The organism is Pseudomonas mandelii (genome assembly GCF_002251635.1).
Classification (GTDB): Bacteria; Pseudomonadota; Gammaproteobacteria; order Pseudomonadales; family Pseudomonadaceae; genus Aquipseudomonas; species Aquipseudomonas mandelii_B.
Genome location: NZ_NMOJ01000048.1, coordinates 1 through 90,807, shown reverse-complemented (window position 1 = coordinate 90,807; position 90,807 = coordinate 1). Strand labels below are relative to the sequence as shown.

At 60.6% G+C, this 90,807-nt stretch carries 76 protein-coding genes and 1 pseudogene; 32 read left to right on the top strand and 45 right to left on the bottom strand.

Translation table 11 applies throughout. From position 1 onward, the window contains the following. Positions 1-104: 104 nt before the first annotated feature. Positions 105-854: a sulfite exporter TauE/SafE family protein gene (locus B7L09_RS07365; RefSeq protein ID WP_094468366.1), complete on the top strand. Its 750-nt coding sequence runs from the start codon at positions 105-107 to the stop codon at positions 852-854. Here B7L09_RS07365 and B7L09_RS07360 read toward each other — a convergent pair. Beyond that, the gene (locus tag B7L09_RS07360; RefSeq protein ID WP_094468365.1) at positions 844-1,698 is read right to left on the bottom strand and encodes a LysR family transcriptional regulator; all 855 of its coding nucleotides are present in this window, start codon (positions 1,696-1,698) and stop codon (positions 844-846) included. The two genes, B7L09_RS07365 and B7L09_RS07360, sit on opposite strands and share 11 nt — an antisense overlap. A gap of 96 nt (positions 1,699-1,794) precedes the next feature. On the opposite strand from B7L09_RS07360, the gene B7L09_RS07355 reads away from it, so the two are divergent. Together B7L09_RS07355 and B7L09_RS07350 are read left to right on the top strand one after the other, a co-directional pair. Further along, entirely contained in the window at positions 1,795-2,010 is a 216-nt protein-coding gene (locus tag B7L09_RS07355; protein WP_094468364.1) for a DUF1127 domain-containing protein, read from the top strand. A gap of 64 nt (positions 2,011-2,074) precedes the next feature. Further along, the gene (locus B7L09_RS07350; protein WP_094468363.1) at positions 2,075-3,304 is read left to right on the top strand and encodes a winged helix-turn-helix domain-containing protein; all 1,230 of its coding nucleotides are present in this window, start codon (positions 2,075-2,077) and stop codon (positions 3,302-3,304) included. A gap of 87 nt (positions 3,305-3,391) precedes the next feature. Here the strand turns inward: B7L09_RS07350 and B7L09_RS07345 are convergent, their stop codons facing one another. Then, a complete protein-coding gene (locus B7L09_RS07345; protein WP_094468362.1) occupies positions 3,392-4,738 on the bottom strand; it encodes a class II 3-deoxy-7-phosphoheptulonate synthase in 1,347 nt (448 codons plus the stop codon). Between the two features lie 149 nt (positions 4,739-4,887). Between B7L09_RS07345 and B7L09_RS07340 the strand changes: the two genes are divergently transcribed. After that, positions 4,888-5,643, top strand: a complete 756-nt coding sequence (locus tag B7L09_RS07340; RefSeq protein WP_094468361.1) for a spermidine synthase — start codon at positions 4,888-4,890, stop codon at positions 5,641-5,643. A gap of 137 nt (positions 5,644-5,780) precedes the next feature. Here B7L09_RS07340 and B7L09_RS07335 read toward each other — a convergent pair whose 3' ends face one another. Continuing rightward, positions 5,781-6,572 (bottom strand): crotonase/enoyl-CoA hydratase family protein, encoded by a 792-nt coding sequence (locus tag B7L09_RS07335; protein WP_094468360.1) that lies wholly within the window; start codon positions 6,570-6,572, stop codon positions 5,781-5,783. 435 nt (positions 6,573-7,007) lie between these two features. Between B7L09_RS07335 and B7L09_RS07325 the strand changes: the two genes are divergently transcribed. Beyond that, on the top strand, positions 7,008-8,681 hold the full coding sequence (locus tag B7L09_RS07325) for a DEAD/DEAH box helicase (RefSeq protein WP_094468359.1): 1,674 nt from the start codon (positions 7,008-7,010) through the stop codon (positions 8,679-8,681). 187 nt (positions 8,682-8,868) lie between these two features. Here the strand turns inward: B7L09_RS07325 and B7L09_RS07320 are convergent, their stop codons facing one another. Further along, a complete protein-coding gene (locus tag B7L09_RS07320) occupies positions 8,869-9,636 on the bottom strand; it encodes a DODA-type extradiol aromatic ring-opening family dioxygenase (protein ID WP_094468358.1) in 768 nt (255 codons plus the stop codon). 103 nt (positions 9,637-9,739) lie between these two features. Here B7L09_RS07320 and B7L09_RS07315 point away from each other — a divergent pair, with 103 nt between their 5' ends. Beyond that, entirely contained in the window at positions 9,740-10,396 is a 657-nt protein-coding gene (locus tag B7L09_RS07315; RefSeq protein ID WP_094468357.1) for a thiopurine S-methyltransferase, read from the top strand. A gap of 134 nt (positions 10,397-10,530) precedes the next feature. Here the strand turns inward: B7L09_RS07315 and htpX are convergent, their stop codons facing one another. Continuing rightward, entirely contained in the window at positions 10,531-11,418 is an 888-nt protein-coding gene (gene htpX / locus B7L09_RS07310) for a protease HtpX (RefSeq protein WP_094468356.1), read from the bottom strand. 316 nt (positions 11,419-11,734) lie between these two features. Continuing rightward, on the bottom strand, positions 11,735-12,946 hold the full coding sequence (locus B7L09_RS07305; RefSeq protein WP_094468355.1) for a pyridoxal phosphate-dependent aminotransferase: 1,212 nt from the start codon (positions 12,944-12,946) through the stop codon (positions 11,735-11,737). A 227-nt stretch (positions 12,947-13,173) separates the two neighbouring features. Between B7L09_RS07305 and msrB the strand changes: the two genes are divergently transcribed. The 3 genes from msrB (at position 13,174) to B7L09_RS07290 (ending at position 14,710) form a co-directional block, all read left to right on the top strand. After that, positions 13,174-13,569: a peptide-methionine (R)-S-oxide reductase MsrB gene (msrB, locus tag B7L09_RS07300; protein ID WP_094468354.1), complete on the top strand. Its 396-nt coding sequence runs from the start codon at positions 13,174-13,176 to the stop codon at positions 13,567-13,569. Positions 13,570-13,766: 197 nt separating this feature from the next. Continuing rightward, positions 13,767-14,252 carry a glutathione peroxidase gene (locus B7L09_RS07295; RefSeq protein ID WP_094468353.1) on the top strand — a complete coding sequence of 162 codons (486 nt, stop codon included), beginning with the start codon at positions 13,767-13,769 and terminating at the stop codon, positions 14,250-14,252. Beyond that, on the top strand, positions 14,249-14,710 hold the full coding sequence (locus tag B7L09_RS07290; protein ID WP_010461278.1) for a MarR family winged helix-turn-helix transcriptional regulator: 462 nt from the start codon (positions 14,249-14,251) through the stop codon (positions 14,708-14,710). The genes B7L09_RS07295 and B7L09_RS07290 overlap by 4 nt, the downstream gene beginning before the upstream one ends. Here B7L09_RS07290 and B7L09_RS07285 read toward each other — a convergent pair. Continuing rightward, on the bottom strand, positions 14,694-17,015 hold the full coding sequence (locus B7L09_RS07285; RefSeq protein ID WP_094468352.1) for a hybrid sensor histidine kinase/response regulator: 2,322 nt from the start codon (positions 17,013-17,015) through the stop codon (positions 14,694-14,696). The two genes, B7L09_RS07290 and B7L09_RS07285, sit on opposite strands and share 17 nt — an antisense overlap. A 168-nt stretch (positions 17,016-17,183) precedes the next feature. On the opposite strand from B7L09_RS07285, the gene B7L09_RS07280 reads away from it, so the two are divergent. Together B7L09_RS07280 and B7L09_RS07275 are read left to right on the top strand one after the other, a co-directional pair. Continuing rightward, positions 17,184-18,074, top strand: coding sequence for an ATP-binding protein (locus tag B7L09_RS07280; protein WP_094468351.1), 891 nt, complete (start codon positions 17,184-17,186; stop codon positions 18,072-18,074). Further along, entirely contained in the window at positions 18,071-18,553 is a 483-nt protein-coding gene (locus B7L09_RS07275) for a GAF domain-containing protein (RefSeq protein WP_094468350.1), read from the top strand. The genes B7L09_RS07280 and B7L09_RS07275 overlap by 4 nt, the downstream gene beginning before the upstream one ends. Here B7L09_RS07275 and B7L09_RS07270 read toward each other — a convergent pair whose 3' ends face one another. The 9 genes and pseudogenes from B7L09_RS07270 to B7L09_RS07230 all read right to left on the bottom strand — a co-directional run bounded on the left by B7L09_RS07270 (position 18,554) and on the right by B7L09_RS07230 (position 30,238). After that, positions 18,554-21,499: an HD domain-containing phosphohydrolase gene (locus B7L09_RS07270; RefSeq protein WP_094468349.1), complete on the bottom strand. Its 2,946-nt coding sequence runs from the start codon at positions 21,497-21,499 to the stop codon at positions 18,554-18,556. It abuts the gene before it with no gap. Between the two features lie 49 nt (positions 21,500-21,548). Then, complete coding sequence (locus tag B7L09_RS07265) at positions 21,549-25,193, bottom strand: transporter substrate-binding domain-containing protein (protein WP_094468348.1); 3,645 nt, start codon at positions 25,191-25,193, stop codon at positions 21,549-21,551. Positions 25,194-25,201: 8 nt separating this feature from the next. Continuing rightward, on the bottom strand, positions 25,202-25,828 hold the full coding sequence (locus B7L09_RS07260) for a response regulator transcription factor (RefSeq protein ID WP_094468347.1): 627 nt from the start codon (positions 25,826-25,828) through the stop codon (positions 25,202-25,204). A 256-nt stretch (positions 25,829-26,084) separates the two neighbouring features. Then, positions 26,085-26,319, bottom strand: a pseudogene (locus B7L09_RS07255) (hypothetical protein). 186 nt (positions 26,320-26,505) lie between these two features. Beyond that, on the bottom strand, positions 26,506-27,837 hold the full coding sequence (locus B7L09_RS07250) for a deoxyguanosinetriphosphate triphosphohydrolase (protein ID WP_094468346.1): 1,332 nt from the start codon (positions 27,835-27,837) through the stop codon (positions 26,506-26,508). 67 nt (positions 27,838-27,904) lie between these two features. After that, positions 27,905-29,068 carry an EAL domain-containing protein gene (locus B7L09_RS07245; RefSeq protein WP_094468345.1) on the bottom strand — a complete coding sequence of 388 codons (1,164 nt, stop codon included), beginning with the start codon at positions 29,066-29,068 and terminating at the stop codon, positions 27,905-27,907. A 126-nt stretch (positions 29,069-29,194) separates the two neighbouring features. After that, positions 29,195-29,536, bottom strand: a complete 342-nt coding sequence (locus B7L09_RS07240) for a hypothetical protein (protein ID WP_094468344.1) — start codon at positions 29,534-29,536, stop codon at positions 29,195-29,197. Further along, positions 29,533-29,922, bottom strand: coding sequence for a phage holin family protein (locus B7L09_RS07235; protein ID WP_094468343.1), 390 nt, complete (start codon positions 29,920-29,922; stop codon positions 29,533-29,535). Before B7L09_RS07235 ends, B7L09_RS07240 begins: the two co-directional genes overlap by 4 nt. Before the next feature lies 1 nt (position 29,923). Next, positions 29,924-30,238 carry an ElaB/YgaM/YqjD family protein gene (locus B7L09_RS07230; RefSeq protein WP_090186370.1) on the bottom strand — a complete coding sequence of 105 codons (315 nt, stop codon included), beginning with the start codon at positions 30,236-30,238 and terminating at the stop codon, positions 29,924-29,926. Between the two features lie 304 nt (positions 30,239-30,542). On the opposite strand from B7L09_RS07230, the gene B7L09_RS07225 reads away from it, so the two are divergent. Further along, positions 30,543-31,751, top strand: coding sequence for an ammonium transporter (locus B7L09_RS07225; protein ID WP_094468342.1), 1,209 nt, complete (start codon positions 30,543-30,545; stop codon positions 31,749-31,751). A 1-nt stretch (position 31,752) separates the two neighbouring features. Here the strand turns inward: B7L09_RS07225 and B7L09_RS07220 are convergent, their stop codons facing one another. Further along, on the bottom strand, positions 31,753-33,465 hold the full coding sequence (locus B7L09_RS07220) for a cation:proton antiporter (RefSeq protein WP_094468341.1): 1,713 nt from the start codon (positions 33,463-33,465) through the stop codon (positions 31,753-31,755). A 211-nt stretch (positions 33,466-33,676) separates the two neighbouring features. On the opposite strand from B7L09_RS07220, the gene B7L09_RS07215 reads away from it, so the two are divergent. From B7L09_RS07215 to B7L09_RS07205, 3 genes are all read left to right on the top strand, one after another. Beyond that, on the top strand, positions 33,677-33,913 hold the full coding sequence (locus tag B7L09_RS07215; RefSeq protein ID WP_094468340.1) for a glutaredoxin family protein: 237 nt from the start codon (positions 33,677-33,679) through the stop codon (positions 33,911-33,913). A 164-nt stretch (positions 33,914-34,077) separates the two neighbouring features. Next, positions 34,078-34,395, top strand: coding sequence for a transcriptional regulator (locus B7L09_RS07210; protein WP_094468339.1), 318 nt, complete (start codon positions 34,078-34,080; stop codon positions 34,393-34,395). A gap of 71 nt (positions 34,396-34,466) precedes the next feature. Continuing rightward, entirely contained in the window at positions 34,467-35,357 is an 891-nt protein-coding gene (locus B7L09_RS07205) for a pseudouridine synthase (RefSeq protein WP_094468338.1), read from the top strand. Positions 35,358-35,426: 69 nt separating this feature from the next. Here B7L09_RS07205 and B7L09_RS07200 read toward each other — a convergent pair whose 3' ends face one another. After that, positions 35,427-35,648: a YgdI/YgdR family lipoprotein gene (locus B7L09_RS07200; RefSeq protein WP_094468337.1), complete on the bottom strand. Its 222-nt coding sequence runs from the start codon at positions 35,646-35,648 to the stop codon at positions 35,427-35,429. Between the two features lie 76 nt (positions 35,649-35,724). After that, positions 35,725-36,327 carry a molybdenum cofactor guanylyltransferase MobA gene (mobA, locus tag B7L09_RS07195; RefSeq protein WP_094468336.1) on the bottom strand — a complete coding sequence of 201 codons (603 nt, stop codon included), beginning with the start codon at positions 36,325-36,327 and terminating at the stop codon, positions 35,725-35,727. A gap of 81 nt (positions 36,328-36,408) precedes the next feature. Between mobA and moaB the strand changes: the two genes are divergently transcribed. Together moaB and B7L09_RS07185 are read left to right on the top strand one after the other, a co-directional pair. Further along, a complete protein-coding gene (gene moaB / locus B7L09_RS07190; RefSeq protein WP_094468335.1) occupies positions 36,409-36,948 on the top strand; it encodes a molybdenum cofactor biosynthesis protein B in 540 nt (179 codons plus the stop codon). Next, a complete protein-coding gene (locus tag B7L09_RS07185) occupies positions 36,932-38,158 on the top strand; it encodes a molybdopterin molybdotransferase MoeA (RefSeq protein WP_094468334.1) in 1,227 nt (408 codons plus the stop codon). Before moaB ends, B7L09_RS07185 begins: the two co-directional genes overlap by 17 nt. A gap of 66 nt (positions 38,159-38,224) precedes the next feature. On the opposite strand, the gene B7L09_RS07180 is transcribed toward B7L09_RS07185, so the two are convergent. Beyond that, on the bottom strand, positions 38,225-38,533 hold the full coding sequence (locus B7L09_RS07180; RefSeq protein ID WP_094468333.1) for a hypothetical protein: 309 nt from the start codon (positions 38,531-38,533) through the stop codon (positions 38,225-38,227). Between the two features lie 323 nt (positions 38,534-38,856). Between B7L09_RS07180 and yegS the strand changes: the two genes are divergently transcribed. Further along, positions 38,857-39,774 carry a lipid kinase YegS gene (yegS, locus tag B7L09_RS07175; RefSeq protein ID WP_094468332.1) on the top strand — a complete coding sequence of 306 codons (918 nt, stop codon included), beginning with the start codon at positions 38,857-38,859 and terminating at the stop codon, positions 39,772-39,774. Here the strand turns inward: yegS and B7L09_RS07170 are convergent. The 3 genes from B7L09_RS07170 to B7L09_RS07160 all read right to left on the bottom strand — a co-directional run bounded on the left by B7L09_RS07170 (position 39,758) and on the right by B7L09_RS07160 (position 42,175). Further along, positions 39,758-40,417 carry a response regulator transcription factor gene (locus tag B7L09_RS07170; RefSeq protein ID WP_094468331.1) on the bottom strand — a complete coding sequence of 220 codons (660 nt, stop codon included), beginning with the start codon at positions 40,415-40,417 and terminating at the stop codon, positions 39,758-39,760. The genes yegS and B7L09_RS07170 overlap by 17 nt on opposite strands. Further along, positions 40,414-41,307: a sensor histidine kinase gene (locus B7L09_RS07165; RefSeq protein WP_094468330.1), complete on the bottom strand. Its 894-nt coding sequence runs from the start codon at positions 41,305-41,307 to the stop codon at positions 40,414-40,416. The genes B7L09_RS07170 and B7L09_RS07165 overlap by 4 nt, the downstream gene beginning before the upstream one ends. Before the next feature lie 397 nt (positions 41,308-41,704). Next, entirely contained in the window at positions 41,705-42,175 is a 471-nt protein-coding gene (locus B7L09_RS07160; RefSeq protein ID WP_094468329.1) for a hypothetical protein, read from the bottom strand. Positions 42,176-42,637: 462 nt separating this feature from the next. Here B7L09_RS07160 and B7L09_RS07155 point away from each other — a divergent pair, with 462 nt between their 5' ends. Both B7L09_RS07155 and B7L09_RS07150 read left to right on the top strand, forming a co-directional pair. Further along, complete coding sequence (locus tag B7L09_RS07155) at positions 42,638-43,573, top strand: chemotaxis protein CheV (protein WP_094468328.1); 936 nt, start codon at positions 42,638-42,640, stop codon at positions 43,571-43,573. 204 nt (positions 43,574-43,777) lie between these two features. After that, entirely contained in the window at positions 43,778-44,584 is an 807-nt protein-coding gene (locus B7L09_RS07150) for an MOSC domain-containing protein (protein ID WP_094468327.1), read from the top strand. 73 nt (positions 44,585-44,657) lie between these two features. On the opposite strand, the gene ppnP is transcribed toward B7L09_RS07150, so the two are convergent. The 8 genes from ppnP to B7L09_RS07110 form a co-directional block, all read right to left on the bottom strand. Then, positions 44,658-44,942 carry a pyrimidine/purine nucleoside phosphorylase gene (ppnP, locus tag B7L09_RS07145; protein ID WP_027603886.1) on the bottom strand — a complete coding sequence of 95 codons (285 nt, stop codon included), beginning with the start codon at positions 44,940-44,942 and terminating at the stop codon, positions 44,658-44,660. Positions 44,943-45,003: 61 nt separating this feature from the next. Further along, the gene (locus B7L09_RS07140; protein ID WP_094468326.1) at positions 45,004-45,552 is read right to left on the bottom strand and encodes a 3'-5' exonuclease; all 549 of its coding nucleotides are present in this window, start codon (positions 45,550-45,552) and stop codon (positions 45,004-45,006) included. A 71-nt stretch (positions 45,553-45,623) separates the two neighbouring features. Continuing rightward, positions 45,624-47,585, bottom strand: a complete 1,962-nt coding sequence (locus tag B7L09_RS07135; protein ID WP_094468325.1) for an acetyl/propionyl/methylcrotonyl-CoA carboxylase subunit alpha — start codon at positions 47,583-47,585, stop codon at positions 45,624-45,626. Between the two features lie 134 nt (positions 47,586-47,719). Further along, entirely contained in the window at positions 47,720-48,517 is a 798-nt protein-coding gene (locus B7L09_RS07130) for an enoyl-CoA hydratase/isomerase family protein (RefSeq protein WP_094468324.1), read from the bottom strand. Then, a complete protein-coding gene (gene atuD / locus B7L09_RS07125) occupies positions 48,514-49,671 on the bottom strand; it encodes a citronellyl-CoA dehydrogenase (protein WP_094468323.1) in 1,158 nt (385 codons plus the stop codon). Before atuD ends, B7L09_RS07130 begins: the two co-directional genes overlap by 4 nt. A 26-nt stretch (positions 49,672-49,697) precedes the next feature. After that, entirely contained in the window at positions 49,698-51,314 is a 1,617-nt protein-coding gene (gene atuC, locus B7L09_RS07120; protein ID WP_094468322.1) for a geranyl-CoA carboxylase subunit beta, read from the bottom strand. Positions 51,315-51,317: 3 nt separating this feature from the next. Continuing rightward, positions 51,318-52,187, bottom strand: coding sequence for an SDR family oxidoreductase (locus B7L09_RS07115; protein ID WP_094468321.1), 870 nt, complete (start codon positions 52,185-52,187; stop codon positions 51,318-51,320). A gap of 12 nt (positions 52,188-52,199) precedes the next feature. Continuing rightward, complete coding sequence (locus B7L09_RS07110) at positions 52,200-54,002, bottom strand: acyclic terpene utilization AtuA family protein (RefSeq protein ID WP_094468320.1); 1,803 nt, start codon at positions 54,000-54,002, stop codon at positions 52,200-52,202. Between the two features lie 178 nt (positions 54,003-54,180). Here B7L09_RS07110 and B7L09_RS07105 point away from each other — a divergent pair, with 178 nt between their 5' ends. The 3 genes from B7L09_RS07105 to B7L09_RS07095 all read left to right on the top strand — a co-directional run bounded on the left by B7L09_RS07105 (position 54,181) and on the right by B7L09_RS07095 (position 56,807). Continuing rightward, positions 54,181-54,807, top strand: a complete 627-nt coding sequence (locus B7L09_RS07105; protein ID WP_094468319.1) for a TetR/AcrR family transcriptional regulator — start codon at positions 54,181-54,183, stop codon at positions 54,805-54,807. A gap of 92 nt (positions 54,808-54,899) precedes the next feature. Further along, positions 54,900-55,694: a substrate-binding periplasmic protein gene (locus B7L09_RS07100; RefSeq protein WP_176457670.1), complete on the top strand. Its 795-nt coding sequence runs from the start codon at positions 54,900-54,902 to the stop codon at positions 55,692-55,694. A gap of 99 nt (positions 55,695-55,793) precedes the next feature. Then, the gene (locus B7L09_RS07095) at positions 55,794-56,807 is read left to right on the top strand and encodes a GNAT family N-acetyltransferase (protein ID WP_094468317.1); all 1,014 of its coding nucleotides are present in this window, start codon (positions 55,794-55,796) and stop codon (positions 56,805-56,807) included. Positions 56,808-56,961: 154 nt separating this feature from the next. Here B7L09_RS07095 and B7L09_RS07090 read toward each other — a convergent pair whose 3' ends face one another. Further along, positions 56,962-57,510 (bottom strand): RNA polymerase factor sigma-70, encoded by a 549-nt coding sequence (locus B7L09_RS07090; protein ID WP_094468316.1) that lies wholly within the window; start codon positions 57,508-57,510, stop codon positions 56,962-56,964. 378 nt (positions 57,511-57,888) lie between these two features. Here B7L09_RS07090 and B7L09_RS07085 point away from each other — a divergent pair, with 378 nt between their 5' ends. Next, positions 57,889-70,872: a non-ribosomal peptide synthetase gene (locus B7L09_RS07085; RefSeq protein ID WP_094468315.1), complete on the top strand. Its 12,984-nt coding sequence runs from the start codon at positions 57,889-57,891 to the stop codon at positions 70,870-70,872. Positions 70,873-71,071: 199 nt separating this feature from the next. Next, positions 71,072-71,884 (top strand): alpha/beta fold hydrolase, encoded by an 813-nt coding sequence (locus B7L09_RS07080; protein ID WP_094468314.1) that lies wholly within the window; start codon positions 71,072-71,074, stop codon positions 71,882-71,884. A gap of 115 nt (positions 71,885-71,999) precedes the next feature. Here B7L09_RS07080 and dsbG read toward each other — a convergent pair whose 3' ends face one another. The 4 genes from dsbG to B7L09_RS07060 all read right to left on the bottom strand — a co-directional run bounded on the left by dsbG (position 72,000) and on the right by B7L09_RS07060 (position 76,133). Next, on the bottom strand, positions 72,000-72,770 hold the full coding sequence (gene dsbG / locus B7L09_RS07075; RefSeq protein WP_094468313.1) for a thiol:disulfide interchange protein DsbG: 771 nt from the start codon (positions 72,768-72,770) through the stop codon (positions 72,000-72,002). After that, positions 72,746-73,612 carry a TlpA disulfide reductase family protein gene (locus B7L09_RS07070; RefSeq protein WP_094468312.1) on the bottom strand — a complete coding sequence of 289 codons (867 nt, stop codon included), beginning with the start codon at positions 73,610-73,612 and terminating at the stop codon, positions 72,746-72,748. Before B7L09_RS07070 ends, dsbG begins: the two co-directional genes overlap by 25 nt. Then, positions 73,612-75,348 carry a protein-disulfide reductase DsbD gene (dsbD, locus tag B7L09_RS07065; RefSeq protein WP_094468311.1) on the bottom strand — a complete coding sequence of 579 codons (1,737 nt, stop codon included), beginning with the start codon at positions 75,346-75,348 and terminating at the stop codon, positions 73,612-73,614. Before dsbD ends, B7L09_RS07070 begins: the two co-directional genes overlap by 1 nt. Before the next feature lie 113 nt (positions 75,349-75,461). Then, on the bottom strand, positions 75,462-76,133 hold the full coding sequence (locus B7L09_RS07060; RefSeq protein WP_094468310.1) for a hypothetical protein: 672 nt from the start codon (positions 76,131-76,133) through the stop codon (positions 75,462-75,464). Positions 76,134-76,423: 290 nt separating this feature from the next. On the opposite strand from B7L09_RS07060, the gene B7L09_RS07055 reads away from it, so the two are divergent. The 5 genes from B7L09_RS07055 to B7L09_RS07035 all read left to right on the top strand — a co-directional run bounded on the left by B7L09_RS07055 (position 76,424) and on the right by B7L09_RS07035 (position 80,932). After that, positions 76,424-77,107, top strand: a complete 684-nt coding sequence (locus tag B7L09_RS07055) for a response regulator (RefSeq protein ID WP_094468309.1) — start codon at positions 76,424-76,426, stop codon at positions 77,105-77,107. After that, positions 77,104-78,429 carry an ATP-binding protein gene (locus B7L09_RS07050; RefSeq protein ID WP_094468308.1) on the top strand — a complete coding sequence of 442 codons (1,326 nt, stop codon included), beginning with the start codon at positions 77,104-77,106 and terminating at the stop codon, positions 78,427-78,429. Before B7L09_RS07055 ends, B7L09_RS07050 begins: the two co-directional genes overlap by 4 nt. A gap of 218 nt (positions 78,430-78,647) precedes the next feature. Continuing rightward, complete coding sequence (locus B7L09_RS07045) at positions 78,648-79,133, top strand: GNAT family N-acetyltransferase (protein ID WP_094468307.1); 486 nt, start codon at positions 78,648-78,650, stop codon at positions 79,131-79,133. A 77-nt stretch (positions 79,134-79,210) separates the two neighbouring features. Further along, positions 79,211-80,623, top strand: coding sequence for an aspartate aminotransferase family protein (locus B7L09_RS07040; RefSeq protein WP_094468306.1), 1,413 nt, complete (start codon positions 79,211-79,213; stop codon positions 80,621-80,623). An 81-nt stretch (positions 80,624-80,704) separates the two neighbouring features. Further along, a complete protein-coding gene (locus B7L09_RS07035) occupies positions 80,705-80,932 on the top strand; it encodes an MbtH family protein (protein WP_094468305.1) in 228 nt (75 codons plus the stop codon). A 188-nt stretch (positions 80,933-81,120) separates the two neighbouring features. On the opposite strand, the gene B7L09_RS07030 is transcribed toward B7L09_RS07035, so the two are convergent. From B7L09_RS07030 to B7L09_RS06995, 8 genes are all read right to left on the bottom strand, one after another. Further along, positions 81,121-82,020: a metal ABC transporter substrate-binding protein gene (locus B7L09_RS07030; protein WP_094468304.1), complete on the bottom strand. Its 900-nt coding sequence runs from the start codon at positions 82,018-82,020 to the stop codon at positions 81,121-81,123. Continuing rightward, on the bottom strand, positions 82,021-82,920 hold the full coding sequence (locus B7L09_RS07025) for a metal ABC transporter permease (RefSeq protein ID WP_094468303.1): 900 nt from the start codon (positions 82,918-82,920) through the stop codon (positions 82,021-82,023). Then, entirely contained in the window at positions 82,917-83,678 is a 762-nt protein-coding gene (locus B7L09_RS07020) for a metal ABC transporter ATP-binding protein (protein WP_176457669.1), read from the bottom strand. Before B7L09_RS07020 ends, B7L09_RS07025 begins: the two co-directional genes overlap by 4 nt. A 93-nt stretch (positions 83,679-83,771) precedes the next feature. Beyond that, positions 83,772-84,698: a metal ABC transporter substrate-binding protein gene (locus B7L09_RS07015; protein WP_094468302.1), complete on the bottom strand. Its 927-nt coding sequence runs from the start codon at positions 84,696-84,698 to the stop codon at positions 83,772-83,774. Between the two features lie 35 nt (positions 84,699-84,733). Further along, on the bottom strand, positions 84,734-85,306 hold the full coding sequence (locus tag B7L09_RS07010; RefSeq protein ID WP_094468301.1) for a DUF6162 family protein: 573 nt from the start codon (positions 85,304-85,306) through the stop codon (positions 84,734-84,736). Continuing rightward, positions 85,303-85,626: a hypothetical protein gene (locus B7L09_RS07005; protein WP_094468300.1), complete on the bottom strand. Its 324-nt coding sequence runs from the start codon at positions 85,624-85,626 to the stop codon at positions 85,303-85,305. The genes B7L09_RS07010 and B7L09_RS07005 overlap by 4 nt, the downstream gene beginning before the upstream one ends. Further along, the gene (locus tag B7L09_RS07000) at positions 85,623-86,165 is read right to left on the bottom strand and encodes a PA2404 family protein (RefSeq protein WP_094468299.1); all 543 of its coding nucleotides are present in this window, start codon (positions 86,163-86,165) and stop codon (positions 85,623-85,625) included. Before B7L09_RS07000 ends, B7L09_RS07005 begins: the two co-directional genes overlap by 4 nt. After that, the gene (locus B7L09_RS06995; RefSeq protein WP_094468298.1) at positions 86,162-87,355 is read right to left on the bottom strand and encodes a PepSY-associated TM helix domain-containing protein; all 1,194 of its coding nucleotides are present in this window, start codon (positions 87,353-87,355) and stop codon (positions 86,162-86,164) included. The genes B7L09_RS07000 and B7L09_RS06995 overlap by 4 nt, the downstream gene beginning before the upstream one ends. A gap of 408 nt (positions 87,356-87,763) precedes the next feature. Between B7L09_RS06995 and leuC the strand changes: the two genes are divergently transcribed. Together leuC and leuD are read left to right on the top strand one after the other, a co-directional pair. Next, positions 87,764-89,185: a 3-isopropylmalate dehydratase large subunit gene (leuC, locus tag B7L09_RS06990; RefSeq protein ID WP_094468297.1), complete on the top strand. Its 1,422-nt coding sequence runs from the start codon at positions 87,764-87,766 to the stop codon at positions 89,183-89,185. Next, on the top strand, positions 89,182-89,796 hold the full coding sequence (leuD, locus tag B7L09_RS06985; protein ID WP_094468296.1) for a 3-isopropylmalate dehydratase small subunit: 615 nt from the start codon (positions 89,182-89,184) through the stop codon (positions 89,794-89,796). The genes leuC and leuD overlap by 4 nt, the downstream gene beginning before the upstream one ends. A gap of 96 nt (positions 89,797-89,892) precedes the next feature. Here the strand turns inward: leuD and B7L09_RS06980 are convergent. Continuing rightward, positions 89,893-90,807, bottom strand: a 915-nt coding sequence (locus tag B7L09_RS06980) for a LysR substrate-binding domain-containing protein (protein WP_094468295.1), incomplete at its 5' end; no start/stop codon positions are given.

The window sequence follows — 90,807 nt, the reverse complement described above, 5'->3', positions numbered from 1 at the left end:
GTCAGCGCTTATGCGAAGTTGGCATAGCCATTGTGCGTTGCTGTGCGTTTCCCCGCCAGCGTCGACTGCGTAGGATGATCAGCCTGACAAAAGGAAAATCGCCTGTGATTGAGTTCTTGATGTATCTGGTCTTCGGCGCAGCCCTGGGAACACTCGGCGGGCTGTTCGGCATTGGCGGTGGCTTGATCGCGATTCCGTTGCTGGGCGTGTTGTTCGGCCTCGATCAACAGCTTGCCCAAGGCACGGCGCTGGTGATGGTGGTGCCCAACGTAATGCTGGCCCTGTGGCGTTACCACCAGCGCAACCGCATCGAACTGCGCCACGCGCTACCGTTGGGCGTCATGGGCTTCTGCTTCGCCTGGCTCGGCTCGATCTGGGCAGTCGGCCTGGACGCGCAAACCATGCGCGTGGGCTTTGTCGCGTTCCTGATTGCCCTGACGGCCTACAACCTGGTGCGCATGTTTACCGCCAACGCGCCGGCCTCTGCCCAGATGCGTTATTCCTGGCCATGGCTGGGTGTGCTGGGCGCGGCATCCGGCACCATGGGCGGGTTGTTCGGGGTTGGCGGTGCGGTGGTCGCCACGCCGGTGTTGACCAGCCTGTTCGGCACCTCCCAGGTGGTCGCCCAAGGCCTGTCCCTGGCCTTGGCGTTGCCCAGCACCGGCGTCACCCTGGTCACCTACGCCGTGCATCACCAAGTGGACTGGATGATCGGGTTGCCGTTGGCCGCCGGCGGGTTGATGAGCATCAGCTGGGGCGTGAAGATCGCCCACGCCATGCCGGAGCGGCTATTGCGCGGGCTGTTCTGCGGTTTCCTGGCGGTGTGCGCGGTGATGCTGACCTTTAAAGTTTGAAGCCTTCGAGGATGTACTCGGCCAGGCACTCGGTGATCGGTGACGGGTTGTGCAGGTTGCGCACCAGCATGATGCAGGCTTCCGGCAACAGCGGCAGGTCTTCGGCTTCTCCCAGGATGCGCATGTCCGGTGTGATCAGACTTTCCAGTTGCGCGGTCACCGCGAGGCCCGCACTGACCACGGCCATCAACGCCGACAGGCTCGAACTGTTGTAGGCAATGCGGTAGTCGCGACCCATGGCGTCCAGCGCATTGCACGCCCACAGCCGGCAGAAACAATCACTGTTGAACATCGCCAGGGGCAGCGGCGTCTGCTCGTGGGCGTTGAAGCATTGTGCTTCGGCCCAGACAAAACGCTCCTTGCGCAGCAACTGGCCGATTTCAGTACCGGGCTCGCGGGTGACGATCGACAAGTCCAGGTCCTGGCGCTGCAACAGTTGCTTGGTTGATTCGCAGTGAACCTCGATCTGGATCAGCGGGTAGAACTTGGCGAAGCGCGACAGAATCCCCGGCAGGAAGCGCATCACGTAATCGTCCGGCGTACCGATGCGCACCAATCCGACCATATGGGGCTCGCGCAGGGTGTTGAACACTTCGCTGTGCAGTTTGAGGATGCGCCGCGCGTAACCCAGCAATACCTGGCCCTCGGCGGTCAGCTTNACCTGGCGGCCNTCACGTTCGAATAGCTTGCGTTGCAGCACGTCTTCTTCCAGGCGCTTCATCTGCATGCTCACCGCCGATTGCGTGCGATTGACCAGCTCGCCAGCACGGGTAAACCCGCCCTGATCGGCGATGGCGACGAAGGTGCGCAGCACATCCGTATCGATACTGGGGTACGCCGACATCCATCAATCTCCGAGATGGTTACCATCAGAAACATTCGTTGGATTGATCTTAGCGCTGAGGCGAGACTTGAGCCATCCCTAAAGGAGGGCAACAAGATGAAAGGTCATAACGAGCATGTAACGGAAGAAAAATTCTCAATCCACGCGGTCTCCGATCTGTTGCACAAGTTTAGTCGCTGGTACGAACTTCACCGTGAGCGCGAGCTGCTGGCGAGTTTGAGCGACGAAGCATTGAAGGACATTGGCGTGAGTCGTGCCGATGTGGAACATGAGTCGATCAGGCCGTTCTGGGATGATCCGATGCATAAATGATGAGGCCATCGCTACACAAACCCCTCTCTGGTGAGGTAGGTTGCGAGCAGACACGGAGGTATTCATGCCCGCAACGCTGTCCTTTTCCAACAAACAGGCTCGACGTCTGGCGCTGGCCGCCCAAGGGTTCAACGGGCGGCAACCGCCAGCGGCGATCAAACCGGTTCAGCTCAACCGGCTGATTGAACGGCTGGGCATTCTGCAGATCGACTCGGTCAATGCGTTGGTGCGTTCGCACTACCTTCCCTTGTTTTCCCGCCTCGGAAATTACTCCCCCGATTTGCTTGATCAGGCTGCCTGGAGTCAGGGCCGACGTCGCACGTTGTTCGAATATTGGGGCCATGAAGCTTCGTTGCTGCCTATGTCGATGTACCCCTTGATGCGTTGGCGCATGCAGCGTGCGACGCGCGGCGAAGACATCTATCAGCAACTGGCGCGTTTCGGTCGCGAGCAGCAGGACACGATTCGCCGGGTGCTGGCCTCGGTTCAGGAACTCGGCGCACTGGGGGCCGGAAGCTTGTCGACTCGTCAGGAACGGGCGGGGCCCTGGTGGGATTGGAGTGATGAAAAACATGCGCTCGAATGGCTGTTCGCCGCCGGCCTGGTCACCGTCGCCGGGCGGCGTGGTTTTGAGCGGCTTTATGACCTGCCGGAACGGGTGATTCCTTCGGCGGTTCTGCAGCAGCCGTTGCTCAGTGAAGCCGAGGCTCAGCGGGGGCTGTTGCTGCATGCCGCGACGGCATTGAGGGTTGGCACGGAAAAGGACCTGCGCGATTATTTCCGCCTGAACCCGGCAGACAGCCGGCCGCGTCTGGCGGAATTGGTGGAGGCGGGTGAGTTGCTGGCCTGCGAGGTTCAGGGCTGGCGTCAACCGGCCTACTGCTTGCCCGAGCCGAAAGTGCCGCGCAAGGTCGTGGCCAGTGCATTGCTGTCGCCGTTCGATTCGCTGATCTGGGAGCGCAGCCGCACCGAGCGTCTGTTCGGTTTCCGCTATCGGCTGGAGATCTACACCCCGCAGGCAAAACGGGTGTACGGCTACTACGTGCTGCCGTTTTTGCACAACGAACGGATCGCTGCGCGTGTGGACCTGCGCGCCGAACGAGCGTTGGGCCGGCTGGCGGTGCATGCCGTGCATGAAGAGGAGTCAGGGCTGGACGAGGCGGGGATGTTGGCGTTGGCGGTCAATCTGCGGCAGATGGCGGATTGGCTGGGGCTTGAGCAGGTTCAATTGAATTGCCCGCGGGCGAGTGCGGCGCGGTTGCGAGTAGCGTTGGCACAGATTGGTGGTGGCTGACCTGACGCCTTCGCGGGCAAGCCCGCTCCCACAGTGACNGCGCGAATCCTGTGGGAGCGAGCCTGCTCGCGATGGGGGCGACGCGGTTTAGCGTCGAACCTGCTTCAGCGTCTCGGCAATCAGGAACGCCAGTTCCAGCGACTGATCGGCATTCATCCGTGGGTCGCAATGGGTGTGGTAGCGGTCCGACAAGCCATCTTCGGTGATCGGCCGTGCGCCGCCGATGCATTCGGTAACGTTCTGCCCGGTCATCTCGATATGAATCCCGCCGGCATACGAGCCCTCGGCCTGATGCACCTGGAAGAACTCCTTGACCTCGCCAAGAATCTGCGCAAAGTCGCGGGTCTTGTAGCCGCTGCTGGCCTTGATGGTGTTGCCATGCATCGGGTCCGAGCTCCACAGCACCTGCTTGCCTTCACGCTGCACGGCGCGGATCAGGTTGGGCAGGTGGTCGCCGACCTTGCCTGCGCCCATGCGCGCGATCAGGTTGAGGCGGCCTGGNTCGTTGTCCGGGTTGAGGATGTCGATCAGGCGGATCAGGTCCTCCGGGTTCATGCTCGGGCCGACCTTGACGCCGATCGGGTTGTTGACCCCGCGCAGGAATTCGACGTGGGCACCGTCCAACTGACGGGTGCGATCGCCGATCCACAACATGTGGGCCGAGCAGTCGTAGTANTCGTTGGTCAGGCTGTCGCGGCGCACGAAGGCTTGTTCATANTTGAGCAGCAGCGCTTCGTGGGCGGTGAAGAAACTGGTTTCGCGCAGCTGCGGCGAGCTGTCCATGCCGCAGGCGCGCATGAAGGCCAGGGTTTCGTCGATGCGGTCCGCCAGTTGGCTGTACTTCTCGGCCAGCGCGGAGTTGGCGATGAAGTCCAGGTTCCACTTGTGCACTTGATGCAGGTCGGCAAAACCGCCCTGGGCAAACGCGCGCAGCAGGTTAAGCGTGGCGGTGGACTGGTGATAGGACTGCAGCAGGCGGTCCGGGTCCGGCACGCGGCTTTTTTCATCGAAACCGATGCCGTTGACGATGTCGCCGCGGTAGGCGGGCAGGGTAATACCGTCGATGGTTTCATCGTTGGCCGAGCGCGGCTTGGCGAACTGGCCGGCCATGCGCCCGACTTTCACCACCGGGCAGCCGGCGGCGAAGGTCATCACAATCGCCATCTGCAGCAGCACCTTGAAGGTGTCGCGGATTTTTGCAGCCGAGAACTCAGCGAAGCTCTCGGCGCAGTCGCCGCCCTGCAACAGGAACGCGCGGCCCTGGGTCACTTCGGCAAACTGACGGCGCAACTCGCGGGCTTCCCCGGCAAACACCAGTGGCGGGTAGCTGGCCAGGTTCTGCTCCACTTGCAGCAAGTGTGCAGCGTCCGGGTACTGGGGTTGTTGCTGGATCGGCAGGGCGCGCCAGCTATCGGGGCTCCAGGGTTGGCTCATCACGGTCTCGGTTGTTTTACGCTCGGACGTTCATGTTATCAGCAAATTAGTGCGTGACCTGTTCCGCTTGCTTCGCGGACAATCGCGCCTTTGCCGCTTAATGTTGCGGTTTATCGCGTTGCCGGGGTCGGCGACGATCTGGAGACGAAATGACTGAGGAGCGCGTCGAGCATCTGCTCGCCGAGGTACAGGATGAGTTCGGCGTGATTCGCGTGCTGGAAGTGGCCGATTACCGTTTTCTCGAGTTCGGTGATGCCATCGAGCAGAGCTGCGTGTTCACGGCTGACCCGAGCTGGCTCGAGTACGATTACACCCGTGCAATGTTGATTGGTGCGTTGTGCCATGAGCAGCCGGAAAGCGCGCTGTTCCTGGGCCTTGGCGCCGGCACGCTGACCCAGGCGTGCCTCAAGTTCCTGCCGCTGGAAGACGTCGAAGCCATCGAGTTGCGCCCCGACGTACCGCGTCTGGCCATCGAATACCTGGGGCTCGATGACGATCCGCGGTTGTACATCCGCGTCGGCGATGCGCTGGAGTTGCTCGATACCGCTGAACCGGCGGACCTGATNTTCGTCGACCTGTACACCGATGTTGGCCCGGGCGTCGGGCATCTGGCCTGGACCTTTCTGGAAAACTGCCAAAAGANCTTGAACCCGGGCGGCTGGCTGGTGATCAATCAATGGGCCACCGACGACGGCAAGCCCTTGGGTGCTGCGTTGTTGCGCGGGCTTTATCACCGGCATTACTGGGAGCTGCCGGTGAAGGAGGGCAATGTGATTCTGCTGGTGCCTTCGGAGCTTGATCAGGAATTGGACCTGCCTGCGCTGTCGTCCCGTGCCGAAGCGCTGGCGCCGCGGTTGGGGTATTCGTTGCAGGCGTTGATCAAGGCTATTCGGCCGGCGACTTAGTTGTCTTCACTGNNGTGGCGAGGGAGCTTGCTCCCGCTTGAGTGCTCAGCACTCACAAAACAGGCATCGCGAAGAGTTTGGGTCTGCTACGCAGCCCAACGGGAGCAAGCGATGGGGCCTTCAAAGCCAACACAAGACTAAAGCCCTTTGAAAACGCCCGGTCGCTTCTCGATCATCGACCGCACACCTTCCCGGGCATCCTCACTCGCCAGCAACTTCTTCACCAGCGCCGGCAACCCCTGCGCCGCCGCCGTTTCCCCTTCGTAACGCGCCTGTCGGGCCGACATCAACGTCGCTTGAACCCCCAGCGGCGCCTGCCGGGCAATTCGCTCAGCCAGCTCAATCGCGCGTGGCAGCAGATCCTCGCTGGCCATGACTTCCTGCACCAACCCCAGATGCAACGCATCGTGAGCATCGAATTCATCGCCGGTCAGCAGCCAGCGCATGGCATTGCCCCAGCCGGCGACTTGATGCAGGCGCAACGTGGCGCCACCGAAGGGAAAGATCCCGCGCTGCACTTCCTTCTGGGCAAAACGGGTATTGCTGGCGCAGAGGTTGATGTCCGCGGCCAGCATCAACTCGATGCCAATGGTCAGGCAGTAGCCTTGCGCGGCGACAATCACCGGTTTGCTCACCCGGGGCCCGGCAAACACGCCCCACGGATCGCAACCGCCGGGCGGTGCTTGCCAGCCTTCAGCCAGGGCAGCGCTGGCATTGATCAGGTCGAGCCCGGCAGTGAAATGCTCACCGTGAGCGAACACCACCGCCACGCGCGCTTCGCTGTCGGCCTCGAACTCGCCGTAGGCCAGACTCAGTGCGTTGAGCAGATCGAGGTCGAAGGCGTTGCGCTTGGCCACTCGATCCAGGCCGATCATCAGGACATGACCGTGTCGTTCGCGGGTGACACGACTGGAGCCGGGCTGATTCATGGAGCATTTCCTCGGGCGGGAAGGGTGTGCCAGACCGCTGGTCAAGACCGCGGGTCTGGGTCGCAAGGATGAACCGTTTTAGCGCCATCGCCAGCAGGGCCGGGCCTTTGAAAAATAGACCGTTGCACGATTATCCGCAAAGCGTGTGACACAACGGCGTATACGTCAGTTTTCCGACAAATAATGCTCCCTTTTTCAGGTATTTCCGGTATAGTGCGCGCCGGCCTTTAACCGGGCCGCGTTTAGGTAGCGCAATTCCCCGAAGTCAGCTTCGGCTGCACGTCCGCACAGCGGACTCTCCCTTGACGAATCTTTTTCATTCATTCGTTTTCGCAAATCCCCGCCGACAAAGCAGCCAGGGCGACTCTTGAGTCTCAACACGGCATGCGCAGCTTTGGAGCATGGGTCTTTGCGGATGCACTTAGAGGCAGACCCATGACCCAGGAAACCGGCGGCTTCGCCGCTTTTAATCTTAACCCGAACATTCTTGCTGCCGTCATCGCGACTGGCTACGAAGAACCTTCGGCTATTCAGCAGCAATCGATCCCGATCATCATGGCCGGCCAGGACATGATTGGCCAGGCGCAAACCGGTACCGGTAAAACCGCCGCGTTCGCCCTGCCTATTCTGCATTGCATCGATCCTGCCAAGCGCGAGCCGCAAGCCCTGATCCTGGCGCCAACCCGTGAGTTGGCGCTGCAAGTAGCAACCGCTTTCGAAACCTACGCCAAGCAAATGCCAGGCGTAACCGTTGTGGCCGTTTACGGCGGCGCGCCTATGGGCCCACAACTGAAAGCAATCCGTAACGGCGCACAGATCGTTGTCGCCACCCCGGGCCGTCTGTGCGACCACCTGCGTCGTGACGAAAAAGTCCTGTCGACCGTGAACCACCTGGTTCTGGACGAAGCTGACGAAATGTTGAANCTGGGNTTCATGGATGACCTGGAAGTCATCTTCAAGGCACTGCCACCGACCCGTCAGACCGTACTGTTCTCGGCGACCCTGCCACAGTCGATCCGTGCCATTGCCGAACGCCACCTGCGCGATCCGCAACACGTGAAGATCCAGACCAAGACTCAGACCGTTACCGCGATCGAACAGGCTCACCTGTTGGTTCACGCTGACCAGAAGACCTCGGCTGTATTGAGCCTGCTGGAAGTTGAAGACTTCGACGCCCTGATCATGTTCGTGCGCACCAAGCAAGCGACCCTGGACCTGGCCAGTGCCCTGGAAGCCAAAGGCTACAAAGCCGCTGCGCTGAACGGTGACATTGCCCAGAACCAACGTGAGCGCGTGATTGACTCCCTCAAGGATGGCCGTCTGGACATCGTTGTGGCGACCGACGTTGCTGCCCGTGGCCTCGACGTTCCACGTATCACCCACGTGTTCAACGTTGACATGCCGTACGACCCAGAGTCCTACGTTCACCGTATCGGCCGTACCGGCCGTGCCGGTCGCGAAGGTCGTGCACTGCTGCTGGTGACTCCACGTGAGCGCCGCATGCTGCAAGTGATCGAGCGCGTTACCGGTCAGAAAGTTGCCGAAGTCCGCCTGCCGGATGCCCAGGCTGTTCTCGATGCGCGCATCAAGAAACTGACCAACAGCTTGTCGCCGCTGGTGGCTGATGCTGAATCGACCCACGGCGAACTGCTGGATCGCCTGACTGCCGACATCGGTTGCACCCCGCGTGCACTGGCCGCTGCTCTGTTGCGCAAGGCAACCAACGCTCAGGCGCTGACCCTGGCCGCGATCGAGAAAGAACGTCCACTGGTNCCGAACAACGCGCCACGCGGTGATCGTCCAGAGCGTACCGGTGATCGTCCAGACCGTGGTGATCGTGAGCGTCGCGCTCCGGTTCCATTGGCTGAAGGCCGTGCTCGCTGCCGTACCGCGCTGGGCGCGCGTGATGGCATCGCTGCCAAGAACCTGCTGGGCGCTATCCTCAACGAGGGTGGCCTGGCACGTGAAGCGATCGGTCGCATTCAGGTCCGTGACAGCTTCTCCCTGGTGGAACTGCCGGAAGACGGCCTGGAAAAACTGCTGGCCAAGCTGAAAGACACTCGCGTTGCCGGTAAGCAGCTGAAGCTGCGTCGCTACCGCGAAGATTGATCCGCCCTTGGGCTGATTGATCGCACATAAAAAATCCCCGACTGGTTCGGGGATTTTTTTGGCCTGCTGTTTGTGCCTGGCCTGGGCGACTCGGTTTACCGATCAGCCAAAGCGATAAATATCCATTCGNTTCGGGGATTTTTTTGGCCTGCTGTTTGTGCCTGGCCTGGGCGACTCGGTTTACCGATCAGCCAAAGCGATAAATATCCATTCCCAGCGCGCCCATCGTAAAACCTTGATGGGCGATGCTGAACTTCCCCCCAGCCCCGCGAGCAAAGTACAGCGGCAGCAAATGCTCATCGCTGGGATGGTTGCGCACTGCGTTCGGCGCCTGCTCGCGATAATCGTGCAGCGCGGCTTCATCGTTGGCGGCGAGTTTTTCAATCATCCAGTCGCGGAACACCTTGGCCCACGGTTCAACGCTTTCCGGGCCGGCGTGCCAGTCCAGTTCGCGGAGGTTATGGGTGATGCTGCCGGAGCCGATCAACAGCACGCCTTGCTCGCGCAAACCGGCGAGCGCNTGGCCGACNCGGGTTTGCAGGGCCGGGCCGCCACGGGTGGGCAACGAGACTTGCACCACCGGGATGTCGGCCTGCGGATACATCAACGACAAAGGCACCCAGACGCCGTGGTCGAAGGGCCGTTTGGTATCAATCCGTGCCGGCAGGTTGCCGGCTTTCAGCAGCTCGACCACCTCGTCAGCCAGTTGAGGATTGCCGGGCGCCGGGTATTGCACTTCGAACAGTGCTTTCGGGAAGCCGCCGAAATCATGCCAGGTTTCGGGCTGGGGATTGCCGCTGACCAGCAGCTCGTTGCTTTCCCAGTGCGCCGACACAATCACGATGGCTTTCGGTTTCGGCAATTCGGCGGCCAGGCGAGCGAGGGCGGGCCCGCTGGCACCCGGTTCCAGTGCCAACATGGGCGAGCCATGGGATATGTAGAGGCTGGGGAACATGAAAGAGCTCCTGAGGGGTAAGATGGGCTCATCTTCAATCAGATCATTGATCTAAATCTAATATAAGTTTTAGCCCCTTTTGATCGAATTTTCAGGATTAATTATGCAGCCGGAGTTTTGGCACAAGCGGTGGACGTCGAATCAGATCGGCTTTCACCTGCCGGAAGTGAATCCATATCTGCAACGCTACTGGCCGCAGCTGGGCCTGGAGGAGGGCGCGCGCGTACTGGTGCCGCTATGTGGGAAAAGCCTGGATCTGCTCTGGCTGGCTAAATGCGGTCACGAAGTGTTGGGCATCGAATTGTCGGAAAAGGCGGTGGAAGACTTTTTTCACGAGCATCAATTTGATCCGGACGTCAGTGACCAGGGTCCTTTCACGGTCTATCGGGCGGGTTCGATCGAGGTCTGGTGCGGCGACTTCTTCGCGTTGACGGCCGGCGATGTCGCCGATTGCAGCGCACTGTACGACCGCGCGGCGCTGATCGCCTTGCCGCCGACCATGCGTGAACAGTACGCCGAGCATTTGAAGCGGATACTGCCGAAAGATTCGCTGGGGCTTTTGATTACCCTGGATTACGACCAGGCGCAGAAGGAAGGCCCGCCATTTGCCGTGCTGGATGACGAAGTGCAACGGTTGTTCGGGGCAACCTGGGAGCTGAAGATTCTGGAAGACCAGGATGTGCTGGGCGAGAGCTGGAAATTTGTCGAGAGCGGTGTTACTCGGCTTGAAGAGCGGGTTTATCGGGTTTCCAGCCGATAGATTTGTAGTGGTTTAACTGGCCTCATCGCGAGCAAGCTCGCGATGGGGTTCGAATGAACACCACAAAACCAGCAGACAAAAAAAGGCCCGCATTCACTGCGGGCCTTTTCTTTTAATGCGTAGTGCGAGAGCTATCAGCCTCGACGACGCAACGCGTCAATACGCTCTTCCAGCGGTGGGTGGCTCATGAACATGCGTGCAAAGCCTTGCTTGATGCCACCGTTGATACCAAAGGCTGTCAGGCTGTCGGGCATGTGCACCGGCAGGCCCTGTTCGGAGCGCAGGTGTTGCAGCGCTGCGATCATTGCCCCGGTACCGGCCAGGCGGGCACCGGCTTCGTCTGCGCGGAATTCGCGTTTGCGCGAGAACCACATGGTGATGGCACTGGCCAGGAAGCCCAGCACCACTTCCGCGAAGATGGTCGCCACGAAGTAGGCAATGCCACGGCCCTCTTCGTTCTTGAAGATCACCTTGTCGACGAAGTTGCCGATGATCCGTGCGAAGAACATCACGAAGGTGTTCACCACGCCCTGGATCAACGCCAGGGTGACCATGTCGCCATTGGCCACGTGGCCGATTTCGTGGGCCAGGACGGCCTTCACTTCATCCGGCGAAAAACGTTCGAGCAGGCCCTGGCTCACCGCAACGAGCGCGTCGTTCTTGTTCCAGCCGGTGGCAAAGGCGTTGGCCTCGTAGGCGGGGAAAATCCCGACTTCGGGCATCTTGATCCCGGCTTCGCGGGACAGTTGCTCGACGGTTTGCAGCAGCCATTGCTCGTGACGTGTGCGCGGCTGGGTGATGACCTGGGTGCTGGTGCTCATCTTTGCCATCCACTTGGAGATGAACAGCGAGAACAGTGAGCCGGCAAAACCAAAGACCGCACAGAAAACCAGCAGCTGATTGAGGTTCAGATCAACCCCGTTGGCCGCCATGAACCCGTTGAAGCCAAAAAGGCTCAGGGTGATGCTGGCAATCAGCACGACCGCCAGGTTAGTGGCCAAGAACAGCAGGATGCGCATCATGGTTGTAGAGTTCTCCTCATGCTTAATATGTCGCGTACTGCGGGGTATATAAGGTGCGGCCTGGGGTGATTCAACCGAGTGACTATTTCAAACTGTGTCCTACGGCAACAGTCTAGCTGCTTGCAGGGCAATTCCGACGGCGATGCCGGACGTGTTTGACAGACAATTCGCGTCTCAGGCCCCGTCTTTGTTAGGCGCGGCTACGAAACGTGGCATGAGTCAGCGATAAGGGCGGTGAGGTCTGGCGGGGCGCAAAGATATGTTGCTGAATTGATCACCGTGCGACAGACGCATGCGTCGCACGGTGAAGTCCAGGTTACTGGCGGTAGGATTTGAGGAAGTTGCCGATCCGGCCGATGGCCATGTCCAGCTCGTCCACCCGTGGCAGGGTCACGACACGGAAGTGATCCGGCCAAGGCCAGTTGAAGGCCGTGCCTTGCACCACCAGCAGCTTTTCCGACAACAGCAGGTCGAGCACGAACTTCTCGTCGTTGAAGATCGGGCACACTTTGGGGTCGATCCGCGGGAACGCATACAACGCCCCCATCGGCTTGACGCAGCTCACGCCCGGAATATCGTTGAGCAGTTCCCAGGTGCGATTGCGCTGTTCCAGCAAGCGACCTTGCGGCAACACCAGGTCATTGATGCTCTGNTAGCCGCCGAGGGCGGTCTGGATCGCATGCTGGCTCGGCACGTTGGCACACAGGCGCATATTGGCCAGCATGTCGATGCCTTCGATGTAGCTCTGGGCGTTGTGCTTAGGACCGGAGATAGCGATCCAGCCGGAGCGGAAACCTGCCACGCGATAGGACTTGGACAGGCCGTTGAAGGTCAGGCACAGCAGGTCCGGTGCCAGGGAACCCGTGCAAATGTGCACAGCATCGTCGTAGAGGATCTTGTCGTAGATCTCGTCCGAGAACACCACCAGGTTGTGCTGGCGTGCCAGTTCGAGCATGCCCAGCAACACTTCCTTGGAATACACGGCGCCAGTGGGGTTGTTCGGGTTGATGATCACCAGGGCTTTGGTGTTCGGGGTGATCTTGGCCTTGATGTCGGCGAGGTCCGGGAACCAGTCGGCGCCTTCATCGCACAGGTAATGCACCGGGTGGCCACCCGCCAGCGTCACGGCAGCCGTCCACAGCGGATAGTCCGGCGCTGGCACCAGCACTTCGTCGCCATTGTTCAGCAAAGCCTGCATCGACATCACGATCAACTCGGACACGCCATTGCCCAGGTAGATGTCTTCGATGCCGACACCTTCCACCTGCTTTTGCTGGTAATACTGCATTACCGCTTTACGTGCGCTGAACAGGCCTTTGGAGTCGCTGTAGCCCTGGGCGGTCGGCAGGTTGCGGATCACGTCCTGGAGGATTTCGTCCGGCGCTTCGAAACCAAAGGGCGCCGGGTTGCCAATGTTCAGCTTGAGGATGCGATGGCCTTCCTCTTCCAGGCGTTTGGCGTGCTTGAGCACTGGGCCGCGAATGTCGTAACAGACGTTGGCGAGCTTGTTCGATTTGCTGACCTGCATGGCGATGTGTTCCCGAAAATGAACGATCCAGGCGGCGTATGAACTACCGTACTGGGAATCCTGCGTATTCACACAGGCCTGACGCCTTGAGATGCAGCACCCATAAATCCGTTTGAATGCGCGTGGTCNGGGTGCCAGACTGGCGTTTTGACGAGGCGCAATCATACGTGCCGCCTGATCCATGGAAAAGACACAGATCAGGCTTTTTCAGTTGCCGAGGTGTACCGATGGAAAAGTTGCAGAAAACCGTTGATGAATGGAAGGCGATGCTCGATCCAGAGCAGTACAACGTGTGCCGTCTCAAGGGCACCGAGCGACCTTTCAGCGGTAAGTACAATGGCACCAAGACAGATGGCGTATACCACTGCATTTGCTGCAATGAGCCACTGTTCGACTCCAACACCAAATTCGATTCCGGCTGCGGCTGGCCGAGCTTCTACGCGCCGATTGCCGACAGCGCGATGATCGAGATCCGTGATGTCAGCCATGGCATGATCCGAACCGAAGTCACTTGCGCCAAGTGCGATGCGCACCTGGGGCACGTGTTCCCCGACGGTCCGCCGCCGACCGGCCTGCGCTATTGCATCAATTCGGTGTGCCTGGACTTGGTGCCGCGCGAGTAATGCGAGCCGTGTGGGAGCCGGGTTTGCCCGCGATAGCGGCCTAAAGGGCCCTGTCGCANGATAGCGGCCTAAAGGGCCCTGTCGCAGGCAAGCCATGCCTGCTGCCGATGATCGGTGCCCCCTCCCACAATTTAAATTGCACACAATTGAATTGCTCGCTATGTTCAGGGCTTGTTCCTTCAATTCGAGCCAAACCCATGAGCGACAACCTGCTGAGCATCCCGGTGACCACCATCAAGGGTGAGCAAAAGACCTTGGCCGATTTCGCCGGCAAGGCTGTCCTGGTGGTCAATACCGCCAGCAAATGTGGCTTCACCCCGCAGTACAAGGGGCTGGAGCAACTTTGGCAGCAGTACAAGGATCAAGGCCTGGTGGTACTGGGCTTTCCCTGCAACCAGTTTGGCAAGCAGGAACCGGGTAACGAAGGCGCGATTTCCGAGTTCTGTGAGCTGAACTTCGGTGTCAGCTTCCCGCTGTTCAAGAAGATTGACGTCAATGGTGCCGGCGCTCATCCGCTGTTTGTGCAGTTGAAAAAACAGGCGCCCGGCTTGCTGGGCTCGAAGGGCATCAAGTGGAACTTCACCAAGTTCCTGATCGGTCGCGACGGTCAGGTGGTCAAGCGTTTTGCTCCGACCACCAAGCCGCAGGACCTGAGCCGCGAGATCGAAGCCCTGCTCAAATGAACACGCTGTCCGTCGATTCGCTGAAGCTCGACAGCCAGCTCTGCTTCAAGCTGTATGCCGCTTCTCGGGCGGTGATCCGCGCCTACAAGCCGATGCTCGATCAACTGGGCCTGACCTATCCGCAATACCTGGCGATGCTGGTGTTGTGGGAATGGCAGGAGACGGCGCCGGAGCAGCCGACGGTCAAGGCGCTGGGCGAACGCCTGGCGCTGGATTCCGGCACCCTGACGCCGTTGCTCAAGCGCCTTGAGCAGCTGCAACTGGTGCAGCGCCAGCGTTCGGCGCGCGATGAGCGAGAAGTGCACCTGAGTCTTTCGCCAACCGGCAAGGCCTTGCGGGATCAGGTCGGGCCGCTCAAGGCCCGGTTGCTGTGCGACAGCGGCGTCGATCTGGATCGCCTGCATGATCTGCGCGACGGTCTCGATCACCTGCTGGGGCAAATCAAAGCGCTGTCGTAGTCGGTATCCACAGGTCGAGCAGCGCGGCCAGTTCTTCTCGGCGAAAGGGCTTGGCCAGGTAATCGCTCATGCCCGCCACACGGCAGCGTTCGCGTTCCTCGGACATGGCGTTGGCAGTCAAGGCCACGATGGGCAATTGTGGCCAGCGCCCGCTGCGACGGATTTGTCGGCTGGCTTCATAGCCATCCATCACCGGCATGTTGCAGTCCATCAGCACCAGATCGAATTCGCTGTGCTCAAGCTGATCCAGGGCTTCGGCACCGTGAGCGGCGACGATCACCTCGCAACCGAGTTTGCCGAGCATGCCTTTGGCCACCAGTTGATTGACCGGGTTGTCCTCGACCAGCAGGACACGTCCGCGCCGTTGGGGGGTAAGGGCTTCGACTCGGGCACCGTTGATCAGGTTGCTTTCAGGCAGCAGCACCCGGCGCAATGTCTGGTAAAGCGCATTGCGCGCCAAAGGACGTGCCTGTTGTTGCAGGGGCGCCAGGGCGCTCGCTTCTTCGCTCGGCATGAAGCTGCCATAGGCGGTTACCAGCAAGATAGGCGCGTCGAGGGTCGGGCGCAGGCCAAACAGGCATTCGGGGCAGTCGGTGATCAGCACGTCCGGGTCGAGGCCGATGAACGAGTCATCGATGGAACGTTGCTGATACTCGAGACCCCAGCCGGGCAACAGGTTTTTCAACAGTTCCGCCAGGCCGCTATTGGCCGCGGTGATGGCAATGACCTTGCCCGGTAAAGGCTGCGGGGGGATGGCCCGGGTGTGGCAGGGTAACGGCAGGTCGGCGCAGAACTGGCTGCCGAAACCCGCTTCCGAGCTGATGGTCAGCCGCCCCTGCATCGCTTCGCAGAGGTTATAGGTCAGCGCCAGGCCCAGCCCGGTGCCGCCAAATTGGCGGGTAATGCCGGCGCCGGCCTGCGTGAAAGGCTGGAAGATTTTGACCTGAGCATCCTGGGCAATCCCGATGCCGGTGTCGCAGACTTCGATTCTGACGCCGTCTTCAAAGGTTGAAAGGCGCACGTCGACCCGACCGAAACGGGTGAACTTGAGGGCGTTGGACAACAGGTTGCTGACGATCTGCCGGACGCGGGTCGGATCCCCCAGGACCAACGCCGGAAAGTGCGGATCGATCAGGCAGGTCAACTCGACGCTGGGCGCGGCGTTCTGCGACAGCAGGTTGGCGGTGTCTTCGATCAGCGACCCGAGGTCGAACGGAATGTGTTCGAGTTCAAGCTGGCCGGCATCNAACTTAGACAGGTCGAGAATATCGTTCAGCAATTCCACCAACACTTTGCCCGAGTCATGGGCGATGGACAGCTGTTGCTGTTGTTCGGCGTTGAGTGGGCCATCCAGCGAGAGCGCGATCATGCCCAGCAGGCCGTTGAGCGGTGTGCGGATTTCATGGCTCATATTGGCGAGGAACACTGAGCGTGCTTCGGCCATGTCGAGGGCGGTACTTCGTGCGACTTCCAGCTCCTGGTTGGATTGGCTGAGCCGGGCATTGATCGCCTTGAGCTCCGCGGTGCGGGCCGAGACGATGTTTTCCAGTTGCCCGAGGTAGTCGGTCAGGCGGTTTTCGGCGTTGCGCCGCTGCTGGATTTCGGTAGCGATGTTTTCGAACTGCTGGTTGGCCACTTTGACCAGCACACCGATTTCATCGTTTTTATGCCCGCTCGGGTATTCCAGCCAGGTCGGTTCCGCGCTACGGGGATCGCGCCCGCTGAGTTCGCGGATGACCCGCACCAGCGGTTTCGTCAGCATCACGTAGAACAGCGCCAACAGGATGCCGGTCAGAATCAGGCTGCGAGCGAAGCCGTTGAGCAGCGTCACCTCGGCCCGGCGCAGGAAACGGCTGCCGAAGGCGTAGGTATCGACTTCCAGTCGCAAGGTGCCGAGGGATTCGTTCGGCAAGTGGTCGAGGTAGAGGCGGTCTTCAAACTGGCGGTTGGCGCCGAACAGGAAGTCGCTGATCATCCGATAGTTGCTTTGCAGGGTCGGGCGTTTGACGCTGGCCAGTACGGTGCCGTTGTTGTCAGTCAATTGCGCACCGACGATCGCCGGAGAGCGCAACAGGCCCATGGTCAGTTCCTGGGAGAGTTCGGCGTCGATGTTGTAGGCGATACGGGACGCGGGGTTATGGCTGATTTCGATCAGTGAGCGTATTTCACGGTTGATCGATGCGTCTTCGCTGGCATAATCNATGCCNATTTGCAGCAGACTGAGCAGCGTGCCCAGAATGAAACCGACAAGCACGGTAAGCCTGGCTTGTTTGTATGACAGCCGGTGGGTGAACTTGATATCCATGGGGTGTTGAACCACTTCCGTATCCCTTCGCTGCTCAAGCATAGTCGATCATGCATGGATACCGATGTTCTCGCGAGCCCTTGTGCAACAAGGGATGAACCGGGTGCCGAATGCCGTGTTGCGTCGCTGTAGTGCCATCATCACTGTGAACGTGCCCGAGGAGAAGACGTGGATTCCCGATTGAATGCTTTTCTTGAACGCGCCGATGCTGTTCTGGCCCGTATCGAACCGCTCTTGCCTGCACCTCGGCAAGCCATCGACTGGACGCAATGCCTTGCCGCGCGCTGGCAACGCGAGGGCCGCAGCGGGTTTCTGCTGCCGCTGCAGGTCAGCCTCGACACGCGGTTGTCCGACCTGATCGGTGTCGACCGCCAAGTGGAGCAACTGGGGCGCAACACCCAGCAGTTCCTCGACGGTATGCCCGCCAACCACGCACTGCTCTGGGGCTCGCGCGGCACCGGCAAATCGTCGCTGGTGCGCGCCTTGCTGGCCGAGCACGCCAAGGCCGGCCTGCGGTTGATCGAGATCGAGCGCGATCACCTGGCGGACCTGCCGCGCGTGGTCGAACAGATCGCCAGGCTGCCTCAGCGTTTCGTGCTGTTCTGCGATGACCTGTCGTTTGAGTCGGGCGAAGGCGACTACCGCGTGCTCAAGAGCGTGCTCGACGGCTCGCTCGAACAGGCGCCGGATAACGTCTTGCTGTACGCCACCTCCAACCGTCGCCACCTGGTGCCGGAGAAGGAAAGCGATAACGAAAACTGGAAACGGGTCGATGGCGAANTGCACCCCAGTGAGGCGGTGGAAGACAAGATCGCCCTGTCCGACCGTTTTGGNNTGTGGCTGTCGTTCTATCCGTTTACTCAAGAGCACTTCCTTGACGTCGTCGAGCACTGGATCGGGCAATTGGCCGGAAAATCCGGCCTTGAGTGGCAGCGTAACGAAGAGCTGGACATCCTCGCCGTGCGCTGGGCGACGGGCCGGGGCAACCGCAATGGACGTTGCGCGTATCAATTTGCCCGCTATTGGGTGGGGCTGAAGCTGTTGGAGCACAAAGCATGATCGATTTACAGAAGAGCGGCCAAGGCCTGGACGGTTACGGCATGTTATGGGCGCAGCTGGAATCGCTACTGGCGGACGAGCGTGACTTTATCGCCAACGCCGCGCAGTTTTCGGCGTTCCTGTATAGCCAGCTCGACGACTTGAACTGGGCCGGTTTCTACCTCAATCGCAATGAAGAGCTGGTGCTTGGCCCGTTTCAGGGCCAGATCGCTTGCGTGCGGATTCCGTTCGGTCGNGGCGTATGCGGNACGGCGGCGGCGACCTTGCAGACCCAACTGGTCGAAGATGTTCACGCGTTCCCCGGGCACATTGCCTGCGACAGCGCCTCGAACAGCGAGCTGGTCGTGCCGCTGGTCAAGGACGGTCGCCTGATCGGCGTGCTGGACCTCGACAGCCCGAGCCTGGCGCGGTTTACCGCTGACGACCAGGCCGGTATCGAGCAACTGGCGGCGATTTTCCTGCGTCTGACCGATTGCTGATCACGCCCCCAAGCCGGCCTTGACCAGCAGGCTTGACGGGTCGACCGCATCGATCTGGCGTGGATCGAGGAATCGGTCGGCGTATTGCAGATAGATGCCGGCGTTGATGAACAAGCCGAACAACTCCGGATCGATATGGGCGTCACGGCACATGGTGGCCATGATGCCCAGCGCTTCGCTCAAGGTTTTGGCCTTCTTGTAAGGGCGGTCGGCGGCGGTCAGCGCCTCGAAAATATCGGCAATCGCCATCATCCGTGCCGGCAGGCTCATTTCTTCGCGCTTCAACTGTTTGGGGTAACCGGTGCCGTCCATTTTCTCGTGGTGGCCGCCGGCAATTTCCGCGACGTTGTTGAGGTGGCCGGGGAAGGGCAAGTGGCTGAGCATCAGGATCGTCTGCACCATGTGGTGATTGATGATGTAACGCTCCTCGCGGGTCAGCGTGCCTCGGGAAATGCTCAGGTTGTAGAGCTCGCCCCGATTGTATTTGTAGCGTGGCACATCGAGCTTGAAACCCCAGGGATTGTCTTCCGGAATCAGCTCGCTTTCGGCGCGTTCGAACAGGTGTTCGGGTTTATCCGCCAACAGCGGCTCGCTGACCGGCAAGGTCGGTGCCGGGGTTCGTGCCTGGCGGCGGTTTTCCTCCCAGGACACACCGATTCGATCGTCCAGGGTTCGGGTCCAGTTGCGCTGGGCAATGCTGCGCAGCCGTTGCAGATCGGCCTCGGCCATGGCCTCGGCGCCCAGATTGCAGCGGGCGACGAAGGTGAAATCATCATCCAGCCCGGCCAGGTTGGCATTGCGCAATTGGGCCAGGTGTTGCTCGTCACCGCCCAGGGCGATGGCCTGCCAATAATTGATCCAGGCATCGCGCTTGAGGACTTCGAAACGGGTGCGGATTTCATGAATGCGGTCGTTCAGGGTCTCCAGCTTGGTGGCTTTGTCGACCACGTATTCAGGCGTCGTGACCTTTCCGCAGTCGTGCAGCCAGGCCGCAATGTGCAGGGCTTCCCACTCATCTTCGGTGGGTTGGTAGTCGCTGAAGGCCGGGGCCTGACTGGCGGCAGCCGCATGGGCAAGCATCAGGGTCAGCTCCGGCACTCGCTGGCAGTGGCCTCCGGTATAAGGGCTCTTGGCATCGATCGCGCCGGCCAGCAGTTGAATGAAGGCGTCCAGCAGTTGTTTCTGTTTGGTTTGCAGGCGCTGACTCTCAATGCTCACGGCCGCGGCGCCGGACACAGCCTGGAGAAACGCGATGCGGTCCGGGCGCAGTTTTTCCAGGTCGCTTTGTGTGCCGCTGTCGGTCAAAAGCAGGATCAGCAGGCCCACGGTTTCGTTGTGCCGATTGTGCAAACGGATGCCGATCAGGTGCACCCGTGGGCATTCCAGCGCGAGCATCACCTTCTGCAAATCCCCCGCCTGTTCGAAACCCAGATTGGTCACGATATTGTCGGCGTTCGACAACCGCTGAAGCCACTGTGGACTTTGCGGATCCTGGAGTTCATGTCCCTGAACACCGAACGAGGGCAATGCCTGTGAAGTACCATTGATGACCAGACCCTGGGGCTCCATGCGATCGCTGTCACGTTCGCGCAGGTAAATCAGACCGGCCTGGGCTTGCCCGATTTTCACGGTTTCAAACAGCACCCGCTGGAGCAACGGCGCGAAACGGGTCTCGGCGCTCAAGCTATCGGTGATCTGGAAAAAACTGCCGAGGGTGTCCTTCATCCGCGCCATCGATACGCCCAGTTGGTCAATTTCAAGCACCGGCGAACTGCGGCCGATCGGAAAGTTGAAATTGAAACTGCGCACCGCATCGGCTTCCTCCACCAACGCGCGCAGGGGCTTGACCAGGACTCTGGAGGTCAACCAACCTACGGGCAGGCACAACAGCAAGGTCGCCAGGGTAATCAGCGCGCCTTGCCAACGCATGCGGTAGGCATCGGCGAGCAATTCGTCCTCCGGCACCAGCAGCGCCAGTTGCAGTCCCTGGGGGCCGCCCTCCATCATGCTGCTGCGCGCCACGATCCATTGACGCCCGGCGGCGTCCAGCCGATTGCCGGCAGGAGGATTGGAGAGCAGGGCGCCGAGGCCGGGGCTCAGGTCGGCAGCCTTGTTCAGGCGAGCGGTCTGGTCGTCGATGATCAGCTTGTTACTGTCGGGGTAGGCGATGGCATTACCCTGGGCATCGAACAGCACGATTTCGGTATGGGGCGTCACCACGTGTTTGGCCAGGGTGGCCGACAATTCGGCCAGGGTCAGGTCGGCACCTATCACCGCGTTTTCACCACTGCGCCGGGCCAGGGTGGTGCCGACGTTGTGGGTGGAGAAAAAAACGTAGGGTTCGGTGGTGATCTGGTCCATATCGCCGCTCGCGCTGGAGAACCAGGCGCGGGTGCGGGGATCGTAGGTTTCGTCGGGATTGTCCTGACGGTTGATGAGTGTCAGGGATTGATCAAAAAACAGCGATTGAGAGCGGATCTGACCACTGCTGCTGTGCTCGATGCTCCAGACTTGAAACGCTGCGGTGTCAGGGGCTTTCAGCTCGGTTCTCAGGGCAGTGGTCCGCAGGGGGCGAACCATGAAGAAGTCACCGTTGCCGTAGCCCAGATACAACGATGCCAGGTTGGGATTGTCCTTGAGCGATTGGCTGAACGGCTGGAGCAACGCCATTCGCTGTTCCAGATTCGCTGCCCGGGTCGCCGGGTAGTCCGCCAGCAGGCTCAGCAGATGGCGAATCGGTTCATAGGTGCCTTGCAGGTCCAGGCGGACATCTTGCTCGATGCGATTGAAGAGCTTCTCACTGCTCGAAAGAATGATCTGCGTGGTTTGCCCATAGTTGAAAATGCCCAGCACCACGCCGGTCAGCAATAACAGGAAGGTGAACATCACACTGATATGGATGTGCAGGGGAAACCGGCGTTGATCCGGGCGCAGTGGGCTGGGCATTGCGGTTCTCTCCATGATGGTTAACACACTGCTCAGCGTCCAAGCATAGTTAAGGCTCCATCATTCTGCTTTTCTCGTTGCGGCCTATCTGTTGCTCCAATGCCTGCTCCAGTTCGACCATCGCGCGGTCCATGGCCTGGGTGCAATTGACGACTACGTCAGGGTGGAACACGTCATGACAGGCGTTTTCCAGCGCCTCGCAGCTGTCGATCAATCGGCAAGCCTGGACGATTCGCGCAGCACCCTTGATTTTATGGGCCACCTCGATGAAAGCCTGCCGATCTTCTGTGGGGGATAAGGTCAGCAACTCTTGCCGATCCAGACGGTTGCTGTTCAGCAGTTCGGACAACAGGCGCTGGTCCAGTGTCGGGCTGCCACCCGTCAGCAGATGCAGGCCTTCAAGGCTGAAGGCCGGGGCGCGGACCGTCGGCGCAACGCCTTTAACCCATTGACTCAAGGCTGTCAGGCTCAGGGGCTTGAACAGGCAGTCGTCCATTCCGGCTTGTTTGCAGCGTTGTATTTCTTCCGGTTGTGCGTTGGCGGTGAAGCCCAATACGGTACAAGGTCGGCTCTGCGTTTGCTGTTCATGTTGGCGAATGGAGCGAGCCAGTTCGTATCCATCCATGATCGGCATGTTGCAATCGACGATCACCAGATCGAACACCTCGTCCTTCCAGGCCTTCAACCCCGCTTCGCCATCCGGTGCGGCGCTGGAACGATGTCCCAGGAACTCCAGTTGCTGACACATGAGCAAGCGATTGGCGGGATGGTCGTCGACCACCAGGACGTTCAGTACAGCCGAGGTCGTGTGGAGGGACGGTTCAGCGGTTATCGACACCCGCTCGGCCGGCAGTGTTGCAAGGTTCAGCGAGATCCGGACCTGAGTGCCGATACCGGCCTGGCTGCTCAATTGCAGATTGCCGCCCATCATCTCGCACAGATTGCGGCTGATGACCAGGCCAAGCCCCGCGCCGCCTCTGGCCGCCTGCCCGGAATGATCGGCCTGGGCGAAAGGCTCGAACAAACGCCGTTGATCCTGTTCGCTGATCCCGACCCCGCTGTCCTGAACCTCCAACTGCAACAGCACCCGGTCGGGTTCGTCGGTTGGATGCAGCTCGACCACAACCCGGACCTTACCCTGTTCGGTAAACTTGATGGCGTTGCTGACGAGGTTGGACAGCACCTGCTTGAAGCGCATCGGGTCCAACAGGACATCGGAGGGTGGTTCTGCCAGGTTGAAGTCCAGCCGCAGGCCCAGATTTTTCTGGCGGGCCAGTCCGTCGAAGATCCGTACCACCGAGGCTACGGTTTCTCTCAGGTTGACCCGCTCCGGGCTCAGGCTCAGTCGTCCGGATTCAATTCGCGCAATATCAAGAATGTCGCCAATCAAGTTCAGCAGGTCTTTCGCCGAGTGGTAGGCCACGTCGATGGCCGGGCGATCTGGGTGGCTGTGATCGATACGCTTGAGGGTCAGTTCGAGCATGCCGATGATGGCGTTCATCGGCGTGCGGATTTCATGGCTCATGGTCGCCAGAAAGGTGCTTTTGGCACGGTTGGCTTCATCCGCACGCTCTTTCGCGGCACGCAGGTCATCGAACAGTTGTCGGCGCTCGCTGATGTCGATCCAGCCGCCAATGACGCCTTGGACGTCACCACTGGAGTCCCGGTAGGGAAGTATCCAGTGATAAATCGTCAGTGTGCGGCCACCGATATGCAATGGCCGGTCGAGAATCAGCGGAGTTCCTTCGGCCACGACGCGTTGGTAATCCGCCTGATATTCTTGGGCTTCAAATGAGTTGCCCAAGCTGCCCTGCATGACGTTTTTACCAATCACGTCTTCGCGTTTGGCGCAGAAGGCCTCCAGGTAACTGTCGTTACAGCTTTGCAGCAAGCCCTGGCGATCACGCACGTAGATGGGATGAGGCGTGCCGTTGACCAGCGATCCCATGAACTCGAGTTGGTCGTTCAGGGCGAGCTCGGCGGCCAGGCGCTGATTGATCTGGCGACGCATGTAAGCGTTCCAGGTCATGGAAATCAGCAGCAGCACGCCAACACCCAGAACGATTTGATAGAACAGCCGGTGAAAGTTGCGCCAGGTACTTTGAGAGGCCGATGAGTAGCCTCGCCAGCGGCTGTTGATTATGCCCAGCTCTTCCGGCGCGATGCTCAGCAGTGCCTTGTCGAGGATCGAACCCAGCTCTTTGGCGTCGCGCCCGGTCGCCAGGGAGAACGCGGCTTGCCGGGTGCCAATGGTGGTGCTTATTTGAAGTGTGTGCTCGAAGATTCGCGATGAGATGAAATAGTTGGCAATCACCAATGAACTCACTGTCCCTTCAGCCTGACCCTCGGCGAGCAATTCCACGGCACTGAAGGTGTCTGGCGTTTCGATCAGATGGATTCGCGGGAACTCGCGGCGCAGGTAATCCGCCATTGGATTACCTTGGGCGATGGCCAGGCGTTTGTCCGTGAGTTGCGCCAGATTTGATGGGCTGTCGGCAGCTTTGCGAGTGAGCAGGACAACGGAGTTTTCCAGATAAGGACGGCTGAAGTTCAGCATGGTTTCACGTTGGGTGCTGGGGAGCAGGGCAGCAATCAGGTCGGCCTGATGGCTGTTGACCTGCGCGATCATCTCGTCATCGTTGCGGCTGCGATGGATCTCGAAGCGCAAACCGGTGCGCAATCTGATCAGCTCGAGCAAATCGGCGGATACGCCCCGAAAGTTGCCGTCGCTGTCGAAAAAAGTCAGCGGCGCCAACGCTTCGTTGACCACGACGCGCACCACAGGATGTTGCGCCAGCCAGCGTTGTTCACGGTCGGTGAGTTGCAGTTTCTGATCAGTGAGAAGAATGTCACTGCCCGCACTCCAGCGTTTGGCGATGTTTTCGCGTTCGCTGCCAGGGGTCGCTTTCAGGATGGTGTTGATGATCCCGAGCAGCGCCGGGTTGCCCTTATGCACGGCAAAGCTGAAGCCGTGGGCCTCGTGTTTACCGAAGTTGGCCATGCGGATGTTGTTCAGATACCCCTTGTTGATGATGTAATGGGTTGAAATGGTATCGCCCAGAAAAACATCGGCCTGGTCGAAAGCCACCGCATTGATTGCATTCTGATAGGAGGGGTAGGACGTGATGATCGCTTTCGGGTACAGGGCTTTGACTTCGTCCAGCGGCAAGTAGTGATACACCATGCTCAGGCGCAGCCCGGCGAGGCCGTCGCTCAGGGATCTGGTTTCGCCTTCCCGTGTCACCAGAACCGGTTGATCCACGGCATAGGGCAAGGACAGTACGATGTCGGCATTGCGGGCTTCAAAACCATTGGCGCTGCCGAGCATGTCGACCTCGCCTTTGTCCAGGGCCTCGATCGCATCTCCCCGGGAAACGTAGCGCTGGACCTTGACTGGCAGGCCGGTGGCCTTGCCCAGGATGCCCGCGTAATCAGCAGTGAAACCTTCGTAGTCATGGCCGCTGATGGTCAGGTCGAAAGGAGGGTAGTCGGGGGCAGAGGTGCCCAGAATCAGTTCACGCTTATTGTTAAGCCATTGTTGTTGCGATTTATCCAGTTGGACTTCCATGTGTCCGGTCATTGAACGACTGAGCAGGGTGTAATGCTCGCTCGCCGTTGGTGCCGCGTGCGCTGAGGTGCTCAGGTATAAACCTGCAGTCAGCGGTATCAGATAATCCATTAAACGACTGGGCATCCTGTTTCTCACACTAACGCGTTGCGTTTTGCCATATCAATGAGTTCAACGAGTGATTTGGCCTTGAGTTTTTGCATGAGGCGTTTTTTGTAAGTGCTGACAGTCTTGTTACTCAGGAACATGCCCTTGGCAATTTCCTTGTTAGTGCGGCCTTGGGCAAAAAGTTGCAATACCATCAGCTCTCGGTCATTCACTGACTTGAACAGTTCGAGGTCGGCATATCGCTCATCGTCAGCACGGACAGGATTCAAGGCCTGGCTGGGGAAATAGTTGTAACCTGATAGTACGGCTTTAATTGCGCTCACCAGTTCACTAAGGTCTTCCTGTTTGCATACATACCCGGACGCGCCGGATTGCATGCAGCGAATACCGAAAAGCGTCGGGCACTGTGCCGTTAACACCAGGGTTTTGAGGGGGGTACTCATTGCGTTGAAACGGGAGAGAACTTCCAGCCCATCCAGTTTGGGGATGCTGATGTCAAGAATGACCAGGTCTGGCATGCATTCACGAACCATCTGCATGGCATCGACCCCATTATCAGTTTCGCCGACGACTTTGTAACCCTCATGTTCGAGCAACATTCGGACGGCAAGACGGATGACGGGGTGATCGTCGACAATAAAAACGGAGTTCATAATCAAATCCCATACGCGCTCAAATAAAGCGCGCACCTTAGCTCAGATAGTTGAGGGGGGCATGAACTGACAGGCCTGTAGTGGCAATATAAGATAATTCCTACAGTCGAAGAAGAATCGGACTACGGATCAACTAGGTTTTGCATGAGGATCAGTCAAGTCGTTGTATGTGTGTTTGGTGGGTAGGACAGGTTGATTTGAGATGTATTAGATAGGTGTTTAAATGTTTTTTTAGTATGTCTTTGTTTGAGTGTTTTTATAGTGAAGCCAAGGTCAATAAGTTTCTAAGGTCTGATTGTTTCAAGGGTTTTATCAAATAGCCCAACAAGGGCAGCCCGTGTTCGATGGCTATTCTTTCAAGACCGTCCAGTTCAATGGATGTCAGACTGCTCAGCAGAATGGCCTGTCTGATCATTCCCCGCTCATTGGGTTGCCCTGAGCTGGAAGGGGTGGTCTTCCACCAGCAAGATGCGCCAATCGTGTTCAGACATGGGATTTTTCATGCTTCATCTGTCGAGCAGAGGGAGCATGATTATTTCGCGGTCAGACCGTTCATTCGATCAGTCGGCTCTGCACAGGGTGTAGGGCGATTCTGTTGACGCGCGGATTGAAACGAGAAATGCGCAGAACGTCGATCAGCCGGTCAGGAGGCCCTGACGCGGCTGAACGATGCACGGTCATCCGTGGCTTGAGCGACCGGTCATTTCCAGTGCCATTTGACTGGCATAGCTGTCGGTCATGCCGGCGATGAAGTCGATCATTCTCAGAAACGAAGTGTGTAAAGGGCCATGAGGATCGGGCGCATTGTTGCCTAGCAGGTCGAGAATGCGCCGGCTCTTGAAGGACGGTGTCCGACCGTTGTGTTGTTCCAGTGCCGCGCCGCAGAACGCGTTGAGAAGGATTTCGAGGGTGGTATAGGCGCCGATTTCGTGCAGGGTCTTGCGCTTGTCCTGGAAGATTTTTTTACGCGCCATGTCNTTGGCATCCAGGACGCAGCGCTTGGCCGGACCATGCATGTGCTCCACCAGATCGCCGGGCAGCGTGCCGGCCAGCAGCGAGTCCTGTTGCTCGACGAAGGCCCGGGCGGCGGCATTGGTCAGGTGCTCGATGGCCTTGCCCCGCAGGATCGCCAGTTTGCGCCGACGCGAATCCAGTGGGCCCAGTTGGCGATAGGTTTCCGGGANATCGTCACCCACCAGGTCGAGCAACAACGACTCCACCTCGGCGTACTCCAGCAGGTCCATTTCCAGGCCATCTTCCAGATCGATCAGCGCGTAACAGATGTCATCGGCGGCCTCCATCAGGTACACCAGTGGATGGCGCGCCCAGCGCTGTTCCTCCAGTTGCGGCAGGCCGAGCTTAAGCGCGATCTGCTCCAGCAGCGGGAGTTCGCTCTGATAGCAGCCGAACTTGTGCTTCTTGTAGCCCAGTGAATCGGCGTGCTTTGCCGTCCACGGGTATTTCAGATAGGTGCCCAGCGTGGCGTAGGTCAGTCGGGTGCCGCCGTCGAATTGATGGTATTCGAGCTGGGTGAGCACCCGGAAGCCTTGGGCGTTGCCTTCGAAATTCAGGAAGTCATTGCGTTCGACTTCGCTCATGGCGTCCAGCCAGCCACGGCCGGCGGCCTGCTGGAACCAGTGGCGAATGGCGTCTTCACCGGAATGCCCGAACGGCGGGTTGCCGATGTCATGGGCCAGGCAGGCCGATTGCACCACCATGCCCAGGTCGCTCGGCTCACACCAGTCGGGCAGGGCGCTGCGCAGGGTTTCGCCCACGCGCATACCGAGGGATCGNCCGACGCAACTGACTTCCAGCGAATGGGTCAGGCGCGTGTGGATGTGATCGTTGCTGGTGACCGGATGGACCTGAGTCTTGCGCCCGAGGCGGCGAAAAGCACCCGAGAAAATGATGCGGTCGTGGTCTTTGTGAAACGGGCTGCGGCCGAGTTCTTCGGGGCTGTGCAGCGGCTTTCCGAGGCGTTCGCGGGTAAGCAGGGTTTGCCAATCCAAGGCTGGACTCTCCGTCAGGTGACTGAGCCCCTAGCTTCCGGGTTCGTGCCTGCCCCTGCAAGCGGAACTAGAGCCCGGCGGCGTCGATGTCGATGAGCAGCAGTCGCTCGCCGTTGTCGAAAAATTGCCCGGCAGTCAGGCAGTACTGATTGCTGGTGGCATCGCGGTAGGTCGTGGACAGTGTCAGGCGCCGTTCTTCCCAGCCTTCGGCCAGCAAGTGATAGAAATAAGGCCGCCACGACCAGTTATGACCCAGGTAGCGGTTATCGGCCTCCCAGCCGTTGTTGCGCCATTCCAGATTGGGCGTCAACTGGGTGCCGTGACGGTCGCATTGATAGAAGCGCAATAGCCATGGAAACGCGTGCAACTGTGGCAAGGCGCTCAGCGGCGCACGGGCCAGGGCCCAGGCCTGCAGGATCGCCATCAGTTCGCAGAGTTGCTGGCGCATGATCATCAGTCGACTGCGTTCGCCCAGTTTCTGCTGAACATAACGCTGGCGCAGTTGCGCGAAACGTTCGACAAAAGCGTCGGTGGCGAAGAATTCCTCCTGCGCCCGGGCGAACAGAAACCCCTGTACGTAACGCGAGCCGCATTCCAGGGCGAAATTGAGCTGATCTTCGGTTTCCACCCCTTCGGCAATGATCCAGCACCCGGTTTTCTCGGCCATTTGCGCCAGGGCTTTCACCACGTCGCTGCTGGGTCCGCCCAATGCCGCAGCCTGGAACAGTCGCATATCGAGCTTGAGAATGTCCGGTTGCAGGGCCAGCACGCGATCAAGTTGCGAGTAACCGGCACCGAAATCATCGATGGCGATCCGTGCCCCGGCGTGTCGATAGCGTGCCACGACGTCGGCCAGGCGCTGGATGTCGCCCCCCAGTTCGGTGATCTCGAAGACGATGCGTTGCGGATCAACGTTGTGTCGGCTCAATTGCTTGAGGCTCGGTAGCGCCTGGTCCGGCCGTAAGCGGTTGATCCATCGCGGTGATATGTTCAGGCTCAAAAACCAGTCCGATGGCGCTTCATGCAAACGGCTCAGAGCGTTGTCGCGGATCTGCCGGTCAAGGCGACGAAGGGCGATCGCGGGCGTTCGCGGGTCGGCGAACAACGGCCCCACCGAAGCCAGTTGACCATCGGCCTGTCGCAGTCGACCCAGCGCTTCCACACCCGCGATACGGCCCGTGGCGGTATCGATAAATGGTTGAAAGCAGGCGAGCGGTTGCCCGTCGATCACGAGGCCTCCTTAGTAAGGTCTTGTTTTTGGATTGACCTGTACGCCGGGTAGGCACAAAGGATTGAACCTCTCGATAAAGAGGTTAATCCCGGTGGTGTTGCAAGAATGCAGCCAGATAGTGGCTATTCAATCTTTGCGCGAAGAACCCTGCATGACCAATTTGATCAAGGGGCCCAGCGTTGTGCCCAAGCGAACCAGTCGAGTCAGGCTGCTGGTACCGCCGCCTTTGGCGCCTTTCCCGGTCAGAAAACCGAGCAGCGTCACGGCCGCCATGCCCCAGAGCGGGGCGTGCTTGATGCCGAAGCCGTCGTGCAGGTTTTGCGTCATCCCGCGTACCCGCTGCAAGGGTTGCAGCAGTTGCGCGGATTCGTGACGAATTTCCTGGCGGTGCATTTCCATGCGCAGGCGAATCAACGCCTTGCGCATTTCGCGGCGGGAGCNGTTTTGCGGGATTTCAGTCATGCTCATGGCAGCAGGCGCTCCCGGTCGTTGGCCAGTTCTTCAAGGGTGCCGTGGAAGGGCGAGGACTCATCGAAAATCGCGGCCTTCAGGCGCATGGCACAGAATATTGCTGCCAGTGTGTAGAACACACAGAGCCCAATGATCGCCGGCAGACGGTAGGTGTCCCAAAACAGGATCAGCACCAGCGTCGACAAACCCACCAGCAACAGCAAAGCAAAGACCAGCGCCAGGCCTGCAAACAGCAACAGGCTTACGGTGCGCGCTTTTTGTTCCTGCAACTCGATGCCGAACAGTTCGACATGGCTGTGCAACAGTCCAAGAAAAGCGGCACCCAGGCGCCGCGATGAAGAGCTTGTGCCCGTCGCGGACGAGCTGGATTCACCGATAGACATATCAGCGCCGAGTGGCCAGCAGGCCAATCAGAAAGCCGACACCTGCGGCGATTCCGACCGATTGCCATGGATTGGTCTGCACGTAATCTTCGGCAGCGGTAACGGCGGCCTGGCCGCGTTCGCGCAGGGAGTCTTCGGTCAGCTTCAACGTTTCGCGGGCACGCAGCAGACTCTCGTGGATCTGGCTGCGCAGCTCATCAGCCTGGTCGCCAGCCAGGGTTGCGGTGTGTTCCAGCAACCGTTCGGTGTCGCTGACCAGAGTCTGAAAATCGTTCATAAGGATTTCTTGAGCAGTCTTTGCTTTGATGCTGGCCATTGGTGATCTCCGTAAGTGGCTTCTGAAGCGTTCGAGTATGAGCCTTGTGTGAAGGTTCAGTACAAATGACTGGTACAACTTTTGCTATGTCATGGTGCATCAGCCCGCGCCGTTGCGCTGTTGCCGGGCATGATTTCAGGAAAACCCTGATTCAAACAATTAAAACTCGCGTCAGGGTTTCAGCCTTGTGCGCCAAAGCGGTTCATCGGGATCAACGCCTTGATCCTGCGGGCCGCAACTTGGTGCACAAACTCCCTGCGCGAACCGCTTTGGTGCTTTTTTAGCCTTCAGGTCTGCCAACCCCATGGAAAATCTGCAAAGCGCTGTGGACAGTCTGGTCCATAGCTCCAACACGTTGTTCATTTTGATTGGCGCGGTCATGGTCCTGGCCATGCACGCCGGTTTTGCGTTCCTGGAAGTCGGCACCGTGCGCCAGAAAAACCAGGTCAACGCCCTGTCGAAGATCCTCAGCGACTTCGCTATCTCGACNCTTGCCTACTTCTTTATAGGCTATTGGATTTCCTACGGGGTCACCTTCATGCAACCGGCGGCGGTGATCAACGCCGATCATGGCTACGGGCTGGTGAAGTTTTTCTTTCTGCTGACCTTCGCGGCGGCGATTCCGGCGATCATTTCCGGAGGCATTGCCGAGCGCGCCAGATTCGTCCCGCAGTTGTGTGCGACGGCGCTGATCGTGGCGTTCATCTATCCCTTCTTTGAAGGCATGATCTGGAACGGCAANTTCGGCCTGCAAGGCTGGTTGCTCGCCACCTTTGGTGCCAGCTTCCATGACTTCGCCGGTTCCGTGGTGGTACACGCCATGGGCGGTTGGCTGGCGCTGGCGGCGGTGCTGCTNCTNGGGCCCNGGNAAGGGCGNTATCGAGAAGGGCGTCTGGTGGCATTCGCGCCGTCGAGCATTCCCTTCCTGGCGTTGGGTTCGTGGATCCTGATCGTTGGCTGGTTCGGCTTTAACGTGATGAGCGCGCAGACCTTGAATGGCGTCAGCGGCCTCGTCGCCGTCAACTCGCTGATGGCCATGGTTGGCGGCACTGTTGCTGCCCTGGTGATCGGCCGCAATGACCCTGGCTTCCTGCATAACGGTCCGCTGGCCGGGCTGGTGGCGATCTGCGCCGGGTCCGACTTGATGCACCCTGTGGGCGCACTGGTCACCGGNGTGATCGCCGGAAGCCTGTTTGTCTGGTGCTTCACCGCGGCTCAAGTCAAATGGCGCATCGACGATGTGCTGGGTGTCTGGCCGTTGCATGGTTTGTGCGGTGTCTGGGGAGGGCTCGCCTGCGGCATCTTCGGCCAAAGCGCCTTGGGCGGTCTGGGTGGAGTGAGCCTGATCAGCCAGGTGATCGGCACCTCGTTGGGTGTGATCGTGGCGCTGCTCGGTGGATTTGTGGTGTATGGCGTGATCAAGGCGTTGCATGGTCTGCGCCTGAGCCAGGAAGAGGAGTATTACGGTGCGGACTTGTCGGTGCACAAGATCGGCGCCGTCAGTCAGGACTGATTCACTTTTCTTCATCGTCACTCCCGGGATAAAACCCGTGCAGCAGGCGATAGCGGTCATGCCGTATCTGGTCGGCCCGCTCCTGTACCTGATGCGCCGGAAANCCCAGCAGGATCAAGGCGTGGGAGGCGAGCATCAGGCTCGACTCCAGCAGTTCGGGCACCACTTCGCTGGCGCCTGCGGCTTTCAATTCGGTCAGTTGGCTGTCGTCCCGAGTGCGCACCAGGATCGGAATCGTCGAGTTCAATCGGCGCGCCTCTCGGAGAATCAGGAGCGCGATGTCGGTCTGGTCCACGGCGATCACCAGCAGCCTTGCCCGCACCAGCCCGACCGCGAGCAACAATTCACCGCGTCGCGAGTCGCCGTAATGCACACAGGTTTCACCCGCGGCGGCTTCCTGGACACGTATCGGATCGGTGTCCAGTGCGAGGTAAGGTTGCAGCGCATTACGCAGCGCGCGGCCGATGGACTGACCCACGCGACCGTAGCCACAGATCACGACGTGGTTGTGCAAGTCGGCATTGAGCGCGCTGATTTCTGCCAGTTTTGCTTCTTCGTTGGGCTTGCGATGCAGGCGTGTCGCAATGTGGGGGGCGGCGCGCAGCAGCAACGGTGTCACCAGCATCGAGCAGAATGTCGCGGCCAGCAGAAGACCTCCGAAGTCGGCGGGCATCAGTTTGTTTTGCTGCATCTGCGCCATCAAGGCAAAGCAGAACTCGCCACCCTGAGCCAAGGCCAGGCCACTGCGCCAGGCGGTTTCGCCGTCGCTGCCGCGCCATTTGACCAGCAGCGCGACCACGGTGCCCTTGATGAGCAGTAACCCAAGCGTCAGGCCGAGAACCAGCAGGCCGTGGCTGGCAAATAGCTGCAAGTCGATCAGCATGCCGATGCTGACGAAAAACAACCCGAGCAGGATGTCGCGGAACGGCCGGATGTCCGCCTCGATCTGGTGCCGATAGTGGCTTTCCCCCAGCAGCATGCCGGCGAGAAATGCACCCAGGGCAGGGGAGAGGCCGAGCAAGTGAGTCAGCCACGCGGTCAGCAAAACGATGACCAGCGCCAACAGTACGAACAGCTCCGGGGAGCGAGCGGCGGCTACTTCATGGAACAGGCGGGGCAACAACCATCGACTGGCCAGCAGCAAACCACCGAACAGCACCAGGGTCTTGCCCAGCGTCAACGGCAATGCCCAATACCAGGCCTGATCACTGTTGCCGGCGAACACCGGCACCAGGGTCAGCAACAGCACCGCCACCACATCCTGGAACAGCAGCACGGCAATGGCATTCTGGCCGTGGCTGCTGAATATCTCGCCGAGGCTGCTCAGCTCCTTGCTGACAATGGCCGTAGAGGACAGCGACAGACCGGCACCGAGTAACAGCGCGGGCGTCGCCGGCATGCCGAACAGCATCAGCAATGCCCCCATCAAAATCCCGGACACCAACACTTGCAGGCTGCCAAGGCCGAACACCACCCGACGCAATGCGATCATCTTCGACAGGGAGAACTCCAGTCCAAGAGAGAACAGCAGAAACACCACCCCCAGCTCGGCCAGGTCTGGCAACTCTTCGCTTTCATTCACCCAGTTGAACGCCGTCGGCCCGATCATCAGCCCTACGCACAGATAGCCCAGCACCGGCGGCAGACGCAGGCGCTGGAACAGTGCGATCACCACCAAAGAGGAGGCGAGAATGATCAAGAGGTTGGCGAACACGAAAAACTCCGGTGATGGGTGTTGGCTACTCAAGCGTAGAGGCAAAATAGCCGCGAGCATCGCGCAAATGAGATTGTGCATGAATGATTTGAGTCAGGGATTTGCCGAAATCTTTTGAAATCGACAGCCGTGCCAGAGGTCTTGGGTCTTGGCTCGACTGCGGTTGCCGTCGGGCCTAGAATGAACGCCAAACTTGACTGGTCTTTTTGTCATGCCTCCTGAATGTCAGCTTTTCGGCACCCTTGGTTGCCATCTTTGTGAAGTCGCTGAAGCCATGCTGATGGAGTTTGTCGAGCACGGTTTGTTGGTTGAACTCGTCGATATTGCGGAAAGCGAAGACTGGGTTGAAAACTACGGTCTACGTATTCCGGTGCTGAAGCGTATTGATAGCGGCGCAGAACTTGACTGGCCATTCAACGCAGATGAGGTAGTAGCGTTCTTGCGCTGATTGCAGGTGTGGGACTACTCCCGCCCGTCGCGGTCCACGTTGATGCATTGGCGAAAGGCAGATTATTGAGTTACTGTATGTCCGTACAGTAACTCTGATCGCCTGCCATGTTTTTCCCTGTTTCGGGTTTGGGCAAGCGATCCCGGAAGTCAGAGGGATGAGCCTTGGTCAATGTCGAGCAATTGAAGAACAGTGTGAACCGGATGTCGGCCGATGTGGTGCGCGAGGCGGTCCTCGAACTGCGTCTTGATGGTCTGGTCCTGGAAGGAAAAACACCCTTCAACAAACTGCACTTCAACACCTGTTTTGCCGAAATCGAAGCGTTGTTCCAGCGCGCCGGTTACCACAAGCAGTTGGATGTCGTGGGTTACCAGGGCTTGTTGTACGCGCTTTACGATCCTGGCCGTTGGGAAGCGGTGGACGTGCTGCGCTGGCTCAAGGAGTTCACCGAGGCGGCGGCACGCGCGCAGATACCGGCGTGAGGATTCTCTACTAGGTTCGTTCCGGCCGCTGTTGGATAATGCTGCCCTGCATTGAGGGTCAGAGCGTTCGTATGTCCACTTCATCTTTTTCTGCTGCACACAACCAGGCCAGCACGCTCTACTTGCCACCGGGGCCGTGGCAGACGGTGCTCGATTGTTTGTGTGAGCATTTCAGCGCTATCGGTCGAGAACAATGGCTGGACCGAATTGCTCGCGGTCGCGTGCTTGACGGGCACGGTCAACCGATCGCCCTTGATCTGCGTTACAAGGAAGGCCTGCGGATTCATTACTTCCGTGAGGTGCCTGACGAAAAACCGATCCCGGTGGTCGAATCGATCCTGTACGCCGACGACCACCTGGTCGTGGCCGACAAGCCGCATTTTCTGCCGGTAACGCCTGCCGGCGAATACGTCGAGCAGACGTTGTTGCGACGGCTGATCCGTCGATTGGATAACCCGAATCTTGTGCCTTTGCATCGGATTGACCGGCACACGGCGGGACTGGTGTTGTTTTCAGCGAACCCCGAGAGTCGCTCGGCTTACCAGTCGTTGTTCCCTACACGGAATATCGAAAAACGCTACGAAGCAATCGCCCGCGCATTGCCTGATCTGAGCTTCCCATTGGTTCATAAAAGTCGGCTGGTCGATGGCGAGCCATTCTTTCGCATGCAGGAAGGTCCGGGTGCCAGCAACACCGAGACGGCAGTCGAGGTTCGTGAGAAGCACGGCGATCTCTGGCGTTATGGACTTTATCCGGTGACCGGCAAGAAACATCAGTTGCGGGTGCATATGACCGCTTTGGGCGCCAGTATCTGCAACGACCCGTTCTACCCGCAGGTGCTCAAGGATGTCGAGGACGACTATGCCAATCCCTTGAAGCTGTTGGCCCAGGGTTTGCGGTTTGTCGACCCGGTCACCGGCCAGCAACGTGAATTCGAGAGCACGATCACCCTGCAATGGTGATTACATTGCTTCAGGCACGAAAAAGCCCGCTATAAGCGGGCTTTTCTGTATCCGGTGGTGCCGTAAAGATTACAACTCTTTAACGGTACGAACCTGATCCTTGTTGATGCGGGTTTGNTTGCCGTCAAGTTGTTCGAACTCATAGAAGCCCGAAGCCTTGTCATATTTAGGGGTGTCGACGGCCTGGATTTCGCGACCGTCATTCAGGGTGATCACTGTAGGCGAGGCGCAACCGGCGAGAGTGGCGAGGCCCAGTGCAAGCATGAGAGCGGCGATGGTCCGTTGAGTCATGAGTGTGTCTCCGAATATGAATTCTTTTGGTTACTGAGCTTGAGACGTATACAACGCGCGCAAGTTCCTTCTCGTGTCAGTCTGACACAGTGTTGTGTTCACTTAACAGCTCTGGCGTGTTGAGGTTGGCCAGGCGAGGATCGTTGTCGGGGCATTGCAGGGCGGTAGCACCCAGTTTACGCATCAGGCGACCCGGGCTGCGTTCGCCGTCGTGCCAAGCCGTTTCGAAGTCTGCCGAGAGCGCCACGGGGATGATGCACAGCAATGGTTCCCAGTGTTCGTTATGGCGCAGCATCAGCGGTTTATCCGGATGCTGGCGGGCGGTTTCGCGCATGCTCTGGAGCAGGGTCGCATCGATGCGCGGCACGTCGCACGGCAACACCAGCAGATAGGGGTGACGGGCGGCCTTGAGACCGGCGCGAATACCGGCCAAAGGTCCCGGGAAGTCGCCTTCATCGTCATGGACCAACTGGTCGGCATAAGGCGCGTACTTTTCCAGGTTCCTGTTGCAGGAGATGATCAGGTCATCGCTCAGCTCGCGGGTCTTGCGATGCAGATGCGCAATCAGCGGCTCGCCATGCCATTCCAGCAAACCCTTGTCCTGACCGCCCATGCGTTGGCCTCTACCACCTGCCAGGAGCAGAATGGAGCAGGGCGGCAAATGTGTATTTGAGGTCATGGCACGTCTCCATGGGGGCGGCGAAAAACCGGGGCGCTGTGATATAACACCGGGCTGTTTATCCTACAACTGGACGAGCCTATGAAAGCCAAGGCTGATGTACCTTTCACGCCGCTCAACATCGCGGTGTTGACTGTCAGCGATACCCGCACCCTGGAAACCGATACGTCAGGACAACTTTTCGTCGACCGTTTGAGCGCTGCCGGCCATAACCTGGCTGCTCGGGTTTTGCTTAAAGATGATCTCTACAAAATTCGCGCGCAAGTCGCCAACTGGATTGCCGATGACGTCGTGCAGGTGGTGTTGATCACCGGCGGTACGGGGTTCACGGGGCGNGACAGCACGCCCGAAGCGGTGAGCTGCCTGCTGGACAAGCAAGTCGATGGGTTTGGCGAACTGTTCCGCCAGATCTCGGTGGCCGATATCGGCACCTCCACCGTGCAATCGCGCGCCCTGGCCGGCCTGGCCAATGGCACGCTGGTATGTTGCCTGCCGGGATCGACCAATGCGGTGCGCACTGGCTGGGATGGCATTCTCGCTGAACAACTGGATTCGCGGCACCGTCCCTGCAATTTCGTCGCTCACCTGAAACAGGCGGCACCCTGTGAATCCCGTGGGTAAGCCCGGCAAAACCGGCAGCTTGATGGCGGTCGAAGTGGCGCTGGCGCGTTTGCTGGAAATGGCTGAGGCATCAACGATACGTGAGCGTGAGCGCTTGCCGTTGGCGCAGGCTCAGGGGCGCATACTGGCCGATGACCTGGTCTCGATGCTTGATCTGCCGCCCTGGCCGAACAGTGCCATGGACGGCTATGCCTTGCGCGTCGCTGACTGGGCGGGCGAACCCTTGGTGGTCAGTCAAAAGATTTTTGCCGGCCAGGCACCCGAGCCGTTGAAGCCAGGTACCTGCGCCCGGATCTTTACCGGAGCGCCTGTACCGGCGGGTGCCGATTGCGTCGAGATGCAGGAGAACGCCGAGGTCCAGGCGGACGAGCGCGTCCGTTTTATCGAGACGATGACCCCGGGTCAAAATATTCGCCCGCAAGGCCAGGAAACCACCGTTGGCGAACTTGTTTTGCCGGCAGGTACACGCCTCGGACCTATCGAGCAGGGCCTGGCGGCGTCGCTGGGATGTGCTGAGCTGGACGTGATTCGCAAGATTCGTGTTGCGGTCATGTCAACCGGAGACGAATTGATAGAGCCGGGCCAGCCCCTTGGGCCGGGACAGATTTACAACAGTAATCGCGTGTTGCTGTGCAGTTGGTTGCAGCGCTTGGGCTGTGAAGTGATCGATGCCGGAATACTCCCCGATGATTTAGCGACCACTCGTGCCCGCCTTGGCGAGTTGAAGGATGTCGACCTGATCCTTTCTACCGGCGGCGTGTCTGTGGGAGAGGCCGATTTTCTGGGCATTGCCTTGCGCGAAGAGGGCGAGTTGACCCTGTGGAAACTCGCCATCAAACCAGGCAAGCCGCTGACGTTCGGTCATTTTCGCGGCGTCCCCGTGATTGGTTTGCCCGGCAACCCTGCGTCGACGCTGGTTACATTTGCCTTGTTGGCCAGACCCTATCTTTTGCGCCGCCAGGGTGTGAGGGAGGTCGAGCCATTAAAGTTTCAGGTGCCTGCAGGGTTCGACTGGCCAAAGGCTGGTAATCGCCGAGAGTATTTGCGTGGACGCCTGGAGCATGGTCGGGCAATCATCTACAAGAATCAGAGCTCCGGGGTGCTCCGCAGTGCCGCCTGGGCCGATGGTCTGGTTGAAGTACTGGAAGACCGCACGCTGATCGAAGGCGATTACGTGAACTTCATTCCGCTGAGCGAAGTTCTGGGCTGATTCTGGCGAAAGTCTTGCCACGCAAGCCCGGTTGATCTTGCCCGAGCTTGCGTGCATGGCTAGCGTTTAACGAACCAGAAGTGACACGACCTGATCAAAGCGGCTGTTGGCGACCCAGCCCAGCAGCCCCAGGACCACGGCTGTTCCACCCGCAGAATAGGCCAGCCTGTGTTTGATGGATTTAACATCGCCACGGACCTCTTCCATGTCTCTTCGGATGTATTTGAGGTGTGTTTCGAGTTCAATGACGCGAGGTTCCATATCAACTCCTCCGGCGGGCTTTGCGTTGTTATTGAATTCAGCCTGATGATTGGCGCGAGTGTCTGCCATTGTCGCGACCTGACTGATCGGTAACCTGATGTCATGGCTTTGCATGGGCTGAAACGCTCCTTGCCTTACATCCCTTTGCGTGGCCGACACTGTTGTTGATTGCGCTTTGTGTGGCCCTTGAAGACGGTCTACTCATGGTTTGCACATCCCTGTGTGATGAATGTTGATGACTGATGCTGCGGACCTCAAGGTGTACCAATCGCCAAGGTTGGTCAATTGAGCCGATTCCGCACATGTTGTAAGAAAATTTCCCGCGCTGTAGGACCACAAGGCTGCACGCGCCAAAAAAAAACAAATCCGTGCGACTTTTTTAGGGGGTGGTGAGGTCAACATCTCCCATACGGATTCCAAACATGGGAGCGACAATAATGAATGAGCGCAAGGCGCTGTTGATTCTGCATGGCAAGCAGGCGCTCAACGAGGAGGTCCGCGCGGCCGTCGACGTTAAGCGCAAGCAGGGCTGGGAGTTGGCCGTCCGACTGACCTGGGAGGCGGGTGACGCGCAGCGGCTGGTGGAAGAAGCATTGAGCGCGGGCTATACGCAACTGATTGCTGGCGGCGGTGANGGCACCTTGCGTGATATGGCCGAGGCCATGGCAGCCCATTCGACCGAGGCCAGCCTGGTGCTGATGCCGCTGGGCACCGCCAACGATTTTGCGCGCGCTGCCGGCGTGCCGCTCGAACCCGTTCTGGCGCTGGACCTGCTGGAGGTCGCGCCGCAGGCGATCGATCTGGGCGAGGTGGGCGGTCAAGTTTTTCTGAACATGGCCACCGGCGGCTTTGGCAGTCAGGTCACGGCGAATACCTCGGAAGACTTGAAGAAAGTCCTCGGGGGCGCGGCTTATCTGTTCACCGGGTTATCGCGCTTCAGCGAACTGCATGCCGCCTACGGCGAGTTGCAGGGGCCGGACTTTCAATGGAGTGGTGAGCTTTTGGCGTTGGGTATCGGCAATGGCCGGCAGGCTGGCGGTGGTCATGTGCTGTGCCCGGAGGCCCTGGCTGACGATGGTCTGCTGGATATCAGCATTTTGCCGGCGCCGCAGGAAGTGGTCGGTACGTTGAAAACGTTGCTGGCCGATGGCTTCGGCATCGACAACATGTTTGTGCGAGCTCGCCTGCCATGGGTCGAGATCAAGGTTGCGGAAGGCCTCTACATCAATCTGGATGGCGAACCTATCGAGAGCGAGAGCCTGCGATTCTCGGCGCGTCCGGCGGCATTGCGCGTGCATTTGCCGCAGAACTCGCCTCTGCTGAGCGCTTCGAAAACGGTCAGTCGTCCAGGCTGATGATTTGCTCGCGAACGGCGAATAACACCAGGCCCGCCACATCGAATATCTGCAGGCGTTTCATGATCTGCGAGCGATGCGCCTCCACGGTCTTGATGCTCAAGCCCAGGCCCTGGGCGATTTCCCGGGTGGATTTGCCGCGCACNATCAGCCGCAGGATTTCCAGCTGGCGGGCCGTCAGGTTGTGCGAGTCCGCAGGCTCGGGCTGATGCTTCTGGTTGCGGATCAGTGCCTGGTTGATAACCGTGTGGGCAATGGCCGGGCTCAGGTAGCGCTCGTTGTTGCGCAAGGCCATCAGGGCGTGTTCCAGCTCGTTGGCCGTGGTGTCTTTGAGCAGGTAGCCATGGGCGCCGGACTCCAGCGCGCGCATGATCAGCTCCGGATCGGTGTGCATCGACAGGATCAGCACCTTGCTTTGCGGGCGGACCCGCTTGAGTCGCTGCAAGGCTTCAAGGCCGCCGGTCTCCTTCATGGAGATATCCAGAAGAACGATGTCAGGGGACAGCTTCTCGACCATCTCGAGTAGCTGCGAGCCGTCATTGGCCTCACCAATGACCGCGTAGCCGGGAATATCCAGCACCAGAGCGCGCACGCCTGCCCTGATAAGCGAGTGGTCATCCACCAGAAGTAAGTTACAAGTCAATGCATAACCTTATTCGTACTGGCCCGTTCGAGCGCACGGGGCGCCCAGGGAAAGAGTGCTTCAATTTGAGTACCTTTGCCCGGCTCGCTGGTCACGTTCAAGGTACCGCCCAGTTGATCGATCCGTTCCACCATCCCGGCCATCCCGCGTTGTCCCTCTCGACCGGGGTCTGCGGCTGGCGCGAACCCCAGGCCGTCGTCGCTGATCAACAGCGCCAAACCCTGGGGCGTGCGTTGCAGGCGGATCAACAGGTTGTTCGCTTGGGCATGGCGAAGCATATTGGTCACCGCTTCCTGGGTGATGCGAAACGCTGCCACGGCCATTTCTTCCGGGATACCGGTCAGCCGTTGCTGGCATTCCAGGCTCCAGTGGATCGGGGTGTTTTCCAGGGTCTTGAGCAAATGCGCGCGCAGGCTCGCCTCTAATCCNAGACTGGCCAACTGCCTGGGATTGAGAATGGCCGAGACATCACGAACTTTGGCCAGGGTTTCGTCCAGTGTGTCGCAGAGCACCGAGCACTGGCCTTGCATGTCTTCAGGCATACGACGTTTTAGCCACTCACTTTGAAGTTTTGCAGCGGTCAGCAACTGGCCGATGTCGTCATGCAGTTCGCGGCTGAGGCGGTGACGTTCGTTTTCCTGGACTTGCAGCAGACGATCGGCCAGCTCTTGCGGCTGAAATTTTATCGACTTGCGCGAGAGGCAATGTTGAACCCAGACGCAGACGAGTGCCGCCAGATTGAGTACCAGCAGGCTGACCGGTAGTGGCACAGACAGGCTGAAGGCCAGCAAGCTGCCAAGCGCCGAGCTGGTACACAGCAAAAGCGTGAACCGTCGCGCGTTTGTTTGGGAGGGTGGCCATAGGGTGATTGACTTGAGACTGGCGTACATAGCGGATGGAGCCAATGGATGTTCGCTGCGGGCAGACCGGCCATCGTGGTTGACGGGTCTCTGTCTGAAAATCTGTAGTGACTCGTCTTGAGCAGTGCTGTCCAGGGTTGAAACCAGAGCCTTCAACTTATCGGGCTGCTGTCATCTGGAATCACATTGCCATTAATTAGCGTCAACTAAAGGTCGGCATAATACCACTTAAGATACCGTCGGTCGCGTTTGCTATATATGTCTATTCGGTCAGGAATTAAAGTTCTGGACGATAGTTCCACAATGGAAAAAGTATCGAACTGTCGTTGGCAGGTATGAAATATTCAATTGCGACATGAGCGCACCCAAGTTAATGAGCGGCATCATGGCAATAAGAATACGCAGCACAGCCTAGTTGTCGGAAGAATTAAGCCTGCCGCTCAGAATAGGAAACGAGCGTGAACGGTTTGGAGTTAACCGCTAACTGAAAATGACTTTGTCCGACCTGAAACGCAAAGGCTTCAATCAGGGAAGTCTGTTCACTGTTATCCAGACTGAGTTGGCCGGTGGTCTGATCGATGAGTTCGAGTTGCCAGGCCATCAACGTAAAGCAGTCCTTCAGTGCGCCCAAGGCCTGGTCGTGCAGTTCCATGTGGCTTTGGGCGTGGTTCAGCAAACCGTGGATGTGCAGCGAAAATTCGGACACCGCTTCCAGCGCCAGAGCGTCGGCTCTGCTGGCCAGTTTTAGCAGGCTGCTGAGCATGCAATCGATTGCGTCCTTGTCATTGCTGATGAGCTGCAGATGGCTCAGGCACTCCTCCGATTTGGCCAGGAGTGTTTCAGCTTCGACCAGAAATTCCGGTAAACGCTGAGCCCACTGTTTAGGGTCGTTCGGCATGCTTATCTCCACAACGTCATGTCAAATGAGGGGATGTCGTGTGTGTCGACGAAGACGTCCAGCGTCCCGACGCTGCCGTGCCGGCATGAGATCGCGCTCCGGCTGACCTGGGCGCAGGCTGGGGAACTCGAGAGGGTGGATGGCCACTTACCTGCGATCGCACACAAAAGCCTGACTCCGTTCATGCAATGAGAATGGCGTCACATTAATGGCTATTAGATATCGCGAATATCAGGTTGGGCCTGATTGTTACTAGGGGAATCCCTTACACAGGGGAACCTAACGTGCAAACCGAGGTCGCGCCGCAGGGGATGAAGCAGATGAAATCACTGCGCCAGTAAAGCATGATGTTAATGTGACATCAATGCCCGGTCGTGGCATTTTGTCTAAGGGTCAAGGTCTGGCAAAAACAGCCGATAACTCTCTTTAGTGAATTCATCAGTACAAGCCCAGGAGTCATTAATGGCCGGCATTCTCGACACGGTAGATCAACGCACGCAACTGGTGGGTGAGAATCGCCTGGAGATTCTCATGTTCCGGCTGGCCGGTCGGCAATTGTTCGCGATCAACGTCTTTAAAGTGCAGGAAGTGTTGCAATTGCCGAAGCTGACCCTGATGCCCCAGCGGCATCCATTTGTGTGCGGTGTGGTCAACCTGCGTGGCCAGACCCTGCCGGTGATTGACCTGTCCCAGGCCATCGGCATGCGCCCGCTGGTGCCGGGGCCCAACAGCACGATTATCGTCACCGAGTACAACCGTTCGGTGCAGGCCTTCCTGGTGGGCGGCGTGGACCGCATCGTCAACATGAACTGGGAAGCCATTCTGCCGCCGCCCACCAGCGCCGGCCGCCAGCATTACCTGACCGCCATCAGCAAGGTGGACGATCAGTTGGTGGAAATCATCGACGTGGAAAAAGTCCTGGCCGAAATTGTGCCGTATAACGCCAAGGTCTCGCGCGAGAAACTCGACGACCCGGTGCTGGAGCGCGCCCGTGGTCGTGAAGTGCTGCTGGTGGACGACTCCAATGTGGCCCTCTCGCAACTGCGCGACACCCTGGGGCAACTGGGCGTGAAGATGCATATCGCCAGTGACGGCCTCAAGGCACTGAACATGCTCAAGGCCTGGGCCGACACCGGCCAGGTGATGACCGACAAATTGCTGATGATCTTCACCGACGCTGAAATGCCCGAGATGGACGGCTACCGCCTGACCACTGAAATCCGCAACGACCCGCGCCTGCGTGGGCTTTACGTGGTGTTGCACACGTCGCTGTCGGGCAGCTTCAATGACTCGATGGTCAAGAAGGTCGGCTGCGACAATTTCCTCTCCAAGTTCCAGCCGGACAAACTCGTCGACGTGGTGCGCCAGCGCCTGATGCTCGACGAAGTGCCGGCCTGATCTCGATCTAAGGCTGCACACGATCAACTTGTAGGAGCGAGCCTGCTCGCGAAGAGGCCATCACCGTCAATATTGATATTGGCTGATACATCGCCTTCGCGAACAAGCCCGCCCCTACAAGGTAAGCAGAGATCAATTTTCTGCCTTTGATTCGGCGACCAAGCTCGTATAGGGTGGCATTTTTTGCCCACCAGGGAGCTGGCCATGTTGCGTCTGAGCGCGCTTTACCGTTATCCGTTGAAATCCGGCAAGGGCGAGCCCCTGCAACAGGTCAGCCTCGACAAGCTTGGTCTGGACGGTGATCGACGCTGGATGCTGGTGGACGAAGNCAGCGGGCGCTTCCTGACCCAGCGCGCGGTGGGGCAGATGAGCCAGTTGTCGGCGCTGTGGAATGCCGACGGTGGCTTGACCCTCAGCGCTCCCGGCCGCTCCCCCATCGACATTGCATTACCCGCCAGCGATGCAGAACTGCGGGGCGTAACGATCTTCAAAGACACTCTGCGCGTACCCGATGCCGGTGATAAGGCCGGTGCCTGGGTCAGCGAGTTCATTGGAAAGCCGACGCGTCTGGTGCAAATTCCTCTGGATCGCGCGCGCACCACCCAAGCCGGCTACGGCAAGGACGACGATCAAGTGGCGTTCGCCGACGGCTTCCCGCTGTTGCTGATCGGGCAAGCGTCCCTGGAAGACTTGTCGCAAAAGGTCGGGCGCCCGCTGGAAATGCTGCGCTTTCGCCCGAATCTGGTGATCGAGGGCAGCGAGGCGTTTGCCGAAGACACCTGGAAGCGTATCCGCATCGGCGATGTCGAGTTCCGCGTGGTCAAGTCCTGTTCGCGCTGCATCCTGACCACCATCGACCCGCAAACCGGTGAGCGCAACAGTGATCGCGAGCCTTTGGCCACGTTGCAGAAATACCGCTCCGAGGCGGACGGCGCGATGTTCGGGCAGAACCTGGTCAACGACAGCAATGGCCAACTTGAAGTCGGCATGCCAGTGACCATCCTGGAATAAACACGCCGGATAAAAAATGCCCGGGACCATAAAGGCCCCGGGCATTTTTTTGTCACTGTGAAAACCCGGGGGTTTAGCCGCGGTATTCGCACAGGTAAGCGGTGTCGACGGCCACTTTCAACTGGAACTTGCTGTTGGCCGGTACATTGAACTGGCTGCCGGCGGCGAAGGTTTCCCAGTCGTTGGCGTCAGGCAGTTTGACGCTCAAGGCGCCGGACACCACGTGCATGATTTCACGCTGGGCGGTGCCGAATTCGTATTCACCCGGGGCCATCACGCCGATGGTCGCCGGACCTTCTGCGGTGCCGAAAGCGATCGACTTGACGGTGCCGTCGAAGTATTCGTTGACTTTGAACATGGGCGATTCCTCGAAAAGGGCTAAAAAGGGCCGGCCAGTATGCACAAGGCCCATGCCGGCGTCACCTCTCCAGGGGGAGAACCTGTGGCAACAGACGCGCTGTATTGCGCGCATCTTCCAGTGCCCGATGTTGCTGGCCATGGAACTGCATCCCCGCCAATTGCAGCGCGCCGTTGAGCCCCAGCGGCTTGTCCAGGCGCCGGGCCTTGGCGAAGCGCTGTTTGAGATTCATGTGCGGCACGCTGGCAAGAACGCTGTCCAGTTGCAGTCGCTGCCATTCCTGAAGCAGTTGCTTGCGATCGTAATCGCCCCAACTGGCCCAGCCCTCCAGCTCCGGTTGATGGTGCACGAGCCATTGCTCGAATGACGGCCAGACCTCACTCAGCGTCTGCGCTGCGTCGACGTTGGCCTGAGTGATGTGCGTCAGCTCCCGGCAAAACGGCGTCAGCAAAGGCCGACGCAGCGGCCGCACGAAGCACTGGAAACAATCCACCTCGCGCCCTTTTCGGTCCACCAGGGTGGCACCGATTTCGATGATTTCCATTTCCGTAACTGGCCAGCCACCGTCATCGGTGGTGGCTTCCAGATCGATCACCAGCCAGTGAGGCATCGCAGGGTTCCTGGTATCCGCGTCCTGATAGGGCTTGAGCGTAGCCAAAGCCGGCGGATCCGCCTAGCGGCTTATTCGACCTCCAACAAAATCTGACGATTCTTCACCTGATCGCCGACCCGCACCTGCAAGCGTTTCAACACCCCATCGATACCTGATTTAAGTGGATGTTCCATTTTCATCGCTTCGAGCACCACCAGCAGCTGACCTTTGCTGACCGGGCTGCCCTCGCTGACCAGTACGTCGACGATTGCCCCGTCCATGGGCGCCTTGAGGGTGCCGGAGCTGACGCTGGCCTGGCTGCTGACCAGCGCTTGAGTTTGATCGACCAGACGCAGACTGCCGGGGCGGGTGAACAACCAGAGTTGCCCGGCCGCGAGGCGGTAGGCATGACGTTGGCGAATGCCATCGATTATCAGTGTGGCCCAGTGCCCGTCGCACTGGATGACCTTCAATTCGACGGTTCGGTCGCCGATGTGCAAACGGTACGGTGCATCAGGCGCTGCGTTCAATGCCACCGGCCAGTCCCGATCCTCCAGGCCGATGCGGTAATGCAGAGGCACGCTGGCGTTGTTCCGCCAGCCAGCCAGCGAGGCGGGATGAGCCTGCGCTGACGCGTGATAGAACAAAGCAGCTGCAATCGCCAGTTCTTCAGCGCTTGGAACCGGCGGATGCAGGCAAGGATGGTCGGCGAAACAGCTCGGGATGAACCCGGTGCTGAATTCGCCGCTGATGAACTGCGGGTGTTGCAGCAGGCTGGCGAGCAAGCGTTGATTGCTTTTTACGCCCAGCAGCACGCTGTCCTGCACGGCCCGCAGCAGTTTTCGCCGGGCTTCTTCACGGGTCGCCCCATGGGCGATGATCTTGCCCAGCAGCGGATCGTAGAACGGGCTGATGTCCTGGCCTTCGATCAAGCCGTGATCGATCCGCACGCCGTCTTGCAACGCGAGCTCCCATGCCTCGATTCGACCGGTTTGCGGCAAAAAGCCCTGGGCCGGGTCTTCGGCGTACAAACGCACTTCCATGGCATGCCCGTTGAGCTGCACTTCTTCCTGGCTCAACGGCAGCGGCAGGCCCTCGGCGACGTTCAGTTGCCAGTCCACCAGGTCCAGGCCAGTGATCCATTCGGTGACCGGGTGCTCCACTTGCAGGCGGGTGTTCATCTCCAGGAAGTAGAACTGCCCGCGCGCGTCCAGCAGGAATTCCACGGTGCCGGCGCCCACGTAATTCACCGCGCGTCCGGCCTTGAGCGCCGCTTCGCCCATGGCCTGGCGCAAATCGGTGGTCATCACCGGGCAGGGCGCTTCTTCGATGACTTTCTGATGGCGACGCTGAATCGAGCAGTCGCGTTCACCGAGGTAGATCAGGTTGCCGTGCTGGTCGCCGAACACCTGCACCTCGACATGACGGGGATCGATCAGCGCTTGTTCGAGAATCAGCTCGTCGCTGCCAAACCCGTGCAGCGCTTCGGAGCGCGCGGTTCGCAGCTGTTCCAGCAAATCGTCGGCGCTGTGCACCAGGCGCATGCCGCGCCCGCCACCGCCAGCGCTGGCCTTGATCATCAGCGGATAGCCGATGCGTGCGGCTTCGCGGCTCAGGGTTGCATCGTCCTGTTCGGCGCCCTGATAGCCTTTGATGCAGGGCACGCCGGCCGCGAGCATGGTGAGTTTCGACAGGCGCTTGCTGCCCATCAACTTGATCGCTTCGGGGCTCGGGCCAATGAAGGTAATGCCGGCGTGTTGGCAGGCGAGGGCGAATTCGGCGTTTTCCGAGAGGAAGCCGTAGCCGGGATGGATCGCGTCGGCACCGCTGCGCCGGGCGGCGTCGATGATCGCCGGGATGTTCAGGTAGGACTGCTGCACCGGGGCCGGGCCTATGTTGACCGCTTCGTCGGCCATTTGGACGTGCAGGGCGTCGGCGTCGGCATCGCTGAATACGGCGACGGTGCGGTAGCCCAGGGCNTGGGCGGTGCGCTGGATACGGCAGGCGATTTCACCGCGGTTGGCGATGAGGATTTTGCTGAGTCCGGGCATAGGTCTTCCCTTTGGTTTTGCGGTGAATGCGATGGCCTCTTCGCGGGCAAGCCTCGTTCCTACAGGTACAGCGATTGCCGCGGGATTTGTGCTCGGCACAAAACCTGTAGGCGCGAGGCTTGCCCGCGAAGCTTTTAGAGGGCCCACCCCGGTTTGCGTTTTTGCACGAAGGCCATCGTCCCCTCGACTCCTTCAGCCCCGGTCACCGCTTCGCTGAACCACCCGGCCGCTTCATCCAGCAAAGCGTCCGAAGGCTGCCCCGCACTCGCCAGCAACAGTTTTTTGGTCGTGGCATTCGCCCCCGGCGCGCAGCACAACACATGGGCGAGGATTTCATCGAGGCGCTCGGCCAACGCTTGCGCGTCATGCTCGACAAAATGCACCAACCCCATGCGCCGTGCGTGTGTGCCATCGAAACGTGCCGCGGTCAGCGCCAGTCGACGTGCCTGGGTCAGGCCGATACGCTGGACCACGAATGGCGCGATCTGCGCGGGCAACAGACCGAGGCTGGTTTCCGGCAGACCGAACTGCGCCAGGTGATCGGCCAGCGCGACGTCGCTGACGCACGCCAGCCCCAATCCGCCGCCGAGCACCGCGCCTTGCAGCACCGTAATGACCACTTGCGGCGCGTGTTGCACCTCTTGAAGCAGCGCGCCGAACGCTCGATTCAAATCGCGATAGGCGTCCGGGCCTTGAGCCCGGGCATTGGCCATGTCCTTGATGTCGCCGCCGGCACAAAAATGTCCACCGGCACCACCGATCACCAGTGCACGAACGGCTCGATCATCACGCACCGCAGCCAGCACCGCACGCAGTTCGGCAACCATCTGCAAGCTCATGGCGTTGCGGCTTTCCGGGCGATTGAGGGTGATGTGCAGCACGCCGTTATGGGATTCGAGCAGCAAGGTCTGGCAAACCGGCAGGGCGCTCATTTCTTTTTCCCCGGCAGGATGCCCATCAGTTTGCAGATGATGCCCAGCATGATTTCGTCGGCGCCGCCGCCAATCGACACCAGGCGCACGTCGCGATAGGCGCGGGCTACCGGGTTGTCCCACATAAAGCCCATGCCGCCCCAGTATTGCAGGCAGCTGTCGCTGACTTCGCGGCCCAGGCGCCCGGCCTTGAGCTTGGCCATCGACGCCAGGCGGGTCACGTCCTGGCCTTTGATGTATTGCTCGGTGGCCTGATAGACCAGCGCTCGCAAGCATTCGATTTCGGTTTGCAGTTCGGCCAGGCGAAAGTGAATGACCTGATTGTCGATCAGCGCGCTGCCGAAGGTTTTGCGTTCCTTGCAGTAGTCGATGGTGCTGTCGATGCAGTATTCCAGGCCCTTGATCATGTTGGCCGCGCCAAACAGGCGTTCTTCCTGGAACTGCAGCATTTGCATCATGAACCCCGCGCCTTCGTGGCCGATGCGGTTGCGCTGGGGTACGCGCACGCCATCGAAGAACACCTGGGCGGTTTCCGAACTGCGCATGCCGAGCTTATCCAGGTGCGAACTGAGGCTGATGCCCGGGGTGTTCATCGGCACCATGATCAGCGATTTGTTGACGTGCGGTTTGTCGTCGGAGGTGTTGGCCAGCAGGCAGATGAAGTCGGCGCTGGGCGAGTTGGTGATCCACATTTTGCTGCCGTTGATCACGTAGTCGTCGCCGTCTTTGCGCGCATGGGTTTTCAGCCCGGCCACGTCGGAGCCGGCGCCGGTTTCCGAGACGCCGATGCAGCCCACTTGCTCGCCGCTGATGGCCGGGCGCAGGAATTCGTCGCGCAATTCATCGGAGCCGAAGCGGGCGAGGGCGGGGGTGCACATGTCGGTCTGCACGCCGATGGACATGGGGATGCCGCCGCAACGAATGGTGCCGAATTCTTCGGCAGCAACGATGGAGTAGCTGTAGTCCAGGCCCATNCCACCGAATTTTTCCGGCTTGGAAATACCCAGCAAGCCGAGGTCGCCAGCCTTGCGGAAGATCTCGTGGATGGGGAAACGCCCGGCCTTCTCCCACTCTTCGACGTGGGGATTGATCTCGTGATCGACGAATTGGCGGACCGTGCGACGCAGTGCTTCGTGTTCCTGGGTGAAGATCATTTTTATTGTTCTCCTGTGATCCGCGATCAGAATCTCGCGACGCCAAAACTGTTGGTTTGTAGCGGCCGCACTTCGGCCTCATGACAGATGTCCAGCAAGTAACCGAGCAGGGTGCGGGTATCCCGTGGGTCAATCAGCCCGTCGTCCCACAGGTTGGCGCTGCCATAGAGTGCAGTGGACTGGCTGTCGAGCTTCTGCGCGGTGACCTGTTCCAGCATATCCAGCACCTTGGGGTCGGGCACCAAACCGTCTTTGAGTTGCTTGGCCTCGGTGACGATGCGCAGCACTTTGCCTGCCTGCGCGCCGCCCATCACCGCCGTGCGGCTGTTGGGCCAGGCGAAGATAAACCTTGGGTCCAGGCCTCGGCCGCACATCGCGTAGTTGCCGGCGCCGTAGGAGCCGCCAACCACCACGGTCAGTTTAGGCACACGGGCATTCGCCACGGCCTGGATCATTTTCGCGCCGTGCTTGATCACGCCTTGTTGCTCCGACTCCGTGCCCACCATGAAACCCGTGGTGTTGTGGAAAAACAGCAGCGGCGTCCGGCTCTGGTCACATAACTGAATAAATTGCGCCGCCTTGCTCGCCCCCTTGGGCGTGATCGGGCCGTTATTGCCGATGAATCCGCAAGCACGGCCCTGGATGTGTAAATGGCCGCAGACCGTGTGGGCATCGAACTCGCCCTTGAATTCGAGGAAGTTGGAACCGTCCGCCAGGCGCGCGAGGATTTCGCGCACGTCATAGGGTTTCTTTGGGTCGTCGGGAATCAGTCCGAGCAGCTCATCGATCGGGTAGAGCGGGTCTTCCCAGTAACGGGCGGGCGCTGCCGGTAACCGTGCATTCCACGACAGCAGACTGACAATNTCGCGCACGATGCGCACGCCATCGGCATCGTTTTCCGCCAGGTATTCGGCGGTGCCGGCGGTTTGCGCGTGCATCTCGGCGCCACCCAGTTCCTCGTCCGTCGCCACTTCGCCGGTCGCCGCTTTGAGCAGCGGCGGCCCGGCAAGGAACAGTTTGGCCTTGCCGCGCACCACCACCACGTAATCCGACAGCCCCGGCTGATACGCGCCGCCCGCCGTGGCCGAGCCGTGCACCACGGTGATCTGCGGCAACCCCATGGCCGACATGCGCGCCTGGTTGGCGAAGCTGCGTGCGCCTTCGACGAAAATCTCGGCCGCATAGTTGAGGTTGGCACCGCCGCTTTCGGCGAGGGTCACCACTGGCAGTTTGTTTTCCATGGCGATCTGTTGCAGGCGCAGGGACTTTTTCAGGCCGGAGGGGGAAATGGTGCCGCCCTTGATCGCGCTGTTATTGGCCACCACCAGCATGCGCACGCCGCTGACGTAGCCGATGCCGGCGATCAAGCCGCCGCCGGCCGCGCTGCCGTCTTTGTCGTCGTGGAGTTTGTAACCGGCCAGGCTGGCCAATTCCAGGAACGGCGCGCCGGGGTCCAGCAGCAGGTTGAGCCGTTCGCGGGGCAGCAGTTGGCCGCGTTTGTCGAACTTGGGCTTGGCTTCGGCCGCCTTGTTCAGCAGGTTTTGTTCGAGCTGACGGACCTGCTCGATGCCGACCAGCATGGCCGTGCGGTTCTGGGCGAATTGTTCGCTGAACGGGTCTATTTGGGACTGGATCACCGGCATGGCTTATTCCTTGTCCTTGAGCACATCAGGAAGGTAGGCGCGGTGAAAACCGTTGTACGACTCACTGTTCGTCGCCTTGTGAATCGGCCACGCCCGCCCGCCGAGGCTGGCCGCGCCGTCAATGCGCAACGTGCTGCCGCTGATGAATGCCGCCGCCGGGCTGAGGAGGAAAACGATCGCCGCGCTGACTTCGGATTCCGTGCCGATGCGCTTGAGCGGCACGTGCTCGCGCAAGGTCGGGATCACCGCCTTGAACGCGCCGTCGTAGGTGTCCATGCCGCTGGAGGCAATCCACCCTGGCGCCACGGCGTTGACCCGCACGCCGGCATAGCCCCATTCAAAGGCGGCGGTCTTGGTGAGGTTGTCCATGCCCGAACGCGCCGCGCCGGAGTGACCCATACCGGGCATGCCGCCCCACATGTCGGCGAGCATGTTGACGATCGATCCACCGTGCTTGCTCATGGATTGGTTGAACACCTCCCGGGCCATCAGGAAACCGCCCACCAGGTTGGTGCGCATCACGGTTTCGAATCCCTTCTGATTGATTGAGGCCAGCGGCGACGGGTATTGGCCACCGGCATTGTTGACCAGCCCATGAATCGGCCCGTGTTTGCGAATCAACTCGCTAACCAGATGCTTGACCGCTTCTTCTTCACGAATGTCGCAGGTGGCCCAGTCCGCCTTGCCGCCGTCTTCGGTGATTTCGGCGGCGACGTTTTTCAACTTGTCAGCCTTGCGTCCGACCAGCAGCACATGGGCGCCGAGTGCCGCCAGCTCATGGGCGGTGCACCGGCCGATGCCGCTGCCGCCACCGGTGACGATGATGGTTTGGCCTGCAAACAAACTGGCTTTGAAAATCGAATCGTAGGCCATGGCGACAGTCCTCTAGTTGACCTGGTCGGCGATGCGCTGGGGCACCGGAATCTGGATGTCCAGCAGTTGCTGGGCGAAGGCTTTGCCTTGGGGGTCGATGCGCAGGCTGGCGATGCCGCCGCCGCCCAAGGCGTTCTCCAGAAGAAAATTGAAGCTGTGGGTGCCGGGCAAATACCAACGCTCGACACGTCCGTGTACCGGGTCAAGGACATGGCTCATCCAGTCGACCATCACCTCGGGCGTCAGGGCTTCGGCGATCCATGGCAGGAACTCGGGCTCCCGGGCCATAACGCCGATGTTGCTGTGGTTGCCCTTGTCGCCGGAGCGTGCCACGGCGAGTTTGATCAGGGCCACGCTGGCATCGGCGCGGCCGGTGGGTTGCGGCGGGTCGAATGGAACGGGCAAGTCATCCGGGTCGAGCACATCGACGGCGGGCAGGGCGCATGGGTGGCGCTGGCCCTGGAGATCAATGTCCAGCGTGCAGGCGGTTTTGTCGATGAGGAACGAGAACAGGCGGATCAGCGGATAGACCGTTGGTCGCCCACCGACGATCCCGGTCAACCCCGGCGCCATGCCGGTGGCTGCCTGGGCAATCTCGCGGGCGAACAGCACCAGCGCCTGTTTGCTCGGATGGCGCACCGCGAGTTTGATCACTACTTCGCGGCTGTCCTGACGTTGGCCGTGGGGGCCGTAAGTGGCTTCGCTGCCCAGGAGTTCGATGTTGACTTCGCTGTAGGGCGCCCAGCCACGTTGGCTGAACAGTGCCGACGTTTTATTGATGATCGCCTGGCTGACCCGCTCGGCCTTGGCCACTGCGTCGATCCCGGCGATCAGGCAACTGGCGGTGCAGCGGAACCCGTCGGGGTAGGTGGCGCTGACCTTGTATTGGTCGGTAGGTGGCAAGCCTTTAGCGCCATGCACCCGAACCGCGTTTTTACCTTGTTGCACGAGTTTGACCTGGGTGAAATCGCAGACCACGTCGGGCAGCAGATAGGCCTGGGGGTTGCCGATTTCATAGAGCATCTGTTCGCCGACGGTCAGCGGCGTGACCACGCCGCCAGAACCCTCGGGTTTGCTGACGATGAACTGGCTGTCGGCGCTGACTTCGACGATGGGGAAGCCAATGTGTTCGTAATCGGGCACGTCGCGCCAGTCGGTGAAATTGCCGCCGGTGCACTGGGCGCCACATTCGATGATGTGCCCGGCCAATGCAGCCTGTGCCAGGCGGTCATAGTCCTGCCATGACCAGTTGAATTCATGCACCAGCGCAGCGCTGACCACGGCGCTGTCGACCACGCGGCCGGTGATGACGATATCGGCACCCAAACGAAGGGCTTCGACAATGCCCGGGGCGCCGAGGTAGGCGTTGGTCGAGACGCACATCGGCGGCAAGGGCGCGCCGCTGAACATTTCATGCAGGCCACGACTGCTCAGCTGTTTGAACTGCGGTTGCAGGTCGTCGCCCAGCAACACGGCGATTTTTAGTGCCACCCCGGCCTTGTCACAAGCCGCTTGCAAGGCAGCGGCGCAAGCCTGCGGATTGACCCCGCCGGCATTGCTGATGACGCGGATGTTTTGTTCGGCGAGTTGCCCCAGCAATGGGCTGAGGACTTCGATGAAGTCGACCGCATAGCCTGCCTGCGGATCTTTCATCCGTGCGCCGGCCATGATCGACATGGTGATTTCGGCTAAATAGTCGAAGACCAGATAATCCAGACGCCCACCGTGCACCAGTTGCGCGGCGGCGGTCGAGGTATCGCCCCAGAACGCGCTGGCGCATCCGATGCGAATCGTTTCTGGCGCAGTCGTTTCCATAACCACCTCCGATAGAAGTGTGTCGAGACTACCAAGCAAGCGCTTGGTTTGTAAATCGCTGAAATATCTTCTGCCCGAGCGCTTGCTTGGTTGCCGTCGCCAGCTTAAATTGCCCGCGCAACCCCGCTGTTTTAGCGGCGGGTGGCGCATTTGATTGATCGACTGTAGGAGAGAACGGGTGGACGAGCAAAAAGCCCTGGGGGTCATGCGCGAATTGGTCGACAACGGCCAATTGACCGACCCCGACAGCGCCCGCGGCAAACTGCTGCAAGTGGCGGCTCACCTGTTCCGCAACAAAGGTTATGAACGCACCACGGTGCGCGATCTGGCCGGCGCCGTGGGCATTCAGTCGGGCAGCATCTTTCATCATTTCAAGAGCAAGGACGAGATCCTGCGGGCGGTAATGGAGGAAACCATCCACTACAACACCGCGATGATGCGCGCCTCGCTTGAGGAAGCGAGCACGGTGCGTGAACGTGTTTTGGCGCTGATTCGCTGCGAATTGCAGTCAATCATGGGCGGCAGCGGCGAAGCCATGGCGGTGCTGGTCTACGAATGGCGTTCGCTGTCGGCCGACGGCCAGGCCCAGGTGCTGGCGCTACGTGATGTGTACGAAGCGCTTTGGCTGCAGGTGTTGGGTGAAGCCAAGGACGCCGGTTTTATCCGTGGCGATGTGTTCATCACGCGTCGTTTTCTGACGGGGGCGTTGTCTTGGACCACCACCTGGTTTCGTGCCGGCGGCAGCATGAGCCTCGATCAATTGGCCGATGAAGCATTGATTCTTGTCCTCGAAGAGAAGCAATAAGTTGTCATGAGCCAGCAGGAAACTGGCTAAGTGGCTGAAACCGCCTAGCTTGAATGCATTGATGGGTATTTTTTGGGGAGTGGGTTGTTTTGATGTCTTCGCCAATTAGGACGGCCACGCGGCTTTTGCTGGCGTCGCTCGCGACGGTTTGGGTGTTGCCGTCCCAGGCTGCGCAACTGGTGCGGGTCGGTGCCGCACATTTCCCGCCTTATACCGTGCGCCCGGAGTCCGGTGCCGACACTGGCCTGCTGCCGCAATTGGTAGAAGCCTTGAATCAATTGCAGAGCGACTATCAGTTCGTTCTGGTGCCGACTTCGATTCCTCGGCGATTCGGTGATTTCAAGCAAGGTCGGGTCGACATGGCCATTTTCGAGAACCCGGACTGGGGCTGGAAGGACATTCCCCACACCAGCGTCGACATGGGGCTTGAAGACGCCGAGATTTTCGTCGCGCAACGCAAGCCCGATCGTCAGCAAAGCTATTTTTCCGACCTCACCGGCAAGCGTCTGGCGCTGTTCAGCGGCTATCACTACGAGTTCGCCAACTTCAATGCCGACCCGAAATTCCTCGCGCAGAACTATGACGCCACGCTGACCTATTCCCATGACAGCAACCTGCTGATGGTGCTGCGCGGGCGGGCAGACATTGCCTTGGTGACGCGTTCCTACCTGAGCGATTACCTGCTACGCAACGAGCAGGTGGCCGATCAGTTGCTGGTGTCGCAGCGCATCGATCAGGTGTATCACCACTACGCGATCCTGCGTCCGTCCGCGCCCATCAGCGGCGAGGCGTTCGGCAAGTTACTGCAAGGGTTGCGGGACAATGGGCAGATGCTGAAGATTTTCGATCCGTACAAGATTGCGGTGGTGCCGGTGCCCAAACCCTGAATGACGCCGCAGGTCGCATCATTCGCGACTTCACTTAAATTTCCTGCCCCGGCTCACGTCACATGGTTGAACTGTCGACGATTATCGTGAGCCCGACCCATGCCCAATCTGAATGACCTGACTGCCCTGGCCTTGCCCAACGGAAGCCGTCTTGTAGCGGATGAAACCCAAAGTCGCCTGCACCTCAGCCTGGAAGGGCAGCCGCTGATCGAACTGCGCCTGACCCGAGAGTCTGAGTTGCAGGTGCAGGTCGAACAGCGCTTGGACACGCCTGAAAGTCAGGCGCTCTGGGCCGCCTGCTATTGGCTGTTTGCCCGTGATCCGGCGTGCCAACACCTGACTTTTCAACTGCAGCAGTTACCCGCCGACGCCTTGGCGAGCGGTTTGCTGATTCCCACCGACACCGCCGGCCAATACCGCTGCGAACGCACGCTGTTCTGGCAGTTGCCCCAGCCGTGGCTCAGCCAGGCACTGACCGACACTTACCCGCAGCAAATGGTCATCAGTGGCGGCAAGCGTCATCCTCTGCGCCCGCTAAAACCACGGGGTGAAGTCTATCGGCGCTTCGATGCGCGGCTCGGTGCCTGGATTTCCCTGCGCACGCTGGACATCGACCTGGACCTGGCTCGTTTCAATCGCTGGCAGAACAGCCCGCGGGTGGCGAGTTTCTGGCAGGAGGAAGGCAGCCTCGAGCAGCACCGCGAATACCTGAGCAAACTCGACGCCGACCCTCACACCGTGACGCTGATCGGTTGTTTCGACGATCAGCCGTTTGCCTATTTCGAAGCCTATTGGGCCAAGGAAGATCGCATAGCACCGTTCTATGACGCCGGCGATTACGACCGCGGTATCCACATGCTGGTGGGCGAAGAAAATCACCGTGGCCCGCACAAGGTGGCGAGCTGGTTATCGGCGCTGACGCATTTCCTGTTTCTCGACGATCCGCGCACCCAGCGAGTGGTCGCCGAGCCTCGCGCCGACAACGGGAAGATGATCGGGTACATGCAGGATCAGGGTTACCACTGCGAGAAAGAGTTCGACTTCCCGCACAAGCGCGCGGCGTTGATGATGCTGGGGCGTGAGCGGTTTTTTGATCGGTGCAAGTTGGCGTGATGCTTAAGGCTCAAGATCTGCTTCGGTCTTGAGTGCCCCATCGCGAGCAAGCTCGCTCCCACATTGGATCTCCTGTGAACACAAAATCTGTGGGCACTCGAGATCAACTGTGGGAGCGAGCTTGCTCGCGATTGGGGCAACACAAATTCCAGATTCAACGACGGGCAAAGGTATCCACGCGATTGCCCGACACCTTGCGGCAGTGCACCAGCGCATCGCGAATCATGAAGTTCACCAAGGTTGGCGATACGCCCAGTTCCTTGGCGATATCCTTTTGCGGCACGCCGTGCAGCCGGTACATCTCGAAGGCGTAGCGGGTGCGGCTCGGCAGCTCCGTCAGCGCATCGGCGATGTTTTCCAGGGTCGAGAAATTGATGTGCGAGGTTTCCGGCGAAGCACCCTGAATCACCACGTTCAGACCTTCCTCTTCCGGGCCGGAGTATTTCTGCTCCAGCGCCTGCTTGCGATAGTGGTCGATCGCCAGGTTNCGCACGATCTGGAACAGATAACTGAGCTGAGCCTTGAAGGATGACGTGATTTGCGGCGCCGATTGCAGTCGGAAAAACGCATCCTGGACCACGTCTTCAGCACGCGACCGGCAGCCGGTAATTCGCGCTGCAATCTTGACCAGAATCAGTCGGTTGTCGACAAAGGCCTGCAGAAGGGGTGAGTCGCACCTGCCTGTGGATACTTGTTCCGTCATGGAAATCACCTTGTCGCAAAAGAGGTAGGGGGGAGGGCGNGGGGGGGCGTCCTACACATCGAGCGACAAATTATGCTGAATGATAATGATTGTCAATTGAGAAAGAGAACTAATGCTCCTCAACGGTGCAGAGTGAGAACTGCGACACGCTGCCGCACTCGCTTGCAGCACTTGGCCCCGCTGGCGATCAAGCCTGCCGACTAATTATTTCAAGACGCCATCCGTTCTCATTGGTGAAAGGTGCCGGGTCAATCCCGGCCAAAACAGCATTCCCAATGCCTTGCGCAGTCGGCGAAGACCGCGTCCTGCATGCCCTTTAATGGGCGTGACGTAAGAAAACCGATTCCATTTGCAAGCCGAATTCAGGCAGGAAACCTCATGACCGACGCGTTCGAACTCCCAAGCAATCTGGTCCAAGCCCTCCAGCGCCGCGCGGCCCTGACGCCGGACCGGGTGGCCTTGCGTTTTCTCGCCGACACCCCGGATCAGGCGGTGGTCCTCAGTTATCGCGAGCTGGATCAGCGGGCGCGAACCATTGCCGGTGCGTTGCAGGCCGAAGCTGAATTCGGCGATCGCGCCGTGCTGCTGTTCCCGAGTGGTCCGGACTACGTGGCGGCGTTTTTTGGTTGCCTGTACGCCGGCGTGATTGCGGTGCCGGCCTATCCGCCGGAGTCGGCTAAACGTCATCACCAGGAACGTCTGCTGTCGATCATCAGCGATGCCGAGCCGCGCTTGCTGCTGACCAGCGCCGGCCTGCGCGACGCCTTGCTGCAGATTGAAGGTGCGCCGCCGCTGCTGTGTGTCGACACTCTCGAAGGTGCCCTGGCCGACCGCTGGATCGCGCCGAACCTGGCCGACGACCACATCGCCTTCCTGCAATACACGTCGGGCTCCACCGCGCTGCCCAAGGGCGTACAAGTCAGCCACGGCAACCTGGTGGCCAACGAAGTGCTGATCCGTCGCGGTTTCGGCATCGACCTCAACCCGGATGACGTGATCGTCAGCTGGCTGCCGCTGTACCACGACATGGGCCTGATCGGCGGCTTGTTGCAACCCATTTTCAGCGGCGTGCCGTGTGTGTTGATGTCGCCGGCGTACTTCCTCGGTCGGCCGTTGCGCTGGCTGGAGGCAATCAGCGAATACGGCGGCACCATCAGCGGCGGTCCGGATTTCGCCTATCGCCTGTGCAGTGAGCGGGTCAGCGAATCAGCGCTGGAGCGCCTCGACCTGAGCGGCTGGCGCGTGGCGTATTCCGGCTCTGAACCGATTCGTCTCGACACCCTCGATCGCTTCGGCGAAAAGTTCGCGGTGTGCGGTTTCACCACCGACAGTTTCATGGCGTCCTACGGGTTGGCCGAAGCCACCTTGTTTGTCGCCGGAACCCCGCGCGGGCAGGGCATCGGCAACCTGCGCGTGGACGATCACGCCTTGGCCCAAAACCGCGCAGAGCCTGGCGAAGGCAGCGCGATCATGAGTTGCGGCATCAGTCAGCCGGACCATGAGGTGCTGATCGTCGACCCGGTCGCGGTCAATGAACTGGCCGACAACGCGGTCGGCGAAGTCTGGGCCGCCGGCCCGAGCATCGCCCATGGCTACTGGCGCAACCCCGAAGCCACCGCCAAGACATTCGTGCAACACAACGANCGGACCTGGCTGCGCACGGGCGACCTGGGTTTCATGCGTGACGGTGAGCTGTTCATCACCGGGCGCCTGAAGGACATGCTGATCGTTCGCGGTCACAACCTGTACCCCCAGGACATCGAACAGACCATCGAGCGCGAAGTGGAAGTGGTGCGCAAGGGCCGCGTCGCCGCGTTTGCGGTAAATGACCAGGGCCTGGAAGGCATCGGCATTGCTGCAGAAATCAGCCGCAGCGTGCAGAAAATCCTGCCGCCCGAAGCACTGATCAAGGCGATCCGCCAAGCGGTGGCCGAGGCTTATCAACAAGCCCCGAGCGTGGTGGTGTTGCTCAATCCGGGCGCATTGCCCAAAACCTCCAGCGGCAAACTGCAACGTTCGGCCTGCCGCAATCGCCTGGCGGACGGCAGCCTCGACAGCTATGCGCTGTTCCCGTCGGCAGATGTTCAGAGCGAAGCCAAAGCCGAATCAAGTTCTGAGCTGCAAGCCTTGATTGGCCAGATCTGGAGCGAACAACTGCAGGTCAAACAGGTCGGCGCCGACGATCACTTCTTCTTGCTCGGTGGCAATTCCATCACCGCCACCCAAGTAGTTGCGCGCCTGCGCGAAACCCTGGGGCTGGAGCTGAACCTGCGCATGCTGTTCGAAGCGCCGACCCTGGCGACCTTCACCGCCGCTGTCGCTCAGCTGCAACAGGATGGCGGCCTGGCTCAGGGCGCGATCACCTCGCTGTCGCGCAACGAACCGATGCCGCAATCCCTGGCGCAAAACCGCCTGTGGATCACCTGGCAACTCGACCCGCAGAGCAGCGCCTACACCATTCCCGGGGCCTTGCGCCTGCGTGGCGAGCTGGACGAAGACGCCTTGCGCGCCAGTTTCCAGCAACTGATCGAGCGTCATGAATCCCTGCGCACACGGTTCTTCGAACGGGACGGCGTGGCGCTGCAACAGGTCGATGCGGCGGGCGACTTCAACCTTCAATTGATCGACATCAGCGACCTGCCCGCCGCCGAGCGTGAAGCCCGTGCGCTGCAAATCCGTGAGGACGAAGCCCGCACCCAGTTTGATCTGGAGAAAGGCCCACTGCTGTGGGTGACGCTGGTGCGCCTCGACGACGAGGACCATCAACTGCTGGTGACGATGCATCACATCATCGCCGATGGTTGGTCGCTGAATGTGCTGATCGACGAGTTCTCGCGCCTGTACGCGGCTGCCTGCCAGGGACAAAAAGCCACGTTTTGCGCTTTGCCGACCCAATACGCCGACTACGGCAGCTGGCAGCGTCAATGGCTGGCGCAAGGGGAGGGCGAGCGTCAACTCGCCTACTGGAAAGAGCAGCTGGGCGAAGAGCATCCAACGCTGAATCTGGCCACCGATCACCCGCGCTCGGCGCAGCACATTCACAGTGCTGCTCGCCATTCGATAAAGCTCGCCGCGACCTTGAGCGATGCCATTCGCCAGACCGCCCAGGCGCATGAATCGACGCCGTTCATGCTGTTGCTCTCCGCGTTCCAGAGCCTGCTTTATCGCTACAGCGGTCAGCGCGACATCCGCATCGGCGTGCCGANTGCCAACCGTCCGCGCCTGGAAACCCAAGGGCTGATCGGCTTCTTCATCAACACCCAGGTGCTGCGTGCCGAGGTGGATTCGCGCCTGTCATTCGTGGAGCTGTTGGCGCAAACCCGCCAGGCCGCGCTGGGTGCACAAGCGCATCAGGATCTGCCGTTCGAGCAACTGCTCGAAGCCTTCCCGCAAGCCCGNGAACAAGGCCTGTTCCAGGTCATGTTCAACCACCAGCAGCGCGACCTGAGTGCCTTGCGCCGCCTGCCGGGCATGCTCGCCGATGAATTGCCGTGGCACAGCCGCGAAGCCAAGTTCGACCTGCAACTGCACAGTGAAGAAGACCAGAGGGGTCGCCTGAGCCTGTCCTTCGACTACGCCAGCGAACTGTTCGACGCGACGACCATCGAACGTCTGGCCGAGCATTTCAGCCACCTGCTGCGAGCCATTTGCGAGCAACCGTCCGCCGCCATCGGCGACCTGCCACTGCTGAGCGCAAGCGAACTCGACCAACAAACGTCCTGGAGCGCCGCGCCGTGCACACCGGCCAGCCAATGGTTGCCGGAAATGCTCAATGAGCAAGCGCGCCAGACCCCGGAACGCACCGCGCTGATCTGGGACGGCGGCGCCCTCGATTTCGCCGAACTGCATACCCAGGCTAACCGCCTGGCCCACTACCTGCGTGACAAAGGCGTCGGCCCGGATGTGTGCGTGGCCATCGCCGCCGAGCGTTCACCGCAACTGCTGATCGGCCTGCTTGCAATCATCAAGGCCGGTGGCGCCTATGTACCACTGGACCCGGATTACCCCGCCGACCGCCTGGCCTACATGCTCAGCGACAGCGGCGTCGAGTTGCTGCTGACCCAGACCCAGTTGCTCGAACGCCTGCCGGCCACCGACGGCGTCAGCGTGATCGCCATGGATGCGCTGCATCTGGAGAACTGGCCAAGTCAGGCNCCGGGCCTGCACCTCAATGGCGACAACCTCGCCTACGTGATTTATACCTCCGGTTCCACCGGCCAGCCCAAAGGTGTGGGCAATACCCATGCAGCCCTGGCTGAACGCTTGCAGTGGATGCAGGCCACCTATCAACTGAACGACACCGATGTGCTGCTGCAAAAAGCCCCGATCAGTTTCGACGTGTCGGTGTGGGAATGCTTCTGGCCGCTGATTACCGGCGCCCGTCTGGTGATGGCGGGNCCNGGCGAGCATCGCGATCCGCACCGCATCGCTCAGCTGGTTCAGCAATACGGCGTGACCACGCTGCACTTCGTACCGCCACTGCTTTCGTTGTTCATTGATGAGCCGCTGACCGCCGAATGCACCAGCCTGCGCCGCGTGTTCTCCGGTGGCGAAGCCTTGCCCGCCGAACTGCGCAACCGCGTGCTGCAACNGTTGCCGGCGGTGCAACTGCACAACCGCTACGGTCCGACCGAAACTGCAATCAACGTCACCCATTGGCACTGCACCCGCGCCGATGGCGAGCGCTCGCCGATTGGCCGCCCGTTGGGCAACGTGGTGTGCCGTGTACTCGACAGCGACCTCAATCCAGTGCCGGCCGGTGTGCCGGGTGAACTGTGCATCAGCGGCATCGGCCTGGCCCGTGGCTATCTGGGCCGTCCGGGGCTGACCGCTGAACGTTTTGTCGTCGATCCACTGGGCGAGCAGGGCGCGCGTCTGTACCGCACCGGNGACCGTGTGCGCTGGAGCGCCGATGGCGTGCTCGAATACCTCGGTCGCCTGGATCAGCAGGTCAAGTTGCGTGGCTTCCGTGTCGAACCCGAAGAAATCGAAGCCCGTTTGCTGGCCCAGGAGGGCATTGCCCAAGCCGTGGTGCTGGTGCGCGAAACGGCAGCCGGTGGCCAGTTGATCGGTTACTACACCGCCACCGATTCCATTGAAGAGGTTGGTGTTCAATCCGCACGCCTGAAAGCCGCGCTGGCGGCCGAATTGCCGGAATACATGGTCCCGGCGCAGCTGATGCGGCTGGACGAAATGCCCTTGAGCCCAAGCGGCAAACTCGACCGTCGTGCCTTGCCCGAACCGCAATGGCAAGTGCGCGAACACGTCGAGCCGGTCACTGCGCTGGAGCAGCAAATCGCCGGCATCTGGCGCGAAGTGCTCGGCCTTGCGCAGATCGGCCTGCGTGACGACTTCTTCGCCCTCGGCGGCCACTCGCTGCTGGCCACGCAAATCATCTCCCGCACCCGCCAGGCCTGCGACGTCGAGTTGCCGTTGCGCACCTTGTTCGAAAACAGTGAGCTGGGGGCGTTCGCCGAACAGGTTCAACTGATCCAGGCCAGCGGCAAGACCAACCAACAACCGCCGATCGAGAAAGTCGACCGCAACCAACCGGTGCCGCTGTCGTATTCCCAGCAACGCATGTGGTTCCTCTGGCAAATGGAGCCGGACAGTCCGGCCTACAACGTTGGCGGTATGGCGCGGCTNNGCGGTGTACTCGATGTCGGGCGTTTTGAGGCGGCGTTGCAAGCGCTGATCATGCGCCACGAAACCCTGCGCACCACTTTCCCGAGCATCGACGGCGTGGCCCGGCAACAGGTGCATGCGCAAACCGGCATGCGCATGGACTGGAAGGACTTCTCGGCGCTGGAGGCCGACAGCCGCGAGCAACGGGTGCAGCAACTGGCTGACGATGAGGCGCATAAACCGTTCGACCTGGAAACCGGTCCGCTGCTGCGCGCGTGTCTGGTCAAGACCGCCGAGCAAGAGCACTACCTGGTGCTGACCCTGCACCACATCGTCACCGAAGGCTGGGCCATGGACATCTTTGCCCGTGAACTCAGCGCGTTGTACGAAGCCTTTATCGACGAGCGCGACTCACCACTGGCGCCGCTGCCGGTGCAATACCTCGACTACAGCGTGTGGCAGCGCCAGTGGCTGGAGTCGGGTGAGCGCCAGCGTCAACTCGACTACTGGACCGCACAACTGGGTCACGAGCATCCATTGCTCGAACTGCCCGGCGACCGCCCACGGCCACCGGTGCAAAGCCATCAGGGCGAACTGTTCCGTTTCGACCTGAGCGATGACCTCGCCGCACGGGTGCGCGCTTTCAACGCGCAAAACGGTCTGACCCTGTTCATGACCATGACCGCCACCTTGGCAGTGTTGCTCTACCGCTACAGCGGCCAGACCGACCTGCGCATCGGTGCGCCCGTGGCCAACCGCATTCGCCCGGAAAGCGAAGGGTTGATCGGTGCGTTCCTCAACACCCAAGTGCTGCGTTGCCAGCTCAATGGGCAGATGCAGGTTGGCGAGTTGTTCGAGCACGTGCGCCACACCGTGATCGAAGGCCAGTCCCATCAGGACCTGCCGTTCGACCACTTGGTGGAAGCCCTGCAACCTCCGCGCAGCGCGGCGTACAACCCACTGTTCCAGGTGATGTGCAACGTGCAGCGCTGGGAGTTCCAGCAAAGCCGCCAACTGGCCGGCATGACCGTCGAGTACCTGGCCAACGATGCGCGTGCGACCAAGTTCGACCTCAACCTGGAAGTCACCGACCTCGACCATCGCCTGGGTTGCTGCCTGACCTACAGCACCGACCTGTTCGACGAACCGCGCATTGCGCGCATGGCCGGGCACTGGCGCAATCTGCTGGAAGCGCTGCTGACCGATCCGCAACAGCGCCTCAGTGAGCTGCCGTTGCTCGAAGCCGGCGAGCAGCAAAAGCTGTTGGACAGCCTTGGCGTCGAACCGGGCGAGCATCGCCTCGATCAATGCATTCATCACCTGTTCAGCGAGCAGGCCCTTGCCCGCAAAGACGCACCGGCGTTGACGTTTGCGGGTGAAACCCTGAGCTACGCCGAACTCGACAGCCGCGCCAATCGCCTGGCCTGGATGCTCCGCGAGCGCGGTGTCGGCCCGCAGGTTCGTGTCGGCCTGGCGCTNGAGCGTTCCCTGGAAATGGTCGTCGGCTTGCTGGCGATCCTCAAGGCGGGTGGCGCCTATGTGCCGCTGGACCCGGAATACCCGCTGGANCGCCTGCACTACATGATCGAAGACAGCGGCATCGGCCTGCTGCTCAGTGATGCAGCCATGTTCGACGCGCTCGGTGAATTGCCGGCCAGCGTCGGCCGTTGGTGCCTCGAAGAGGACGCCGCCGAGTTGGCCCATTACCCGGCCACCGAACTGCCGTTTATCACCTTCCCGCAACATCAGGCGTACCTGATTTACACCTCNGGCTCCACCGGCAAGCCCAAAGGCGTGGTGGTCTCCCACGGTGAAATCGCCATGCATTGCCAAGCCGTGATCGAGCGCTTCGGCATGCGCCCGGACGACTGCGAGCTGCACTTCTATTCGATCAATTTCGACGCCGCCACCGAGCGTTTGCTGGTGCCGCTGTTGAGTGGCGCGCACGTTGTCCTGCGCGCCCAAGGCCAATGGGACGCGGAAGAAATCTGCGGGCTCATTCGTCGCCACCACATCAACATCCTCGGCTTCACCCCAAGCTACGGCAGCCAATTGGCGCAGTGGCTGGCGACCCAGGGCGAAACCNTNCCGGTGCGCATGTGCATCACCGGTGGCGAAGCGCTGACCGGTGAACACCTGACGCGAATCCGTGCGGCGTTCAAACCAAGCCTGTTTTTCAACGCCTACGGCCCGACCGAAACCGTGGTCATGCCATTGGCCAGTCTCGCACCGGAACAGCTGGAAGAAGGCTTGGCCAGCGTGCCGATCGGCAGCGTGATCGGCGCGCGGGTCGCCTACATCCTCGATGCCGACCTGGCCTTGGTACCGCAAGGCGCGACCGGTGAGTTGTTCGTCGGTGGCGCCGGTCTGGCGCAGGGTTATCACCAGCGACCAGGCATGACCGCCGAACGGTTTGTGGCGGATCCATTCGCCGCCGATGGCGGNCGTCTGTACCGCACCGGCGACCTGGTGCGCCAACGCGCCGACGGCCTGGTGGAATACCTGGGCCGGATCGACCATCAAGTGAAAATTCGCGGTTTCCGCATCGAGCTGGGCGAAATCGAAACCCGTCTGCTGGAACACGCAGCCGTGCGCGAAGCGGTGGTGCTGGCGCTCGACGCGCCGAGCGGCAAACAACTGGTCGGCTATCTGGTGACCGACGTTGCCGAGCAGGACGAAACGCAACAAGCGGCACTGCGCGAAGCCTTGAAGCATCACCTCAAATCGCAACTGCCGGATTACATGGTGCCGACGCACCTGATCNTGCTGGCCAGCATGCCGCTGACCGCCAACGGCAAACTCGACCGCCGCGCCTTGCCNGCGCCGGACCCGGAACTCAACCGTCAACACTACGTGGCGCCAAGCAATGAGCTGGAGCTGACGTTGGCCGGCATCTGGTGCGAGGTGCTGAACGTCGAGCAAGTGGGCCTCAACGACAACTTCTTCGAACTGGGCGGCGATTCGATTCTGTCGATCCAGGTGGTCAGCCGTGCGCGGCAGCAGGGNATTCATTTCAGCCCTCGCGACCTGTTCCAGCACCAGACCGTGCAAACCCTGGCGGCCGTTGCNACCCGCACCGAGCAGATCACCGCCGAGCAAGGCCTGCTCACCGGTGAATCGCGTCTGACGCCGATTCAGCACTGGTTCTTCGACACTGACATTCCCGAGCGTCAGCACTGGAACCAGGCGTTGCTGCTGGAGCCGGCCGTCGCGCTGGAACCCCATCGCCTGGAGCAAGCGCTGCTGGCGGTGATCGAACAGCACGATGCCTTGCGGTTGCGATTCACTCAAACCGGCGCGCAATGGCGCGCCGAGCATCAGGTGATTTCCGACGTGCCGGTGCTGTGGCAAGTGCGAGTGTCGTCCATGGACAAATGCGCCGCGCTGTTCGCCGATGCCCAGCGCAGCCTCGACCTCGAACAGGGGCCGCTGATGCGCGTGCTGCTGGTCGATGGTCCCGAGGGCGTACAACGGCTGTTCATCGCCATTCACCACCTGGTGGTGGACGGTGTTTCGTGGCGGGTGCTGCTGGACGATCTGCAAACCGTCTACCGTCAACTGGACGCTGGGCAGTCGGTCAAACTGCCGGCGAAAACCAGTGCGTTCAAGGATTGGTCCGCCCGTTTGCAGGCTTATGCCGGCAGCGAATCCCTGCGTGAAGAACTGAGCTGGTGGCAGGCGCAACTGGCCGGGCCGAGTGCAGAGTTGCCGTGTGATCGTCCTGAGGGCGGGCGGCAGAACCGGCATGCACAAACCGTCAGCGTGCGCCTCGATGCCGAGCGTACTCGCCAGTTGCTGCAACAGGCGCCGAGTGCCTATCGCACGCAAGTCAACGACCTGCTGCTGACCGCGTTGGCTCGGGTGCTGTGCAATTGGAACGGAGAGGAATCGGCGCTGATTCAACTCGAAGGCCACGGCCGCGAANCCCTGTTCGATGAGATCGACCTGACCCGCACCGTNGGCTGGTTCACCAGCGCTTATCCACTGCGCCTGACGCCGCAAGGCGGGCCGGGAGACTCGATCAAGGCCATCAAGGAGCAACTGCGCGGCGTGCCGCACAAAGGTTTGGGTTATGGCGTGCTGCGCTACCTGGCGGATGACCTGTGCAAGCAGACCCTGGCCGCACTGCCNNNNGCGCCGATCACCTTCAACTACCTCGGTCAGTTCGACCAGAGCTTCGGCGCTGACGCCTTGTTCCGTCCGCTGGACGAGCCCGTCGGCGCGGCCCACGATCCCCATGCGCCGCTGCCCAATGAGCTGAGCATCGACAGTCAGGTGTATGGCGGTGAGCTGGTGCTGCGCTGGACCTTCAGCGCCGAACGCCACGATCCGCAAGCCATCACCGACCTGGCCAACGCTTATCTTGGCGAACTGCAAAGCCTGATCGAACATTGCCTGCGCGACGATGCGGGAGGCCTGACGCCGTCGGACTTCCCGTTGGCGAAACTGACCCAGCCGCAAATCGACGCGTTGCCAATCCCGGCCGCCGCCATCGAAGACGTGTACCCGCTGACCCCGATGCAGGAAGGCTTGCTGCTGCACACCCTGCTGGAGCCGGGCACCGGCCTCTATTACATGCAGGACCGCTACCGCATCAACAGCGCGCTGGACCCCGAGCGTTTTGCGCAGGCCTGGCAGGCAGTGATCGCGCGGCATGAAGCCTTGCGTGCGTCGTTCTGCTGGAACGTCGGCGAAGACATGCTGCAAGTGATCCACAAACCCGGCAGCACGCCGATCGAGGTCCTCGACTGGACGGAAATTGCCCATGCCGAGCAAGAGCCGAAACTGCAAGCGTTGCTCAAAAGCGAGCGTGAAGCCGGGTTCGATCTGCTCAATCAGGCGCCGTTCCACCTGCGCCTGATCCGCGTCGGCGAAGCGCGCTACTGGTTCATGATGAGCAACCACCACATCCTGATCGATGCCTGGTGTCGTTCGCTGCTGATGAATGACTTCTTCGAGATCTACATGGCCCTCGGCGAAGGCCGCGATGCGCAACTGGCNNTGCCGCCGCGCTATCGCGACTACATTGGCTGGCTGCAACGCCAGAGCCTGGCCGAAGCGCGACAGTGGTGGAAAACCAACCTGCAAGGNTTCGAGCGCACTACGCCGATCCCCAGCGACCGGCCGTTCCTGCGTGAGCATGCGGGTCATAGCGGTGGCATGGTGGTGGGCGACTGTTACACGCGCCTCGATGCCCGTGACGGCGCGCAACTGCGTGAACTGGCGCAGGCCCATCAGCTGACCGTCAACACCTTCGCCCAAGCGGCATGGGCGTTAGTGCTNCGNCGTTTGAGCGGTAATCGTGACGTGCTGTTCGGCGTCACGGTGGCCGGGCGTCCGGTGGACATGCCGCAGATGCAGCGCACCGTCGGGCTGTTCATCAACAGCATTGCGCTGCGGGTGAAACTGCCCGAGGACGACCAGCGTTGCAGTGTGCGCCAGTGGCTGAGCGGCTTGCTCGACAGCAACATGCAACTGCGCGAGTACGAATACCTGCCGTTGGTGACTATCCAGGAGCACAGCGAACTGCCCAAGGGCCAGCCGCTGTTCGACAGCCTGTTTGTGTTTGAGAACGCGCCGGTGGAAGTCTCGGTGCTGGACCATGCGCAAAGCCTGAATGCCACCTCGGATTCCGGTCGCACCCACACCAACTTCCCGCTGACGGCGGTGTGCTACCCGGGCGACGACCTNGGGCTGCACCTGTCTTACGACCAGCGTTATTTCGACGAATCGACTGTCGAGCGAATGCTCGGTGAGTTCAAGCGTTTGCTGCTGGCGCTGGTCGACGGTTTCCATGGCGACATGGCGGACTTGCCTTTGCTGGGCGCCGAGGAGCAGGACTTCCTGATCCACGGCTGCAACCAGAGCGAGCACGATTACCCGCTGGAGCAGAGCTATGTCGCCTTGTTTGAGGCGCAGGTCGCCCGGCATCCGCAGCGGATTGCCGCCAGTTGCCTGGATCAGCAGCACACTTTTGTCGAACTGAACCAGCGCAGCAACCGCCTCGGTCATGCGTTGATCGCGGCCGGGGTCGGGCTGGATCAACCGGTGGCGTTGCTGGCCGAACGTAATCTCGATCTGCTNGGCATGCTCATCGGCAGCTTCAAGGCTGGCGCAGGTTATCTGCCGCTGGACCCGGGGCTGCCGAGTCAGCGTCTGAGCCGGATCATCGACCTGAGCCGCACGCCGTTGCTGGTCTGCACTGAGGCTTGTCGGGAACAGGCGGTCGCGTTGCTGGAGGCGTTCAGTTGCGCCAATCGGCCGAAGTTGCTGGTGTGGGAAGAGGTGCAGGCGAGCGCTGCATCGGTGGCGAATCCGCAGATTTACAGCGGCCCGGACAACCTNGCCTATGTGATCTACACCTCGGGNTCCACCGGCTTGCCCAAAGGCGTGATGGTCGAGCAGCGCGGCATGCTGAACAACCAGTTGAGCAAGGTGCCGTACCTGCAACTGAGCGAGACCGATGTGATCGCCCAGACGGCCTCGCAAAGCTTCGACATTTCGGTGTGGCAGTTCCTNGCNGCACCGCTGTTCGGGGCGCGGGTGGACATTGTGCCGAACACCATCGCCCACGATCCGCAAGGGTTGCTGGCGCATGTGCAGGCCCAGGGCATTACCGTGCTGGAAAGCGTGCCGTCACTGATCCAGGGCATGCTGGCCCAGGANCGCATGAGCCTCGATGGCCTGCGATGGATGCTGCCGACCGGTGAAGCGATGCCGCCGGAGCTGGCGCATCAATGGCTGCTGCGCTACCCGCAGATCGGTTTGGTCAATGCCTACGGGCCGGCGGAGTGTTCGGATGACGTGGCGTTCTTCCGCGTCGACCTGGCGTCGACCCGGGGTACCTACCTGCCGATTGGTACGCCGACCGACAACAACCGTTTGTACCTGCTCGATGGCGCGCTGGAGTTGGTGCCGTTGGGTGCGGTGGGCGAATTGTGCGTCGCCGGCACCGGGGTCGGGCGTGGTTACGTCAGCGACCCGTTGCGCACCGCTCAGGTATTTGTACCAAACCCGTTTGGCGCGCCGGGGGATCGTCTGTATCGCACCGGCGACCTGGCCCGACGTCGCAGTGACGGCGTGCTGGAATACGTTGGGCGTATCGACCATCAGGTGAAGATTCGCGGCTATCGCATAGAGTTGGGTGAAATCGAAGCGCGCCTGCATGAGCAACCGGAAGTACGTGACGCGGCCGTCGGCGTGCAGGAAGGCGTGAACGGCAAGCATCTGGTCGGCTATTTGGTCGCGGCTGATTCTTTGATCAATCCAACGGAGCGACTGGAACGCATCAAGCAACGTCTGCGCGCCGAACTGCCGGAATACATGGTGCCGCTGCATTGGCTATGGCTCGACCGCCTGCCGCTGAACGCCAACCGCAAGCTGGACCGCAAGGCCCTGCCGGAACTGGAGATCGGCCAGTTGCACAGCCAGGACTATCTGGCACCGCGCAACGCGCTGGAAACCACCTTGGCTGCGATTTGGGCCGAGGTGCTGAAGGTCGAGAAGGTCGGNGTACAGGACAACTTCTTCGAACTGGGCGGGCACTCGTTGCTGGCCACGCAGATTGCCTCCCGCGTGCAGAAAACCCTGCAACGCGATGTGCCGCTACGGGCGATGTTCGAGTGCAGCACGGTGGCGGAGTTGGCTGAGTACATCGACGGGTTGGCGGCGAGTGACATCACCGAGGAGAAGGTGGATCGCCTCAATGACCTGATGGCGGAGCTGGAGGGGCTGTAATTCTCTAGCGTCTATGAAGGCCCCTTCGCGAGCAGGCTCGCTCCCACAATGGATCTGTGTTCGCAGCCCCCCTGTGGGAACGAGCCTGCTCGCGATGACGTCATCGAATTTGCGCGAATTTGCGCGTTGACTGCCGCTTCGGACCGGCTCAGGCTGCCTCTGCTTTTTTTTTGAATTCCCTTCACAACGGAGACAGTCAATGCCCTTCGTAACGATTGACGGACAAGCCCTTCACTACATTGATCAAGGCACCGGCCCGGCCGTATTGCTGGCCGGCAGCTACCTGTGGGACCAGGCCATGTGGGCACCGCAGATTACTGCGTTGTCGCAACACTATCGGGTCATTGCGCTGGACCTGTGGGGTCACGGTGAATCCGGCCCACTTCCCGAAGGCACGAAGTCATTGGACGACATCGCCCGCCAGGCCTTGGCGCTGCTCGATCATCTGGACGTTGATCGTGTCACGCTGGTCGGTCTGTCGGTCGGTGGCATGTGGGGCGTGCGACTGGCGCTGTCGGCGCCACAACGGATCAACGGTCTGGTGCTGATGGACACCTACGTCGGTGTCGAGCCGGAACCGACTCGGCAATACTATTTCTCGCTGTTCAAGCAGATCGAAGAGACCGGCGTGATCGCGCCGCAGCTGCTCGACATCGTGGTGCCGATTTTTTTCCGTCCGGGGATCGATCCGCAGTCGGCGCTGTATCAGGATTTCCGCGCGAAACTGGCGGCGTTGCCGTCTGAGCGTCTGCGTGAAAGCATTGTGCCGATGGGGCGGATCACGTTTGGGCGGGATGATCTATTGCCACGTCTGGGCGAGCTGAATCCCGACACTACGCTGGTGATGTGTGGCGATCAGGACAAACCGCGGCCGCCGTCGGAAACGAAGGAAATGGCCGGGTTGATTGGTTGCCCGTATGTGCTGGTGCCCGAGGCGGGGCATATCTCCAATCTGGAGAATCCGCCGTTTGTGACGGAGGCATTGTTGAAGTTTTTAGCCGAGAGAAATTAGTCGATCTTGCTGGCCCCATCGCGAGCCTGCTCGCGATGGNGNAGTCGATCTTGCTGGCCCCATCGCGAGCCTGCTCGCGATGGGGCCGGTGTGGTCACCAAGTCTTTGCAGCAAACTACTTGGGCCCGAGAATCTTCACCAACTTGTCCGGCGAAGGCGCGCCTTGCTGTTGTTGCAGCTCGCCCTTGTCGTCCATGTAGAAAATCGCCGGGGTGGCCTGCAGTTCCAGGTCTTCCATCAACTGCATGTTCGCCGCCAGTTTCGCCTGAATCGCCGGCGGCACGTCTTTCAGGGCTTTCAGCGAACTGCCCTTGCCGGATTTTTCGTGATCTTCCAGCGCCTTGCTCGGGTCCTTGGCGGCCAGCAGCGCGGCGGATTTGCCCGGGCTGTCCTCACGAATGATCCCGACCATGATGTGCCGCAACTGTACCTTGCCGGCTTTTACCCACGGCCGTGCCTGTTCCCAGAACATGTTGCAGTACGGGCAGTTGGGGTCGCTGAACAGGTACACGATGCGTGGCGCATCTTTTTTGCCGTCGGCGATCCAGTTACTGGCTTCCATCTTGGCCCAGACTTCCTTGGACATCGGCGCGTAGACCAGTTTCTGCAACGGTGCACTGCTCAGGTCATTGCCCTCGGCGTCGTACAGATTGCCCAGCAACACATGTTTGCCATCCGGGGTCAGGTACAGCGCCATGCCGCGGTTCTGGTACTGCGCGGCATACCCGCGCAGTCCGTCGGGCGCATCGAACTGACCGACGATTTTTGCGCCCTTGGCTTCGATCTTCTTGATCGCTTCAGGCAATTCTTCGGCGGCCTGCACCGACGGCAGGTGCAGCAACGCTGCGCCCAGAGTCAGCGTCAGCAGGTGGCGGAGGCGGGGCATGGCAGTTTCCTTGAAAAGGTGGCCGGTACGGCAGGAGAAGGGGGGTCGAAGTTTTCCAGGGCGCGGGCCAGGCTGGCATCCGAGAGTTCACCCAAATGGCTGCCCAGCAATCGACCGTCGGGGCTATAGAACAGCGTAGTCGGCAATGCCATGGAGCCCACGGCCTGGCCCAATCGACCGCTGCCGTCGAACAGCACGTTGGTCAGGCTCAGGCCTTGGGTNTCGAGGAAGGTGCTGACGCTTTGCATGCTTTCGGCCTGGTTGACGAACAGGAAGGTCACGTCCGGCCGTTGATGCTGCGCGCGCTCCAGCACCGGCATTTCCCGGCGGCACGGTGGGCACCAGGTGGCCCAGAGNTTGATGACCAGCGGCCCGCCCTTGTAGTCCGCCAGTTGCACGGTTTCGCCGGCGGCATTGCGCAGGGCGATTTCCGGCAGGCGCGTGCCTTGTTCGTAAATACTCAGGGAGAAAGTCGCCAGCAGCCAGAACGCCAGACCGCTGGCCACGCCAAACCCCAGCGGGCGGCGCAACCCCGGTCGACGCCAACCGCGATACAACGCGGTGAGCAGCAGCACAATCACCCCGGGCCAGGCGAGGAAACCGCCATCGCGCAGGTCGATGATTTGCCACGGATCGTTACGATAGTGTGTCCAGTAGACGCCGACGAAACCGACCCGCGCCGCCAGCATGCCCAGTAAAAACAGGCTGAACAGCGCCGACTCGGGATTCTCGCCTCCGCGCTTGGCCACCCGCCAGCCGACAAACGTCGCCAGCGCGAGGGCACTGATCAGCAGCAGATGGTTAAGCGCGATGGCAAAGGTGCCGAGGGTAAAGGTCAGCATTAACGGGCGTCTCGGGTGGTGGTCCAGCGTTGCAGGAAGGCGTCGGCATCGACCTCGCCGGTGATGCGATGACTGCGACGCTCCTGGCCGTCTGCGCCGATCCACAGAAAACTCGGTGGTCCCGGCACTTTATAGCGGCCGAGCAGTTCGCGGCTGGCGGCGTTGTCGGCGGTGACGTCCAGGCGNAGCAGGCGCACNTCGCTCAACGCTTCCATCACTTCNGGTTTGCCGAACACTTGTTTTTCCATGATCTTGCACGACACGCACCAGTCGGCGTAGTAGTCCAGCAGCACCCATTGGCCCTGGGCCTGTGCGGCGTCCAGTTCCTGTTGCAGCGCTTGCGGACTGTTGATCGTGGTGAATGCCTCATGGCCGGTCGGGCGAGCGGTATGACTGGAAGAGGCTGAGGCGCTGTAGACCTGCAACGGTTTGAGCAGATCATCACTGCCCCCGGCGGCGCCGATCAGCAGCAGACCGCCCCACATCCCGAGCAACAGCGCACTGGCGCCGAACAGATGGGCGACGCGGCCGAAGCCTTCCGACTGTTTCCAGGCGCTGTAGGCAGCAATCAGCAGCAAGGCGCCGCACAGACCGATCCACAGCGATTGATCCAGCACCGGGCGCAGCATCAGCAGGGCGGTGGCGAGGAACAGGAAACCGAACACGCCTTTGAGCACGTCCATCCAGCTGCCCGGTTTAGGCAGGAAGCGGTTGCCCACGGTGACCAGCAACAACAGTGGAATACCGATGCCGATGCCCATGGCGAACAGGATCAAACCACCGTGCAGCGCATTGCCGCTCTGGGCGATATACAGCAGGGCGCCGGCCAGTGGCGCGGTCATGCACGGCCCCACCAGCAGCCCCGACAAGGCACCGAGCACACCGGCACCGATCAAACTGCCACCACGCTGATTGCGCGACACATTTTCCAGCCGATCACGCACCGCCACCGGCAGTTGCAGCTCGAAGAAACCGAACATCGGTAACGCCAGCAGGACAAATATCGCCGCGAAGCTGCCCAGCAGCCACGGGTTCTGCAACAGCGCCTGAAGGTTCGCACCCAGCAGCGCGGCCAGCACGCCCATCGCCGCATACACCAGCGCCATGCTCACCACGTAACTGGTCGCCAACGCAAAGCCACGTTTGGGCGTGGCCCCACTGCCGACAATCAACCCGGCCAGAATCGGCAGCATCGGCAACGAGCAAGGGGTGAAGGCCAGCAGCAGGCCCAGACCGAAGAACACCAGCAAACTCCAGCCCAGCGCCCGTTGTTGCAGGCCGCTGGCCAGGGCCTGATCCGGTGCCTCATTGGTTGCACCCGTAACGTTGCCGCCCAGGTCCACGACCTGAGTCTGCGGCGGATAACACAAACCGGCATCGGCACAGCCCTGGAAGCCCACCTTGATCTGACCGGTGGCGCCCGCCGGAATCTTCAGCTCCAGGCCTTGGCGATAGACCTGTTGTTCGCCGAAGAACTCGTCACTGTGCGCTTCACCTACCGGTAATGGCGGCTGCTGCTCCGGGGGCAATCCTTCGAATTTCAGGCGCTTCTGGTAAAGGTAGTAACCGTCGGTAATTTGCCAAAAGAGCTGTGTTTCACCCGATTCGAGGCGCTCGGAGGTCAAGACAAAGGCCTTTTCCACCGGCAAAAATTCAGGTTTGGTATCGAACGGATTGGTCCCTGCCTGGGCCACACCCGAGATCAAGAGAACAAAAAAAAGAAACAGTCGACGCATGGGTAAGCCTTATCCCTGTGCAAGTGAGGTGCACAATGGGAGGCGGCGATTAACCGATGATTAACCGCCGCCGTTGCTGCCCGCTGAGCTGATCAGAGGACCGCCGCTACTGTTTAAATCAGGCCTGGCCAGGATTGGTTGTCTACTGCATGCGGGCCGGATACCAGACGGTTTTGCGCGATGTTATAGATCAGGTACTGATTGTAATTGTCGTCACTATTACTGTCTTTTTGCACGCCGGTAATAATTCGGTCGAGGTAGGGGGACAGTCCGCTCCAGACGGTCGGGGAGATGGAGGGTTGATTGTAATAGTTGCTTTTGTAGTTGAATTGGAAGTGCTTTCCGTCGCTCATGATGAACTTAAATATGTGGCCCGTTTCGTTTAGAGTCCACCACGTCACTGCGATGATACGATCGAAATAAGGAAGAATGGGAGCCCATCCAGTATTTTCCACAGGCTTTATATAACTGACTCTATCGGTGTCTTGATTATACTTACAGACGGTCGGTGTAGTGCCTTCGTAAAAAAACAACCATGTTGCGTCAGAGTCATAACCTTCAGACTCATTGATCAGATCAGTGGTGGTTAAGCCAAAGCGTAGGTTTTTGGCATGGGCGTGGAAGTCATTCCAGTTGCCGTATGAAATATCGCTCGGGTATCCCTTTGGAACTTGCCTGTCGCCAAGGCTGTATCGAGAGTATTTATTTATGTCTTTGAAGAAGAAATGAATTCCATCTTTGCCAGAGCGCCAGTCGACGGTGACAAAGTTTTTCAAGATTGGCATGTTGTTGTTCCTTTCAATAGTTAAACGTTTGTTGGTTGTTCAAGAGCAGGTTTGTGGTCAGGTTGTCATGTTTTCGTGTTGTGAGTTAGTTGCGGATTGAGCTTATCGCTTTACGAAAATCAATAAGAGTATGTGTCTGTTTTAAATCTGCGGTTTTTATCAAACACGGCCTGGTTTAAACCAGTACGACGGCCAGTAAAAGCCTTCGCTTCTCGTCAGCGGCAGGCCTTGCCATAATTGCGGCTTAATCCTCAGCTGCTTCACTGGCTTTTTTTGCTCCGGGAGCTCCCATGCATGTACTGGTTTGCGAAGACGATGAGCTGATTGCCAGCGGCATTGTTGCCGGCCTGACCGCGCAAGGCCTGACCGTCGAGCACGTCGCCACCGCATCGGCTGCCCGGGCGATGCTCAAGGTGGCTGAGTTCGACGTCATGGTGCTCGACCTAGGCCTTCCCGATGAAGATGGCCTGAAGCTGTTGCAGCAGTTGCGCCACAGTGGCCTGGAGATTCCGGTGCTGATTCTCACGGCGCGGGATTCGGTCACCGACCGCGTCGACGGCTTGCAGGCCGGCGCCGACGATTACCTGCTCAAGCCATTCGACCTGCGTGAACTCGCCGCGCGCCTGCACACCTTGTTGCGACGCGTGGCGGGACGCAGCGTCAACCTGATCGAACACGGCCGTCTGACTTACGACCCGAGCAGCCGTGAAACCATGCTCGGCGGTCAGTCCGTCGACCTCTCGCGGCGTGAGCAGTCGCTGTTGCAGGCCTTGTTGCATAACCGTGGCCGGGTGCTGTCCACCGAGCAACTGAAGGACAGCGTCTACGGTTTCAACGACGAGCTGGAAAGCAACGCCCTCAACGTGCATATCCATCACCTGCGGCGCAAACTCGGCAATGGCATTGTCGAGACCGTTCGCGGCCTGGGTTATCGCCTTGGGCCGGCCGATGGTGGAGAGGAATTGAAAAAGTGATGAGCTTGCGTTTGCGCCTGAGCCTGACGCTCGGCGCCGCTTTTGCGCTGATCTGGGTACTGGCGGCGGCCTGGATGCTCAACGATCTGCGTAACCAGATGATGTTTTCNCTCGACCAGCGGCTGGTGGCGTCGGCGCGCATGGTCGCCGGCCTGATGGAACAATTGCCCGCGTTGCCGAGCAAGGGCGAGGGCACCCATTTCAGCGCCGAACAACTGAATATTCCGGGTGGCATGGCCTGCCAGGTCAGTTCGTTGCGCGGCGAAATCCTCGCCCGCAGTCACACCGATCCGCAACAAACCCTCGAAGCCGAGAAAATGGGCTTCCACGATCAGATGATCGACGGCGCGCCGTGGCGCAGCTTCACCCTGGCTCGCGGTGATCTGCGCATTACCACGGCGGATCGGCAGATCGAGCGTGAGGCGTTGAACCTGTCGATATTGCTGGCCGCTTCGGTGCCGGTGGGTGTGGCGCTGCTNGGCTGCCTGTGCCTGTTGTGGCTGGGGATTGGCCAGGGACTGGCGCCGCTCAACCGGATGCGCGATGCCTTGATGCGCCGCAGCGCCGATTCGCTCGAACCCTTGCAGATCCAGCCGCTGCCCAGTGAGCTTCAACCGTTGCTGGACACCCAGAATCAGCTGTTCCAGCGCATCGGCAAGACCATCGAGCGCGAACGCCGCCTGACCGGCGATGCGGCCCACGAATTACGCAGCCCCCTGACGGCGATCAAGACCCACCTGCAAGTGGCGCGCATGACCGAAGGCGCGGCGCGCGACCAGTCCCTGGCCCGGGCAGAAGAGGGCGCCGACCGCATGCACCGCACGCTGGAGCAATTGCTGCTGCTGGCGCGGGTCGAGGGCAGTCTGTCGTTCGACGACGGGGTGCAATGCAGCGCCGAGCAGGTGGCGAAACTGGCGATTCAGGATGCGGCCAGCGGTGATCGTCGGCGGATCAAGCTGCACATGCCGGCGAAGTTCTCCGATGCCCCGGTGCAGATGCCCGCGGTGCTGTCGATCGCCGCATTGCGCAACTTGCTGGACAACGCCCTGCGCCATACCCCGGGCGACGGATCGGTGGAACTGAGCCTGGAAACCACTGGCAGTCGAGCACGCTTTCTGGTCCGCGACCACGGCCCGGGCATTGCCGAAGACGATCTGCAACACCTGACCCAACGCTTCTGGCGCAACGGCCAGAGCACCGGCTGCGGATTGGGCCTGGCGATTGTCCAGGCGATTGTCCAAAGGTGCGGCTGCACCCTGCATTTCGACAGCCGGCCGGATGGGTTGCGGGTTGAATTGACCATGCCTTTGCAACCGCTCTAACCAACACCGCAATTTCCCTTGTGGGAGCGAGCCTGCTCGCGATGAGGCCATAACATCCAACATCCCTGTTGACTGTTACACCGCCATCGCGAGCAGGCTCTCTCCCACAAGGGAGGCTGTGTTGCACATCAAATGTAACTTCTCTCCATTAGTCACCGACTCGCCACAGCGCTATCGTCCCCGGCAGCTTTTTCTCAATGGATTGAGGTAACAGCGCCATGGATGCATCGATTCACATCTGCAAGGCAACCCCCGCCGACGCCGGCATCATCAGCCGGATCGTCGAGCGCTCCATTCGTGTCGGCTGTGCGCTCGACCACCGCAACGACCCGCGAACCGTCGCCACCTGGACCCACAACAAAACCATCGATCACGTGCAACCCTGGCTGTCCGACCAACGGTTGTACCTGAACATCGCCCTGTTGCAGGACAAACCGGTCGGTGTCGCCATGGCGGCGATCAGTGGCAAGATCGCGTTCTGCTATGTGCAGCCGGAATGGTTTCGTCGCGGTGCCGGAGAGGCGCTGGTTCACGACCTCGAAGGCTGGTTGATCGATCAGGGGCTGGCCCAGGCACGACTCAACAGCACCCGCACCAGCGAGGCTTTTTACCGTCATTTGGGGTATCGGCCCTGTGCCGAAATCTTCACCGTGGCCGGGCTCCACGCCATTCCCATGCACAAGGCACTGACACCGCCGTCATAGAAAGCTGATCGAGGGTCTAAATCCTCGGCACCCTGATGCGTTTCCAGAACAGGAAAACCTTATTGAGGGGTCGAGAGATGTCAGTCGCTACCAGCCTTATGGAAGATCAGTCGGCCCGGATCACTCCGGCGCCGGCCGAGACGCTGTATCAGTTCAACGAATCGCCGTTGCTGGCCCGTCAAAACCAGCAGGAATCGAATGCCCGCAGCTACCCGCGGCGCATTCCCCTGGCGCTCAAGCGCGCCAAGGGCATTTATGTCGAAGACGTCGAAGGCCGCAGTTTCATCGACTGCCTGGCGGGTGCAGGCACCTTGGCGCTGGGCCACAACCACCCGGTGGTGATCGAAGCCATCCAGCAGGTACTCAGCGACGAGCTCCCGCTGCACACCCTCGACCTGACGACGCCAGTCAAGGACCAGTTCGTACAAGACCTGTTCGGCCTGTTGCCTGCAGCGCTTGCGCAGGAAGCGAAAATCCAGTTCTGCGGCCCCACCGGCACCGACGCGGTGGAAGCCGCGTTGAAGCTGGTGCGCACGGCCACCGGTCGCAGCACGGTGTTGTCGTTCCAGGGCGGTTACCACGGCATGAGCCAGGGCGCACTCAGCCTGATGGGCAGCCTGGGGCCGAAAAAACCGTTGGGCGCCTTGCTCGGCAATGGCGTGCAATTTCTGCCTTTCCCCTACGACTACCGCTGCCCCTTCGGCCTGGGCGGCGCGGAAGGNGTGAAGGTCAACCTAAGCTATCTGGAAAACCTGCTCAATGATCCAGAGGCCGGCGTGNANCTGCCGGCGGCGGTGATTGTCGAAGTGGTGCAGGGCGAGGGCGGGGTGATTCCGGCCGACCTTGATTGGCTACGTGGCTTGCGACGCATCACCGAGCAGGCGGGCGTGGCGTTGATCGTTGATGAAATCCAGAGCGGTTTCGGCCGCACCGGCAAGATGTTTGCCTTCGAACATGCCGGCATCATCCCGGATGTGGTGGTGATGTCCAAAGCCATCGGCGGCAGCTTGCCGCTGGCGGTAGTGGTGTATCGCGACTGGCTCGACACCTGGCTGCCGGGCGCGCATGCCGGGACTTTCCGTGGTAACCAGATGGCCATGGCGGCGGGTTCGGCGGTGATGCGCTACCTCAAGGAGCACAAGGTCTGCGAGCACGCTGCCGCCATGGGCGAGCGCCTGAGCGAACACCTGCGCATCCTGCAGCGGGACTTCCCGCAACTGGGCGACATTCGCGGGCGCGGCTTGATGCTCGGCGTTGAACTGGTCGATCCGACGGGCACGCCCGATGCCTTGGGGCATCCGCCGATCTTCGGCCGCCTGGCGCCGCTGGTGCAGCGTGAATGCCTCAAGCGCGGGCTGATTCTTGAGCTGGGCGGGCGTCATGGCGGCGTGGTGCGTTTCCTGCCGCCGCTGGTGATTACTGCCGCAGAAATCGATCGGGTAGCGGAGATTTTCGGCCGGGCCATGGCTGCGGCCATCATCAGCCTCTAAATTTTTCGCGCCGCGCAACGTTCCTTCTACATACCGGCTGCACTCGCAGTGCAGCCCACCCTACAGCGATGGAGACACAGCATGACGTCAGTATTCGACCGCGAGGACATCCTCTTTCAGGTCGTGGTCAACCACGAAGAGCAATACTCGATCTGGCCCGACTACAAGGTCGTACCGGAAGGCTGGCGCACCGTGGGCAAGAGCGGCATGAAGAAAGAGTGCCTGGCTTACATCGAAGAAGTCTGGACCGATATGCGCCCGTTGAGCCTGCGTCAGAAGATGGACGAGCAGGCGGCAGTGGCTAATTAAGGTACGACGCAAAAAGAAGCCCGCTGGACTGGTGACAGTCAGCGGGCTTTTTCATGTCTTCAATTTTGTGTTGCCTGTCAGGCCGCCTTCGCGAGCAGGCTCGCTCCTACATTGGATCTATGGCGTGACACAAATCCCCTGTGGGAGCGGGCTTGCCCGCGATGAACGATAACGCGGTCCAACTGACGTTAAACCCCGCTCAACCCCTTGATCACCAGATCCACATTCCCTTCCAGCTCAGCCACGGGATCTGCCGCGTCCACACTCAACACCACCAACCGACTGCCTGCCTCTGCGATCACCGCTTTCAGCGCATCAGACGGCTGGCGATGATGCAACACCACCGCCACATCATTGTCCTTCAGCGTCGCGCCCAATTGCTTCAGCGCTTCAGGTGTCCACTCGGCATCCGGGCGTGCATCGAGGCCGATCAGTTCCAGGTTCAGCCCGCCAATTAAGTAGCCAAAGTGATCGCTCAGGCTCATCACACTGAGGTTATCGGTACTGGCCAATCGCGCTTCGCTGTCGGCACTGAGCTTGAGCAAGCGCTGCTTGAGCGCCGCCAGATTAGCCTCGATCGCAGGCTTCGCCTCGGGGGCCAGACGCACCAGGTCGGCCGCCATCACATCCGCCATCCGCCCCATGTTGTTGCTGGAAAACCATGGCTGGCTGTTCAATCCGTCGACCTTGTTGCCCGGCTGCACGGCGATGCCGGGCAGGGCGCCGTCCACGGGGCGGGCGGCGTCGACTTCAATGATACGAATGTTGCTGCGCCGGGCAATCGGGTACAGCGGATCGTCCGCCCACAGTGAGCGCAGACCGATCACCGCATCGGCGTCGGTCGCCAGTTTGGCCAGCGCCGGAGCGCCACGACCAGTGAAGTACGCAGTCTGGCGGCTGCCAGGCAGGTTCGCCGGCGCGGCACGTTCAAGGGTGACGTCGGTGCCTTTGAGCAGGACTTCGCCCAGGCCGTAAGTGATCGGCAAGGACGCCAGCACGCGCAGGGGTTTTGGATCCGCCGCAAAGCTTGTGTTGACCAGCCCGCACAGGGCGACGGCCAGGGTCAGTTGACGCAGAGGAAAATACATTTATCCGATATTCCCTTTCAGGCTTGGGACAACGCCACGCGCGATGGCGGCGAGGGCGAAGGCGATACCGGCGACCAGAATGATCGCGGCACCGGACGGAATAGGCAGGTCGAAGANGATCGGCAACAGGATGCCGCACAGCGTGCTGACCGTGGCAATCATCACGGANACCCAGAAGAAGCCCTTCAACGACTGGCTGAGCAAGCGTGCCGCTGCGGCCGGAATCACCAACAGCGCACCGACCAGAATCGCGCCGATGACTTTCACTGCGGCCACGGTGATCAGGGTCACCAGAATCACAAACAGATAATCCAGGGTCTTCACNGCCACACCGCGCACCGCTGCCAGCTGCGGGTTGAAGCTGGCCAGCATGATGCGGTTGTACAGTGGCAGCGCCAGGGCCATCACCAGCGAACCGACAATTGCGAGNACCAGCAGATCGTTACCGTTGACCGTCAGCACCGAACCGAAAAGCACGTTTTCGAGGATGTGCACGTTGATTTTGCCCGCCAGAATCAGCAGCAGGCTCGCACCCAGGGCCAACGACACCGAGAGAAACACGCCGATCAATGTATCCGGCGCCAGCCCCGTGCGGTTGCGCAGGTAGTTGAGCAGGATGCCAAACAGCAGGCAGTAGCCGAACAGTGCGCCATAGGGCCCGGTGTAGGGTTCGCCGAGCAGAATGCCCACGGCCACGCCGGTCAGTGCAGCATGCCCGACAGCCTCGGAGAAAAACGCAAAGCGCTTGACCACTACCAGCGTCCCCAGGCCGCCAAGTACCGGGCCGATCAGCAAACCGGCGAGCAAGGCATTGACCACAAACCCATAGGCCAGCGCCTCCGGCAGGTACCCGGACGAGGCCCAGCCCTGGACCATCAAACGAAACGCTTCATAACTCATGGCGCCGAGCTCCGAGGGTGGGTGGAGAACAGGGTCAGCAGGCGGTCCGGGGTCAATGCCTCTTTGGGCGTGGCGTCGAACAGCACGCGGCGGTTCAGGCCGGTGACGCGGTCNGCCAGACGCCCGACGGCTTCCAGATCGTGCTCGATCCACAACACGGTGATGCCGCTCTGGCGCCAGTCGCCGAGCAGCCGTTCGAACACCTGGATGCCGGCCTCATCGAGGGCCGACATCGGTTCGTCGAGCACCAGCAACTGCGGCGCCGGGATCAGGCCCTGGGCCAGCAAGACACGCTGACGCTCACCGCCGGACAACGCGCCCATGCGGCGTTTGCGTTTGTCCTGCATGCCGACCCGTTCCAGCGCTTCGCCAATCGCGGGCGCGTAATGCTTGCTCAAACCGAGGAACGCCGGACGGCGCTGACACATCGCGGCCATGAAGTCGTCNACNGTCATCGGCAAGCCGCGGTCGAATTCCAGCGCCTGGGGCACGTAACCGATGGTCCCGGGCGTGCCCGGCCATTGCAGGCTCAGACGGCCCTGATGCGGCATCTGCCCGAGCAGGGTCTTGATCAACGAACTCTTGCCGCCACCGTTCGGGCCCACCAGCGCATGTATGCTGCCGGGCTGCACCTGGAAGGTCACGTTGTCGAGGATCGTCGTGCGCCCCAGCGTCAAACTGACCTGCGCAAAATCCAGCGTCGGCCCCGAACCCTGTGGGAGCGGGCTTGCTCGCGAAGAGGGAGTGTCAGTCGACATCAATGTTGACTGTCGACATCAATGTTGACTGACCCACCGTTTTCGCGAGCAAGCTCGCTCCCACAGGGGATTCGGTGATGGTTTCTTTCGCCGTCATTTCCCCGACTCCTGAATCGCCCGAACCACGGTGTTGAGGTTGCCGGTCATTTCCACTTCGTACTTTTCAGGGGTGTATTCGCCGTAGGAGATATGCGACAGCGGGTACAGCTTGACCCCGGATTCACGCTGGATGGTCTCGACGTAGGTGGACGGGAAATCCATCTCCGAGAAGATCACCTTCACATCCAGNTCGCGCAGTTGATCGATGGTCTTTTTCAGCTGGCTCGGGCTCGGCTCGATGCCGTGGGCCGGCTCGACCACGGCGGTCACTTCCAGGCCGAATTCGCGCAGCAGGTAGTCATAAGCCGCATGCACCGTGGCCACTCGCAGTTCGGCGTTCGGCGCCTGGGTCAGCTTGGCCAGGGCGTCGGCGCGCATCTGGCGCAGGCGTTTGCCGTAGGCACGGGCGTTCTGGGTGTAGGCCTTGGCATTGTCCGGGTCAAGCTTGCCCAACTCGCGGGCGATGTTGTTGACCTGGGCAATCGACGCGCTGATCGACAGGAAGGTGTGCGGGTTGACCACCTTGCCCGCGCCACGCGCGGCGGTGCCGGTGGCGGCCAGCAGCGGCACGTTTTCGTTGGCTTCGATCACCGGGACGTTCGGCGTTTCGCTGGCGGCGATCATGCGGTCGGCGAAGTCGTCATGACCGACGCCATTGAGCACGANCACGTCGAGGGTGCCGATGCGCTTGATGTCTTCGGCGCGGGGCTCATAGGCGTGCGGGTTGAAGCCGGCCGGAATCAGCGGGACCACGTCGGCCTTGTCGCCGACAATGTTAGCCACGTAGCTGTAGTAAGGGTGCAGGGTGATGCCGATACGCAGGCGCTTGGCGTCTTCGGCGCTGGCCAGTGGCGTCAGCAACAAGGCAAGCAGGCCGACCAGCAGCGGGCGCAGGAAAGAGCGTTGAGATGAAATAGGCATGGGAAAGCGTTCTTCTCTCGGGTGAAGGCGAGGGGTCAGTGCCGGTGCTGGCGGGTCACGCCGGCATCGAATTGCGCGACGATCTGCTGCCAGCCGGCGCTTTCCAGCGCGGCGTCAGTGAGGTCGGTCGGGGCCGCGAGGGCGTTATCGCGGTTGAGCCAGACGTCCGGCGCATCGTCGTCAGCGGTCAAACGCATCAGAAACGAACCGGCCACGGCGGGCGTCTGGCTCTGACCGAAATAAGCCTTGGCGTCGAGCAACTGCCAGGCATGGCCGCCCCGACTGACGGAACTGGCGTCCTGGGCAAACGGTGCAAAACCTTCTTCGGCCAGTTGCGCAGGCGTCGGCAGGGCGCTTTGCTCCTGTTGCAGCAGCTGGATTTCATCCAGGGTCACCCGCAGGTCGGCATAGATGCCTTGTTCGGATGCGCTGAGGTCGCGACGGGCATCCAGCTGATGGCTGCCTACGCTGCTGACTTCCTGAGACTCATGGCGCAGGGCCACCACCGAACCGGCCACCGCGAGGATNATCAGGCATAACAGCAACACATACAGGGTTTCATGGCCGGCACCGGCGGGGCGCACGACGTGCGTGGTTGGCGTACTCATGGGGCTTCAATGTCCGCTTGGTCGATCTCGACGACGTGGCCGGGGCCCGCGTCAAACAGCACATAGAACTCGGCCGCGGGCTTCTTGAAAGTCAGGGTTGAGTCCTGGCCGAGTTTGCCGGGCAGCAGGATGGTTTCGTCGTAGCCGATGACGTCCAGGGTCACGCCCGGGGCGCCGCTGCCGTCGGAGAAACCGCCGGTGCACTGGATCTGCTCGCCGGGTATTTCCTTGCATTCGCACATCGGGTTGTGGGCCAGGGCGCTGGCGCTGAAACCGGCGCAGAGCACCAGCAAAGCCGCGTTTAGAGAACGTAGCGTCATGGTTTGCCTCCTTGTTTGTTCAGCCACGCGAGGGTGGCGGGGGATGCCTGGCTCAGGGGGATCGACGCTTGGTGCATCGCGCCGTCCCAGCCTTCCATGGTGATCCACAGTTCGGCGTCGGCTTTGGTCTTGTCGGGGATCGGCAGCATGGCGCCCATGCGGTAGGGCGTACCGAAGAAGATCACCCCGGCGGCGCGCAAGCTGCGCGGTTTGCCGATACGCAGGTAGGTGGCCTTGACCTGATCGCGGCAGCTGTCGCACAGCGCCGCGTTGAAGCTTTTCATGTGGCCGGCCGGGCCATCGAGGGTCGGTGCTTCGTTGCGCAACTCGGCGAGGCGCAGGCTCCAGGGCCCAACCTGTACTTCACCGATTTCCCGCTCACCCAAGCCGGTGTCGCCGCGAAACAACGCGGCGTCGGCGAAGTATTTGGGCATGAACCCCAGGGGCACCAGCAACAGCAGGATGTTGATATGGAACCGCCATTTGTGCCAGAAGCGGCTCAGTTTCGAGGCGGGTTGTTCAGCGGCGAACAGGCTCATTGGCTGACCTCCGTGGTTTCGCGGTGATCGACAGCGGCGGTGCGCGGACGTTTGTCCTTGCGCTTGAGNGCATTGAGGGTGGCCAGGGCGGTGCGCTTGGTCCAGATCAGCAGGCCGCTCAACACCATCATGCTCAGCACCAGGCCGAAGAATGCCCAGATCAGCTTGATCCAGATGCCGCCGAAATCACCGGTGTGCAGCGGCCGCATGGATTCGGTCACCAGCTCCAGGCCGGAACGGTCCGACAGCAAGCGGGTGGCAGCGATATCGCCGGTGTACGGGTTGATCTCGGCAGTCTGGAACATCAACGGATACCAACTGCGTCCGCCCACCGTGAGGTAGCTGTAGGCATTGGCGGGCAGGCTGACGAAGCTGTCTTCCAGACCGGGAATGCGTTCCTTGGCCTGCGCAATCGCGGCTTCCAGGCTGATCATCGGCGCTGGCGAGCCATCGGTGCTCACCGGCACGCTCTCACGCGGCACCACCAAGGCCACCGGCGCGGTGGAAATCGACACCTGGTTATCGAACATGAACGCCTGGATCAGAAACCAGGTGCCGGTGATGGAAATCACCGCGATAAACCAGATTGACCAGATCCCGCTCAGGCGGTGGAAGTCCCCCCAGAANATCCGCGCGCCATGACGGATGCGCAATGTCGGTCTAAAGAAGCCCTTCCAGAAACGCTTGTAGACCACCAGCCCGGTCACCAGTGACGCCAGCAACGGCAGGCCGAGCGCCGAGACCAGGTACCAGCCCCAACTGAAGCCGTTGGTGAACGGCACCAGCCACCAGCCATGCAATGCACGGGTAAAGGCCTGGAAATTGAATTGCGGGGCAGTGCCCTGAATCACGCCGCTGTACGGGTTGACGTAAACCTTCACCGAGCGCCCGTCGGGGTAGCTGACATCGACATCCAGCGCGAAGTGCGACTCATCTGGCCGGCTGATGCCCTCGACCAGGGTGTTCGGTTCCGCCTTCTTGATGGCGGCGATGATCTGGTCATAACTGAGCAGCGGTGCGTCGTCCGTGGGTTGGCTGGCGCGCATCTGCGGGTTGGCCAGCCAGACGATTTCCTGACTGACCACCGCCAGCGTGCCGGTGACACAGACGATCAGCACGAAAAACCAGATCGGCAAGGCCAGCCAGCTATGGACCAGAAACCAGAGTTTGGAGCGGGATTTCTTCGACATGATTAAAGGTCTTGTATCGATGGGAGGGCCTCTGCTGCGGGCTTCCCAGCGATGAGGTCCATGAAAAGTCGCCCGTGGCTTTTGCCTACGCGGACTGACTGCATCTCTATAGGACGGATGAGGAACGGAAATCCCGAACGGCGATGTGAAAGTAAATGTTTCGCGTTCCAGCCAGCACACATACACAACCCCTGTGGGAGTGAGCCTGCTCGCGATTGCGTTGGTTCAGCCGAAATCAATGTTGAATGTCNCTCCCACAAGGGATTTGCATTCATTTGAGGCAGCGGGTGAACCGATCCAACACGAACCATGGTTCACGGGATCACTGTCCGGCCATTGATGGCGATGGCCGACTCCCTAAGATGGAGCTCAGACGCCTTTCACCCGCGAGCCTGAGCGAGCCTCTCCATGACGCCAGCAAGAACCCTCTACGACAAACACATCGATTCCCANACGGTGTGCCCCCTGGACGATCAGGGCCATGTCCTTCTGTACATCGACCGCCAGGTGATCAACGAATACACCAGCCCCCAGGCATTCAGCGGCTTGCGCGAGGCCGGGCGTNGGGTCTGGCGGGCCGGCACCGCGCTGGCGGTGGTCGATCACGTCAACCCCACCACGCCCACGCGTATTGCGGCGATGCCCGATGCGGGCGGCGCGCGGCAGGTGTCGTACCTGGCGGAAAACTGCCGGGACTTCGGCATCGAGCTGCTGGACATCCTCAACAAACGCCAAGGCATCGAACACGTCATCGCCCCTGAGCAGGGCTTCATTCTGCCGGGCATGGTCATCGCCGCCGGCGACAGCCACACCACCACGTATGGCGCCCTCGGTGCGTTCGGTTTTGGTATCGGCACTTCGGAAATCGAGCACCTGCTGGCCTCGCAGACCCTGGTTTACAAACGCCTGAAAAGCATGCGCGTGACCGTTGACGGCGAACTGGCGCGCGGCCTCACCTCCAAGGACGTGATCATGGCGCTGATCGGCAAGATTGGCGCGTCCGGCGCCACCGGCTATGCCATCGAGTTTCGCGGCTCCACCATTGATGCACTGAGCGTCGAAGCACGCATGACTATCTGCAACATGGCCGTGGAAGCCGGTGCGCGCGGCGCATTCATGGCACCGGACGAAAAAGTCTTCGCCTACCTNAAGGACAAACCCCGCGCACCCAAAGGCGCGTTGTGGGAGCAAGCGGTGGAGAAGTGGCGCGCCTTGCACAGCGACGCGCACGCGCACTTCGACCGTGAAGTCCGGGTCGACGCCAGCGCCCTGGAACCGATGGTGACGTGGGGCACCAGCCCGGACCAGGCTTCCCCGATCGGCGCGCGCGTGCCGGACCCGCAAGACGTCAGCGACTTGATCCTGCGTCAGGACATGCGCCGCGCCCTGAATTACATGGGCCTTGAAGCGGGGATGCCGCTGAGCGATATCGTGATCAGCCATGCGTTTATCGGCTCCTGCACCAATGCCCGCATCGAAGACCTGCGCGACGCCGCCAGTGTCGTGCGCGGTAAACACGTGGCCGACCACGTACGGGCGATGATCGTCCCCGGCTCCACCGAAGTGCGCGACCAGGCCGAAGCCGAAGGGCTGGCGGCGATCTTTATCGACGCTGGTTTCGAATGGCGCCAGTCAGGCTGCTCGATGTGCCTGGCGATGAACGACGATGTGCTGGCCCCCGGCGACCGCTGCGCTTCCAGCACCAACCGCAACTTCGAAGGCCGCCAGGGCGCCGGCGCCCGCACTCACCTGATGAGCCCGGCCATGGTCGCCGCTGCCGCCATCACCGGCCGCCTCACCGATATTCGTCACTTTGGAGACCGCGCATGAGCCTGCAACCGTTCACCCTGGTTACCGGCAAGGCCGCGCCGATGCTTGCGGCGAATATCGACACCGATGTGATCATGCCCAAGCAGTTTCTCAAGGGCATCGACCGCGCGGGGCTGGATCGTGGTTTGTTTTTTGACCTGCGATTTTTGCCCGACGGTTCACCAAACCCCGGGTTCGTACTGAACCAACCGGCGTGGCAAGGCGCACGTTTCATGGTGGTCGGGCCGAACTTCGGCTGTGGCTCCAGCCGTGAGCATGCGGTGTGGGGCTTGAAGCAAATGGGTATTCGCGCGCTGATCGGCAGCCGCTTTGCCGGCATCTTCTATGACAACTGCCAGCGTAACGGGGTGTTGTTGATTACCCTCGATGAGGCGGTGTCACAGCGACTGGGGCAAGTGGTCAGTGAACCGGACAGCGCGCTGATCAATGTCGATCTGGACGCTCAGGAGATTCGCCTCTACGACGGTCAGGTCATCCCGTTCGAGATCGACACCTTGCGCAAAACCGCATTGCTGCTGGGCCTCGACGCCATCGGCAGCACCCTGCAGCGCAGCGAACAAATCAAAGCCTTCGAGCGCAATCACCTGGCCGCCAACCCCTGGCTAAGCTGAAACACACGTCAACCTGTGGGAGCGAGCTTGCTCGCGATGAGGCCATCACATTCAACATCCATGTTGACNCACATTTTTGAACTGTGTTTACCCGGGCTACACCGACAACCCCTTGAAATGCTCCTGCAAAAACTCCACACACGCCCGCAACTTCCCCGAATACGCCAACCGCGTCGGGTACACCGCCCACACGTTGGCACTCTGGGTGTAATCGTGCAGCAACTGCACCAGCCGCCCCTGATCCAGCAGCGGTTTCACATCCCACAATGACCGCAGCACAACGCCGCGCCCGTCCAGTGCCCACTGCAAGACAATCTCGCCGTTATTGGACGACAGCGGTCCGCTGACCCGCACGCTTTCTTGAACCCCGGTGCGTTCCAGGTTCCAGATGCCGAACGCGTTGTCGCGCTCCTTGATGACCAGGCAATGATGCTGCTCCAGTTCGCTTAACGTCTGCGGCACACCCTGACGTTGCAGGTAACCGGGCGCCGCACAGACGACCCGTCGATTACTCACCAGCTGCCGGCCGATGTGCTGGCCGGGAATGTCGTCGCCGACACGGATCTCCAGATCGAAGCCTTCATTGACGATGTCCACCACCCGGTCGAACAGGTCGAGGCGAATTTCCAGGTCCGGATATCGCTCGGCCAGCAACGAAACGGCCGGCGCCACGTGATGACGGCCGAAACCGAAACTGCTGCACAAATGCAGATGCCCACGGGGGCTGTCGTGGGCGTCGCAGAGTTCATCGGAAAGTTGCTGGAAATCTTCGAGGATGCGCANCGCCCAGCGCTGGACCCGTTCACCGTCCTCGGTCAGGGCGATGCGGCGACTGGTGCGATGGAGCAGGCGGGTGGCCAGGGTAGTTTCGAGGATCTGGATGCGCTTGCTGACATACGCAGGCGACAGGCCCAACTCATCGGCGGCGGCAGCGAAACCCGCCTTGCGAATCACGGTCAGGAACACCCGCAGGTCTTCGGGTAGGGGCACGTTATCTTTCTTGTTAGTCAT

Coding starts and splice junctions, on each gene's coding strand:
- B7L09_RS07205 (WP_094468338.1), top strand. CDS start 34,467: ATGTCCACTTCATCTTTTTCTGCTGCACACAACCAGGCCAGCACGCTC.
- B7L09_RS07110 (WP_094468320.1), bottom strand. CDS start 54,002: ATGGAAACGACTGCGCCAGAAACGATTCGCATCGGATGCGCCAGCGCG.
- B7L09_RS07155 (WP_094468328.1), top strand. CDS start 42,638: ATGGCCGGCATTCTCGACACGGTAGATCAACGCACGCAACTGGTGGGT.
- B7L09_RS07180 (WP_094468333.1), bottom strand. CDS start 38,533: ATGCAAAGCCATGACATCAGGTTACCGATCAGTCAGGTCGCGACAATG.
- B7L09_RS07035 (WP_094468305.1), top strand. CDS start 80,705: ATGACGTCAGTATTCGACCGCGAGGACATCCTCTTTCAGGTCGTGGTC.
- leuD (WP_094468296.1), top strand. CDS start 89,182: ATGAGCCTGCAACCGTTCACCCTGGTTACCGGCAAGGCCGCGCCGATG.
- B7L09_RS07030 (WP_094468304.1), bottom strand. CDS start 82,020: ATGTATTTTCCTCTGCGTCAACTGACCCTGGCCGTCGCCCTGTGCGGG.
- B7L09_RS07335 (WP_094468360.1), bottom strand. CDS start 6,572: ATGAATCAGCCCGGCTCCAGTCGTGTCACCCGCGAACGACACGGTCAT.
- B7L09_RS07160 (WP_094468329.1), bottom strand. CDS start 42,175: ATGCCGAACGACCCTAAACAGTGGGCTCAGCGTTTACCGGAATTTCTG.
- B7L09_RS07230 (WP_090186370.1), bottom strand. CDS start 30,238: ATGGCCAGCATCAAAGCAAAGACTGCTCAAGAAATCCTTATGAACGAT.
- B7L09_RS07295 (WP_094468353.1), top strand. CDS start 13,767: ATGAGCGACAACCTGCTGAGCATCCCGGTGACCACCATCAAGGGTGAG.
- B7L09_RS07315 (WP_094468357.1), top strand. CDS start 9,740: ATGCAGCCGGAGTTTTGGCACAAGCGGTGGACGTCGAATCAGATCGGC.
- B7L09_RS07055 (WP_094468309.1), top strand. CDS start 76,424: ATGCATGTACTGGTTTGCGAAGACGATGAGCTGATTGCCAGCGGCATT.
- B7L09_RS07095 (WP_094468317.1), top strand. CDS start 55,794: ATGCCCAATCTGAATGACCTGACTGCCCTGGCCTTGCCCAACGGAAGC.
- B7L09_RS07000 (WP_094468299.1), bottom strand. CDS start 86,165: ATGAGCCTGTTCGCCGCTGAACAACCCGCCTCGAAACTGAGCCGCTTC.
- B7L09_RS07290 (WP_010461278.1), top strand. CDS start 14,249: ATGAACACGCTGTCCGTCGATTCGCTGAAGCTCGACAGCCAGCTCTGC.
- B7L09_RS07045 (WP_094468307.1), top strand. CDS start 78,648: ATGGATGCATCGATTCACATCTGCAAGGCAACCCCCGCCGACGCCGGC.
- ppnP (WP_027603886.1), bottom strand. CDS start 44,942: ATGTTCAAAGTCAACGAATACTTCGACGGCACCGTCAAGTCGATCGCT.
- msrB (WP_094468354.1), top strand. CDS start 13,174: ATGGAAAAGTTGCAGAAAACCGTTGATGAATGGAAGGCGATGCTCGAT.
- B7L09_RS07215 (WP_094468340.1), top strand. CDS start 33,677: ATGCCTCCTGAATGTCAGCTTTTCGGCACCCTTGGTTGCCATCTTTGT.
- htpX (WP_094468356.1), bottom strand. CDS start 11,418: ATGATGCGCATCCTGCTGTTCTTGGCCACTAACCTGGCGGTCGTGCTG.
- B7L09_RS07265 (WP_094468348.1), bottom strand. CDS start 25,193: ATGCCCAGTCGTTTAATGGATTATCTGATACCGCTGACTGCAGGTTTA.
- B7L09_RS07005 (WP_094468300.1), bottom strand. CDS start 85,626: ATGACGCTACGTTCTCTAAACGCGGCTTTGCTGGTGCTCTGCGCCGGT.
- B7L09_RS07235 (WP_094468343.1), bottom strand. CDS start 29,922: ATGTCTATCGGTGAATCCAGCTCGTCCGCGACGGGCACAAGCTCTTCA.
- B7L09_RS07350 (WP_094468363.1), top strand. CDS start 2,075: ATGCCCGCAACGCTGTCCTTTTCCAACAAACAGGCTCGACGTCTGGCG.
- dsbG (WP_094468313.1), bottom strand. CDS start 72,770: ATGCCCCGCCTCCGCCACCTGCTGACGCTGACTCTGGGCGCAGCGTTG.
- B7L09_RS07080 (WP_094468314.1), top strand. CDS start 71,072: ATGCCCTTCGTAACGATTGACGGACAAGCCCTTCACTACATTGATCAA.
- B7L09_RS07270 (WP_094468349.1), bottom strand. CDS start 21,499: ATGCCCAGCCCACTGCGCCCGGATCAACGCCGGTTTCCCCTGCACATC.
- B7L09_RS07115 (WP_094468321.1), bottom strand. CDS start 52,187: ATGGCCTACGATTCGATTTTCAAAGCCAGTTTGTTTGCAGGCCAAACC.
- B7L09_RS07260 (WP_094468347.1), bottom strand. CDS start 25,828: ATGAACTCCGTTTTTATTGTCGACGATCACCCCGTCATCCGTCTTGCC.
- B7L09_RS07100 (WP_176457670.1), top strand. CDS start 54,900: ATGTCTTCGCCAATTAGGACGGCCACGCGGCTTTTGCTGGCGTCGCTC.
- B7L09_RS07140 (WP_094468326.1), bottom strand. CDS start 45,552: ATGCCTCACTGGCTGGTGATCGATCTGGAAGCCACCACCGATGACGGT.
- B7L09_RS07130 (WP_094468324.1), bottom strand. CDS start 48,517: ATGAGCGCCCTGCCGGTTTGCCAGACCTTGCTGCTCGAATCCCATAAC.
- B7L09_RS07355 (WP_094468364.1), top strand. CDS start 1,795: ATGAAAGGTCATAACGAGCATGTAACGGAAGAAAAATTCTCAATCCAC.
- B7L09_RS07060 (WP_094468310.1), bottom strand. CDS start 76,133: ATGCCAATCTTGAAAAACTTTGTCACCGTCGACTGGCGCTCTGGCAAA.
- mobA (WP_094468336.1), bottom strand. CDS start 36,327: ATGACCTCAAATACACATTTGCCGCCCTGCTCCATTCTGCTCCTGGCA.